Here is a 115343-nt window from a genome sequence, read left to right as displayed (position 1 = left end):
AGTACGATTTTGCATCATCAAAAGCCTATAGAGAAGGCATGTTTGTTGGTCTTGCTCTCGATGAGGATAACGAACCTGATTTGTCCGATTACCGAATAGAGAAATGGGCTGAAAGCATCAGAGAATTATTATAATCTGTTTTCCGGTTCAGCAACATGCCTTACCACCAGACTGTCCAACTCCTGTTTTGCAAACAGAGTTGGATAATCTTCCAGGAACTGAGTCATCACATTTCTTAATGCGGATTCCCGAATAAAACCTGCTTTTGATTTCACCTTGTATTTTTTACAATACATATCAATCGCTTCCAGCTCCTTGTCATTTAACAGAATGGTAACTTTATGTTGCCGCTTCAATGCCTGATGTCTTTGCACAGGAGCGTTGTCAGCTTTCTTGCTTGCCTTTTTTGCCATGAAGACCTTTATTTTAAGCGGTAAAAATAAGTAAAAATGTGAAACTGTACAATTTGTAGTTGTGAGGTGGTTAATATTACATGCAATCTTTTCAGGCGCCTGTCGAGCCATGAGTTTATTAAGTTGGAATGTAGAAGATGAGATCGCATTTCAGAAAGCAGAAAGGTAGACTTATTCGCCCCCTAAAACCAACAAAGCCCCCTGATAATCAGGGGGCTTTGTTGTAAAAGTGTACCCGGAGCGGGACTTGAACCCGCACAGTCGCAATGACTACTGGATTTTAAGTCCAGCGTGTCTACCAATTCCACCATCCGGGCAGACCATAGTTTGTATGTAAAAAATCCCCGCGTTACGGGGATTAAACAGAGAGCGAAAAACGGGACTCGAACCCGCGACCCCGACCTTGGCAAGGTCGTGCTCTACCAACTGAGCTATTTTCGCGTTTGCAGTTGCAAAGATAAGACTTTTTTCTTTTGTGCAAACATCAGCTGCAATTTTTTCATAGCTTTTTTAAAGAAAAAACAGCCGCTATTCCTATTCGTTTATACAGTTTATTAGGATTCAAATGGTTCTGTTTTTCGGGGTTTTTTATCTCTTTTTTGACATTCTTGTATTTTATGACGAAATTGAATGAATGTTTAATATGTAAATGTTCGTTTTATGAAGAAAATAGGAATTATACTAATCATTATTGGGATATTGATCACAATTTTCACCGGCATTTCATTTAAAACTGAAGAGGACGTTGTTGAGATAGGTGAATTTGCCATTACTCAGGAAAAAGAGCATGAAATTAACTGGCCGCAATGGGTTGGAGGAGCTGTTGCCCTCGGTGGTATCGTTATATTGTTATTAAGTCGGAAAAAACAATAAACATATTTCTGATGTATTTTTTTAAAATGAAGTTTAATTTTTAATAAAATATATATGGGTGGTTTACTATATTTAATTGCCGTTATATTGGTAATTCTTTGGGTTATCGGTTATGTCGGGTATAGTGTTGGCGGTTTAATTCATATTTTGTTGGTTATTGCCATCATTGCAGTTTTATTGAGGATAATCAGGGGAAGGTGATTCCGCTTCTTTTGCTTGTGTGCTATTTTGGGGGATTCGTATTGAGGAGTCACTCGATTTATCTACACAGCATAGATACCGATATAACGATCTGGCTGGTTAATTCAACTTCTCTGCATTCTTTTTTATGTAACCATTGATTTTTTGAATCAATTTCGTGTAAAGTGCATTTTTTCAGACTAAATTCAATGGTTATGAAAATGTCATCTTTTTTCAAATTTTGCTCTATATTCCAATTTGGTTAATCGGTGCTCTGCCTGTTGAACGTTTGTAACCAATTAATAGTAAGTCGCGACAGGGTTGCCGGTTTTAAGAAATGGTTGGATCAATAGGTGCAAAAGGCTTACAATCCTGCTATTTTCTTTATTTCATTCAGTTGGTTCAGCGCATCCATTGGTGTCAGGTTATTGATGTCGAGACTGGCTATTCTGTCCCTGATTTGTTTCAGCACGGGGTCGTCCAACTGAAAAAAACTCAGTTGAAAACCTTCTCTTTGTTTCGCCAATTCGCCAACGGGTTTGGATAGTTGTCCTTTTCGGTGGGTGTCTTCCAGTTCTTTCAGAATATCGTCGGCACGTTTTACAACACTTTTGGGCATGCCGGCCATGCGTGCCACATGAATTCCAAAACTGTGATTGCTGCCACCCGGAACCAGCTTTCTTAAAAAGATGACTTTATTATCGACCTCTTTCACTGAAACGTTGTAATTTTTACAACGTTTATAAGTATTGGCCATCTCATTGAGTTCGTGATAGTGCGTTGCAAACAGGGTTTTGGCAAGTGCTCTTTTGTTCTCATGGATGTATTCAACAATGCTCCAGGCAATGGAAATCCCATCATAAGTACTGGTTCCACGTCCAAGTTCATCAAACAACACCAGACTGCGGTCGGATATGTTATTGAGAATGCTGGCGGCTTCGTTCATCTCAACCATAAAGGTGGACTCTCCCTGTGAGATGTTGTCCGATGCACCAACCCGGGTGAAAATCTTATCAACTACACCAATTTGAGCTGTTTCTGCGGGCACAAAGCTTCCGGTTTGTGCCATCAGTACTATGAGTGCCGTTTGTCTTAAAAGCGCAGATTTACCTGCCATGTTTGGGCCGGTAATTATGATGATTTGCTGTTTTTCGTTATTCAGGCATACATCGTTGGGGATATATGCTTCTCCGGGTGGTAGTTGCTTCTCAATCACCGGATGCCGACCGGCCGAAATTTTAATTTCATCGCTGTCGTTAATATCCGGGCGAATATATTTGTTTTCGGCAGCCAAAACCGAGAATCCGATAAGACAATCCAGCCGGGCCAGCAAAGTGGCATTCACCTGAATGGCAGGAATAAATTCCCCAGCAGCCGATACGAGTTGAGCATACAGCTGTGTTTCCAAAGCAAGTATTTTCTCCTCTGCTCCCAGTATTTTCGACTCATACTCCTTTAGCTCCTCTGTGATGTAACGTTCTGCATTTACCAGGGTTTGTTTTCGAATCCAGTTTTCCGGCACCTTGTCCTTATGGGTATTCCTAACCTCTATATAATAACCAAAAACGTTGTTAAATGCAATCTTCAGACTGGGAATTCCGGTGAGTTCACTTTCTCTTTTCTGGAGATTGTTTAAATAATCTTTTCCGGAGTAGGCAATGCTTCGCAGTTCATCCAGCTCTTCAGAAACACCTTCGGCTATCACTCCGCCTTTGTTGATTTGAGACGGAGGGTCGCTTGAAACTTCTTTATGTATGCGCTCAAATAGCGATCTGCACGGGTTGAGTTGTTCTCCAATGTGTTGAAGGACTTCATTTTCCGATTGCTGACAAAGCTCTTTGGCAGGTGCAACGTTTCCCAAAGCGTTTTTAAGTTGCACCATTTCTCGCGGAGTCAATCTTCCGGCAGCCACTTTTGAAACCAGCCGCTCCAAATCTCCAATGGGGCGAAGGTGATTTTCTAAGTTGCTGCGCAATTCCGGTTCACGAAAGAAGTATTCCACCACCGCCTGTCGGTCTTTGATGGGTTGCACATCTTTAAGAGGAAGAGCCACCCACCGTTTCAACATGCGGCTCCCCATTGGGGTAATGGTTTTATCTATGATGTCAATCAGAGCCTTCCCGCCTTCGTTCACCGGCTGGAACAGTTCCAGATTGCGAATGGTGAATTTGTCCAGCCACACATAACGTTCTTCTTCTATGCGTGATAATGATGTGATGTGGGATATCTGGTGATGTTGCGTCAAGTCAAGATAATGAAGGATGGCTCCTGCGGCAATGGTTCCGTATTTCAGGTTGTGAACACCAAATCCTTTAAGGGATTTGGTTTCAAAATGCTTCAACAGGCGGTCATCGGCCGCATCAGCTGTAAAAACCCAGTCCTCCAGAGGATATACATAATTTTTAGAACCAAATATTTCGGTGAATTGAGCTTTTTTGGCCTTTTCGTAAAGAACTTCCTTTGGTTTAAACCCTGAAAGAAGCTTCTCCACATGTTCGTGAGTGCCCTCGGCGGTTAAAAATTCGCCGGTGGATAAATCCAAGAATGCAATCCCTCCATATTTTGAATCGAGATGAACAGCTGCCAGAAAGTTGTTTTCCCTGTGCTCCAGAATATTATCGTTGATGGCCACACCCGGTGTTACCAATTCGGTAACACCTCTTTTTACAATGGTTTTGGTCATTTTGGGGTCTTCCAACTGGTCGCAAACAGCTACCCGCTGACCGGCACGCACCAGTTTTGGCAGGTAGGTGTCCAGAGCATGGTGAGGAAACCCGGCCAATTCAACATACTGGGCAGCGCCGTTGGCTCTTCGCGTAAGAGTTATCCCTAAAATTTCCGAAACTTTTATGGCATCATCAGAAAAGGTCTCATAAAAATCGCCCACTCTAAACAGCAAAATGGCATCGGGATATTTATCCTTTATTCCATAATATTGTTTCATTAGAGGTGTTTGAACTGCCTTCTCTTTTGCCATTATTCCTGTTTTTGATGTAAAAAGCTTGTTGTAAAATGTTGCAATCTTTTTTTGCAACACACAAAGATAAGTGCAAATGAATAAAATGAAACATCCATGTTAAGAAAATTAGGCACACAGGCAGATGATTATTCATGGATGCTCCATATGGTAAATTAAAATCAAATTATACACACATGAAAGTTTTCAAAAAGAATATGATGGGATATTCAGTTACCGATTCTTTTAATTCAAAAAAGTTTGAAAAATCGGTTTCTGTTTGTACTTTTATGAAACGGGCTTAATTTGTAAAATACAAGCACGGATGAACCTGTCTCATTCGAGTTCTGTCTGGCCATGTTGTTAAGTAATTTTATTCATGTTAAAACCATAAAAACAAAGCACTTATGAATGATTTGATTAAATACGCCGGTATCATATTAATAGTATTAGGAGCAATACTTTTAAGCGTATATGTAATTCAGCACATGGTAAGTAATGCCGTTTTGGTGTCAGGTGGATTTTTGATTGTAGGAGGAACAGCAGTATACGTCATTCTTAACCGCATATTTGACTAAGTAAAATATTTAAGATCCCTCCCTGCAGGTTGCTGTCAAATCGATAAAGCTAATCCCTTCTCTTTTGATGGCACCTGCTTTTTTATGCCATATTTAGATAAAACTCTCTGGTGAGAGCAATGTATTCATCTGAATATTTGTGGCGACCATATTTCTCTATAATGATTTCTTCTTTGAAGTTTTCTGATGTTTTTTGGAGTCCCCATATTCCCATTATTCTAACAGCTGCTTTACTTGGGGTTGGGAAGATTCTGATATTTTGGTTTTCGTAGAAACCAAAATTTTCAGCTTGTCTTGAGAATAATTGGTATTCAGCTACCGGTAATATCAATGCAAGTTTTCCATTCGATGTCAGCAAATTCTTTCCATCAATTAATAGGTCTTCGTGGGGCAGGAGATGGCTGTGCCTGGCTGCGGATTTTGCTTTGTCCGGTGCATGAAGGGAATTATTGAAAAATGGCGGATTGGTTGCGATGAGGTCAAATTTTGCTGGATGGTTTTTGCTGAACTTTTGCAGTGATTCATGAATCACTGTTATTCTATCGTGCCAGGGACTCTCCGAGATGTTTCCCATTGCCTGTATAAATGCATTTTCATCAATGTCGATGGCTGTAATGCGGGCGTTTAGGTTTCTTTGCGCAAGCATGAGAGCTATCAATCCAGTGCCGGTGCCAATATCCAGAATGTTGCGGCTGTTTTCAACCGGAACCCAGGCGCCAAGAAGTACGCCATCGGTACCAACTTTCATGGCGGTTTTATCCTGTTTTACCGAGAATTGTTTGAAATGAAACATCGGTTTTTGCTATTTTTCGTAAACACCTGAGCCAAAAAGAGCATAGTCGTAGAAGACCGGATCGTGTGGGCGAATATTTTTTAGCATTTGAGTTAATTCTTCAACCGCTTTCCAGTCGTTCTGTTTGCGTTGTAAAATACCAAGATTTCTTGCCACCCGGGCAACATGAACATCCAGCGGGATCATGAGGTGTGCCGGATCTATTTTCTTCCAAATTCCAAAGTCAACGCCTTGATCAGGCCTTACCATCCATCTCAGAAACATGTTGAGCCGTTTCGCTGCTGATGCTTTTTCCACGTTTGCCAAATGTTTTCCGGTACGCGGCATAGGACTGAAAGAGGTAAAGAATTGACGAAATGAAACCAATGCATCAAATATGCATTGGTTGGTTTTGTAGCCTTTTAAAAACAGTTCTTCCAATCCTCCATGATGCCTGTAAATATTTCTAAGAGTACTTAGAAAATAGATGCAATCAACATGATTAAATGTTCGGTAAACAAAAGAGTTGAATTTCTGAAACTCTTGATGCCCGGCATTTTTCAAAAAGTCATGCGGGTTGTTCTCCATCAACTCCATTAATAGTGAGGATTTTTGAAGAATCATTTTTCTCTGCCCCCAGGTAATGGTGGCAGTCAGAAAAGCACTGATTTCGATGTCTTCTTTTCTTGAAAAACGATGAGGGATGGATATGGGATCATCCTTAATGAACCAGGGAGCATGATAGAATGCTGCTTTGGTGTTCAGGAATTCAATTGTTTGTTGTGCGATGTTATTCAATGAACCCATCTTTCATATGAATAGTACGGTCTGATTTCTCGGCTAAATGTTCATCATGGGTAACAATGATGAAGGTTTGCTTAAATTGTTGGCGGAGGTTTATGAAAAGATCCATCAGCTCATCCTGATTTTTGGAGTCCAGGTTTCCCGATGGTTCGTCGGCGAAAATTACCGCCGGATCGTTGATTAATGCTCTGGCAACGGCTACTCGCTGTTTTTCACCACCGCTGAGCTGTCCCGGTTTATGCTCCAGACGTTGTTCCAATCCCAGGAATGAGAGAAGTTCCTGGGCTTTTTTTTCTGCTTCTTTTTGGGGTATTCCGCCGATGAGAGCGGGAAGCATGCAGTTCTCGGCTGCTGTAAATTCTGGTAACAACTGATGAAATTGAAAAACAAAACCAATGTTCTGATTCCTAAACCGGGCAAGTTGCTTTTCACCCAGTTTATGAACTGCTGTGTTGTTTATGAATACCTCTCCTTGTGTAGGATTGTCGAGAGAACTTAAAATTTGAAGCAATGTTGTTTTTCCTGCTCCGCTGGCGCCTAGAATGGCAACAATTTCCGCCGGGGCAATTGATATATCAATGCCCTTAAGTACTTCCAGATCTCCAAAAGATTTTCTGATGCCTTTGCCTTCAACCATATAATAAAAATCGTTAGATTTTTTGATGTGAAAATGAATCAAGTGCTTTTCCAAACACGTTGTTTAGCGTTTGGGAGTTGTGTTTTAACCGAAAAGCGGCTCTATTCTTATCAAAACAAAATGTAAATATAGTATATATAAACCAGAAACAATAAAACCCCTTTCCAGCGGTTAATGATTCCGTTTTTTAATGGAATCATAAAGATGAGGAGCATAACCGATAGAAGTATGGTCCATAACAGATCAATTCTTAGCATGGTAATGTTGGCAATTCCAAGAGGTTTAACCACCGCGGTAGCTCCCAATACGGCCCATATGTTAAAGATGTTGGAGCCAATGATGTTTCCAACGGATATGTCGTTCTCTTTTTTTGCGATGGCTGCTAAAGAGGTGGCCAGTTCCGGCACGCTGGTTCCAAATGCTACAATAGAGATGCCTATGACTCTGTCACTGACGCCCCATGTTCTTGCAAGTTCTGTGGCTCCTTTTACAAGCCATTCAGCTCCAAAATAGAGTCCGACAAATGATCCCAGTACAATGATGATAGAAGTAGGGAGTTTAATTTCCGGTGTAGGGTAGGTTAGGGCTTCTTTTCGGCTTTTTCGTCTGGATTGCCATACCGACCAACTCAGATATAGCATGAGCGCTGTAAGAAAAGCAAAGCCCTCCCAAAAACCAATGACTCCGTTTGTTGAAAAGAGAATCAGCATGAGGGTTGCAATGATCATGATGACCCAGTCGAACCAGATGCCCTTTGAGTTTATGACGATGGGCATAACCATGGCAACCAGCCCAAGTACCAGCCCAATATTGGCAATGTTTGATCCCACAATGTTCCCGATGGCAATATCAGGTACGCCGCTGAATGCCGCTTTTACGCTGACAAACAGCTCTGGTGCTGATGTCCCAAATGCTACAACGGTAAGTCCTATAACCAGAGAGCTGATTTTGAAATGGGCAGAAAGCTGCGTGCTGCCTTTTACCAGCCAATTGCCACTATAGAAGAGGAGAGTGAACCCCAAAATAAGCCAAATGTATGCCATTGTGTAGTGTTAAATATACAACCGGCTTTATAACCTGTTTTATTAATTAATTGTCGAAATAGATTGGTTGTGAAACGAAGTTCGGTGTATGTCAATAATACAGATTAAATAGCAGTTAATTAATTATGAGCAACAATTACTCCTTTTCAGGTTTTTCTTCTTCATTTTCGGAATCCGTATTCTTCACTTCCATTTGATCTTCTATTTCCAAATCGTTACTATTTGCAGTAATTTCATTGTTTTTAAGAGACTCCTCGCTCTCCTTTTCTTCATCTTCGTAGGATTGCTCAGGTTTATCCAGCCCGTATATATCTTTTACAGCAGAATCGTCATGAGTTCCGTAGTCGTCCCTGTAGACATCATCTGCCAGGTCGCGTATCTCTTTGCTGTTCTGACGCATATTTTCCTCTATTTCGTCGAGTTCTTCCTTAATTTCAGTCGTACTTTCCTCAAACTCTTTTTTGATATCGTCAGCAGCCCTCCTGAATTCATTCATTCCCTTGCCTAGTGAGCGAGCCAGGTCAGGTATCTTTTTAGACCCGAATAACATCAGTACAACCAGAAAGAGAAGCACAACTTCTCCCATTGATATGCCAAAAAGGAAAATAGTCATATTTGTAATTATTTACTGCAAAGATATAAAAAAAGGACTGCTCGTGGCAGTCCTTTTTAGTTTTGAGTAAAAGTTTATTGAACTTTAAACTTATACTTTTTTTGCTTCAGCTTTCTCTTTTTGTTTAATGAAGTTGTATGCAATTGGGGAGGCCACGAATATTGATGAATAGGTACCTACCAATACTCCGACTATCAGAGCAAATACAAAACCTCTTATGACTTCACTTCCAAATACAAAAATTACCAGCAATACCACAAGCGTTGTCATAGATGTATTTATGGTTCTGCTGATGGTTGAGTTAATCGCCAGGTTAAACACTTCCCTTAAATTGCGTTTTGGATATAATAATCGGTACTCTCGGATACGGTCAAATACAACCACGGTATCGTTGATGGAGTAACCGATTACAGTCAGTATGGCTGCAATAAAGGCCTGGTCAATTTCCAAAGCAAAAGGAGCAATGGTATAGAACAGGGAGAATATTCCAAGAACAAACATCACATCATGAATAACTGCGGCCAATGCCCCTACTCCTAACTGCCATGTACGGAAACGCAACAGGATGTAGAGGAATATGACAATAAGAGAAAACACAACGGCATAGGCAGCTCTGCTTTTAATGTCGGCAGCAATTGTTGGACCAACTTTTTGGGAACTCATCACATAGTCGCTCATAAAAGTGTCCTGTGTAGTGCCTGACGGCAAAAATGGCTGAACACCTGCAAAAAGTCTATCCTCTACTCGAGAGTCAGCAACTTCATCGGTTTCGAATACCAGATAGTTGGTTGCAATTCTAACCTGATTTGCGGTTCCAAAAGTTTTTACTTCGGTATTGGCGCCTTCAAAAGCTTCGGAGACAGAAGAAAATACTTCAACAGAATTTACATTATCAGCGAAACGCACAAGATAAGTACGTCCTCCGGTAAAGTCAATTCCCTGCTGTAATCCTCGTACCGAAAGAGAACCAATTGCTATCAGGAAGAATGCTCCAGATAGAATGAATGCTATTTTACGTTTTTCAAGGAATGCAATTTTTGCGTTCTTGAAAAGGTTTGATGTAAACTTGCTTCCAAACTTGATGTCAACTTTGCTGTCGAGCAACCATTCGTAAACCAGTCTTGTAATAAACACAGCTGAGAAGAATGAGGTGGCAATACCAATCATCAGGGTTGTTGCAAAACCTTTAACCGGTCCGGTTCCAAACATAAACAGAATTAAACCAGTCAGGAATGTTGTTACGTTGGCATCAATGATGGCTGAGAATGCATTTTTATAACCATCAGAGATGGCAAGTCTCAGTCCTTTACCGGCTTTTAGTTCTTCACGTATTCGTTCGTATATCAGAACGTTTGCATCCACCGACATACCAATCGTAAGAACGATACCTGCAATACCGGGTAAGGTCAGTACGGCATTAAATGCCGCTAAAACTCCCATTACGAAGAACATGTTTGAAACCAAAGCAATGTCAGCTACAACACCAGCTTTAAATCCGTAGTATATCATCATGTAAATGAGCACAACAATAAATGCCCAAATGAATGATTTTAATCCTGCGCTAACTGCTTCTGCACCCAAAGATGGTCCAACTACGTGGTCTTCTACAATGTGAGCCGGAGCCGGAAGCGATCCTGATCTGAGGATGTTTGCAAGGTCTTTTGCCTCTTCCGGACTGAAGTTTCCGGTAATGGAACTTTGTCCTCCTCTGATTTCATTTTGAACTGTGGGGAAACTATAAACATATCCGTCTAGAACAATGGCGATGGATTTGCCAATGTTTGCATTTGTTAATCGAGCCCATGTTCTGGCACCTTCGCTATTCATTGACATGGCAACCTCAAATGCCCCTGTTTGGGTCACACGGTCACTGGCGTTAGTAATGACGTCTCCTTCAAGAGGAGCTCTTCCATCCATGGTGTTGGCACGAATGGCCACCAGTTGGAAAAATTGTTCACGAGTATCACCAGCGTTGGGAACCCAGAACTGAAGGTCATTTCTTGGAATCGGTTTAACAGTCCACAATAATCTTAAGTCGCGAGGTAGTGCTGAACGAACTTCTTCTAATTGCAGCCATTCATCTATTTGAGCCATGTGACGTGAAGCGGCCACACCTACTACAGGACCCGAAGCTCTTCCAACAGGTTGCAATATGGTGAACAGTGTTCTTAAATCCTGATCTGTGGTGTCAATATCCTCCAGATCAAGATCTCTTAACAGCGAAGTTTCATCGTCTGCATCATCTAATTGGTCTGCAATCACATCAACATCATCAGTTGTTTCGGTCTCAACCGCACTATCCATGCGTTGAGCCATAACACGACGGGTGATGATTTCGTTGGCTTGTATCAGGTATGGCTGAATGGTCTGATTATCGAAAGTTTCCCAGAACTCAAGGTTGGCAGTTCCACGCAAGAGGTTGCGAACCCTCTCAGGCTCGGTAACACCAGGTAGCTCAATCAAAACACGACCCGGGCTTTGTGGAAGGCGTTGTACGTTTGGCTGAACAACACCAAAACGGTCAATACGTGTGCGCAAGATGTTAAAGGCATTGCTGATGGCAGCTTCTGACTCTCTTCTTAAGACTCTGATAACCTCGTCATTTGAGGAGTCATACCTTACACGATCTCTTAATTCCACGGTGTTGAAGATAGCAGCCAGACTGGCATCTGGTGCCACTTCTTCAAAAGCTTCCCCAAACAAGGTGATGAAATCACGGGTTGAAGTCATCTCTCTTTCTCTTGCCAATTGCAGAGCGCTTCTGAAATTGTCGTCCTGATTGTAGTTTGACAATGCATCTACGATGTCGGCAACCTGAACTTCAAGTATCAGGTTCATTCCTCCTCTCAGGTCAAGACCAAAGTTGATTTCTCTGGCTTTGGTTTCCAGATATGTGTATTGTCTCAGGCCAAAAAGGAAGTTGTAAACAACTTCGTGTGCCATTGAGTCCAGAAATTGAACTTCATAACCACGGAGGGTTTCCTGATCGGCATCTGGGCCGGCCATTCTAATGGCAAATTCAGTAGCATCCCTTTCAACCTTGCGGGCATGGTACGTGAAAATTAGCTGGTATAAACTCACCAATGCCAATAAAATGGCAAAAAGTCTTATTGCTCCTTTGTTCTGCATTTGATTTCCCTTTTATCTTTTCAATTACTTTACTTCTTTTATTATGATATGCTTAATACATGTAAATGTTCTGTGCTGTTTGACTTTAATGCATATGTTTTAAATGGTTTTTAAGTCATATTTATCGACTTCACCTTTTTTATGAGGTTCTTATAATCGCGCAAATATATTCATTTTTTTTCTAAAACCCATTGTTATCTTTTGAATTGATTTTTGTTTTCGGAACAGTTTTTAACCTATATCAAAACTTACTATGCGATAAACCAATTCAGATTCAAAGTCGGCAGTCGGTTTAGTTTGTTTTCAAAATAGGAACTCTATGCTGGGAAATGTGATTTCCCCAGCTACTTAAATGTTTTATTAATTTCCCGTTTTCCGGCTACATAAGTTATTAGTATGTATGTAGAAGCGATAAGAACAACCGGTATCAGAAAGTAACACCAGGAAGGATTAAAGGATTTATAAAAACCGGAAAGCCATATGTTTGACGTATGGATGCTTAAAGGGATTGAAACGAGTAAACTGAGTGCTACAAATATGCCAAACGATGAAAAAGTTTCCATCATTATCCGTTTATATGGGGCGGTGAATATGGTTTTTAGTCGTATATTTTTGTGATGGTAGTATAGCAGGAAAGCAGCAAAACCAATTTGACTCATTACTGACAAAAGATAAGCCAGCAGGGAGAACATAAATGCGATACCTGCAAATCGTTTTTCTTCTGAATAGAAATTATCAATCACTTTTTGTAATGTATGATGTTGCATGGTGCTACCTTCAAATTTTGTCTCCCATACAGCGTTGAGCTTTTTTATTGATTCCTCTTTGGGATATGCGGTTGAGAGTCGAGCAATAATATGACCCGGAGACTGGTTTCTGTGGTTTTGAATAAAAACCATAGGACGTGCAGGGTTCTTCATGTTTTCGAAGTATATATCATGAACAACACCAATGATGTTGTATACATAAGTTTCATCATCGGTTCTTCCTCCAACAAGTTCTATTTGATGATTGCTTTCGGGGCAGAATTGAATCATTCGTGCGGCTGATTCATTGATGATGATTTTTGTAACATCGCTGGTGTCAGAGGCCTCATATAGCCGACCAAGGGCAGTTGTTGCTCCAATTGCTTTAAAAAATCCGTCATCAACATAGTTTGTAGCCATCAACATGACCCTTTCTTCTTCATCGGTACTTCTAAAAGAGATGATGTTACCATCCTCTCCCGGACTGAAATGTGCAATTCCAGCCTGCTGAACTATACCGGTACGTATTATTTCCTTTTTAAAATCACGAAGTTCCTGTGGTGTTGATACACCTCTTTCTATTACAATTGTGTTTTTAGTGCTGAATCCATGGTCTGCGTTTTTTAGAAAACTGAGTTGTCCATACATTACAAGAGTCAGAGAGATCAGTAATATTGACAATGCTACCTGTGCTGTTACAAGAAATCCGCGCACCAAGATCCCGGCTTTTTTTATTTTACTTGATCCTTTGATGATGGAGATTGGGTTTAAGCCGCTATAAAATAGTGCCGGATAGCTTCCGGCCATCATACCTGTAAAAAGTGTGATGATTATAAGCCAGAGCAAATCAGGCCGCTGAATAAAGCCTCTGGTGCTCATGTTTATGTTGAAAAGGGTGTTGAAGGCGGGGAGGAATAATTCAACCAAAACCAAAGCTAAAAAGAGTGCCATGAATGAGTATACAATGGCTTCAGTTAGAAATTGAATAATAATATCCTTCCGACGGGCAAAAAACACCTTGCGCACAGCAACTTCCTTAAACCTTCTGGATGAACGGGCAGTAGTAAGGTTCATGAAATTGATGGCCGTAACAATGAGGATAAAAAAGGCTATAGCGGTAAAGGCTTTAATATAAATCGGATTTGAACCGTCCTTCAGTTCATTATTAACATCCGAATAGAGGTTTATATCATGAATGGCGATGGATCCGAAATTTAACTGAACGCTTCCTGATCCCGGCGGCTCACTTCCAAAAGCTTCTTCTATCTGGATGTTCACTTTTTTCATGGCCTGATTCGCCAGCCTTGCGAAAACCTCCTCGTTGGTAAATCCATCTTCCAGAAGGTAATATGAATAACTGTTAAGGTAGAGCCAATTTCTGTCCATCGTTCTTTGTTGACTCAATGTGTCTTGGCTTATGGTTCTTTCAACCGCAGCCCAGTTTCCTAATATATCAAAGCGTAGATGGGAATTGACAGGGATGTCTTCTACGACCGCTTTTATGGTATAATCAATTTCGTTATCTAGTTTAAGTCTTTCACCTATTGGGTTTCGATAGCCAAACAATCGTTGCGAAGCTGAAACAGTAATGATTGCAGCATTTGCATCGTTCCTGAAATCCTCTTTGCTCCCCATTAAAAATGGCAGATCAAAAACCTCGAAAAAATTGGAGTCTGCATAGAAAAAATTGGACTCAAGCGATCTGAAATGCTTACTTTCGATTACCCTACTCAGCCCGGGCATTAGTCTGGTAGCGCTTCTAACTCCTTCTGTCCTTTTGGATTCCAAAGCAAGAGGGATGGGGCTTAAAGCACTGTAGATGGTGTCTTCTCCAATTTTGCCGTAACTGTTTAGCCGGTATATGCTTTCGGAATGGGGGATGAATCTGTCGTAGTTTGACTCGAAATAGACATAGATAAGAACCAGCAGCCCCATTGCTATACCAAGCGAAAGCCCCAGAAGTGTGAGGAGCGAAAGCCCGCGGTGTAGCAATATATTCCTGAAAAGGGTTTTTATGAAGTTACTGATTTGCATAATGTCTTTTCCTATATCTCTTTTTGTATGGCTTCGGTTACAATATGGCCATCAAAAAGTCTGATGATGCGACTAGCTCTTTGTGCTTCGGATATTGAATTGGTAAAAAATATTACTGTGGTTCCTGCTTCGTTGACTGAAGAAATAAGTTCAAAGATCATTCCTCCACCTGTTGAGTCCAGGCTTCCTGCGGGCTCATCAGCCAGTATGAGCTTGGGGTTGTATACTGTTGCCCTGGCTAAACCGACGGTTTGTTGCTGAAGTCTGGTTAGTTCTTCAGGGTAATTATTTCGCTTATGATCTAGTTTAAATTTGTAAAGTATCTCACTTACCATCTTTTGACGATCTTTTCGGGAATATGGCATGTAAAGCAATGGTAGTTCAATGTTATTATATACTGATAGTTCGTCAACCAAATTGAAATCCTTAAACATGTAACCAATGTTACCACGTCTTAAGCTGATTCGTTTATTTTGGCTTAATCTGCTACACTCTTTACCCATGAAAAAAACTTCACCACTATCGGGTGTGTCGAGAAGTCCCAATATATTGAATAGTGAAGATTTCCCACTCCCCGCCGGGCCGGCCACAGCAACAAACTCCCCTTCATCAATGTCAATATTGACATTGATCAGCGCCATAGTTTCCACTTCTCTGGACTTGTATAGTTTTTTCAGGTTTCTTGTATAAATCATTTCTCAGAGTGTTCGTTTTTGTACACTAGATGTCCGTTATCGCACGATTTTTTGTGCGAATTGAGTTGTGGGTTAAAAATCAGGGTGTCGTAATATGTTGTGGGTCAGGCTTAATAAGGTGGTGTTTTACAGATTATTAATATTATATTAAAATCTGCTTTAGTTAAAACAGAAACCGTGCCACCTGTCTTATGAACTTGTTAATCTTATTGTTGAGGGTTGGGAACCTTAAACTGTTTAAAGTTTGGCTTATATAATTGTTCGATTTCGTACGTTCTGATTTCAAAGATGAACATTTTTTTGTAGTTTTGAGAATCATCAGATTTATTTTAAAGCGAAATCTCTATGACCTCAAAAAAAGGGAAAATCCTTGCAGTGGACGATAATGCAGATATATTATTTGCGTTAAAGATGTTGCTAAAGCCTCATTGTGAATTGATTCAAACAGAAACAAATCCCGAGAGGATTCCCCAGCATATGGCTGAAGACGATTATGATGTCATTTTACTTGATATGAATTTCAACAAGGATGCCATCAGTGGTCATGAAGGATTTTCCTGGTTAAAACGTATTCTGGAAATCGACCCAGGAGCAGTGGTGTTGTTTATTACTGCATACGGAGATGTAGAGAAATCCGTTAAGGCCATAAAATCGGGAGCCACCGATTTTATTATCAAACCATGGCAAAATGAAAAGTTACTCGGAACCATATGGTCGGCCATAAAGTTAAGAGAATCTCGTAAGGAAGTAAGCAGTCTGAGAGAACGTCAGAAGGAGATCAATACCATAATGGATCAGCCTTTTGCTGATTTTATTGGTGTATCACCAGGTATGCAACAGGTTTTTAATACCATTAAAAAGGTTGCTGGTACCGATGCCAATGTGCTGATTTTGGGAGAGAATGGTACGGGTAAAGAGCTGGTGGCCCGGGCTCTTCACCGGCAATCGAAACGTGCTGACGAACCTTTTATTAGTGTGGATTTGGGTGCGTTGAGCGACACCTTATTTGAAAGTGAACTTTTTGGACATGTAAAAGGTGCTTTTACTGATGCCAAAACTGATAGACCGGGAAGGTTCGAATTGGCATCAGGCGGGACAATTTTTCTTGATGAAATTGGGAACCTCTCTCTACCGTTGCAGGCCAAACTGTTGACTGTTCTTGAACGCAGAGAGGTCACCCGAGTGGGAGCCAACAAGCCAATTCCAATAAATATACGGTTGATTTGTGCCACCAACATGGGAATTAAACAGATGGCTGTTGAAGGTGGTTTCAGACAGGATCTTTTATACAGAATTAATACGGTGGAAGTTGACTTACCTCCACTCAGAGAAAGGCATGAAGACATCCCTCTTTTGGCTGATCATTTCATTAAAATTTATAATAAGAAATACAACAGAAAAATATCCCGACCAAGCCAGCAAGTTTTGCGAAAACTGACAGATTATCCGTGGCCCGGGAATGTGAGGGAATTTCAACATGTGATTGAACGTACCATCATCATGAGTGAATCGGATACTCTTACTGTTGATGATTTTCAGTTAAGTCATCATTCCGGAACAAAAGATGGAGTTGAGTTGGAAAATTATAATCTGGATGAGGTTGAAAAGATGATTATAGAGAAGGTTTTGAAAAATAACCGGGGCAACATTTCCAAAGCAGCTTCTGATCTGGGATTAACCCGAACTTCTCTTTACCGAAGAATGGAAAAACATGGGCTTTAATCGTTTCAGGCTGATTCTTGGTGTCAGAATCTTCCTTTTATCGGTATCACTTTTTGGAGTTATGTATCTGTTTTTAAATACACAACTAACCATTACTGTGGTAATGGTTGCTTTGTTGGTTATTATTCAGATAGTCTCTCTTTTTATTTTTGTAGATAAAACCAACCGTTTGCTTAATAGTTTTCTGCAGTCAATCCGTTATTCTGATTTTACCAGAACTTTTCAGGTCGAAAATAATGACTCATCGTTGGATCAGTTAAAAAAAACCTTTAATGAGGTTATTTCAGATTTCCAATCTGTAAGAGCCGAAAAGGAGGAGAGTTACCATTATTTACAAACGGTCATTCAGCATATCGGAATTGCACTGATTGCTTTTCAGAAGGATGGTTCTGTGGAATTGATAAACAATGCGACCAAAAAGCTGTTTCAGGTTCGAAACCTGAGAAATATACAGGCACTTCGTGATTTTAGTCCCGATTTGGTTCAAAACCTGCTAACCATTAAACATGGAGAAAACATTCTTGTTAAAATACGGGAAAAGGATGACATTCTGCAATTGTCGATTTATGGGACAGAGTTTAAAATTCACAACCGCAACATCATTCTGGTATCCATAAAAAATATTCAGCACGAGTTGGAAGAGAAAGAGATGGATTCATGGCAGAAACTGATAAGGGTTTTGACTCATGAAATCATGAATTCAATCACACCCATCTCATCACTCTCTTCTACCGTTCATCTTATGATGAACGATATCATTGAAACCATTGACAGTAAAAATGAATGCACCGAGGAGGTTGAAAATCTTCGTGAGATTCAAAGCGCATTGGCTACCATCCATAAGCGAACTGAGGGTCTTATTCATTTTGTAAATACCTATCGCAATTTAACCAAGATTCCGAATCCGTCTTTCTCAATTTTCCCGGTAGAGCAGTTATTGAAAAATGTTTATGAACTGCACCGTCAGGAATTAGCAGAGAAAGAAGTTGTATGTAATGTTTCAGTTGTGCCTCCTTCTCTTGAATTGTCGGCAGATGAAAAATTAATTGAGCAGGTTTTGATTAATTTAATGACCAACTCTATACAGGCCTTAACAGGGAAGCCGGAAGGTTGTATTGAGTTAAAAGCTTTTCTAAACAAACGCGGAAGAATTACCATTCAGGTGATTGATAATGGTCCCGGAATTTTGCCTGAGGTGCTTGATAAAATCTTTATCCCGTTTTTTTCAACCAAAACCAATGGTTCGGGTATCGGTTTGAGTTTGTCACGACAGATTTTACGTCTGCATTCAGGCAGTATTAATGCATTTTCCGTTCCAGATACTGAAACCAATTTTACATTAACGTTTTAGATTGACAGACCTTTATTCGGGAGAACTGTTTAGCCGATTAAACATTACGGCTAAATGAGCGTAAAGCGAGGTGTTTTGTACTACGATATGTTCGGGCACCGCAATTCTAACAGGTGTAAAATTCCAAATGGCCTGAATACCGTTTTCAACCATCATTTGAGCTGCTTCCTGCGCATTTTGAGCGGGAACCGTAAGTATTCCAATTCGCACTCCATGATCTTTTCGTTGAATAAATTCATCGATGTGATGAATGTGAACGCCACCAATTTCTTTTCCCGTTACATTGGGATCCACATCAAATGCTGTGGATATTTTTAGGCCGTACTGAACCAGTCCGTGGTCGTGGAGCAATGCTGTACCAAGGCTTCCTGCGCCAAAAAGATAGGCTTCATCCATTTCTCTGAATCCCAGAAAATCCTCCAGCGCATCAATAAGGGGTTCAACTTCATAACCAACGCGGGTTTTACCGGTTATTCCTGTGTATGAGAGGTCTTTTGTTACCTGCGTTGGATCAACACCATTATCACGCGCAATTAATGTAGAGGAAACATACTGGCTGCCTTTTCTGTGCTCAAGTTTTAAGTAAGCCAGATAACAGGGCATTCTGCGAAGTGCCGGTTCGGGCACAGCGTAGTTCTTCTTTTTAATACTGCCTGTTTCCATTACAGTTTGAATTTAGGTGTCGCAAATACAAAATTAAGGAAGATTTTCAATTCAGAAACTTTTATATTATTAGACTGTGTCTAAATTAAAATTGTATAATATCTGTTAGATGTAAAAAAAAAGACCACCTTTGGTGGTCTTTTTTTTGTGGGCACTAACGGATTCGAACCGCTGACCCTCTGGGTGTAAACCAGATGCTCTGAACCAACTGAGCTAAGTGCCCGATAATTTATTGGGATGTGGGCGCTAACGGATTCGAACCGCTGACCCTCTGGGTGTAAACCAGATGCTCTGAACCAACTGAGCTAAGCGCCCCAATAATGTTTTGCCAAAAGCGATGCAAATATAGAAGAGTTTTACTCAACAGCCAAACATTTTTTACAATTAAACCACCTCTGCCACAATAAAAGTGCTTCCGCCAATGAAAATCAGATCGTTATCGGAAGCGTTTTTTTTAGCTTCATTCAGTGCTTTTTGTACGCTATCATAACAATTCCCCAACAAACCATGTTTTAAAGCTTTTTCTTGCAGCTGTTCTGCAGGCAAACTCCTCGGAATTTCTGCCCGGGTAAAATAATATGAGGCATTTTTTGGGAGCATTTTCAGAATGCCATCCACATCTTTATCGTTAACCATGCCAATTACCATGTGTAAATGGTTGTGAGGCGTATCTACAATCTGCTGCAATATTTGTGAAATCCCATCGGCATTGTGACCGGTGTCACAAATTGTAAGTGGGCTGGTGCTTAGCGTTTGCCATCGTCCCATTAACGCGGTGTTCGAGATGGTTTTTTCAATTCCTCGTTTTATCTCTTCTGAGTTCAGTGAGTAGCCGTTTAATTTCATAGCATGAATGGCAGCAGCAACAGTTCGTAAATTTTCCAGTTGATAATGACCTGTTAAAGGAAGTTTGATGTCCGACAGCAATTTTTGGCCTTGAAAAGTGATGTCAGTTAGCAGGTAGTTTGTTTCTCTTGATTTAAGGATGGCTTCAAAAAGATCTTCTGAATAAATAGTTGTTGTGTTTTTTTCTTCGGCTGTTTTGCAAAAAACAGCCGTTGTTTCAGTTTGCTTTCTTCCAATAACCACCGGAACACCTTCTTTAATGATCCCTGCCTTTTCTTTTGCAATAGAAGGAATATCGTTTCCTAAAAACTGCATGTGATCCATCCCAATATTGGTAATAACCGAACATTGGGGAGTAATGATGTTGGTTGAATCAAGCCGTCCTCCCATGCCTGTCTCAATTATGGCCATTTCCACTTTCTCAATAGCAAAATATTGAAATGCCATTGCCACCGTCATTTCAAAAAAAGATGGAGATATCTCTTCAATGATTTGTTTGTTTTTGATAACGAATTGAGTGACCATCTCTTCAGAAATCATCTCTCCGTTTATCCTGATTCTTTCTCTGAAGTCCTTTAAATGAGGGGATGTATACAAGCCGGTTTTATAACCGGCTTCCTGAAAAACAGACGCCAACATGTGCGAAACCGACCCTTTACCATTGGTTCCGGCTATATGAATGCTCTTAAATTTTTTATGCGGATGATTAAACCATCGATCTAGGCGGTGGGTGTTGTCCAGATTGTTTTTGTAGGCAACAGCTCCACTTCTTTGAAACATTGGAAGTTGATCAAATAAAAATTGTATGGCTTCAGAATAATTCATGATATTTTATGATTATAGCAATGCAAAAGTGCGAAATAACCATGGATTTTGATATATTTATGATATCTGAAATATAAAAATCGAATTTATGGCTGCTAGGAAAAAACAATCATCGAAAATATTTATACTCGATACAAACGTGTTGCTTCACGATCATAAATGCCTTTATAATTTTGAGGACAATGATGTGATTCTTCCAATCGTGGTTTTGGAAGAGTTGGATAAATTCAAAAAGGGAAATGATCAAATCAATTTTCAGGCACGGGAATTTGTGAGAATCATGGATAAGTTGTCGGGAGAGAAGTTGTTCAGCGATGGGGTCTCCTTAGGTGTTGATAAAGGACGATTGTTTATTGCCACCGGCAAGCCTTTTCCTCAAATTCTGGAGGAATCATTTTCGGATAGAACACCTGATCATCGCATCTTAGCCATTGCTTTACATGTAGCAGAAAAGTTTAAAACCCGCAGTGTGATCTTAATTTCCAAGGACATTAATCTGCGAATGAAGGCCAAATCCCTCGGCCTTAAAGCCGAGGATTACGAAACCGATAAAGTAAAGAACATCGAAATACTGCACAAAGGTGTTGAGACCCATGAGAATTTTGATGCATCCATCATTGATCAGTTATATCAAAAAGGAACCGTTCCCCGGGAGTCTTTTCCCATGGATGAGGAGGCTACCCCGGCAAATCAATATTTTGTTCTTCGAAACAGCAGCCAAAGTGTTTTGGCCTGGTATGATCCATTCAGCAATTCAGTTAGAAGGGTAGAAAAGCATGGTGCTTATGGCATTGAACCCAGAAATGCTGAACAGGCTTTTTCGCTCAATGCTTTGCTGAATCCTGAAATTCGGCTGGTTTCACTAACCGGGAAAGCCGGGACAGGGAAAACACTTCTGGCATTGGCCGCTGCGTTGCAGCAACATAAAATGTATAAACAGATTCTTCTTGCTCGTCCAATTGTTCCGCTGTCCAATCGTGATCTGGGGTTCCTTCCGGGTGATGTCAATGAAAAAATTGGACCATATATGCTGCCGCTTTTTGATAATTTGGCAGTGATAAAAAACCGGTTCAGCGGACAAAGCCGCGAACTTGCGGCCATTGAAGAGATGCAAAAGAGGGAGGAGTTGATTATTACGCCACTGGCTTACATCAGGGGACGGAGTTTGTCGGATGTGTATTTTATTGTGGATGAAGCACAGAACCTTACTCCGCATGAGGTTAAAACCATCATTACACGAGCAGGAGAAGGAACAAAAATGATATTTACGGGTGATATACATCAGATTGACTCTCCATATTTGGATATGCAATCCAATGGTCTTGCTTATCTTACAGATAAAATGAAAGGACAGGATCTTTTTGCCCATGTTAATTTGATTAAAGGAGAGAGAAGTTATCTTGCAGAATTGGCATCAGATTTATTGTAATGGATTATCAAGGGATTTGCATGCAGGTGGTTGATTTGGCTCGTCAAACCGGCAGCTATTTAAAAGAGGCAAGAGCCCGCTCGGCGCCTGATATGGAACGTAAAGGGAAAAATGATTTTGTAACCCGATTCGATAAAGAGGCTGAAGTACGAATTGTAAATGCTTTGTCGGAAATATTACCTGATTCAGGCTTTATTGCTGAGGAAGGAACCGGGAAAGGCTCTTCGGGCAGATTTAATTGGGTCATTGATCCCATTGATGGAACAACCAATTTTATTCACGGATTATCCCCTTTTAGTGTAAGTATTGCGCTTATGGAGGGAGAGGCATTGGTGATAGGTGTTGTTTATGAGCCTGGTCTGGATGAATGTTTTTATGCCTGGAAAAATGGTTCTGCCATGCTTAATGGGCAGGTCATTTCTGTTTCAAAAACAGAAATGGTTTCAGATGCTCTTGTGGCAACTGGGTTTCCATACACCAATTTTTCCCGAATGGATAATTACATGGATTCATTGCGATACCTGATGAGCAATTGCAGAGGCGTAAGACGCATGGGGTCGGCTGCCGTTGATCTGGTATATGTTGCTTGTGGTCGGTTTGACGCATTTTATGAATATGACCTTAAGCCATGGGATGTGGCAGCGGGTTCATTTATTCTTGATAGAGCCGGTGGGAAAGTTTCTGACTTTTCTGGTGGGAATGACTATCTTTATGGCCGTGAAATTATAGCCACCAACAAATTTATTTTTGAAGAGTTTTCAAAGGTTGTTTCGGGCTATTTAATCTGAGTTGAAGATGTTAAACTACATAGGATTTTATCTCTCTTATCCGTTTTTATGGCTGGCAGGGAATATGCCATTTTGGATTTTATACAGGTTTTCTGATTTCTTTTACATAGTTGTTTTATTGGTTGGTTATCGGAAAAAGGTGATTGAGACCAATCTCAGAAATTCATTCCCCGAGAAAAGCAACGACGAAATCCGGAAAATCAGGTACGCTTTTTACCGACATTTCTGCGATATTTTTGTTGAAACAATTGCTATGCAGAAATCAAATATTTCCAGAATCCGGAGGAGGGTGAGGGTGGTAAATCCTGAAGATGTTAATGCTGTTCTTGATAAAGGACAGGATGTGATAGCGGTAACTGGCCATTACGGCAACTGGGAGTGGGTTCCTTCAGTCTCCGACAGACTAAACGCTTTAGGCGTTTCAGTATATCGCCCGCTAAAAAATCCCATGATGGATAAGTATATGCTGATGCTGCGTAGCCGTTTCGGATCTGTTAATATTCCGAAGAAAAACACCAGCAGGGAGATAGTGCGATATAAAAGAAGTAATCAACGTTTTATTTTGGGGCTAATCTCTGATCAAAGCCCCGGAAAAAGAGAGTTGCAATATTGGGCTCGTTTTTTAAATCAAAACACACCAGTAATACTTGGACCTGAAAAATTGGCTAAGTTGACCAATTCTCAACTCTTTTTCTGGCAGATGGAGAAAGAGAAAAGAGGACACTATAAAATCACTTTTATTCCATACAAGGGGAATGTGAAGGATTCAGCTGATTATGATATTACCGAATGGCATCTGAGGTTACTGGAAAGGCTGATAGTATCCAAACCTGAATATTGGCTTTGGTCACATAAGCGTTGGAAATATCAACATCTGTTTCCCGGAAAGGAATAACCATTGCCAGAAAATGATAAGAAATGGATAAACCAAAACTCTCTGTTGTTATACTAAATTGGAATACGCGTTCGTTGCTGGAGGAGTTCCTTCCCAAAGTAATTAAGAACAGTGCACCCGGTGAAGCTGTTGAAATAGTGTTGGCAGATAATGGATCAACGGATGATTCGGTTGCCTGGGTCAGGCAAAATCATCCGGAAGTGAAGGTTCTGGAATTGGGAAATAATCTAGGGTTTGCGGGTGGTTACAATGAGGCATTGTTACGGTTAGATAGTGACTTTGCGGTGTTGCTCAATTCTGACGTGGCACCTGGAGAAGGTTGGCTGTCGCCTTTGCTTAAAACCATGAAAGAAAATACAGATGCTGCAGCTTGTGTGCCTGCCATCAAGGATGTTCGTAGCCCTGATTATTTTGAGTATGCAGGGGCGGCTGGAGGATTTATAGATGTATTGGGATATACTTTTTGCCGGGGACGTTTGTTTGATGTAGCTGAAAAGGATACCGGACAATACAAAAAACCGGGTACGGTTTTTTGGGGAAGTGGCGCAGCATTGATGGTTAATCGAAAGGTTTTTTTGGAAACAGGTGGTTTAGATGAAGCATTTTTTGCGCACATGGAGGAAGTGGACTGGTGCTGGAGGGTCAAAAATATGGGGTACCATATTTTTTATGTGCCGGAAAGCGAGGTGTTTCACTTGGGAGGAGGAACCTTAAGCTATCAAAACCCAAATAAGACTTACCTGAATTTTCGCAACAATCTTTATATGATGCGGAAAAACCTACACAGGCGTTCATTTTTGATTATTTCTTTTCGAATTTTGATGGATGGCCTGGCATTTATTCATTTTCTGGTAAAAGGAGAGACGAGAAATGCATCAGCCGTTTTTCGGGCTCATCAGGATTTTTTGAAAAACTATGGCAAATTTAAAGCCGTCAACTCCAAATTAAAGCAACGGGTTAAAAAGATTGATCATCCGGAAATCTATCATGGTTCGATTGTGTGGGATTTTTTCCTTCGTAGGAAAAAATATTTTCACAGCCTTAATTTTCCTGATTTTTAGAGAAGATCCATCAACTCTTCCAATTTGTTTGCCCGACTACCTTTAAGCAAGATGGTTGCGTTTTTTATCCGGTTACTAATCAGATGTTCTCTTAAATCTTCGCTTTTTTCAAAATAATTGATGCAATCAGCTCCGGTTGAGGTATTCTGAAATTCGGCTCCAACCAAATAGCATGTTTTTGGTTGGACTTTTAATGCCTTTTCTACCAGTTCTTGGTGTTCTTTTTGGCAATCTTTTCCAAGTTCTTTCATTCCGCCAAGTATAAGGATTTTATTCTCTCCTTTCATATCGGCAAAGTTACTTAGTGCGGCTTCCATGCTTGATGGATTGGCATTGTAAGCATCAAGAACGATGGTGTTGTATTCTGTTTTTTTAATTTGAGAACGGTGGTTAACCGGTTGATAATTGAATATGGCTGCGTTTATCTCTTTATCACTGATCCCAAAATGAAGGCCTATGGTAATGGCAACTAAAACATTTTCATAATTATAGGCTCCAGTTAACTGGGTAGATACTTTACCCCATTCCTGATTTTTTGATTTCCATTCAAAACTTAAGAAGGGATCGGCTTTAACGTTACGTCCGGTTACTTCATAATTTTCATCGTTCCCATACCTGAATAACGTTCCGCTATAATCTCCTATCATCTCTTTTAGGTGGTGATTATCCCCATTTAGGAATATTTCATTTCCCTGTATCTTAAGATGGTTATAGAGTTCTCCTTTGGCTCTTTTGACGCCTTCAAAGGATCCAAATCCTTCGATGTGGGCTTTCCCTACATTGGTGATCAGACCCATGTCGGGTTGGGCAATATCACAAAGTTGGGCAATTTCTCCTATGTGGTTGGCTCCCATTTCCACAACTGCTATTTGGGTTCCGGGAGGCATTGAAAGCAATGTAAGAGGAACTCCTATGTGATTGTTTAAGTTGCCTTGAGTAAACCAAGTTGAGAATTTGGTTTTAAGAACCTCGGCAATGAGTTCTTTAGTGGTGGTTTTTCCGTTGGAACCGGTTATTCCTATCACTTTTACCTGTGCCTGATGCCGATGATGAGTTGCCAGTTGTTGCAGGGTTTTAAGTGCGTCCGGCACCCAAATACAATGGGGCTCATTTTTCAAATTGACATCGTCTACAACTGCCAGCGAACATCCTTTTTTTAAAGCTTCCAAAGCGTAGTTGTTTCCGTCAAAGCGTTCTCCTTTTAGTGCAAAATAAATTGCTCCGGTAAAACAGGTTCTGCTGTCAGTTGTGACGATTCCTGACTTGAGATATGAGTCATAAATTCGATTAAGTTCCATGATATTTGTTTTATGCAAAAATGCATAAAAAAAGGCTGGTTCAAAAACCAGCCTTTAAATTTCATATAAAATATTCTCAGATTATCTTCTTCTGGATGATTCCGGAGCACCCACGCGTGTCATGGCGCAGCGGAATCCTAAGTCGTCACGAGCTTCGCGTTCGTCAAGGAAACGACGGGTTCCGGGGCTTAGCCAGTATGCACGGTCACGCCATCCACCACCTTTGTATACTCTTGAACGGTCGCTGATCCCAATACTTAACGCAGTGCCAGGAGTTCCGTCGTACATTGTTGATGAGTTGTGCTCAGATTCAGTCCATCCTTCACCGGGAGCAATGTTTGATATAGGATCTCCATCGGCAAAATTCCTGTTATCAGAAGTTCTGTAATTATGTCTGTCAAGAATGTCTTCGTCTGATTCTTCACGATAACGAATACGTCCGAATTCATCTTTATCCACAACCATGCCTTCTTCATCCAGAACTTTTGTTTGGAAGATGTTACCACGGAATGGGCTGAATTCCTCTGTGTCCTGATGTGATAATGGGCGATATACATCCGCAACCCATTCGTTAACATTACCTGCCATGTTGTAAAGGCCATAGTCGTTAGGCCAATATGATCTTACTGGGACAGTGATATCACCACCATCATTCAGAGATCCGGCCATACCCATGTAGTCACCTCTTCCACGAACAAAGTTAGCCATCATTTGTCCACGATCTCTTCTGTCGGGATTTCTTACAATGTGTCCGTCCCATGGATAAATACGACGATGTGTTAATCTTTCCTGATATGAGTTCCCTACAAGTCCAAGGGCTGCATATTCCCATTCAGCTTCTGTCGGAAGACGATAGCGAGGTAATAAAATTCCGTCATCAGATCTTACTCTTCTGGTATCGCGATTAGGATCCAGATCCCGCATTGGGCGACGTCCTTCTATACCATCAAATTGCCCAAGAAGGTAAGATTCGGTATTGAAATTGTTTTCATTTTGCTGGTTTACATCCAATTCAAGGATGCCTCTGTCAACAAGGATTTTTTCGTTTACACGATCGGTACGCCAAGCACAGTAATCGTTTGCCTGTAACCAATTTACACCTACAACAGGATACTGGCTGTACGCCGGGTGACGGAAATAATTTTCTACCAACGGCTCGTTATAGGCCAAAGGTCTTCTCCAAACCAAAGTGTCAGGAAGAGCCCTGCGATATACTTCAGGGTAATCCGTGAATACTCTTTGAGTCCAATACAGATATTCTCTGTAGTCTACGTTTCTTACCTCTGTTTCATCCATGTAGAAAGATGGCACTGTAACTCTTCTTGGAACGTTGTTCCACTCACGCATTACATCTTCATCAACTTGTCCCATTATAAAGGTTCCACCCTCTATAAAAACAAGTCCAGGTCCGGTTTCCTGTTCATAACCTGAACGATACTCGAATCCACCATAATCAGGATTGTTGTATGCCCAACCTGTGGTTGAAGAAACGTCTCGGCCTCCTCTTCCGCATGATGCAAGGATCAGAATTGAGGCGAAAATGGCTAGTAAAGAACTGGCTCTAAATCTCATAGCTTATTTTATTGAGTTCTGATTTTCATTTTATTAAACTACAAATATGGTAAAAAAATAGGGTTGTTGCCATATTTATCTTTTGCTTTATACTGCAAAAGTAAAAAAAAGGTTATACCTAATCGGATACTAATTTTATTTTTTTTAAAATTCTGTTCAAAGTTAATGAATGATTTCAATGATTCAGTGGTTTGAAATGTCTTTCTATCTTTGGCTTGAATTTAATATTGATGATTTTTAAAAACTCTGAAAAGGAAAATTGTAAATATTAAAACGATGTATTTTTAAAATTGTTATATAAGTCATCCTTTTTTATTTTTCTGAGAGATAGACTTTACATTTATTTGGATTTTCAATACTGTTGTTATAGTACAATTTATTTAAAAAAGAGCCGTTATAGTTTTACTTTTTATTAGTTTTACTTCGGTTTATTCTCGCTTTATTGATCGAAGATGCGAGGTGGTATAGATTTATTATTGAGATCTTTTAGAGAAACAACTTTTGATTTTTTACGTTTAACCTGATATCAGGTTATTTATTATGTATATCTTATATTATTAGATGCAAAGGATAGTTTTTTTTTCAGTATTGTTTTTATTTGCAATATCTTCATTATATGCCCATAAGCATGGTTTAGAAGTTAGTAAGCAAATAGTTTGGGGAGAATATACCATAAATGAGACATTGCCTTTTGAAGGTGACGGTCATTGGGAAGATGGTGGCGTTCCTGTCTACAGATTTCGGGTTGCTCTGCCAAATGAAACAGATCCCTCATCTATTAATGTTCAAATACAAGATTTGCAACTGTTGCCGGGAGATTCCGAATTTTCACATTTGGCGGATTATAGAAACGTGTTACCTGAGCTTCGAAGTCTGGTCGTTTCTATCCGCATGAATACATATCTTGAAATTGAAATAATTCCTTTCCACCTCGCGGATAACGAGATCTTACGTGTGTCAGGTTTTACTGCGTTAATTGAGTTTCAAACGTCTTCTGTGGAGGCCCTAAAGAGTGCAGATTTAAAAGCATCTACTTCTTTGTTTAAGTCTAATTCGGTGTTGTCTTCTGGGTTTTGGCAAAAAATTTCTGTTTCAGAAACAGGGATTTACCGAATTCCTTATTCAACATTAACGTCTTGGGGCTTTAGTAATCCACAAAATGTTGCGATATATGGTTATGGGGGACAGATGGTTCCGCGTATCAATGCCAATGCACGACCTGATGATTTACCTGAAGTTGGGATCATGCACCATAACAATGCAATATATTTTTATGCACATGGTCCGGTTACCTGGAGTTGGGATTATAACAAGCAGATGTTTACTCACCAATTGCATTATTGGTCAAATTTTGCATTTTATTTTTTAACTGAAAAAGACTCTCCTCCCAAGTCAGTCCCTTTAATGGATGTTGAAACCCGTACACCGACGCATACAATTACAACATTCGATGAACGGAAATACCATGAACTAGAAAATCATAATATATTGAAATCTGGTCGTAAATGGTTTGGTGAGAAATTTGAAGGTAACGGCGTTCGAAGTAGGACTGTTTCTTTCGATTTCCAAGGGCGGGATGTCTCTGCTCCGGTGAAAATGAATATCAATGTTGTTGGACGATCACCAAATATGCATTCATTTCGTGTCTCTGTAAATAATTCATCCGCTTTGCTGAATCTATCGATTCCTCCAGTTTCAATCTTCTCAAGTGACGGACCATTCGCGCATGAGGCTTCTGGACTGATTGAGATTCAGGATGATCAGGAGAAGCTTGATGTGAAAATTGAGTTTAATGAAACTCATAATCGTGCAGAGGGTTACCTGGATTATATAACGTTTAATGCACGTAGTGCATTAAGTATGCAAGGAGGCCAATTGCATTTTAGGGACAAGCAATCATCTGGAACTGACCGGGTATTGCGCTTCAGAATTCAAAATGGTAATTCCAATCATGTTGTTTGGGATGTAACCGATATCATTTCCCCACAGAAAATGCAAAGCCAACTGTTTGGAGGAAACCTTGAATTTGTCGCAGATGCTGAAATTTATCGTGAATATGTTGCTTTCGATCCATCAGGTCAGTTTCCTGTTCCGAATAGAGTTGGGCTAGTCCCAAATCAAAATTTACATGCACTTCAACAAACTGATTATGTCATTGTAGTAGCAGACGAGTTTGAAACTTTTGCACATCAACTGGCAGCATTACACCAACAGCACAATGATTTGGATCCAGTGGTTGTTCCCGTAAGTCAGGTTTATAATGAGTTTTCTTGGGGACATCAGGATCCAACAGCTATAAGATCACTAATGAGGATGCTTTTTCACCGAGCCAATGGAGACCAAACGATTGCTCCAAAGTATTTGTTGTTATTTGGTAATGGTTCATACGATAACCGTTCAAAGACTGCAGGTTTAGAGCGGGGGATCGTTACTTATCAGTCAGCAAATTCCACGCATCAAACTAATACTTATGTAACTGATGATTACTTTGGGTTTTTGGGGCAGAATGAAGGTGCTGATGACCGATTTGACCGCTTGGATATCGGGATTGGTCGTTTCCCTGTAAACAATGAAGCCGATGCGCAAGTGGCTGTAAGTAAAGTTCGTCGCTATTTCGAAGAACAAGATCCAGGTGAATGGCGTAAATTGGTAACCTTCTTAGCTGATGATGGCGATTTTAACATCCATCAGAGAGATGCTGACTTTCTTGCTGAGCGGGTTTTGAGAAATCACGCTGAGTTTGATGTTCGTAAAATCTACCTTGACAATTATCCTCATACATCATCATCTGCAGGTCGAAGAGTGCCAGAGGCAGAGGATCTGGTAAACCGTACAATTTCTGAAGGTACGATTCTATTTAATTTTGTTGGTCATGGAGGACCAGGTGGCCTTACTGAAGAAAGGGTGATCACAACCGCAAGCATCAATAACTGGACAAATATTCGTCGCTTGCCTTTATTTGTAACAGCTACCTGTGAATTTGGCCGATTTGACGATCACAGCAGTGTGTCAGCTGGAGAGCGTGTGTTTTTAAACTCCTCGGGAGGAGGCATAGGATTATTAACGACAACACGGGTGGTTTTTTCAAGCCTGAATTTCCAGCTTAATAATTCGTTCTTTAATTATGTTTTTTATAGAAACAATGATGGTTCAAAGCCGGCTTTCGGGGACATTATCAGAAATACAAAAAACGGAGCCGGAAGCAGTGTGAATAAGCTTAACTTTACATTATTGGGCGATCCTGCATTGAAATTGATTTATCCGGAACATTCAGTTAATACTATTGCAATCAATGGCAGATCCATTGATGCCATCCCTGATACCATCCAAGCACTTTCAAAAGTGCAACTGGAAGGAATGGTTACAGATAAACATGGTAATTTCATGGAGACTTTTAGCGGAGAAGTGAATGTTGTGGTTTTTGATAAGCCATTGGAAGTTAGAACGCTAGGAAATGCTGGTGCAACTCCATTCGAGTTCAAGAGTTTTTCAAGTATTCTGTTTAGGGGGAAAGCGACTGTAGAAAATGGTATCTTTGATATTGAATTTGTAGTTCCATTTGATATCAGATATAATTACGGTTTTGGAAAGATTAGCTATTATGCGCGCTCGGATCAATATGGCACAGCATTTGGTGCTTACGAAAATATTGTCGTAGGCGGATTTAATGTAGATGCACCCGAAGATAATGACGGACCTCAGGTGAATATGTATCTTAATCATGCAGGATTCAGATCTGGAGATGTTACCAATTCCCGACCTATGCTTTATGCAGAGATATTTGATGAATCCGGAATTAATACTTCCGGAGCCGGCATTGGACATGATATTGTTTTAATAATTAATGGCAACAGGAATGAACCAATTGTATTGAACAGTTACTTCCAGGCTAAACCCGATACCTATCAGGAAGGTACTATTGTATACCAACTACCTGAACTGGAGCCGGGGAAACATGAAATATCGCTAAGGGTCTGGGACACTTATAACAATTCCACAACAGAGGTGTTGGAGTTTACTGTTGGTCGTGGAAAGGATTTAACGATACGAGATTTTAAATGGTATCCAAATCCGGCATCGGGCAATACAACTGGTTATTTTAGTTTTGGTTTGGATGAACCTAACTCCAGATTAAATATCAATGTGGATGTCATCTCTTCCGATGGCAGAACCATCGGGAAGTATCGGGTAGATGTTGTTGCTGAAGGTAATTATGTAAGTCCGGTTCCGGTGGCTTTGGGCTCACTTGGAATCCGGAATCCCGGACTCTATTATATCAGATTTCATATCAGCACCAGTGGCGGTAAAGAATCTCAGATTGTTGAGAAAATTTTGGTGAAACCATAATAAATCCAAATTATTATAGTTTTAAAGAGAAGATACTAGTTATAAAGTAAAATCAATAAAAAATAATGACGACACAAATTAATTTTTTCCTTCGAAGAGTTGGTATCATGGCGTTTATTTCTTGTTTATTAGCAACAGCAGGAAACGCGCAACGAGAAATAGACTTAAATGAGTTAGGGGGGCAGGTTAATATTATCAGTACTGCAGTTCCGTTTTTAGGAATTACACCAGACTCAAGGGCAGGTGCGATGGGGAATGCCGGTGTGGCCTCTACTCCCAGTGTTCATGCTCAGCATGTAAACCCGGCGCAATTTGCTTTTATCAGTGGTAATCAGGGAGCAGCCATGTCTTACACGCCATGGCTAAGAAAGTTGGTAAATGACATTAACATGTATTACCTTACCGGTTACACTAGGATTGATGAACTACAAGTGATAAGTGCATCACTTAGATATTTCACCTTAGGTGAGATTCTTTTACGGGAAACTGCGGATCAGATGCCTTTACAGGTAAAACCAAATGAATTTGCTATCGATGTTGCGTATAGTCGATTGTTGTCAGAAAGGTTCTCAGGTGCTGTGGCATTCAGGTATATCCGATCGGACTTGTATGGTGGTATGGTTGAAAATATGGAGGCAGGGAATTCTTTTGCTGCCGATTTGGCGTTCTATTTTCAAACTCCAACCGAACTAGTTGGGAACAATTCTGTTTTTACCTCAGGAATAAACATCTCAAATATAGGTAATAAAATATCCTATGATGGAGGAGATACTCGCCAGTTTATCCCCACAAATCTAAGATTAGGTGTTGGTTTGTCCACCGAACTGGATGCCTTTAACAGTTTGAATGTCTCTTTTGACGCAATGAAGCTATTGGTTCCAACCCCACCTCTTTCTGCTGATATGACAAGAGATGAGTATTTCAGGAACAACGATATGTCGGTGACCAGTGCCATGTTTCGTTCTTTTACTGATGCCCCTGGTGGTTTTAAGGAAGAACTTCAGGAGATTGCATATGCTATTGGTTTAGAGTATTGGTATGATCAGCAATTTGCCATACGAGCAGGATATTTTCATGAGCATGAAAATAAAGGGAACCGCAAGCACTTTACTGCCGGTATCGGTTTAAAATTCAATATGTTATCGCTGGATGCTTCATACATCATTCCGGTTGTTCAGAACAACCCATTGGCAAATACAGTTAGGTTCTCATTAGGAATTGATATTGATCAATTAAGATAAACAATAAGATGCAACAGATGAAATGGCGGGTTGGAATGGGCTTTGACGTCCACCAGCTCGCTTCTGGTTTTAAATTGTGGCTGGGAGGAATTCATGTTCCTTTCGAAAAAGGATCGGTTGGACATTCGGACGGCGACGTTTTGATACATGCCATTTGTGATGCCCTTTTTGGTGCCGCTAACCTGCGCGATATTGGTTTTCATTTTCCCGATACCGATCCGGCATTGAAGGGCGTCGATAGCAAGGTATTGCTTCAAAAAACCATGCATATCATCAGAAACAGCGGTTATGAAGTTGGAAATATTGATTCAACCATCTGTCTTCAGCAACCAAAAATCAATCCATTTATTCCAAAGATGCAGGAAGTATTGAGCAGTGTGATGCAAATAAGTATAGAAGATATTTCCATTAAGGCAACTACTACTGAAAAAATGGGTTTTGTAGGCAGGGGTGAAGGTGTTTCGGCCTATGCTGTGGTGATGCTGTATAAGTAAAAGAAGGTAATGTGGTGGATGCTTCTGTCGAAAATATTATTAGTGAAAATAAAGCAGTATTAATATACTTCTCTCATAACGGTTGTAATGTATGCAAAGTGCTTCAACCTAAAGTGAAAGCGTTGCTGGGTGCGAAATATCCTCGTATAGCGATGATGTATTGCGATGTTACAAAATCTCCTGAAATAGCAGCACAATATTCTGTGTTTGCGGTTCCAACTGTGGTAGTTTTGTTTGAAGGAAATGAAGTATTGCGATTTTCACGCAATATGGGTATTGGACAATTGGATGATGCACTTTCCAGACCTTATAAGATTCTTTTTGATGATTAAAAAAGGGTTTCGCATTGCGAAACCCTTTTTAACATCGGAAGTTATAGTGTATTAATCTACAACTAAGCCAGCTTAACATTTACAGCGTTAAGACCTTTTCTTCCTTCTTGAAGGTCATACGTTACTTCATCGTTTTCTCTGATCTTGTCAACAAGACCTGTTACATGTACGAAGTATTCTTCGCCTGATTCTTCATCTTTAATGAAACCGAAACCTTTGGTGTCATTAAAAAACTTTACAATTCCTTTGTTCATAATAGTGTAAAAAAAATATTAGTTACACCAAAGGTAAAATTTTTTTAAAAAAACCACCATTTTTTTTAAGAAAATGGTGGTTTTTAACATTTTCGCGATAAAAGTCAACTAAACTTGTGCTTCCCACGATTTTCTTCGCCTTCGTTATAAGAGTATATCTGCCTGATTATGTCAGCATATTTTTTGTAAAGAACTCTTCTACGTAATTTCAAGGTTGGCGACAATTCTCCCGATTGTGCTGTCCATGCTTCATGAACCAGCCTGAATCTGCTAAGTTGCTCAAATTTCCCAAGCTGTTTGTTGTAATGGTCAATTTCCTGCTGGAATCTTTTTTGCACGGTGTTCAGGGAAATTAGTTCCATGTTGTCACGGAAATGTATGCGTCGTTCATGTGCCCATAAATGCAGATATTCAAAATTTGGAAGTATCAGTGCGCTGGCAAATTTTTCATTTTCACCTACCACCATGGCTTGTTCAATGAAAAAAGACTCTTTCAGCATGTTCTCAATAACCTGGGGTGCGATGTATTTACCACTAGATGTTTTAAACATCTCTTTTTTTCGGTCAGTGATTTTGAGAAATCTGTTGTCGATAAGTTTCCCGATGTCACCGGTATGAAACCAGCCGTTTTCGTCAATTACTTCAGCGGTGTTTTTTTCGTCCTTGTAGTAGCCTTTCATTATGTGTGGCCCTTTTGTCAGTATTTCCCCGTCTTCATCTATTTTTACTTCAACGTTTTCAATCACAGGGCCAACAGTTCCTATCAGAAGACTGTTTGGTTTACTGAGGTGATTCACGGCAATTACTGGAGATGTTTCAGTGAGTCCGTAGCCTTCGAGAAGGGGTATGCCTGCTGCAAAGAACAGCCTGCTTAAACGTGGCTGAAGAGCAGCACCCCCCGATACAACAAACCTTAGTTTGCCTCCAAAGGCTTTTTGCCATTTAGAGAAAACCAGTTTGCGTGCAAACCAAAGGCGCAGACCATACCAGGGGTTGTGTTTTCCATTATATCGGTATTTCTCTCCCAGTTTCAGGGATTGAAAGAATATGGCTTTTTTAAGTCCGGTTAAATCTTCACCCTTAGATACAATGCGGTCATAAATGCGTTCTATAACACGTGGAACCGTGGCAAAAGCGTTTGCCTGAATTTCCACCATGTTTTGTGCTATGGTTCCCAGGTTTTCAGCATAATAAATGGCGCAGCCTCTATATTGAAACAGGTAGTTTACCATTCGCTCAAATACATGGGATATTGGCAAAAAGCTAAGAATGCGGTCGCCTGCTCTCAGATCGAATAGTTCCGCACATGCTTTTACGTTGCTGATAAAGTTATTATGTGTAAGCATTACTCCCTTGGGCATTCCGGTGGTTCCTGAGGTATAAATGATGGAAACAACATCGTCAGGGGATATCTCTTTTCTAATTTTTAAAAGTGTTTCCTTAAAATTTACCCGGTTTTCCTCACCTTCTTTTGTGATTGAACTCCAGTGAGGGATGTCCTGATAGAAATTAAAGGTTAAAACTTCCTCAATATTCTCCAGTTCTTCGGCAATGGGCTTCAGTCTGTTGTATAAAGCCAAATCGGACACAATAAGAATTTTGGCATCAGAATGTGCCAAAATGTGCTTGTATTCGTCATCGCCAATGGTTGGGTATATGGGTACATGGATGACACCGGCCATGGCCATTCCCATATCTGCAATGTTCCATTCCGGCCGGTTGTTGGATACCGTTGCGATTTTGTCACCCTTGCTAAACCCTCTGGCTAACAAACCGTAGCTGAAATGCTTGGATGTCCGGTTGTAGTCATCGGCGCTGAAGTTTACCCATTGTCCTTCGCGTTTGGCCATTAATATGTCCGGCCGGTTGTGGTTTTGCTTGATGTTCTCAAGCAAGTCAAATGTCCGTTCAATTTGCATATTAAGTTTCTTGTTCAGTAATGGTTTTCAAAACTAAAGGTAAAAAAAGAATATAAATCGTGCGAAAGAATCAGGTATGTTTTAAAACTGCCATCTATTTTTTACAGATTAGGGTGATTCCGTCTCTTACAGGCAGTATGGTTTTTTCAATACGCGTATCTTCTTTAACCATGCGGTTAAAGTCCATTATACCTTTGGTGTATGCATCATCGGGCATGTTGGGTTTTGCTACTTTGCCATCCCACAAAATATTGTCGGCTAAAATAAAACCGCCTTGTTTAGTTTTTGGCAGAACAGCATTGTAATATTCAGGATATTGGCGCTTGTCTCCATCAATAAAAACCAGGTCAAAATCGATGTTTAATCTCTCTATTATTTTTAAGGCATCACCAATGTGTAGTGTGATTTTATTTTCAACTCCGGCTTTTTTATGAAATTTGCGAATGACGTGTTCCAGCTCGTCGTTGACTTCGATGGTGTGTATATGTGCTGAGTCGTTACATCCATATGCCATGCATATGGATGAATATCCGGTGTAGGTGCCAATTTCCAGAATGTTAACCGGCTTTATCATCCGGCAAAGCATTGTTAACAATGAGCCTTGTAAATGGCCTGACAGCATGCGAGGGCGCAAAACGTGAAGGTACGTGTATCGTTCCAGTTCTTTAAGAACCGGATTTTCATCATTAATGTGGTCAAGTATATATTGTTCTAGTTTTTTTTGCATCAACTTTGTCTGTAAATCAGATAGGATAACTGTTCGGGTGCAAATATCTCATTGGCTGTTTCTAAAAGCTTTTCGGCAGTAATGTTGTCTAATTTGTTGTATATTTCTTCTATTGTATCCACTTTATTGTACAGCATAAAACTTTTTCCGATGGAAAGCATCAGGTGCTCCCTGTTTTCGTTGGCAATGGTAATCTGACCTTTAAGTTGCCGGCGTGCATTGTGAATTTGAAGTTTGCCAAGCTTTTTCTCGCGGAGTTTTTTTAGTTCTTTGTGCACAATTTTTATGCTGCGTTTCAGGTTTTCTTCATCCGTTCCAAAGTAGATACTGAAAACTCCGGTTCCAAAATAGGGGGTGTAGATGGATTCAATGTTATATGCAATTCCATTTTTCTCTCTCAACGACATGTTGAGGCGGCTGTTCATTCCAGGCCCTCCAAGAATGTTGTTGAGCAGCAAAAGACTCAGCCTGTTTGGATGATTCAGGTCGTAGGCTACGTTGCCAATGGCCACATGACTCTGAAAAGTATCCATGGTTTTTTCCACCGTTTGTGGCAGGTAGGGTGAATTGGGTTGGCGTTTGAGTTGGCGGTAATTTGGAGTAATACTACCAAAATATCGTGATGCAATTTTCATGATTTTACCGGGAGGTATTTGTCCCACAGAACAAATCACCATCTGATCGGTATGGTAGTTTTCGGCCATGAATTTTCTAATATCCTTTTGACCAAATTTCGAGATTGTCTCCGGGGTGCCAAGAATGTTTCTTCCAATGGCATCCTTTGAAAAAACCAACTCTTCAAAGTCGTCTAGAATCAGGTCGGCCGGACTGTCTTTATAGGAGTTTATTTCATCAATAATGACCTCCTTTTCTTTTTCAATTTCCTTAACCGGAAAGGTTGAATTAAAGGCAATATCGTGAATCAGCTCCATGGCTCGATTGAAGTCCTGTTTCAGAAAAGAGGCGTAAATACAGGTTTCCTCCTTTGTGGTGTAGGCATTCAGTTCACCGCCAACATCGTCGATTCTACTAAGGATATGATATGTTTTACGCTTTTTGGTGCCCTTAAAAAGTACGTGTTCAATAAAATGAGCCATTCCGTGTTCATCCTCTTTCTCATCTCTGGACCCAGTGTTGATGATGAGTCCGCAGTGACCCACCGGTGAATCTACAGGATGATGAATCAAACGAATTCCGTTTGGCAATGTATGTGAAAAAAGTAGCATTTCTTGTTTTAAAAATGAGTGCGCAAAATTAGTAAAATAAACGGGGATAAACATGATTACTCTCCGGTAATGCATTGCGGTGTACGTGAAAAATGTATTTGACTGGAAAAATATTTTTCAATTTAAAGTTGTTGAAATACAGGTTTGTATGCGTTTTTGGTGGTTTGCCACGTTAATAAAAATAATGGAGTGGTTTTGAAGAAAGAAATCTTTACGTATATTTGCACCGCGTTTTCGCAAGGTACCATAGCTCAGTTGGTAGAGCAACGGACTGAAAATCCGTGTGTCCCTGGTTCGATTCCAGGTGGTACCACAGAATTTAATGTTTTAAAGGTGCATTAGATTTAATTCAGGTTTGATGATTTTGAAAGGTTTTCTACCTGAGGATTTTAAGGGTTAATTGATTTTGGGTATTTGTTATTTTTGCAACAGTAAAAATAACAATCCGGTACCATAGCTCAGTTGGTAGAGCAACGGACTGAAAATCCGTGTGTCCCTGGTTCGATTCCAGGTGGTACCACAAAAAAATAGCCGACCGGTTAGGTCGGCTATTTTTGTTTTCAATTTTCTTATTTAGAATGAATTAACACTTTTCAGTAAAGAGTTTGGGTAAAAATAGGTAATTTTGCAACGTTTGTTTAAAACGAGCAAAACACTGAACACAAGTTCTATTCGAACTGTTATTTCTATAAAAATATTGTAATACTACTATTTCATGGACAAAAAAACCATACTTATTATTCTTGATGGTTGGGGTTACGGCAACAAGTCGGATTCTGACGTAATATTTAAAGGGGATACTCCATATTTTGATTCTTTGGTAGCAAAATATCCCAACTCTCAACTTGCTGCATCTGGCGAAAACGTTGGTTTGCCCGACGGACAAATGGGAAATTCCGAAGTTGGTCACCTAAACATTGGTGCTGGACGTGTTGTTTACCAGGATTTGGTTAAAATTAACCTGGCCATTCGTGACAACTCAATTTCTCAAAACCCTGAATTGGTTAAGGCTTTGAACTATGCCAAAGAGAATGGCAAGCAGGTTCATTTTCTGGGTTTGGTTTCAAAAGGAGGAGTTCACAGCAGTCAGGAGCATTTATATAAGCTGACCGATGTGGCCACCGAATTTGGTTTGGATAAAATATTTGTTCACGCATTTATGGATGGTCGCGATACCGATCCAAAAAGTGGAAAGGGGTACGTTACCGAATTGCTGGAGCATATGAAAAATAATAACGGAGAGGTAGCTTCAGTTATCGGACGTTATTATGCCATGGATCGCGACAAAAGATGGGAACGCGTTAAAGAAGCTTATGATTTATTGGTTAAAGGAGTTGGTACACCGGTTACGGATGTGGTTTCTGCAATTCAGGAGTCATACAACAACAACGTGACCGATGAATTTATCAAACCCATTGTGAAAGTTGATGCCAACGGGAATCCTGTTGGAAACATTCAGGAAGGTGATGTTATCATATTCTTTAATTTCCGTAACGACCGTGCCAGGGAAATAACTGAGGTGCTGACGCAAAGAGATATGCCGGAGTATGATATGAAAACTCTTCCATTGTACTATTGCACCATGACGCCATATGATGCAACATATAAAGGAATGCACGTGCTGTTTGATAAAGACAATGTTACCAATACAATTGGTGAAATTGTTGCAGCAAACGGATTGGCTCAGTTGCGCATGGCTGAAACAGAAAAGTATGCGCATGTAACATTCTTCTTTTCAGGAGGCCGTGAGGAGGTGTTTGCCAACGAGGAGAGAATTCTTGTTAACAGCCCGAAGGTGCCAACTTACGACCATCAGCCTGAAATGAGTGCCTACGAAGTTCGGGATGAGGTTGTGGCAGCATTGAATAAAAAGAAGTTTGATTTTATTTGTCTGAACTATGCCAATGGCGATATGGTTGGACACACAGGTGATTACAATGCCATATTAAAAGCTGTAAAGGCTGTTGATGAATGCTTGCGTGATACCGTTGAAGCAGCTAAAGCCAACGGATATGAAGCAATTATCATTGCCGACCACGGGAATGCCGATAATGCTGTAAACGAAGATGGTTCGCCCAACACGGCTCACTCACTGAATCCGGTTCCATTTATTTGGGTAACCGATCGCAAAGGCAGTGTCACCGATGGAATTTTGGCCGATGTTGCTCCTTCAATTCTTAAGATCATGGGAGTTGAAAAGCCGGCAGAGATGACAGGGAAGAGCCTTATTACAATCGAATAATTTTTCGTGAAAATATTGTTTCTTTGTGCAGCAATTTCCCAATGAAATTGCTGCATTTTTTTATATGATATGGTACAGATAGATGATAAACTGATCAGCCTGGATTTATTTGAGAAGCATTTTATATGCGATTTACCAAAATGCCTGGGAGCGTGCTGTGTGGAGGGAGAATCCGGAGCACCATTGGAGGAGGAAGAGACCACCATATTAGAGAAAATATTGCCTATAGTAAAACCAATGTTGTCGGAGAAGGCGCAAGCCGAGATTGACAAAAATGGAGCCTGGGAAGTGGATGGAGATGGAGATATGGTAACTCCAATCATTAACGGTAGGGAGTGTGTATATGCACTGTTTGATGAGAAGGGAATTTGTAAATGTGCCATAGAGCAGGCGTACAACGAAGGTAAAGTTGAGTTCCGAAAACCGGTGTCATGTCATTTATACCCCATCAGAGTCAGTAAGTATAAGGATTTTGAGGCCATTAATTATCATCAATGGCATATTTGTGAAGCTGCCCGTTTGTTAGGGGAGAAAGAGCAGGTTCCTGTTTTTCGTTTTCTTAAAGATGCCATTACCAGAAAATATGGGGAGCCGTTTTATAATGAAATGGAAGAGGCCGCTAAGTTATTGGAAGAGAATCCTCCGGATTCATTATAGTATTCCGATAATGAAGTTTTACTTTTGCTAAGTAACTGTTTAAATTTAGTTTCTAATATCTGATATAGATATGAATACTTTTAGTCCCGATTAATCGGGATTAAACAGATAGAGTGGTTGCGAAAGACGATAAGTCATATTTGATTTTCTATTTTGTCTTGTCTATCGTTCTAATCCCGAAAGCCTCGGGATAACATTTAAAAATCTATTTAAACTTTGAAGTTTTGAAATCGATAAATATTTTAAATTTGCAATCCAAATTATAATTTGATTCATCAATTAACACATTAATCTATACATAAAAATGGGACGCGCATTTGAATATAGAAAAGCCAGAAAACTCAAAAGATGGGGAACCATGGCGAAAACGTTTACAAAAATTGGACGAGAAATCGTAATTGCTGTAAAAAGTGGAGGTCCCGACCCGGTTGCCAACCCCCGTTTACGCGTGCTGATGCAGAATGCAAAGGCAGCAAACATGCCAAAGGATAACGTGGAGCGCGCCATAAAGAAAGCCACATCAAAAGATCAGGCCGATTACAAAGAGGTGGTTTATGAAGGTTATGGCCCTTATGGTATTGCTGTCATGGTAGAAACAGCTACCGACAATCCAACGCGCACTGTGGCCAATGTGCGGAGTTATTTTAATAAGCACAACGGCTCACTGGGAACTTCAGGAAGTGTTGACTACATGTTCGATCATAAATGTAGCTTTAAAGTGAAAATGAAAGAGGGGGTGGATGTTGAAGAGCTTGAGCTTGAACTGATTGATTTTGGCGTTCAGGAAGTGTTCGTTGAAGAGGAGCATATGATGGTATATGGAGAATTTGAAGCATTTGGGCCGGTTCAGAAATACCTCGAAGAGAATGGATTTGAAATACTTAACGCAGAGTTTGAGAGAATTCCTCACGATACTAAGACATTAAGCGAGGATCAGGTGGCTGATGTTGAAAAGCTTCTGTCAAAATTTGAAGAGGACGATGATGTAACCAATGTGTTTCATAATATGGCATAGATTGGTTTATAACGTTGTAAAAAGAAACCGGCCTTTTCAAATCATGGTTTGAAAAGGCCGGTTTCTTTCGTATGTTTCAGTTAATTATTGTTTATTATTCTTCGATGGTTAAAGAGTTTATGGCAGCATCCAGCTTGCTTGCCAACTCGGATGTGTTAGAAATATACATTGACATTTGTAAGATTGAAGAATTGACATTGTTTGCTTCAGTAGATTGAACCTGAATTGATTGATTTATTTCTGAAATAGTAATTACAATTCCAGTTACAACTTTGTTAAGTTGGATAATTTTATCATTTGCTTCCTGTGAGAGCATTTGCCCATGTTCAGATAATTTCCGAATATTCATGGCTACTTCAGAAGATTGGTCTGCAAGTTTTTTTACCTGAGAAGCAACAACAGCAAAGCTCCTGCCATGTTCTCCGGCTCTTGCGGCCTCAATGGCAGCATTCAGTGAAAGCAAGTTGGTCATTCTTGCAAAATCTGAAACAAACCCAATGCTTTCAGAGATGTTGTTGATAGAGTTTAGGGTGTTGGAGACAATTTTAACACTTTCTTCAGATTCTCCCTCAACTTGTTTGACCTTTTCAAGCATTTGAAGCATATTGTTTGCGTTTTCCGCCATTTCACTGGTGATTTCCTCCATTGAGGCTGAAATTTCTTCTGCCGTGGAAGCCTGACGATTGCTTGCTTCAAGCAGCTCTTCTGATGCTTTGCCCAATTCGCTTTTAACATCGCCCATAATGCTTGTTAGCTTTGTCTGAGCCTCTTGTAGTTTGGAGTTTTGAGCACTCACCTTATCAGTTGCCTCTTTAACTTTTAATTCAAGAGTTCTTTGATTTTCTTTTAAACGTTTTGTCTTATAAGAAATAAACCAATAAACAAGACCGACAATAACTGCAATCACGAACAATCTGAACCAGATGGTTGCCCACCAGGGAGGCCGAATAACAATTGTTAATGATGTCCCCTCTTCATTCCATACCCCATCATTGTTTGTTGCCATTACTCTAAATGTATAGGTGCCAGGATTAAGATTGGTGTAGGTTGCACTTCGATTCATAGTGTAAACCCAATCTTCGTCAAGGTTTTCCAGATAATAAGCATACTGATTGCTCGAAGGATTTGCATAGTGTAATCCGGCAAAATGCAGCACAATCATATTGTTTCTATGGGATAGGGAAATGGAGGAGGTCATATGTATCGGTTTTGAAATAACCACATCACCATTTATTTCCTGACCAGGACTTACCGATCTGTTTGATATTTGGATATCCGTTAAAACCACCTCGGGTAAAAACGGGTTGGTCATAATGTTTTCAGGGTAAAAAGCGTTAAAACCATTAGGGCCTCCAAAGAAAATTCGTCCTTCAGAATTAATAAAATATGCATTTTCCCTAAATTCATTGCTTTGTAAGCCATCGCTCTCAAAGTAATTTATAAATGTATTATCGGATACATCAAGTCTGCTGATCCCGTTGGTTGTACTCATCCAAAAGTTACCTGTTTTATCCTCAACAACGCCAAGTATTCCATTTGCAGGTAAGCCATCTTCCATTAAGTAATGGTCAAAATTAAGCATGCTATTTATATTGATGTTTTCCAGTAAATTATTTTCATCAACTATTTTGTTTAAACCTCTGCCTGTTGCTAACCACATGGTTCCGGTTGGGTCACAATATATGGCGTTAATTGTATTATTGCTGAGACTATTATTGTCGTCTTGGTTGTGGCGGAAATTTACGAATTGAGGTCGTTGTTTATCCCGTTCACTACTGGGCAAAATACTCAATCCATTCGAATGTCCCCCCACCCACAAATTTCCATGTTTGTCTTCACCTATTGACCATATAATGTTGTCACATAAGCTGGTTGGATCATTGGGATCGTTGGTGTAAAAAGTAAACTCCTGAGCAGCCTCGTCAAAGCGCCATAAGCCTCCATCCCAGGTTCCACCCCACAAAGTACCTTTGCTGTCTTCAAACAGATTAAAAGTCCATACCTGCATTGGGTATCTTGTAACGTGTGGACTTCTAGCTGAGCCAGGTGATTCAGGTATCAGTTTGGTGACATATCCTTGTGAACCAATCCATACTTCACCGTTCCTGCGCTGTAGTAGACTTAGGCAGCTGATACCAAGAATGTTGTTCGGGTCATTCGGGTTATTGAGGTAATGATATACTTTGGGTTCGTTATTTCCGTTGAAAACAAATCTGTTGAGACCTTCTCCATCACGGGTGCCAACCCATAATTCATTAGCATTGATACTGGAAATTCCAGATATTGTATTTCCGCTCATAGAATTTGTGTTACCCGGGATTGAGGAGAAGTGGGCAAAATCTTTTCGGTATAAGTCAACTTTATTAAGACCTTGGCTGTAGGAGCCAACCCATAAAACTCCAGTACGGTCAAGATGCATCGAAAATACATTTGCATCGCTGATGGCGTTTGGGTTCAATCTATCAGGCAGAAATCTGTTTAATTCATCTGTTTCAGGATTGTATCGAAATAAACCTCTAGTTTCTGTTCCAATCCAAATAATTCCAAACTCATCAATAGCTACAGTACTGCGGTTAGATGGTGCAGGATTGATTCTTGAATTATCACCAAGTTGATAGCTTGAACTCCGTTCGTCCCATTCAAGCTTGAAAACTCCTTGAGCGAATGTGCCTACAAGTAGATCTCCGTTTTTATCTTCTGCGTAGGAAATAACTCGGTTGGCAGGAAGCCCAAAGGCGCGTGTAACGTTCTTTGATTCTCTGTCGAAATAAAAAAGAGAGCTACCCATTAATAGAAAATTACCTTTCGAGTCTTCATAGGCTCGTGTGAAATTGTATTCTGGAGGATTGGTAAATCGTTGGAAACTAACTTTGGCTTCTCTGTCTTTACTATCCTGAACGACCAAGTTAAGGGTATTGTCGGCACACACCCAAATGTTGCCCTCTTTATCCTGCATTACATGATGTACCGTGTTGCTGCTTATGCTGTTTGGGTCATCCGGATTATGTCGGATTCGAAGGAAGCTTTCGGTTTTTGGATCAAATCTGTCTAATCCTTCATTCCCATTGTGCACTATCCAAATAAAGCCATCCTTGTCTTCGAATAAAAGTTCATTATTGTTGTTCCCAAGACTTGTGTTGTCGTCAACCTCATTTTGGTAAACAGTAAAGGAGTATCCATCATATTTATTAAGACCCCCATAGGTAGCAAACCACATAAATCCATGTCTATCCTGGATAATATAATTTACTGTTGATTGTGAAAGCCCATCTCTAATTGTAACCTTATCAAATGCTACACTAGATATTTGAGAATAAGTATGGCTAAGATTAACTATTACTAAGCTAATTGTCAAAGCTAAGTATAATAAAAACTTATGCGTTTTCATAGACAATAATTACTATTTAAAATTAGATGTCAACTTTTGACTTCCCTCTATTTGTTTTTATTTGCGGATTCGATAGTTGCCTAACTCCATATAAATCTTTTTATAGCTATTCAAGTCATAGAACTAAAATGGCATTTCAGAAGATGTCATGCAGTATCTTTGCAATATTATTGATAGATAAAGGGTATAGGTGTTTTGTGTGTTGGAGACAGCATCAAAAAAAACGATGTTTTATTTAAATGTTATTTTATTTTTAATAGCGTTACATTTTGTTACGAAGATTTAAAAGATAAGTTACGATATTCTCAAGCGCTTGATTGGATTGGGCTTGAGGTAACTGAAATGTGGAATAATTATGTATATAAAGAAGTCAAAGAAGATGAGGTGGTTATAAAACAAATAATAAAAAATCAAACAGGCTATTTTACGTTAAAAAAAGCATACTATAAGATGGAGTTGCAAAAAAAAAGAATTCAAGGAATTTGCATGAGTTTAACAGAAGTAATTGATACATATGTTTTATGCTTGGATAAGCTTATTAACTCGATAAAATTGCATTTCTAAATATTGGAGAGCCTTTCCATTTTTCGTAAATTGCATTTTAATCTTTTAACGCAACGTCTTAATGAGACCATATAGAGAAGCCGGTGTTTGGTTTTTACCGTTAATTATTTTCTTTCTGATCAGTGGATGTAAAAGTGAACAGCCCGACTATGAAGCGCAGGTTAGGGAAGGGTACGATAGTTTTGTGACACTTGTTGAGGCTGGTGTAAACGCCATGATTACCTTTCGGTTGGAAGATGACGGAACATTAACAGCCCGGATAGAGAGACCAACGCAAGCTGATCTGGAAAGTTTCTATATGGAGTTCATGGAGCGCCCTTTATGTGTGAATTTGTCTGAGACTGATGAAATCGTTGAATGTCTTCTGAATCATATCCTGGAGCATGGATGCGTAAGAATATCCACTTGCTCATCATGTATGCACGCTTGTCCTGAATAAACTTCTTATTTATACTCCTTAATGGGTTTTGGTAAATCCTTATTTATATCATAAAACGAGGAGATGATTTTTTGTACCTTTAAATCTTTAAAATTTTAATTTGGTTTATGAATATTATAGACTTCGATATTAAAAGAGTAAATTGTTTAGAAGTCCTTGCCTAAATGGTTTGAAATTAACTCATTCATCAACCTTAATTCTGTAACTAAAGAATCTGTGTTATAAAAATAAATGATTATTTATGAGCGATTTAAAAGAATATATTTCAGAAAATAAAGAGCGCTTTCTTAGTGAGTTGTTTGAATTGTTGCGAATTCCATCTATCAGCTCACAATCTGAGCACAAGAATGATATGCGTCGTGCAGCTGAGTTGTGGAAAAAACTTTTGCTTGAGGCCGGAGCCGATAAGGCAGAAGTGATGGAGACCAAGGGGAACCCTGTTACTTTTGCAGAGAAAGCAATTGACAAGAAGCTTCCCACGGTTTTGGTTTATGGACACATGGATGTGATGCCTGTTGATCCGGTAAGCTTATGGGACACTCCTCCATTTGAGCCAGTTATTATGGATGGCAAAATTTACGGTCGTGGTGCCGATGATGACAAAGGTCAGGGGTTTATTCACGCAAAGGTTTTTGAGTATTTAGTAGCTTCTGGTAAACTAAATTGCAACATCAAGTTCCTTATCGAGGGGGAAGAAGAGATTGGTTCTCCCAATCTCATGGCATTCTGTGAAGAGAATAGAGATCTGCTGAGTTGTGATGTTATACTGGTTTCAGATACTTCTGTGATTTCTCCCGAAATACCTTCAATTACCACCGGCCTGAGGGGCCTTGCATATTGGGAGGTGGAGGTTACCGGGCCTAATCGTGATTTGCATTCCGGGTTGTTTGGCGGAGCAGTGGCTAATCCCATCAATGTATTGTGCAAAATGATTGCTCAAATGACTGATGGCGATGGGCGAATCACCATACCCGGATTTTATGATGATGTGCTTGAGGTAAGCACGGAGGAAAGAGCAAAAATGGCAGAGGCTCCGTTTGATGAGACTGCTTATAAAAAATCGATAGGAGTGAAGGCATTAAAGGGTGAAACGGGGTACTCAACATCTGAACGAACTGGTATTCGACCTTCTTTTGATGTGTGTGGAATATGGGGAGGTTATACCGGTGAGGGAGCGAAAACTGTTTTGCCTTCAAAGGCCTATGCCAAAGTTTCCAGCCGATTGGTTCCAAACCAGGATCATGTGAAAATTGCCGTGTTGTTTAAGAATTATTTCGAAAGCATTGCACCTGAAAGCGTTTCGGTAAAAGTTACTCCACTACAGGGTGGTTATGGTTACGTTTGTCCAATAGATATCCCGGCATATAAAGCAGCTGAAAAAGCTTACGAATCTGTTTTTGGAAAAGTTCCGGTTCCCGTTCGAAGTGGAGGTTCTATTCCTATTATATCTTCATTTGAGCAGATATTGGGTGTGAAATCCGTACTGATGGGATTTGGCCTGGAGTCTGATGCCATTCATGGACCCAATGAAAATTTTCCATTAGAGCAATTTTTTAAAGGAATTGAGACGGTAGGGAAGTTTTATGAATATTACAAAGGTTGAGAAAATCTATATGTTTAAGATAACAAGAGCCATCGCATCGCGATGGCTCTTGGCTTTAAATAACGAACAATGGCTATTGATTTACTGATAATTTAAAATTGAAAAGAAAACCCGGAACAGAGCAACCAGGTAAAGCTCTGTTTCCGGATTTCTCAGGTTTAGGAACGGATAGGATTAGGTTTGGTTTAGGTTTAACCAGGTATTAGGAAAATTTAGGTATATGTAAGTAATTAGGTTTCAGTTTGGTTATTCTCCACTTTTACCATAGTTTGGTAAAATTCTTGCGCTTGGATCGTTTACATTACAATGCTCCCACTCTTTGTTCGGCATCCAGAAATCTTTAATCAGGTCTGCCCTTCCCGGAAAGTGTCCTTCATAAATTTCTCTGTACATCAGTGACTCTTTCGAAATCGGAGGCGCATGTGTGAATTTTTTCTGTGCCAATTCCAGATCTTCGTCGGAATACATCTCTTCTGCATAGGCTTTCAGGTAATCCACTACACTATGTCCAACTGCATCGGAAAACGCGGCCTTCTCACGGTATAGAATATCATGAGGCAAATAGTTGTCCTCAAAGGCCTTTCTTAAAAGATATTTACCAATTCCGGTGAAATTCATTTTTTTCTCGGGAGATATTGCCATAACATATTTTACAAAATCCAAATCCCCGAAAGGAACTCTCGCTTCAAGTCCGTTGGAAGAGATGCACCGGTCGGCTCTTAATACGTCGTACATGTATATTTCACGAATTCGTTTCTCAGCCTCTTTTTGAAAAGCATCCGGAGTAGGTGCAAAATCGGTATACTTGTAACCAAATATTTCGTCACTGATTTCCCCTGTCAACAGAACTTTCACGTCTGTTTTTTCATGTATATACTTGCATAATATATACATACCCATAGAGGCGCGGATTGTGGTGATGTCCCAGGTTTCAGTATTGTATATAAGAGTGCTTAGGGAATCAAATATCTCTTGTCTCGAGAACAGAACTTCGGTATGATCTGTTTTTAAATAATCAGCTACTATTCTGGCATACTTTGTGTCAATGGGGCCATCCTCAATACCTACCGCAAAGGTTTTTATAGGTTTGTCGGTAAGTCTGGCTGCAATGGCACAAACAAGACTTGAATCCAATCCTCCGCTGCAAAGAAATCCCACTGGAGCATCAGCATCCATTCTCTTTTCTACAGCTTTTGTAAACAGGTCATTTATATTTTTAAAGATCTCTTCCTGCTCGTCCGTATGAAATTTTTCTACTTTTGAGATGTCTTCATATTGTACCAGTTTTTCTCCATCGTAACAATATCCAGGTGGGAAAGGATATACTTTGTCACAAATTTTATGGAGGCTTTTCATTTCGCTGGCAAAGCATATTTCGCCTGATTCATCATATCCGTAAAACATAGGTCTGATACCAATGGGATCCCTGGCTGCAAAATACTTTTTCTGAATATCATCATAAATAACACAAACATATTCGGCATCCAATTCTTTTGCCATTCCTACAATTCCTTTTTCCAGAAAAAGAGGCAGCATGACCTCACAATCACTCTCAGATTGAAATTCAAAGCCGGTTTCATATTTCTTTTTCAGTTCTCTAAAGTTGTAAACCTCTCCATTACAAACCAAGTGGATATTATTATGAGTCAGGGGCTGATTTCCGGCATCCGACAGATCCATAATTTTTAAACGGTGGAAACCCATCCATCCTTCTTCTCCAAAATCCCTAATGATGGTGTTGTCGGGTCCCCTGTACTGGATTTTCTCAAATTCGTGGGCTATGTCAAGCTTCAGCTTCTTATCCCCGCCTGTATAAACTGCAAATCCACACATGGTTAAACTTTTTTTAATTAGTAATTTGATGATGATTTGATTATGTTTTCGATACAAAAATACGGAATTGTAATTAAAACGCAAGCAAAAGTGATAAAATAATGTAAAAATTTTATATATCGTTTTATTTTGATATTTTTGCAGTGTCAAGTTATATAGATTTCAATTTGTTTCTTGATTTTGTATTGTTGAGTTTAATAGAATCAGTTGGATATTGTTGATTTGAATCTGAAAGTGTATAGTTATGTTGTTGATAGTGTGATGTTGGATGGTTTTTCTGGTTGTAGTAAAAAATGTTAACTGATTAATATATTACTGCCGTCAGGTTTCATTTTGAAATAAAAAGAATTAAATTTGTAATGTTTTTTAATTCTAAGTCGCGAATTAATTCAGTTATGTAACTAAACCGTTCCAAGAGTCAATTGTTACATCATAAACACTCAAGAGGTACTACTATAAATAATGTAATGTATATAGCTTGGCCGAATTGGATTTCGGAAAAGCCAATAACCTAAATTTTGATCGAATGGAAATGCAACAAAGACTTCCAAAAGCCCAGGGCTTGTATGACCCGGCCAATGAACATGAGAATTGTGGGATAGGATTCGTAGCGAATATAAAGGGTGTAAAGTCCAATGAAATAGTACGCAGAGGATTAGAGGTGCTTGTGAATATGACCCATCGTGGTGCTGAAAGTTCTGATAATAAATCCGGCGATGGAGCCGGAATTCTGATGCAGGTTCCGCATGATCTGTTTTCTACGTTTGATTTTAATCTTCCTCAGGCTGGTAGGTACGGTACAGGTTTAATCTTTCTTCCCCGGAATGAGAAGGAGCAGATGTTTTGTGTGTCTGAGCTGAACAGATGTTTACAGGAGGAAGGTTTGGATTTGATAGGATACCGGGATGTTCCTGTGAATAATAAGGTGTTGGGCGAAATAGCCAAAAGTAATGAACCAGTTGTTCGCCAAGTGTTTGTTCAGGGCGATTATGAGCAGGATGTTTTAGAAAGGAAACTGTTTTTGGCTCGAAAAGTTACCGAGAATGCCATCAGAAATTCCTCTCTGAAGCAGAAAGAACATTTTTATATCGTCAGTCTGTCAAGCAAGGTTTTTATATATAAAGGAATGTTGACGCCTGACCAGCTTGGTGAGTATTTCCTTGATTTGAAGCATCCGGGTATTTCCAGTGCCATCTCACTGGTTCATTCCCGCTTTAGTACCAACACTTTTCCTACATGGGATTTGGCACAGCCATTCCGTATGTTGGCGCATAACGGAGAGATCAACACCATAAAGGGAAACCGACTTTGGATGGAGGCAAGAGAGGGCTTGCTGGAATCGGATCTTTTTGGTGACGACCTAAAAAAACTGTTTCCGGTGATTGAACCTCATAAGAGCGACTCTGCATCGTTGGATAATGTGCTGGAGTTCCTGTTTATGACCGGAAGAACGCTCCCTCATGCATTGACGATGCTGATTCCCGAATCGTGGAACGATAAAAACCCGATTCCTCCCAGCTTGAAAGCTTATTACGAATACCATAGTACCATCATGGAACCTTGGGACGGTCCGGCATCTATCGTTTTTTCAGATGGACGGTACATTGGAGGTACCTTGGATAGAAACGGTTTGCGTCCCTCCAGATATGTTATAACAAAAAATGACATGATTGTGATGGGGTCTGAGGTGGGTGTACAGACTTTCCCTGCTGAGGAGATTGTTGTAAAGGGACGTTTACGTCCCGGAAAACTCTTGTTGGTAGATACTCAACTTGGCATCATTATTCCTGATGAAGAGATTAAATCTCAATTATCAAGATTGCACCCATATGAAAATTGGCTGAAAGAAAACCGAATCAGCCTGAATGATATTGATGTAAAACAACGAGTTTCATCCTCGTTGGGGAATAAATTCGACACTTATTTAAAAGCTTTTGGATATAACAAGGAAGATTTTGAGCAGATCATTTTTCCGATGGCTAATTCAGCCAATGAACCGGTAGGTTCAATGGGTAATGATACACCCATGGCAGCTTTGTCTGATAAGCCACAGAGGTTGTTCTCTTATTTTCGGCAGCTATTTGCACAGGTAACCAACCCTGCCATCGATCCTATCAGAGAAGGCTTGGTGATGGCCTTGACCAGCTATATCGGATCGGTTTCTAAGAATCTTCTCATCGAAACTCCGGCGCAGTGTCGTTCCATCAAATTTGCTTCGCCAATCTTATCAAATACAGATTTAGGCAAGATAAAGGATTACAGGAGAGAGGAGTTTACGCACGTTACCATTCCTATGACATTTACCGCTGATCAGGGTGGTGAAGGTCTTAAAAAAGCATTGATTACCATATGTAAAACGGCTGAAAAGGCCGTTGATGACGGTAATAATTATGTGATTCTAAGTGATAGAAACATCTCTTCCAAAGAGGTGGCTATTCCTTCATTATTGGCAACAGCAGCTGTTCATCATCATTTAGTGAAATCCAAAAAGCGGATGCAAATCGGGTTGATTGTAGAGACGGGAGAAGCGCGTGAAGTGATGCATTTTGCATTATTGTTGGGTTATGGAGCCAGTGTGATAAACCCTTATGTAAGTTTTGCCGTGATTGATGAAATGGTGAAAAAAGGGGTGATAAAAATGGATTATCATGAGGCTCGTGAGAATTATGTGAAATCCATCAATAAGGGGCTCTTAAAAGTGCTTTCGAAGATGGGTATCAGTACTCTGAGGAGCTATCACGGAGCACAGATTTTTGAAGCAGTGGGAATCTCCCAGGAAGTGATATCAACTTATTTCACCGGAACCTCATCACGAATTGGAGGCGTTGGATTTGAGGAACTTGCAAAAGAAGCAATCTTGTTTCACGAAAAAGCGTTTGCAGATGATAAGAGTGAAGGCCCTTTTGACAGTTTTGGAGCATACTCTTTCAGAAAATATGGAGAAAAGCATGGTTGGAATCCTGAAACCATTGGATTGCTTCAATGGGCTACTGCTGAAAATGATTATTCAAAATTCAAAGAGTACTCCAAAAGAGTTGACCACGACAATCAAACACCGCTCTTTTTACGAGGTTTCTTAAAGGTTAAAACAGGAAAGTCGATTGATATTAATGAAGTGGAGCCTGTGGAATCCATAATGAAACGATTTGTCACCGGCGCCATGTCCTACGGTTCTATTTCAAAGGAGGCACACGAGGCTTTGGCTTTAGCCATGAATAAGATTGGCGGACGAAGCAATACCGGAGAAGGAGGAGAGGACGCTTCCCGTTTTAAATCCAATGCTCGTAGTGCAATTAAACAGGTTGCCAGTGGCCGCTTTGGAGTAACCAACAATTATCTGGTAAATGCTGATGAACTTCAGATCAAAATAGCTCAGGGGGCTAAACCCGGCGAAGGTGGTCAGTTGCCGGGTTATAAAGTTGATAAAGTGATTGCTAAATTACGTAATTCCACTCCGGGAATTACGTTGATTTCCCCGCCACCGCATCATGATATCTACTCCATTGAAGATCTAGCTCAATTGATATTCGACTTGAAATGTACCAATCCATCAGCTAAAATCAGTGTGAAACTGGTTTCTGAAACCGGGGTTGGAACTGTTGCAGCGGGTGTGGCTAAAGCTCATGCCGATCTTATTACCATCAGCGGTACCGAGGGTGGAACCGGTGCGAGTCCTGTTAGTTCAATCAAGCATGCAGGTCTTCCTGTTGAACTTGGATTGGCTGAGGTTCAGCAAACGCTTGTGTTAAATAACCTGCGTGGGCGGGTAAAGATTCAGACCGATGGACAGTTGAAAACGGGACTGGATGTTATTAAAATGGCACTTATGGGTGCTGAAGAGTATGGCTTTGCAACTGCCGGTTTGGTTGTGCTTGGTTGTATAATGATGCGCAAATGCCATTTAAATACTTGTCCCGCCGGAATTGCTACGCAGGATGAAGAGTTACGCAAGCGTTTCATAGGAAAACATAAACATCTGGTTAACTTCTTTACATTTATTGCAACAGAGGTGCGTGAGCATCTTGCTGCGATGGGCGTTAAATCCATGGATGAAATCATAGGTCGTGCTGATCTGTTAGAGCAAAACAAAGAGGTTGGCAACTGGAAAACTTCAGGGATTGACTTATCTGCTTTAACCTACTTCCCGAAAGAGGGACGTAAATACCCCATTCGCCAGACCCTGGTTCAGAAGCATAAGGTTGATCAGGTGCTGGATCATGAATTAATTCGTCAAGCCAGACCTGCCATACAGAATAAAACCAAAGTCTGGATAGCTCACCCAATTGCTAATACCGACAGAACAGTAGGGGCCATGTTATCCGGTGAGGTTTCAAAGGTTTATGGTGAAGAAGGTTTACCACCAAGTACCATTAACTGCACATTTACAGGCTCGGCAGGACAAAGTTTAGGAGCTTTTCTTGTAAAAGGTGTCAGCATACGTTTGGAAGGTGATGCCAACGACTATCTGGGTAAAGGTTTGTCGGGGGGAGAAATCGTGGTTGTACCACCCAAAGGGTCTTCATTTAAACCTGAGGAAAATATCATTATTGGAAATACAGTATTATATGGAGCTACCTCAGGAAGTCTTTATGTACATGGAGTGGCAGGCGAGAGGTTTGCTGTAAGGAATTCAGGAGCCAATGCTGTAGTAGAAGGGGTTGGAGATCATTGCTGTGAGTACATGACCGGAGGTAGAGTGGTTGTAATTGGGTCAACCGGAAGAAATTTTGCTGCCGGAATGAGTGGTGGAATAGCTTATGTGCTGGATGAAAGTGGTAAGCTTGATTATTTCTGTAATAAAGGTTTGGTTGAGCTGAATCCGGTTCACGATTACGATGATATTAAAGAGCTTCAGGAGTTGTTAAATAACCATCTGTTGCATACAAACAGTGCTAAGGCAAGAGAAATTCTTGTTAATTGGGATTACTATCTTCCGAAGTTTGTGAAAATTATTCCATTTGAATATAAAAAGGTTCTTCAGCAACAAAAATTAATGGAACTGGAGCAAAAGCTAAAAGAAACGGAAGATGCTCCTTATATCAGAGAGTAGTAGTTCATTTAACTTAAGTAGTACTTTGGTCGCTCCGGGTAAAAGCCGGATGGCTGTATAAAAAATATAATTATGGGAAATCCAAGAGGTTTTATAGAGGTTCCGCAAAAATTCAGTGGTAATCGGCCTGTGAATGAGCGTGTTGATGATTATGGGGAAGTTGAGCAGGTTCTAAATGATCAGGATCGTCGATTACAGGCGTCCCGCTGCATGGATTGCGGTATTCCGTTTTGTCATTGGGCATGTCCTGTAGGAAGTAAGATTCCTGAGTGGCAGGACGCTTTATATAAAGGAGATTATGATGAGGCGTATAAAATTCTTCACTCAACAAACAGTTTTCCTGAATTTACCGGGAGAGTATGTCCGGCACCATGTGAAAAGTCATGCGTGTTGGCTATTCATGAAGAGGCTGTTACCATTCGGGAGAATGAGTCCTCAACTGTGGAAAAAGCATTTGAGCTAGGTGTGATCAAGCCACGTATACCAAAGAAGCGCACCGGGAAAAAAGTTGCAGTCATTGGTTCAGGGCCTGCCGGGTTGTCTGTTGCTGATTTGTTGAATCAGGCCGGACATACAGTTACTGTCTTTGAGCGTGATGATGCTGTAGGTGGTCTGTTGCGTTATGGGATTCCGGATTTTAAGCTAAATAAAAAAGTGATAGATCGAAGAATTCAGATTTTTGAAACAGAAGGGATAGAATTTAAGACAAATACGTCCGTTGGTGAGAACATTACCGGTAAGGAGATATTGAAGAAATACGATGCGGTGGTGTTGGCAATTGGCGCCATGAAACCTAGAGACCTTGCGGTTGAAGGACGTGATTTGAAAGGTGTCTATTTTGCAATGGAGTATCTGACTCAACAGAATAAAGTAAACCGAGGAGTTAATTTCAACGGTGAAAGGATTGAAGCGAAAGGAAAAAAGGTGTTGGTAATTGGTGGTGGAGATACCGGAAGCGATTGCGTAGGGACAGCAAACCGTCAAAGAGCCTCATGGGTTGGTCAGGTCGAGATTCTTCCAAAACCACAGGCTAAACGCAGACCTGGTAATCCATGGCCATATTGGCCAAATGTGCTTAAGACATCCTCCTCTCATGAAGAGGGATGTGAAAGGATGTGGAGTTTGGCCACCCGTAAATTTTTAGGTAAAGATGGAGTTGTAACTGGTGTTGAAGTGGCGGAGGTTGAGTGGACCAACGAAAATGGAAGTTGGAAGATGAGTGAAAAGCCTGATACGGTAAGAGTGATTGATGCTGATATGGTTTTTCTCTCAATGGGATTTGTTCATCCTGTACATGAAGGTTTAATAAAAGAGCTTAATCTGGAGTTAGATCCGAGAGGTAATGTTAAGATAGATGATAACTATTCAACCAGCATGGATGGGGTCTTTGCTGCAGGTGATGCAGCAAACGGAGCCAGTTTGGTGGTGACTGCTATTGCAAAAGGTCGGGAAGCGGCAGAAAAAGTTCATGACTATCTGAGTAAAAAATAGGGGTGGTCTTTTGTTTTTAGTGTTAATTGGTTGCTTGGGTGTGTTTGAATAGGGGGTGTACCAATAAAAAAGATTGTTATTTATATTTTTTAACATGAAAATGTAAGGGGTTTTAATAAAAAAGTTACATATTTGTAGTGTCTAACTCTCTAAATAAACAATTTGATATGGCAACATTAAGATTTATGGCATTGAAGGAGCTTCTGAAAAGGAAGCCCATGTACATTGAAGAACTGGGTAGAGCTACCTCAGAGTATTATGGTAAGCAGGTTTTCGATAAACCTAAAATGAAAAAATATCTTTCTAAGGATGCTTATGAGCATGTAATGGAAGCTATTAATAAAGGTACGAGAATCGACCGTAAAATGGCAGACCAGATTGCTTTGGGAATGAAAGCTTGGGCTACCGAAAATGGAGCGACACACTACACCCACTGGTTTCACCCTCTTACAGATGCAACCGCTGAAAAGCATGATGCATTTATTGTTACCGATTCTGTCAGTAATGGCGTAGTAGAAAGTTTTAGTGGAAAGTTGCTGGTTCAACAGGAACCCGATGCATCCAGTCTCCCTTCAGGTGGATTGAGAAACACTTTTGAAGCGCGAGGATATACAGCATGGGATGTATCTTCCCCTGCATTTATAGTTGGAACAACTTTGTGTTTGCCAACCATTTTCATATCCTACACTGGGGAAGCACTTGACTACAAAATGCCTCTCTTAAAGGCACTTGGTGCTGTTGATAAAGCAGCGGTGGATGTTTGTCAATACTTTGATAAAAATGTTTCTAAAGTGTCCAGTAATCTTGGATGGGAGCAGGAGTATTTCTTAGTTGATGAAGGACTCTTTATGGCACGTCCGGATCTTATGTTGACTGAAAGAACCCTAATGGGACACTCCTCAAGTAAAGATCAACAATTAGAAGATCATTATTTCAGCAGTATACCAGAGCGTGTTATTGCCTATATGGAGGATTTTGAGCATGAATCATATCTGCTAGGAATTCCTGTGAAAACCAGGCACAATGAGGTAGCACCAAACCAGTTTGAAATAGCTCCTATCTTTGAAGAGTGTAACCTAGCCAACGATCACAACCAATTAATCATGGATGTGATGAAAAGAATTGCTCGTAAACATGGTTTCCGAATTCTTTTCCATGAAAAACCATTCAAAGGTATCAATGGATCAGGAAAACATAATAACTGGTCGTTAAGCACTGATACTGGTGTTAACCTATTGTCCCCAGGAAAGAATCCACGTACCAATATGCAGTTTTTGACATTCCTTCTGAATGTAATGAAGGCTGTGTACGAGCATCAGGATTTGCTACTCGGAAGTATTTTGACTGCTAGCAATATGCACCGATTAGGTGCCAACGAAGCACCTCCGTCAATTATTTCAGTATTTCTTGGTCATGAGTTAAATCGTGTTTTGGATGAATTAGAGGAAACCGTACCGGATAAGAAGATGACGCCTGATGAAAAGACTTCCATTAAGCTGAATATTGGTAAAATTCCTGAAATCCTTCTCGATAATACCGATCGTAACCGTACTTCACCATTTGCTTTCACAGGAAACAGGTTTGAATACAGAGCCGTTGGTTCTTCTGCAAACTGTGCATCAGCAATGATCGTACTAAACACCATTGTTGCAGAACAGTTGAAGAAATTCAAATCAGAGGTGGATGGCTTAATTGAGAAAGGTGTTAAAAAGGATGAGGCTATTCTTCAAACATTGAAACGCTACATCAAAGAAACCAAGAAAATACGTTTTGATGGAAACGGATACAGTGCGGAATGGGTTGAGGAAGCAGCTCGAAGAGGTTTGTATAACATCTCGAATGCTCCTGAAGCCTTACATGCTTATCTTACTGATAAATCTAAAGCTCTGTTTGCTGCCAACGGTGTGTTTGAGCCGAAAGAACTAGAAGCTCGCGTTGAGGTGGAGATGGAGAAATATACGAAAAAGATTCAGATTGAATCTCGTGTGTTGGGTGATATAGCCATCAACCATATCGTTCCTACCGGTGTTAAGTACATGAACACTCTTATCACCAACGTTCAAGGATTGAAAGATGTATTTGGGGATACAGCAGATTTTAATGAGCTTGCCGGGGATCGTGTTGATTTGATTAAAAAGACTTCATACCATATTAAGAACATTAAAAACAAAGTTCATGAAATGGTAGAAGCAAGAAAAGTGGCTAATAAAGAAGAGGATGCGCATAAAGCAGCCGAACTTTATGATAAAACTGTTCGTCCATATCTGGATGATATTCGTTACCACATTGATAAGCTCGAACTTATTGTGGATAATGAAATGTGGCCACTTCCTAAATATCGCGAACTCTTGTTTGCACGATAGTTTGATTTTAAGGTTATTAAAGGGGGAAAACGGGTCTGCTTCAAAAGTGAAGCAGGCCCGTTTCGTTTTTAAGCTATTTTGTTTGTGAAAGAGGTGCTTTTTTATATCTTTCAAAATCTATTGTTATTGAGGAGATAATTATGGATGATTTTGAACAGGGAAGTGATGGTGTACGTATGCCACGGGTAATTGGTCCAATGGCAGGTTTTACTGTTGTTGCAGGCTCCATGTTGGGAGTTGGGATTTTCCTTTTCCCATCTGCAGTTGCTTCTGAAACAGGTTCTCTTCTGATGTTTTTTCTAATTTGGCTGCTGGGTGGTCTCTTTGCCTATTCAGGGGCGGTTGCGTGTGGTGAATTGGGAGCAATGCTCCCAAAAGCCGGAGGGGATTATGTTTTCCAGAAAGAAGCTTACGGTGATTCCGTCGCTTTTGCTTCCGGATGGGTTTTGTTTGTTACCATTTTTGGTGGCTCTATTGCCGGAATGGCCGTGGCGGTCTTTCAGTATCAGATATCAGCTCTTTCCGGTTTGGATATGATGGCCAATATTGCACCGGGTATCCCCCTGCAAAAAGCTAATTTTTTCGCAGTGTTATTAATTCTTTTAATTACTGCAATAAATTATGCTGGGACACGAATTGCAGCACGAACTCAAATTCTATTTACTCTTATTCCAATTCTATTCCTGATCTTTCTTGCTGGTTACGCCGTGCTAAGTGGATGGAGCGTCAGGCCGGATCAATCTATTCAGATTTGGGATTCATCGGTTTCAGCAGGAGGTGTTATTACTGCTTTTCTCTTTGTGAATTTTGCATATTCCGGGTGGCTTAATATAATTTATGTTGCAGGTGAAGTGAAAGACCCCGGTCGTAACATCCCAAAATCCATGACTTGGGCAACGGTTGTTGTTACTGTTCTCTATGTTTTGATGTGTGCTGCTTTTGTGTTCTCTCTTGGTTTTGAGGGATTGTCATCCCTCAAAAACATGGATGCGGGAACAGCAATGGCCAGAGCACTAAACAGTCCGGTTATGGCAAATTTGGTTTTAATCACCATCACCGTTGCCATTGTAACTTCATTAAATGCGACAATATTGACCAGTGCGCGTGTTGCATTTGCCATGGCAAAAGAGAGAGCTTTCTGGGCGGGAGCTGCACGACTTAATAAAATGAAAGTTCCGGGAAGAGCCTTATGGGTTCAGGCAATATTCGCTATTTTTTTAGTTCTTACCGGAAGCTTTTATGCCATCATTGAGATGGCCAGTATTGCCATGTTTATAACCGGCTCATTGACTGTTTTAGCGCTTTTTGTTTTAAGAGTAAAGCAACCCAATAGGTTCAGGCCTTATAAAGCAACAGGATACCCATGGTTGCCTGTTATTTATCTTCTGTTTTCTGCAGTAGCCTTGCTTGGTGCCGTTCGTCAGGCCTTTTTAACTGATGGGATTTCAGGATTTTATCCTTTTATGGGAGTGGCTGTCCTTATACTTGCTTATATCGGTCATCGGTTTATGTCAAACAGAGGGATTGTTTGATCTTTAATAAAGAGTAGTATCATATAGTGTTTGTGCTATTTTATATGCCATTTATCATCTATTTTTGTGGTTTCATCATATAATTGAAACCAGTTATGTGAATTGCGTATAAAGTAATTAGTTTGTAGTTTCTTTGTATGAACCTTCCTTACCCATAACAAAAGCTCATTAAAATTTAAACCAAAAAGCAACTGTTTTATGAAAAAGTTTCTACACTTTGTTGGGGGACTTGCGTCCGCATTTCTAGTTTATCTTCTTCTTTTTCCCTCCTTGTCAATGCATGCGCAGGTCTCATTTACTCACACCAGTAATGATGATTTTAATATCGGTAATTTCAATGATTTACTGGTTGGTTCCAATGCCATTGGCTTACCTTTTCAGGCATCGTCTATGGGCAACTGGGTTACTACCACAGTCATTCCTCAAACACTAAGTGGTCATCAGGCTGCCACCTGGAATAATCGTTTTGTATTTCTTTCAGGTGGGTTTAACGGAACATCTAATTCGCCACAAGTATATCGAGCTGCTTTGCAATCCTCAGGAATTAGTGGCTGGACAACGGTGTCGGCTCTTCCCAAAGGGGTTAGAAACCATGCAATGGTCATAGGAGACAATACCATTTATGTGTTAGGCGGTGCTACAGACGATGAGGTGAGTGACAGAATTTTTTATGCCACCATGAGTTTGAATGGAAATATTGGACAATGGCAAGAGATGGAAATTCGTTTGCCATCATCATTGCATGGGCATACTGCTGTGTTTTGTAACGGATATCTCTATGTTGCTGGTGGAAGTTCCCAGTTTTCAAATGGTAGTGGAACTTCTGAAGTATGGGTGGCACAAGTATTGGCTAACGGTAAATTATCGGAGTTTGAAGTGACAACTGTTCTGCCTGTGGAGGTGAGAAATCATACCATGGTTGTAGATGGTGAAGATGTTCTTGTGATAGGCGGTGTCAATAATGATGATGAAAAACTCAATACTGTTTTCCGTAATTTTTCTCAATCAGATGGTAATTTGGGAGGATGGGTTTCTGAGACAAACCTCCCTCAGGCTGTTAGTCATCATGCATCTTTTATTGCCAATGGACTATTGGTGGTGATGGGAGGGGAAAATGCGACTTCTATTACCAATGGTGTCGCTTTTGCTGACATTACAACCACTCCGCTGGTTTGGAGTTCCTCTACGGGGATGGTTGATTATGTAAAGGATTTTGTGGCATTTGGAGCCAACGGACAAGTGGTGTATGGCGGAGGAACCAACCTTTCAGGGGTTCCGATTGTAAATGCGAGGTATAGTTTGTTGACGCTTTCAACCAATCGAAAAAGTAAAGGTTTGTTTATTTCAACCAAGTTTGATGAACTTGGTGCCGAGCGCATCATTAGCGAACTATCCTTTGCAACAAGCATCGCAACTGGTGCAGGACTGGAAGTCTCCTTTAGAATTGCCGGTAATGATGGAGTATGGAGCAACTGGAACACGTATGAGGATATAAGTCCCATTGAAATTGAAGAAACCGGGAGATATCTGCAATACAAAGTTAAGTTATTTAATGATAAAACCGCAGCTCAGGCTACTTTGAATAGTGTTACGATGCAAACTCCCGGTAGTCAGTTAAGCGGAAACCTCAGTGGAAATGTTACCTATACTAAAGCTGCAAGCCCTTACTGGGTTACTGGAAATATTGTTTTTACCGGCGGTACACATACTTTTGAAGCAGGAACACAAATCTTGTTTTTACCTGAGGTAACCATGGAGGTTCGACAGGCAAATATTATTTGTAACGGGCTGGAAGGTGACTCTGTATATTTTACCGGGTATCTTGACGAAGAGGGGCTTTGGGGAGGAATTTGGTTCAGTGCGAACAGTAACAACGGTGTTTCTTCTCAATTTAATTATGTGGTGATATCAAACGCAGGACATGGAGTCAATAATGCTAACCTGCGTTGCAGCGACACTACCGAGCCTATGTTGAATAATTCTGTGATCAGGAATTCAACAGGTAGAGGAATTCATTTGCAAAATGCAAATATTAATATTGAGAATACTCAAGTGATAAATAATGCGTCGCACGGGATTAGCTTGCAATCTTCTTCTCCAACATTTATCAATACAGAAATTAGCAATAATGGAGATGCCGGGGTCATGATGACTGGTTTTGACTCCAACCCAACTTTTACCAATACAACCATTGGTGAAAATAAGTATGGAATATATTACAATACCCCCAATACCAGCATCAGGCAGCCTGGGGGGAGTCCCATCCTGGTTGATAATGAGTTTAATGGTATCGTTCTGCCGGAGGGAGATGTTACAAGCAATCAAACATGGTTTACCATTGATTATGATATTATTCTTTTGGGGCAATTAACGGTTCGAGCCAACAGACGTTTAACCATAGAACCCGGAAATACCATTAAAGCTATAGAAGGTGCTAGTTTGTATTTTAGTACATCATCTGTTAATTTTGGTGAATTATATGCTGTGGGAACTGAAGAACGACCCATAAAATTCACCTCCTTTAACGGTGAACCCGGAGGATGGGATGGCATTCATCTTAGATTAAATATATCCGGTCAAGCACCTTCAGAACTTGCATACTGTATTGTAGAAAATGGAAGAATTTACAATATTTATGCTGAAGGCACGGTGGTAAATATTGTGAACAGTGTTATACAGAATTCTGCTGGTAATGGCATTCGGTATCATAACAGTCGGGGCGAGTTAAGCCATTCAAAAGTTTTAAATAATGGATTGAACGGGGTAAGACTTAATGGATCAAGTACGCCGGTTATAAGTAATACCTTGTTTTCTCAAAATCAAGAGTATCCAATAGTGATGTTAGCATGGAATAGCCTTCCAATTCTTGAGGATAACAGTTATGAAGGCAATGGAATGCAGTACATATCTCTTAGTGGCGGAGATATTACAGGTGATATAACTTATGTAAATGACGGAATTCCTTACCATGTTAGAAATAATATCGCATTAACAGCATATCGAAATCCTGCTGATTTTATTGTCGAGCCAGGCGTAATATTTTTATTTGATCAGGATGTTTCTTTCGATGTTGGTCTTGTAAATAATAGCAATAATGGGGGTAATTTAATTGCAGAAGGAACAGAGGAACTCCCAATCGTGTTTGGTGCATTTGATCAATCGTTAGGCTGGGGAGGAATGAATTTCTTTAATGGAAGCAATTTATATGGTGCATCATCTTTTATGAAATATTGTGTTGTTGAGCATGGCGATGCCTATAACCTGTTTTGTGACAGAACGACCATGCCTTTAATGGAAAAAGTTACCATCAGAAATGCTGCTCAAAATGGTGTTTACTTAACCGCCGCATCACCGGAGTTTGATAATTGCCAAATACTTAACAACGGCACCAACGGTATGTTTTTAACCGGAGCGAGTACGCCAACAATAAGTAACACTACGTTTGGCGAAAATGAAGAATACCCATTGTATCTGGCAACCTGGAACAGTCTTCCAATTCTTGATAATAATAGCTATGCCGACAATGGTATGCAGTACATAGCTGTTAATGGGGGTCTTTATACTTCAGATGCAACTTTTTACAGTGATGGTATTCCTTATCATGTACTTGGCAATATTGGGTTAGAGCGTGATCGGGCTACAATTGATTTTATTGTTCATCCGGGTGTAGAAATGAGGTTTAATCCCGATGCTTCTCTCAATGTAGGCAGGAATACTCACAGTTGGTATACAGGTAATTTATTGGCGATAGGAACCGAAGATTCTCCCATTGTTTTTAAAGCTTTCGATGAGTCAGAAGGTTGGGGTGGCATTAACTATTATATTGGCAGTGATTTACACGGGGCTTCTTCTGTTATGAAATACTGCATCATTGAGCAGGGCTCTGAGTATAACATTTTCCTTGACAGAACCACTGAGCCCACTTTTAATAATAATGTCGTGCGTAACTCGGGAGGTTATGGAATACGACTATGGAATTCGCAACCCGATGCTTTTCGCAACAATGTTTTCATGAATAATCAGGATGCGTCCATTTATCTGGATGGAACCAGTCGTGTTACCATTGGGGGAGAACCTGAATATGTAAATAATTTTTATAGCAGCCCCGGATATGCTGTTTATAACAACACCATCAACGATATCAATGCGCGTTACAACTTTTGGAGTGCAGCAGATTCTGCCATGATTTCCAATGTTATTTATGATAAGCATAATCAGGCTGATCGTGGCAAGGTTTATACCGTGGAATTTGCTCAATTACCGTGGATGGAAGGAGAAGAGCTTCTACTTACCGGTGAGTTGCATTATGGAAATGAGGCTTCAACTCCGATGAGTGATGCCATCATCCGCATTGTGGATTTTGATGGCGTAGAAGTAGCTCAACAAACCGTTTCAGAAGCCGGTGATTTTGCATTTTCTGCATTCGCTTCGTCGGGTTATCGAATGTTGGTTGAGCCTGCTGAACCATGGGGTGGCGTAAATGCAACAGATGCATTGCTGGTTTTGAATCATTTTACCCGCAAAGAACTGCTTACCGGGTTAAGCCTTGCGGCAGCAGATGTAAATCTGAGCGGAAGTGTAAATGGTACCGATGCGCTCTTTATGTTGAAACGATATGCCGGATTAATTGATGAGTTTCCATCAGGCGATTTTCTTTATCATTACGATGATTATTTAGTGGATGGAAATTCTATTTTTAGCGGGCTAAGAGTATTGTGCTTTGGTGATGTTAATGGGTCATACAGCCTCTTGAAGAGTCTGAAATCAGGACAAGGAATTACCCCTTCGGGAGAGGTGGTTGTAACATCATACAATGAATTTGAATTGCCTTTCGATTTTGATATTGATGAAAATGTCGGAGCTATTTCCTTTGGGTTTTATTATCCTGAGGATATGATGAAAGTGAAAGGCGTTAGTTTTGATGGTGGAAATGGATTTGTATACAGCGCTCAAAACGGATTGTTCCGTTTTGCATGGGCAGGAACGGAACCGATTCAAACGAATCAGGAACAACCTCTGCGCATTGTGGTAGAGATGGAGGCATTAGATTTTGCACCAATTTCTGAATCTTTATTGCCTGAATTGTACGAAAACATTGAAATCGCCAATCAATGGGGAGAACCTTTAAGAGCTAATATATCTGCACCCGAGTTAAGAAAAGTAGCAACATTTCTGGATGAAAATAATATTAAGACATCATCGTTGGTAGTGTATCCTAATCCGGTAAAAGAGAGTGCAACAGTAAGTTTTGCCCTCGAAAGTGACGCTCTGCTTTCATTTGAGTTGGTAAATGCTGCCGGTACATCGGTTTATCAGTCAGGTGAGCAGTCTTTTGCACCGGGGAATCATCAGTACAGTATAGATGCTTCTTTGATAGCAAATGGTGTTTATATGCTCAATATGAGGGCTAATACAAACTATGGCGAAAGCATTCAAGTTGTAAAAATTGTTGTGTCCAAATAGACTATTATGAGAGTTTACATTAAAGAATTAATCGTTCTTTCTCTTATTGTACTTTTTGGACAAAAAACACTGTTTTCAGAAAACGCAGTTGTAAGCATTGGAACAGTCACAGACTGTTCCAATGAAATAGCAGTGCCGGTTGAAGTCTCCAATTTTAATAATGTGGGAGCCATATCGCTGGTACTTGAGTACAATGAGGAAGAATTTACATATGTCAATTACAGAAACAGGCATGCGGACTTTGCTAGTGGTATGCTGATTGTGAATGGTGGCAATGGACGTGTGATGATAAGTTGGATTGACACCAATCCAGTAAGTATTGATGAAGGTGTGCTGCTTGAATTGGAATTTGAGGTTCTAAAATATGGAAGCAGTTCACTTGGTTGGGATCTTGCAACCCCCGGAAATTGCGAAATAAGTAATGATTCCGGAGAGGTTCTGGATGTAATTTTTCAAGGAGGCTCTGTTACATTATTGCAACCACCTTCAATAACTCTTCAGCCCACATCGCAATTTATTCTGGAAAACGGAACAACTGTCTTTTCTGTATCAGCACAGGGTACTCAGTTGAGTTACCAATGGCAGTTGAGTGAAGATGGGGGAGAAACGTTTATAAACTTGTCAAACGTAGCGCCTTATTCCAATGTAACTACTGCTAATTTGAGGATAACCAATGCCTCGACCGGATTAAACGGTAACCTTTACCGATGTCATGTTTTGGGCACATGCTCTCCTTCAGTTTTCTCTAATAATGTATCATTGGAGGTTGTAAAACCGGTTATAGCATCTATTCCCTCTCTAACTGTGTGTCCGGGAACACATTCAATACCTGTTGAAACCGAGGGTTTTATCGATGTTTCTTCGTTTTCATTGGCAATAGGTTTTAATACCGATGTGGTTGAATTATTAGGGGTTGATAGTTTTCATCCTGATTTTAACAATACCGTTGTGGTAAACCAGGAGAATGGCATTGTTTATCTATCATGGGTTGCCTTGGAGTCCATAACGATTCTTAATGAGCCGCTATTTGAATTGTTGGTTAATGTTGAGCCGGGAAACAGCCAATTGCAATGGCAGGTTGAATCAAATGAGTTTTTTGGTTCATCCATGAATGAAATCCCCAGTGTGTATAACAACGGCAGTTTGCAAGTTAATTCTTTACCTCAGATTATGAGTCAACCACCCGACAGGGTGATTGCCGAGAATCAAAATGTCACATTCCCATTAACTGCATCTGGAACCGGCTTGTCATATCGCTGGCAGGTAAGTACCGATGGCGGGGATACTTTCACTGACCTGAATAATGGCAGCGGGTATTCGGGTGTAACAACAGCTACTTTATCAATCTCTTCTGTAGGAATTGATCTGGATGAAAATGTTTATCGTTGCCGGATAACAGGAACTTGCGAGCCAACGTTACATAGTAGGGAAGCCACGCTTACTGTCTTGCCTAATATTTCCACTACCTTGGGTACATCAACTATATGTCCCGGGGAAATTGCAATTCCTGTCAGGGTAAGCAGTTTCTCAAGGGTCGGAGCCTTTTCTCTTGCGCTTGAATATAATAATGAGGTATTGGAGTTTACCGGATATAGTAGTTTGCACGAGAGTCTGAGAGACGGCATGTTTGCGGCAAATGCCGATGAGGGGGTGTTATATATCAGTTGGGTGGGTACAACTGCGGCTTCCATTCCCGATAATGGTGTTTTGGTAGAGTTTGAATTTGATGGCGTTCCTGGCAGTTCTTCTCTGAACTGGAGGACAGATTCTGAGTTTGTTAACATTAACGGATTAAATATATTTTCGTCCTATCAAAACGGGAATATTAATGTTCCTCAAAATCCTGTTATAAATTCGCACCCTGAAGATCAAAGTATTTATGGAAGCGGAAGTGTACAGTTTGCTCTTCAGGCTTCTGGCACAGGTTTGTCGTATCAATGGCAGGAGAGTACAGATAATGGCGACAGCTGGAGTGATTTATCCAACGGAGGACGTTTTAGCGGTGCAACCAGCACACAGTTAACCTTAAGTAATGTGACAGCCGAAATGCAAGGCAACTTATACAGATGTAAAGTGTCGGGAAGTTGTCCTCCTGTGGTTTTCTCAAATGCAGGTAAGCTGGAGGTTACAACCCCGTTGATTTCTGTTTCGTTTGGTCACAACACGGGATTATGTGCTGGGATGCTTTATTTACCGATAAAGGTTACCAATGCCAATAATTTGGGAGCCATATCCCTTGTTGTTGCTTTTGATTCAGATGATGTGAATTTTTATGGGTATGATTGGGTGCACAGTGAGATGGAAGATGGCGTATTATCAGTAAATCAAATCGATGATTTGATTTATATTTCCTGGGCTTCAGCGGAGCCTGCTAATGTTGGCGATGATGTGCTTATAGAGTTGCGATTTGATGCTGATCTTGGGGTGTCTACCTCCTTTTCATGGGAGAAGGAGGAGATTGAATTCAGTGATTTCAATGGAAATAAAATTCCTTTTAATCTGGGGAATCAATCAATAAGTATTTCACATGAACATGAGAATTTCTTCGAAACTGATGAAGATGAGTTTTGTCAAGGTGATGTTTATTATTTTGGAAGACAGGATCTTACTGAGTCAGGTACCTATACCGAAGTGTTTAAAGCCTACAATGGCTGTGATTCCACTGTTGTGTTGACTTTGGTTATGCTTCCATCTCCTGAAGTTACAATGCCCGATGATGAGGTGTTGTGTGTTAATGATGCCCCATTGGTGCTATCCGGTGCCTTGCCCGTCGGCGGAGTATTCTCGGGCTCCGGAGTTCAAGAAGGCATTTTTGATCCGCAGGAATCTGGAGTAGGTGTTCATGAGATTGAATACCTTTATACATCTGAAAATGGATGTAAAAGTATTGGTGTGTTTATCGCAGAGGTGTTTCCACTCCCTGAGGTCGTGATGCCTTCTGATCTGCAGTTGTGTTTAAATGATGCACCCCTGGAATTGTCGGAGGCACTGCCTGCTGGTGGTATATATTCGGGTTCCGGTGTTCACGAAGGGTTTTTTAATCCACGTGAATCAGGAACAGGTGTTCATGAGATTAATTATCTCTACACAGATGAAAATGGATGTACAAGTACCGGAGTGTTCTCAGCCGAGGTGTTTCCACTCCCTGAAATCGTAATGCCTCCTGATTTGACCTTATGTACGAATGATTCACCCATAGAGTTGTCCGGTGCAACTCCGGTTGGTGGTCAATATTCTGGTTTAGGGGTATTGGATGGTTTTTTTGATCCGATAATTTCAGGAGCCGGGTTGTTTGATGTTGAGTATTTTTACACTGATGGAAATGGTTGTATTGGTGAAGGAGTTATGCAGATAACCGTTGAAGTCTGTACAGGTTTCAATTCTCACGAATTGAAGGATGTTAAAGTATGGCCAAATCCCGCAACAGTAGAGATCTTTATTAATGCCTCTCGGGTTTTGAGTGTTTTTATTTATGATATTACGGGGCGTGAGGTGATTGTAACTACCGTTGATGTCATAAATCAGAGCATAGATGTATCCGGCTTGCCAAGTGGAGTTTACGTTGTAAGCTTATGCTCGCATGAAGGCTGTGAGAGTCTTAAGCTGATCATCCAAAGGTGAGTTTGTTGAGAAAGTATATTTTAAAAGTCCTGTGCAGAATACTGCACAGGACTTTTGATTTTTAATACCAATTAACGATCAGATAGTTGCTCCAAGGCATTCACAGATAAGGAATCATTTGCTCCTTTGCGAAAAGTATTATTTATGGTTTGATGGTAATTGTTTCATCTTTTATTCTATGAAGCTATTTAAGTGTTCATTTTCGACTTTTGCTAAAATTGTCCCAGTCGGTTTGTTTCAAACTATCTAATATGTGTGTGTATGTTGCCAAAACATTTTTAATTAATAACTAGTCACACTTATTCAGATAAAATGTGACAACTTTTATTCACGTTTTTATAAGATATTTGTGATAAAGAATAATTCGACTATACTTAATATGATATTCTATGAGATTTAATTTAACTGACATTCGGATGAGGTTGGTGCAAAAGTCAAAATTTGGATTGCTTAGCATTATCCTTGTAACTTTTTTTGGAACTGTAGCCTGTGCACAGGTGAAACCTGTGGCAACAATTCCTTATGAGATTGCTCCTATTGTGGCGCCATTTGAAATGATTCAATTGGAAAGACCCACATTCCCTAATCGGGTATTTAATATTGTCGATTTCGGAGCCAAAGAAATGGGAAGCGATAAGTCTTTTAAATCCACAGAGGCCATTCATCGCGCCATTGATGCTGCACATGCAGTTGGAGGAGGAAAAGTATTAATACCTGCCGGAAACTGGTTAACCGGACCGATTCACCTGAGAAGTAATATTCATTTACACATTTCTGAAGGAAGTACAGTTTACTTCAGTGAAGATAAAGAGGACTATCTGCCTGTAGTTATTCAGCGATACGAAGGTGTAGAAGTATATAACTACTCTCCGCTTATTTATGCTTACAGGGTTAGAAATGTTGCCATTACCGGAAAAGGAGTTCTTGACGGACAGGCTGGCCATTGGCTGGCAGATTGGACTGTTCAACCCAGGGCAGAAGCAACCAAAGTACCCTTGTCAAGAAGAACAAATTTTGGAAAAGGTTCCGGTACAGAGGGGATGCGACCAAATTTTGTTGTTTTCTGGGAGTCTGAAGATCTGTTGATTGAAGGAATTACCGTTAATAACGGACCGATGTGGAATCTACATTTGGTTTATTCGCAACGTGCCATCATACGTGATGTTACCATCAATAGCCGGGACTCTCATAATGGCGATGGAATTGTGATTGACTCATCAAGAGACGTATTGGTTGAGCATACTACGTTGAGCACTGGAGATGACGCGATTGTTATCAAATCTGGTTTTAACGAAGAGGGATTGGAAATCAATATTCCGACAGAAAATGTTGTGATTCGTCATTTCCATGCATACAGAGTGGTTACCGGTAGTGGCGGTGTAGTTTTTGGAAGTGAAACTTCGGGAGGTATTCGCAATATTTACGTGCACAATGCCTTGTTTGAAGATTGTGACCGGGGTATTCGGTTTAAAACTGCCCGTGGTAGGGGAAATGTTACTGAGAATATATATATCAGAGATATAGAGGTGATTAATTCTACATATGAAGCTCTTAACTTCAATACATTTTACACAGGAGCTGGAGTTGGCCCTGCTCCACTGTTAAGAAACATCGACATCCGAAATATTAGAATTGATGGAGTACCCAGAGCAATTGTTTTAAATGGTCTGCCTGAGAAGTGGCTGGAGGATATCTATCTGGAGAATATTGAAGTAGTAAATGCCCGCGAAGGAATTCGTCTCCACAGAGTAAAAAATCTCAATATGAGAAATGTTTCGATTCAATCAGAAGAGAGAGCGATGGTAGCACACGATGTGTATGAACTATATCTTGACAACGTTTCTTTGTCTGATAAAAAAGGAGAAGAGCCCATTCGTTTAGAAGGAAAATATACCGGCGTTGTTGTGATGCCTAACTATGAGCCGGGAATGGTCAGTTTTGACAGGGATGTGAAAGAAGATGTTATCAGAAAGGAACTTCCTACTGCAGCTTGGTAGAGATTAAAACTCTTTGAGTTCATAACTATATTTTTTTGATGAAAGCCATGCAAAACCTATATTGGTTTGGCATGGCTTTTTTGTGAAAATATTTCTGTGGAAAAAGAAATGCCTTGAGATATCTACTTTTAATGCTATGCAGCATAATTATTTGAGCAGGTTGTTTTTTTTTATTTACTTTTGGCAAAAGTGTTTGGTAATTATTACATTGTAGGATGTAAGGCATGTAAGCGTGTTTTTTATGAATAGATTAAGACAAATAATTCAAAAGGTTTCAGAGAATAAACTCATAAGAGTTTATTCAGTTTTGATTTTCTTTGTTTCATCTCAATTCATAGTAAATGCGGAAACTTTTCGAGTAGGAATATATCCAAATCCTCCAAAACTCTATTTTAATGATGCAGGAGAACCTGTAGGTTTTTTTGTGGATATTTTAAATGATATTGCCAAAAATGAGGGATGGAAGCTTGACTATGTAGAAGGGGAGTGGGAAGATTTTTATTTGGATATTCAGGAAGGAAGAATAGACATTCTTCCTGATGTTGCATTCTCTTCAGGTCGCGACACCATTTTTTACTTTAACCAGATACCAGTTATAGAATCCTGGTTGGAGATTTTTTCAGTGGGGGAAATTATCTCATCTGTTACAGATTTGGATGGTACTAGGATTGGTGTTTTGCGTGGTTCAATACAGGAATCATATTTAAGATATGATCTGCCAAATTCTTTTCAATTGGAATATGAAGTAATTGGTTTCAGAAATTATCCAGAATTGGCTCAGGGTCTAGCTCAAAACGAGGTTGATTTTATAATTGCCGATCGCTTTTTCTATTTTTCGGGGCTATTTGATTCTGATTTTGTCTCTTCTCCGTTAGTTTTTCGCCCTTCCAAATTACATTTTGTATTTTCTCCGAATGTGAACTTCTCAATTATCGAAAAAGTTGATCAACAACTTCGGGTTATGATCAATGATCCCCAGTCTGTTTATTTTCGCTCTTTGCGTCAATGGCTTGAACGTGATCAGGCAGACGGAATTCCCGGATATGTTTTTTGGTTAATCTATATATTGCTGGGTGTAATCATGTTGTTTTTAGTGTTTACACTCTTATTAAGAAGTGCAGTTAAAAGTCACACACAACTTTTAGGAGAAAAGAACTCAGAATTGGAGAAGGTAAAGAACGAATTGGAAGATCAAATGACTTTTCTGACAAGCGTGGTACAGGCTGTTCCATCAGGTATATACCGGATTAAGATGAGAGCGGGAAGCGTTTATCACGAGTCAGGCTTGCCTGTTATCAGTGTATTATATTGCAACGAGATGTTTGCCAAAATGGTAGGGACGACCGTTAATGAACTCAAGGTCGATCCTTATATTCCAATAAATGCCATTCATCCCGATGACCGACAGAGTTTTCTGGAGGCAAATCAAAGAGCGTATGAAAGAAAAGAGAAATTTATTTGGGAAGGCCGATTAATAACAAATAACAACGAGCGATGGCACAGGGACGAGTCTATTCCCTATATTCTTCCGAATGGAGATGTCATCTGGACAGGATCCATGCAGGATATTCATTTTAGAAAAGAAAAGGAAGAAAGACTATTCGAAAGTGAGAAGTTGTTCCATAAATTGGCTGAAATATCCCCAGTGGGAATATTCCGTACCAGGGCAAATGGATATACCACATATGTGAATCCACGTTGGAGTGAACTTTCAGGTCTGAGTTTTAGCGATGCACTGGGTGATGGATGGCTCAGGGCTGTTCATCCTGAAGATCTTGACAGAGTTGTTTCCGGATGGAAACAACGTACCCTTGACCAGCAGCCTTCATCAGTGGAATATCGTTTTCTCAAACCTGACAGAACAGTGGTTTGGGTTCTTGGTTTCGCAGTCCCCGAAAAAAATGACGATGTTTTTGAAGGTTACATTGGTACCATCACAGATATCACTGAAAGAAAAATAAACGAACTCATTTTAGAACAAAAAAATAAGGAATTAACAAAAGCTAAGGAAAAGGCGGAGGAGAGTGATCGTTTAAAATCAGCATTTCTGGCAAATATGAGCCACGAGATTCGTACTCCGATGAATGCGATATATGGGTTTTCAGAACTTTTACGCACGGCTGAAAGCGATGCCGAACGTGAGGATTTTATCACGATAATTAAAGAAAATAGTCATCTTTTGTTGGGTATTATAAGTGATATTCTTGATGTTTCCAGAATTGAGGCGGGACAAATCACGGTGTCGTATACAAAATTCTCTCTTAATGAGGTGCTTGATTCAGTCTTTTCTTTGTTTAATAGCCGTGTAAAAGCTGGTAAAACCAAGTTGTTAATAGAAAAGGGAACAGTGACGCCATCTGATATGATATATTCTGACGAGATTAAACTACGTCAGATTTTGAATAACCTCCTCTCAAATGCGGTTAAATTTACGCCGGAGGGAAAGATTATAGCCGGTTATCAATTTAAATCAGACCATATTGAGCTTTATGTGAAAGATACCGGTGTAGGAATACCTGAAGATTGTTTTTATCAGGTGTTTGAACGCTTTCAGCAGGTGAATAACTCACTCACTCACTCCTTAAAAGGAACCGGTTTGGGACTTTCAATAGCCAAAGCATATGTTGAAATGTTAGGCGGGAAGATTTGGTTTGAATCGCAGGAAGGGAGGGGGACGAGTTTTTATTTTACCTTGCCGATAAAATAAAAACCACTTCGGAGCTTAATTCCGAAGTGGTTAGACAAACCATTTTGAAGGAATGGTTATTCGTTTATGGTGATGATTTTATAATCCCATGGATTCAATGTCAATGACTCAAATGGAAGAGTCATGCTTTTCTTTGAAAAGTATTCCTGGTATTCTCCGGAAATTCCAACAGAGGCATCCATTACAATTTCCTGTGGAGAAAGATTAAAAAGGGCAACAACTTTGTTGTTGTCTTTTTCCCTTTTAAATAGGAAGATCTCTTCAGGATACTCGGTGGCTATGATGGTCATTTCTCCGCCGGCTTTTCCGTTCCATAAAGCTCTGTTCTCTTTCTTTAGCCTAATTAAAGATTGGTAAAATGGAGTCATATTCATGGGATCGCTCCAATCTACTTCATCTTTCTCAAAGAATTCCAGCATGTGATCCATTCCAACTTCTTGTCCGGTATAAATCAGAGGCATTCCTTCAATAGCGAAAGTCAGCGTGGCAAAAGTTTTAACAGCGTCACCCATTCTTTCGAACTCGGTTGAAGCCCAGCTGTTTTCGTCGTGGTTTGTGATGAAATGCATGGGGTAAGTACCCAATGGATATGTTTCGTAGAGATTTTCGAAATATTCCACAACATCCGTCACATTCTGCTCTCCGGCTGCCACAGCATTCATGATGTGATGAAACGACCACCCATAATTTGAATTGAAGGCCTTGTTCAACAAAGCTGTTTCGTCTTCGTCCTCTGCCAAAAGATAAACAGGCTTAATATTGTCGAGAGCCATCCTTGCATCTTCCCAAAAATCCACAGGAACCAGTCCGGCCACATCGCAACGGTAGCCATCTATGTTGGCCTCCCGTACCCAGAACTCAAGCGCATCAATCATGGCAGCACGCATTTCATGGTTGTTGTAATCAAGCTGCGCTACATCTGTCCAGTCGTAAGGTGCGAACATATTTCCCAATGAGTCGCGGTCGTACCATTCAGGATGTTTTTCAACCCATGGGTGATCCCATGCCGAATGATTGGCCACCCAATCGAGGAACACTTTCATCCCTAATTCATGAGCCTGGTTAACAATGGCTTTGAAATCTTCAAAAGTGCCAAACTCGGGATTGACGCCTTTGTAGTCTTTAATGGAGTAGTAGGAGCCAAGCGTCCCTTTTCGCTCTTTCTCCCCAATGGGATGAATGGGCATAAACCATAAAAAGTCAACTCCCAGTTCTTTAAGTCGCGGTAAATGCGCTGCAAAAGCTTCAAAAGTGCCTTCAGGAGTATATTGTCGCACATTTACTTCGTAAATAACCGCGTTATGACTCCAATCCGGGATTGGAACCTCGCTGACAGGTCTCTGAAGTTTTGATATCTCTTGTTGGGTCTGAGTGCCACAGGCTGCTATTAGGCCGACCAAGGCAAACAGAAAAATAATTTTCTTCATTTTATTCTGTTTTGATGTTTGTGTTATTATGATTCTTTACTTAGCGATCTCCCTCAGCTATCTGTTAAAAATTACAGATGGTTTAAGCATTGCAATTAACTTGAAAGTTATTTCCTTATGACTATCTCAATTTTTTCCCGCTGTCTGTTAAACGGGATGATCAATTTTGATCTCTTTTCATCAAATGAGAAGTCCGACCTTCTTCCATTTATATTGACTCTTCTTGGCTCTTTCTCTAAATTATGTATTATGACATTATAGTGTCTTTGCTCCGGTTTTCCATAATAGTTGCCCTTGTTGCAATTTACTTCAATTTTTAACTGTCGTCCGGTATTGGTTGCTTGGTAAGACACCAGTTCATACTCACCATTCTCAATAGATGTCGGATTTTCACCATCATCCATGAACATTTGCCCATGTCCATTTTCGGTTTTGGGATGATGGTAATAACTTACCAGAAGAGTGTCGGTTGAGAAATATTCGGTGGACATTACCGGTTTTGCTTTGGTAATAAAACTGCCTGCTTTCACAAACACAGGTATGTTCTCAAAGGGCGTTTCAACAGAAATGGTTTGTCCTCCACTATATATTTGATTATTGAAAAGGTGGATCCAATATCCTTCAGGTAGTGTAACGTCCCGTGAAGTAATGCCCGGCTCCAGTACCGGCGCAACCAAAAGGTTGTCGCCCCAGTAGTAAGTGTCATATATGTCGAAAAACTCCGATTTATCTGGATGTTCATAAAAAAGTGGACGGGCTAGCGGAGTGCCTTTGGTCGTTTGTTGCCAACTCATGGTGTATAGGTATGGCAACAGTTCATATCTTAGTTTTATAAACTCCCTGATAACATCTTGAGCATCATCACTGAAATAAATGGGCTCGGATGGGATGCTTTCACCATGGGGGCGATAAACAGGGTTGAATACTCCAAATTGCATCCATCTTGTATATAATTCATCGTCTTTTTCACCGGCGGCAAAACCTCCCAAGTCAGAGTGCATATAGGGAATACCGCTCATAGACATGCCCAGCATAATGGGAAGTTGTGCACGAAAACCATTCCAGCACCTGGACACATCCCCCGACCATGGAAAAACTGAATACCTCTGGCTTCCTGCATATCCGGCCCGGTTGAGGAAAAACAACCTTTGATCAGGATAATGCTCGCGGTATTTATCATGAAGCATTTTACTCCAGTAGTGTCCGTAGATGTTGTGTATTTCATCTGATGAGCCTGCTTTGTAGTAGATACCTGCGGGATGTTTTTCGGGTTCACCCAAATCACCCCACCATCCAGCGATTCCTTTCTCTATGTGAGGCACATGTTTACTCCAAAACCATTCCATGGCATCGGGGTTAAACACATCGATCAATGATGCCGGTCCAAACCAAAAATCGTCAATAACAAATGCGTTTCCGGTGCTGTCCTTTCCGAAGTATCCCTTTTGAGCCATTTCATCGTAGTGGTCTGAATCTGTCAGGAAAAATGGTTCTGTGATTAATATGGTTTTGACTCCGTTATCCAAAAAATGATCAATCATTTTTTGGGGCTGTGGCCAGTTCTCAGCTTCCCAGGTTAAATTCCCCATCCTGAAATCGCCGATTCCTTTTCCAAACCAATAGAGATCCATAATCATTGCATCCAATGGAAACCCGGCCATGATGGTGGAGTCGGCTACATTTATTGCGTGTTCCTGCGAAGTATATCCAAATCGACTTTGCAAGTGACCCAGTGCCCAGAAAGGGGGGAGTGGCTGAGTGCCTGTCAAAAGTGTATATTCCTTTAAAGTTTCTTTGTGGTCGTTTCCGGTAACAATATATACAGTGAAGTTTTCCTTGTTGGATTCCAGTCTGAATATATTTTCATCGCTGTATCCAATATCGGCTGTGGCTCGTTGTGGTGCATCAAAAAAGATGAGGTATGGACGATCGGATACAAAAACAGGAACGGAATAGTTGAGGTTCTCTGCACCCCATGCGTAACCCCAGTGTGGCTCGTTGTTGAGCCTTAGCTGGTAGCCTCGTCTATCCATCGGGATGGCGCGACTGCCACCTCCGGTTATTTTCTCTCCGGGCTGCAATTGAATTGAAACACCGGTAGAATTCCCATTTTGCATACTTCCATGAATCAGAATGGTTTCCTGGTGCTGAGATCCGGTGCGTAAACTTATTTCAAAGGGCTTTTTTTGGATGGTGACTTGATTTTGACCCATTCTGGTCATAATTCTGGAGTCTTGTTCCTGAATAATTAAGGGTTGTGATCCGGGATGTGCAATCAGCGCATCACTTGGATCACTGAAAATTGAATCTCTGCAAAAAGAGATCACTATGCTATTTGGGGTTACAGCGGCCATTCGTATATGACCTTCGTTGGTGCTTAAGACCAGACAATCCCTGGTTTGGGAGTGGTTAATTAAACTGACTTTGTTGTTATTCCCGGCTGGCGAGCCCCAGAGGGCTGCCAGTGGAATAATCAGGAAAATTTGGGGAATAATAAACCTGAATTTTAACATGGTTAAATCTATTTTAGTTCGATAATCAAGGCAGATTTTGCCGGAACTGTTATTTTGTCCAGTTTTTCATATCTCTTTCCTGTGACTATCTCTCTTCCGCCTGAATAGTTGGCCAAAATTTCATTAAAGCGGCTCATGTCCACCTCAGTATTGTTTTCATTATTGTTGTTCATCATCACCATGATGGCTTCTCCGTCTAAATATCTGAAATAGACATAGACTTCGTTTTGAGGAACAAAATGGAGAGTGTTTCCATGATGAATGACATGGCTGTTTTTGCGATAGTTCAGTACCGTTGTCAGATAATCAAACACCTCATTTTGCTCTGCAGTTCTTCCTGCACGGGTAAATGCATCCACTTCATCACCGGGCCATCCTCCGGGATAGTTTTGACGAATGGCTGCATGACTGGCTGCTCCGTCTCCTCCCATCAGAATCTCGCTTCCGTAATACCATTGAGGAATTCCTCTAACGGTGCCTAGAAATGCAATGGCCAGTTTCATTTTGTTGATGTCGTCGTTGAAAAAGTGCATCATTCTGCCGAAATCATGGTTTTCGGCAAATACCACCAAATGTTTTGGATACCGGTATAGATGATCATCGGCTAAAACGTCATAAAGACGTTGTAAACCGCTGTCCCATCCTTCTCCTTCGTTAAAAGCACTGCTGATGGCATAAGCCAATGGAAAGTCAAATAGATTTTTAATGTAGGAATTGTATCCATCCTGGTTGGGGAAATCTTTTTGCCAGTAGGCCAATTGCGAAGTGTTTCCAATCCATGATTCTCCTACAATTGAGAAGTCGGGATACTCTTTTTTAACGCGAAGAACCCAGTCAGCCATTGCGTCTTTGTCGGGGTATGGATATGTGTCCATTCTAATGCCCTGTAGTCCGGCATACTCAATCCACCAGATGCTTTTTTGAGTCAGATAGTTGAGAACCAATTCGTTTTTCAGATTCATATCCGGCATGGTTGTGTCGAACCAGCCACACACGGTCAGGTCAAAATCTGCTTTTGAAGCATAAGGATCCGAAACCGTGCTCAAACGATAGTTTGAGCGCGTAAACTCAGGATATTGATGTACCCAGTCTTCCGTTGGCAAATCATTCATCCACCAGTGCTTGCTTCCACAGTGGTTGAAAATCATATCCATGATAATTTTGATTCCTCTTTCTCGACTTGCATCAACCAAAGCTTTAAATTCCTCATTGGTTCCAAGTCTGCGATCGATTTTATAATAATCTGTTGTGGCATATCCATGGTACGATGCTTCGGGTTGGTCGTTTTCCAGAACTGGATTTAGCCATATGGCAGTAAAACCCATATCTTTAATGAAATCCAGACGTTCTTTAATTCCCTGAAGATCGCCTCCGTGACGGCCGTATGGTTCGTCTCTGTTTGGTTTTTCAAGCATTCCGGGAATCATGTCGTTATTGGGGTTGGCATTGGCAAACCTATCCGGCATAATCAGGTAGATGGCATCCGTCTGATTAAAACCTTCTCTTTCGGCTGAGCCTTTTTCACGGGTTAGCAGCTCTAAAGTTCTGGTGGTTCGCACTCTGCGTCCGTCTCTGAATCTGATCTCCATTTTTCCGGGATTGGCATTCTGGCTGATATTTACATCGATGAAAAGATAGTTTGGATTTTCAACCGCGATGATTCTTTCAATGGATACGCCGGGATAATCAATTTCCGGCCTTAGCAAAGCGATATCTTTGCCATATGCCATTAACTGGACTGTAGGATTTTGAAAACCAATCCACCACGAGGCCGGTTCCAGTCTTTCTTTAATGTTTGACGCAAAGCTCTGATTTCCGTTTCCGGCCAACAATGTAGCCAGGAGCATAAGAATGATAAATCTACTCTTTTTAAGCATAGTATGTAGGTTTTAATGATAGTGTGACAGATTCTGATGGTTTTACGGTTACTTTTTCGTTGTAAACCATTAGGGTTGCTTCATTTTTGGCATGAGAGATGATCTCAATATTGTCCTGACTTACCTTGACTTCGAGATAGTTTCCTCTGAATACCACCATGAATGCATAGGATTTCCATTGTTGAGGAATGATTGGGTTCAAATGGAGTTTCCCATCTTTTACCCGTTTCCCACCAAAACCTTCAACGATCGACATCCATGTTCCGGCCATACTGGTGATGTGAAGACCTTCATGAACTTCGTTGTTGTAGTCATCCAGATCCAAACGGCTGGTACGCAGGTATAGGTCGTATGCTTTATCCTGTTTGCCAAGTCGTGCTGCAAGCACGACGTGAACGCAAGGCGAGAGCGATGATTCATGCACAGTACGAGGTTCGTAGAAATCGAAATGTCGGCGAATGGTGTCAGTATCAAATTCATCCTCAAATACATAAATGCCTTGAAGTGTGTCGGCTTGTTTGATGAAGCATGAACGCAGGATTCTGTCCCATGACCAGTGCTGGTTGATTGGACGAGTGGATGCCGGCAGGTCATCTGCCATCATTTGTTCCTTGTCCATGAAACCATCTTGCTGCATAAAAATGTTTAGATTCTTATTAAATGGGAAGTGCATCTGCTCACATATTTCTGCCCATTTAGCAGTCTCCTCAGCATATTTAAAATTGATGTTTTCTAAAATGGCCTGATAACGGGAGGGGTTCATCGTTTCAACAATTTTTAGTGCCTTGGCTGCGTATGTCATACACCAAACGGCCATTTTGTTGGTGTACCAGTTGTTGTTGATGTTGTTCTCGTATTCGTTTGGCCCGGTAACGCCCAAAATGACATATTTCTGTTTTTCGCCCGACCAATTGGCGCGCTGTGCCCAGAATCTTGCAATGGCAATCAAAACTTCCAACCCATATTCTTCCAGATACTTCTCATCACCTGTGTGGCGGATGTAGTTGTATATGGCAAAAGCAATGGCCCCATTTCTGTGAATCTCCTCAAAGGTGATTTCCCATTCATTGTGGCACTCTTCTCCGTTGATGGTAACCATGGGGTAAAGTGCAGCACCACCTGTGAATCCAAGTTTTTCCGCATTTTCAATGGCCTTTTGAAGGTGTTTGTAACGATACACAAGCAGGTTTCTTGTAACATGCTGTGGTGCAGTAGCCAGGAAGAACGGAATGCAATAAGCTTCGGTATCCCAGTAAGTGGTTCCACCGTATTTTTCGCCGGTAAAGCCTTTGGGGCCTACATTCAACCTTTCATCATCGCCTGTGTAGGTCTGGTTCAACTGGAAAATGTTAAAGCGTATTCCCTGCTGTGCTGCAACGTCACCTTCTATTTTTATGTCGCTGTGTTCCCAGATGGTGGCCCAATGATTGATCTGGATTTTCAGCATTTTGTCAAATCCTACAGTTTTAGCCTGCAACGCTCTTTGTTGAGCCTTACTGATAAGTTGCTCGTTTTGATGATTTAAAGAACTGGTAACGCCTATGAATTTGTCGAAAATGATGGTTTCGTTTTCAGAGGCTTTAACTTCTACTCTGTTTGATGTTCTAGCAGCATTGTGTGAAGAAGAAACTTTGTGATTTCGTGTGTTGATGTCCCAATTCATGGCATATGCAACCCGAAAATCCAGTTTCTTCGTCTGAACCAACAGTTCACCTTCTCCATTTTTGCTGTTTGTGGTTAAAATGTTCCAGAATTTTTCATCGTAGTTGGAGTCTTCGTTTTCCACATCACCATCAATATAAGGCTCAAAAGCCAATTGGCCGGTGAAGTTGAGGGGAGTAACAGCGTATCTGATAAATGCACATTCAGGTTCAGACATGCTTAGAAACCGTGTCGCGTCTACTTTTACTTGTTTCCCATTATTTAAGGTTGCTTTGAATTCTCTGGATAAAATGCCCTTTTGCATATCGAGTGTACGCACAAAACCTTCGGTTTTGCACTTGAACAGGTCCAGTTGTTCACCTTCAATCTCAACGTTGATTCCTATGTAATTAGGAGAATTCAGTACCTTGGCAAAATACTCTGGGTATCCGTTTTTCCACCATCCAACTCTTGTTTTATCGGGGTAGTACACCCCGGCAATATAGCTTCCCTGAAGGGTCGATCCGCTGTATGTTTCCTCAAAGTTGGCTCTTTGTCCCATTTTACCATTTCCGAGACTGAATATGCTCTCGGAAGCTCTCTGGTAATCAGGATTAAAGCCTTCTTCAATTATTCTCCACTCATCGTGCTTCAAATATTGTCTCATCTTACTGTCAGTTATTGGAGTTTAATAATGTCCTGCAATTTAATTTCGTTCAGCCCGCTTACTACCATGTTGGCTTTTGAAAGAATTGACGGTGAACCAATACCCACACATTTCATTCCTGCAGATATGGCTGCTTCTACCCCGGCTTCGGCATCTTCAAAAACAACGCACGTGCTGGGCGGAACGTTAAGCGCATCAGCTCCTTTCAGAAATACTTCAGGATCTGGTTTTGCCTTGGTTGTATTGGTTCCATCAATGATGGCGTCAAAATATTTGGTAAGTTCCAGACGTTCCAAAATGGTCATGGCATTTTTACTTGCCGATCCCAAAGCTGTCGCAATCCCATTTTTCTTACATTCTGTTAGGAACTCTTTTGCTCCTGGTAAAATCTCGTCGGGTTTCATTTGCAGTATAAATGAGCGGTAATGCTCATTTTTTCGATCTGCAAGTTCTTCTTTCTCTTCAGTGGATTTGGTAACTCCTCCAATTTCAAGAAGAATATCAAGTGAAGCCATGCGGCTTACACCTTTAAGGCGTTCGTTGTGTTCAAGGGTGAATTCAAATCCCATTTCACTTGCCAGTTCCTTCCACGCGATGTAGTGATACTTGGCAGTATCAACTATCACTCCGTCAAGGTCAAACAAACAGGCTTTTATCATTTTTCAGTTATTTTATGCTATTGTATTAATTCAATTTAAACCCTCCGTTCCGCATTTAAAGTTTAAAGTTGATGGTTGGGATGTTCCGATCTCCTGTCTCCGTTCTGCCTTTCCCTATTTTTCCATTTTATCTTCAACAAACACCACCGAAACAGCCGCAATTAAAAGACTGACTCCGGCAATGATTAATGCGTAAATAGCCTGTGAGTCGAAAACACGCTTAATGATTGGTCCGCCAAAAATTCCGTTTACAATTTGCGGCATGGTAATGAAGAAGTTAAACAGCCCCATGTAAATTCCATATTTGGCTGCCGGTAAAGCGCTGGATAGGATGGCATAAGGCATTGAAAGAATACTTGCCCATGCAATACCAATGGCAATCATCGGAACAATTAGCATGGTAGGACTTTGAATAAAATAGATGGAAGTTAATCCTACTGCGCCAATTGCCAAGGCAGCTGCATGCGTTCCCTTACGTGAAATTTTCTTTGCCAGGAATGGTAATGTAAATGCAAAAATAGCGGCAACACCATTATAAACACCAAATAACACTCCAACCCAGTTAGCTGCGTTATTGTATTCAGCAGATGCAGTATCATTGGGAGCTAATCCATAAATATGCTGTGCAATGGCCGGTGTGGTGAAAACCCACATTCCAAAAAGAGCAAGCCACGAGAAGAACTGTACAAGACCAAGTTGCTTCATGGTTTTCGGCATGGCCGCAAAGTCCTTAAATATTTGCATAAAACCGGCATCCTTCTCTTTGGAATCATCGGAGTCTTCCACTACACCATATTCCTTAAGCTCTTTTGCCGAGTACTCTTTGGTTGTTACTACCGTCCATATGATGGCTCCTACCAAAACGGCGGCACCTACATAAAAAGAGTAAATCACATTGGAAGGTACAATTCCAGGATCAGCGGTTTTGGAAACACCCAACCATTCTGCCAGAACATAAGTTATAAGTGACCCGACAACCGCACCTATCCCAATCAGTGTTGCTTGCACCGAGAAGCCTCTGGCTCGTTGTTCATTGGGCAGTTTATCTGCAACCAGAGCTCTGAAAGGTTCCATGGCTACATTAAAAGATGCATCCATAACCATCAGCATCCCTGCTCCAATAAGCATAGGCGGAATAAACAGAGTTAATGATCCTGAGTTGGGCATAAAAATCAGTGCTATGGCCGCGAAGATTGCTCCAGCCAGGAAAAAGGGTCTACGTCGTCCCAAACGGGTCCAGGTGCGATCACTGTAATGCCCCACTATGGGCTGTACAAGCATACCTGTAATGGGAGCTGCAAGCCAAAACCATGAAAGGTGTTCAACATTGGCTCCAAATGTTTGTAAAATCCGACTTGCATTGGCATTTTGCAGGGCAAAACCAAACTGGATTCCCAAAAAGCCTACGCTCATGTTCCAAATTTGTGCTGTTGACAGCCGAGGTAATTGCTTCATCTGTTTTTAGATATTAATTCGTGTGATTCATGAACCATTCCTTCAAAAGTTCCTCTGCTCACGAAAAGGTTAATTAATAGTTTATAGAATGTTTAATATTTATTTTATTCAATGTCGCTAAATAAATTAGCCATGTTCGATATGATTGTCCTCTTTCTTGCTTGTTATTCTATGCGCTGCTACTTTCTAAACTGAAAATTATGGGGCAACTTCTGTTAGAATATTATAAAAAGAATACAATATCAACTGCTATTACTCCTGTATCGTTAATCGACACAGTAATTTTGTAATAAAAAATGCAATAGTTTGATTTAAGTATAAGCGAACCTGTCTGGCAGGTAAAAGAAAGTTGTTGTGGTAATTCCTAAATTGTAAATTTCCCGTTTACAATGACAAATATAGAAGGTTTTTATTCTAATGTAAATAAAGAAAAGATTTTTTTTATTGATGTTTATTGCAGGTATGCAGTGAGTTGCCTTATTGCAATCGTTTGCGAAGGGTGTGTTCTAAGTTGTTAATTTCTAGTATGATGGTTTAATTGCTTTGTTCGCAATCGTTTTCGAAGAATGAATTTTTATGTTGAACTTCTCTTTTTTAATGTTGGGGTAATTATTTTGGTTTGGTAGTTGATTGGTGCTGTGGGGTTCTCCAATCGTTGAATAAGCATTCGGACAGCCTCACGTCCCATTTCATATCCTTTTTGTTCTACAGTAGAAAGCGGAGGCGAAGCGATGGTAGCGTTAGGACCATCACCAAATCCAATGACTTTTATTTGATCAGGAATTTTATACCCATTTTGCTGTAATACTTGCATGATAGCAATAGCAGTACTATCATTGACGGCAAAAACGCCATCAATTTCAGGAGCTATATCCAAAAGGTGCTGACGCATGGTAAGAACTTCCTCTCTGGTATCACATTTTAATGTGAACTCTTCTTTTATCTCGATATTATGACTTTTTAAAGCATGGCAATACCCTTCATATCTTTTCTTCCCAATTAACAGATGTTTGGGAGCTGCCAGATGGAGTATTTTTTTGCATCCACATTCTATAAGGTGTTCGGTTGCTACGCGGGCACCTTCAAAATCATCGGTAATGACTCTGTCAGTTTCAATTTCATCACAAATTCTGTCAAAAAACACGACAGGTGTTCCATTATCAATAGCTGTTTGCAGATGGTTGAACTCTTTCGTTGTTTTGCTTATTGAAACCAGCAATCCGTCTACTCTGTGATCCAAAAGTGCCTGGGTATTGATCACTTCCCGATAATAATTTTCGTTGGATTGGCATATCATCATATGGTAACCTTCTCCATAGGCAAGATCTTCCATACCACTAATAACAGATGAGAAGAAATGATGCACTATTTCAGGAATAATCAGACCCAGAGTGTTGGTTTTTTGTTTTCGAAGGCTTAGTGCTAAAGCATTTGGCCGGTATTTTACTTTTTCAGCAAATGTTTTCACCAGATTGCGGGTCTCTTCACTGATGTCCGGATGGTCTTTCAATGCTCTTGAAACAGTAGAAGGGGAAACCCCTAAAATTCGTGCAATATCTTTTATGGTGATGTGTGAAGGTTTCATATACTCTAAGTTCTGTGGTGTTTTTTGGTTGTTGATTTAAAATTAATAAAAAAAAGGAATGTGTTGTTAAAAGATCCCGCAAAATGCTCTTTTTAGCATTTGAAGAGTAAGTTGTCAGATTAACTAAATAATTGATGTGATTATATGTGGTTTTAAATTGATAGTTGGTATTACTTAATGTTTATATGGGGTTTGGTGATTGCGTACCCCTTTAGAGTAAGAATTACTTATAAAAATTTAAATCGTTTGCGGAAAACGTCTAAAACATGTTATAAAACATATGGATTTTTCGCAAACGTAACCGCAAACGTTTGCGGTTACGTTTGCGAAAAATAACCTGCAAAAATCTGGCTATCAATGTTAAAACATGTTTACAATTCCTCTTGTTTGCTCTATATTTGTTGCAATGATTTTTGATTTCAGATTGAAGCGAAAAGTTGTTAATTCATTTTTATTTCCCCGTTTATAAGATTTTATCATGCTAACGAGCATTAGAATCTTACGCCAAAAACTTTTATAAAAATTAACTAAATCATGTTTTTATGAAGAAGATGTTATTAAAACAAAAATTCCTGATGCTTTTATTGGGCTGCCTTATTCCCTTGGGAGTATCTGCTCAGCAGGTAAACGTTACGGGTAGGGTCACTGATAGTACTAATGGAGAACCTGTTCCGGGAGTAACTATTGTGATTGCCGGAACGCCAACAGGAACAATTACTTCTATTGATGGAACCTATTCAATTAATGCCAATGTAGGGGATATATTGCAATTTTCTTTTATTGGCTATGATACAGAAAGACGAAACGTTTCTGCCGACGCAACAGTTGTTAACGTTGTTATGCAGCCGAGTGTATTTGGAGTAGATGAGGTAGTTGTTATTGGATATGGACAAATACGTAAGTCTGACGCTACTGGTTCAGTGAATGTAATTGGAGCGGATGACTTCAACCGCGGTCCAATTACCACGCCACAAGGATTAATTACGGGACGCATTCCTGGTGTAATGGTTACACAGGGCAGTGGAGCGCCTGGATCCGGATCTACTATCCGAATCAGGGGAGGATCCTCATTATCAGCTTCTAATGATCCGCTTATTGTAATTGATGGGTTCCCCGTTGATAATAGCGGCGTAGAAGGGCTAGCTAACCCCCTTTCTACCATAAATCCCAATGATATTGAGTCAATGACTGTTTTGAAGGATGCTTCCGCAACAGCCATCTACGGATCACGAGCTTCAAATGGTGTAATTATTATTACAACCAAAAGGGGAACACAGGATGGACTGAATATAAACTATACCGGAAATGTTTCTGTAGGACGACTGGTGAAATATCATGATGTTTTTGATGGTAATGAGTTTCGTGATTTAATTGCCGATCGCGTTGCCAATCATGGCATGGATCCAGTGGCATTGACCAGACTAGGGCAGGCTAATACTGACTGGCAGGATGAAATCTACAGAACTGCAGTTTCTACAGACCACAACGTGAGTTTTTACGGACGCTATAATGATATTCCATTCAGAGCTTCTATTGGACACACCATAGAAAATGGTATTCTCAAGGAATCAAGTTTATCAAGAACGACTCTTGCAGTGACTGCAAATCCTTCATTCTTTGATGATCAGCTTAGGGTTACCATAAACCTGAAAGGGATGGACATTCATAATAATTTCTCTAATCAGGATGCGATTTCTTCAGCATTTCAGTTTGACCCATCACAGCCAATCAGAAATGATAACACCAGATATGGTGGATACTTTACATGGATTGAATTGGCTCAGGCAGACCAGTTAAATGGAAATCCCATAAATATTGCGACTCACAACCCGATGGCCAGATTGGCATACAGGGATGATCAATCAGATGTTCAGTCAGCAATTGGTAATATTCAGTTCGATTACGCAGTTCCATTTTTGGAAGGACTAAGAGCAAATTTGAACATGGGTATGGAAGTTTCTGAGGGCGAGGGTAATAATAATACGGATCCAAGAGCTTCGTGGAGCTTGCGTGAACCGTCATTTAATGTTCAGAGTTATAGAGGTACTCGTAAAAATCAATTACTTGATTTCTACCTGAATTATGTGACAGAAGTAGGAGATCACCGATTTGATGCTACTGCTGGTTATGGATGGCAGTATTTTTATCGCTCAGGCAGTTCACGCAACAGATCCTGGGAAATGGGTGATGATGGCGAATACATAGGAGCTGGTTCTCGTGCATATAAGAATGAAAACTATTTGGTGTCTTTCTTCGGCCGTTTGAATTATGCTTTTATGGACAGATATCTCGTAACTGCCACATTAAGAAATGACGGCTCTTCCAGATTTGGAAAAGATAATCGCTGGGGATTGTTCCCTGCCTTTGCTTTTGCATGGAAGATAAATGAAGAGTCTTTTCTTGAGAACGCTGATTCTCTTTCGGAATTAAAGATGCGTTTTGGATACGGAGTGACTGGCCAGCAGGATATCGGTACAAATTATTACCCGTATATTCCAATTTACAGGGAAAGTGAGCAAGGTGCCTATTATCGATTTGGTGACACCTATTATTCAACTCTCAGACCAAACCCATATGATGCAAATCTTAAGTGGGAAGAGACAACGACTTATAATCTTGGTTTAGACTTTGGGTTCCTGAATAACCGAATCCAGGGATCAGTAGATGTTTATCACCGTGAAACGGTTGATCTTATTAGTAACGTTCCTATTGCTGCCGGAACAAATTTCTCAAACTACCTGACCACGAATGTTGGTTCACTTGAAAATCAAGGTATAGAAATTGATCTTAATTACCGCGCTATCTCCAGACTTGATCTGAGATGGTCTATTGGAGCCAATTTCTCTGCCAACCGTAATGAGATAACCTCTCTGTCAAATCTTGACACAGAAGACGCAGGTGTAGGATATCCTCTTGGAGGTATTTCAGGAGGAACAGGAAACACAGTTATGTGGAACCGTGTAGGACAAGCAGCCAATACTTTCTTCTTGTTCCAGCAGGTTTACGACACCAACGGAATGCCAATTGAAGGGCTGTATGTTGATAAAACCGGAGAAGGTGGAAATGTTGCTGGAAATAATGACAACAAATACTTTATGGGTACACCAACTCCCGATTTCTTGATTGGTATTTCATCTGACCTCAAATACAGAAACTGGGACTTCTCGTTTGCCGGAAGATTAAGTATTGGAAATGAAGTGTATAACAATAACTGGTCAGACAGAGCTATTTATCAGGAGCTTTACAACCAGTCTGGTTATCTTTCAAACATTCCAAAGGCTGTGCAGAGAACAAATTTCACAAATGCACAATATTGGTCTAGCGTTTATTTGGAAGATGCTTCATTTTTCAGAATGGATCATATCACTTTGGGATACTCATTCGAAAGATTGTTGACTGAAAGATTAAGTGGTCGTGTTACTGCTTCGGTGCAGAATGCATTTGTTATTACTGATTATTCCGGATTAGATCCTGAGGTTTCCGGAGGAATTGATAACAATATTTATCCCAGACCAAGGACATTTATGTTGGGAGTGAATGTAAACTTCTAAAATGATCACTTCTTAAAAGATTATAGAATATGAGACATATTAAATTTCTATCAATATTTGCAATTGCTGTGATGGTAGCCTTTACAGCATGCATAAACGATTTGGATGTAGAGCCTATTGACCCTAATGAGGCAACTGCAACAAATGTATTTTCTGATGAGCTATCATATAAACGTGCTTTGGCACGTGTATATGCAACCTATGCCATCAGTGGTCAACGTGGTGGAGGTGGTGGATTGCCTGATATCGAAGGGATTGATGAAGGCTTTGGTAACTATCTGCGTTTATATTGGAATTTACAACAGTTACCAACTGATGAGACAGTGATGGCATGGGATGATGCCAGTATTAAAGATTTCCATTGGCACACCTGGTCACCAAATGATGTGTTTATTGGTGCTATGTACTCGCGTATTTTTTATGCCATTACATTGGCAAATGAATTCATCAGGACTTCCGAAGATGCCATGGGCAGTGCAACAGGTGATTTTCTTGAAGATCTAAGACTATATCAGGCAGAATCTCGTTTCTTAAGAGCTTTTTCTTATTGGCATGCCATTGATATGTTTGGAAACGTGTCTTTTGTAACAGATGAAGATCCGATTGGGGCATTTTTTCCTCAACGAATCACTCGTGCCGATCTTTTCGATTACGTCGAGCAGGAACTTATTGATTTAGAAGGCGACCTTGCTGCGCCTGGTACCAATGAATATGCTCGCGTTGACAGAGTTGCTGCATGGATGTTGCTTTCTAAACTGTATCTTAATGCAGAGGTTTATATTGGAGAAGCAAAATACACTGAAGCATTAACTTACCTAAATAAAGTTATAAATGAAGGAGGGTATTCAATAGATCCTAATTACATAAGAATGTTTAGGGTTGATAATGACCAGAGTCCGGAAATCATTTTTCCAATCTCTTTTAATGCTCAAAATACTCAGCAATATGGTGGTATGACATTTATTACCAATGCATCAAGAGGTGGAAACATGCTGCCAAATGGTGTTGGTGCATGGGGTGGAATCAGAGCGATTAAAGAACTTGTAGAGATTTTTGGGTTTAATGAAAGCGATTTTACTACCGAAGATCCGGTATTTAATGCCAGAGAAGATCACCGTGCTCAGTTCTTCTTTGACCCTGAAAGTTGGTCATGGGAAGTAGAAAATGTTGGTTTGTTTACTCATGGTATAGGTGTATACAAATTCACAAATCTAAGATCTGACGGTGAACCAGACCCAATGGCAGAGGGAGACTTTGCCAGCACTGACTTCCCAATGTTCCGTTTAGGCGATGCTTATCTTATGTATGCCGAAGCTGTGCTAAGAGGAGGACAAGGTGGAAGCAGAGCCATTGCTCTGCAGTTAGTTAATGAACTGCGCGACCGTGCTTTCGGAAACACGAACCATCGAATAACTGACTCTGAACTTACTTTGGATTTCATTTTGGATGAACGTGCTAGGGAACTTTACTGGGAAGCACATAGAAGAACAGATCTGATTCGTTTTGGGAAACTCACAGGTGGTGATTATATCTGGACCTGGAAAGGAAACGTTCCTGAGGGACGTTCTACAGGAGCTTTTAGAGACTTATATCCAATTCCGGTGAATGATTTGGATACAAATCCTAATTTGATACAAAATACCGGTTATTCAAATTAATCTGTTCGGTTTTTGCCCAAAGGCACTCTTTAAAGTGCCTTTGGTAAAAATTCAAAAACTGTTTAAATAATTATCTCTATGAAGAAGTTAAGATTTTTAATAATAGCAATATTGGGTCTGGCTGTTTTTGCTGCTTGCGAAGACGAGTTTAAACCCACATTGGATATGGAGGCTTCAACGCCACCTTCCTTGACAAGTCCAACTCATGATCAATCTTTTCAATTGCTGGAAGAAAATGCCTCACAACCTATGGTATTTTCATTCTCAAAGGCTCTGTTTGATGTAAATGTTTCAGAGGAGTATTTGATTGAAGTTTCAATGGAATCTGATTTTTCTGCTCCACGCAATTTGTCAGGTACTGAAAACCGAGCTGAGGGAACATTTACGTCGACTGTTTTAACGTTTAATCAAGCGTTAATTGCTTTGGGATATGAGGTGGGTGAAGATGCCTATGCATATATCAGAGTCAGAGCAAGACTTATTGGAACCAGTATTAATATGCCTTCTGAGGTTGTCAGAGTTGTTGTAAATCCATTCATGTCTGATGGGCCAGCAGCAGAAAGATGGACAGTTATTGGTAGCGCTGTTGGCGGATGGACCGATGCTGATGAGAGGACAATGAATTATAATGCCGAAACAGGATTATATTCTCTTACAGTAGACATGTTGCCTGGTGAATTTAAATTCAGAGCTCCTGAGAAAGATCCAGGAAATGCCTGGGCACATAACCTTGGTTTGGTTGGAGACTCCAGAACTGTGATTGAGGAAGCAAATGTTGCTCTTGAGCATGACGGAGCCAATATAGCTACCCCCGGAGGAAACTACACCATTACATTAGACGCTGAAAATGAAAAGTTCTCAATTGTTCAGAATGAAGCTGCAGATTTAACTGATTGGGAAGGTGTGGTTGTAGAACTTGTGGGAAGTGCCATCAGTTCTGATAACGATGGAGCAGAGCCAGACGGTGCCTGGTCTTGGGGCAATGTGCTGTTGGCCAACAATGGAGGTGTTCCATCGCATTCCGAGGGAACTTATACCTGGACCTGGGAAAAGGTTGTTCTCGATGCCGATGAAGGTTTTAAAATCCGTACGCTAAATGGAGTAGCTGCTCCGCAGAATGATATCAATTTCGACACAGGATATGGAAGCCTTGATGCAGGCAATAGTTCAGGTCTTGTTATTGATGATGATGGCAATTTAATGGTGTCCGAAACCGGGGAATATACCATTGTATTTACCATTAATGCTGTTAATGCAAACGAAATGATCATCACCATTAACGAATTCAAAGAGTTTCCCGATAATGTTTACATGATTGGAACCGATTTTGGAGACTGGAATTGGGAATCCGACGGTATCGTGGAGATGCTTCCATTCCCTGGACAAGAGGGAGAATTTTGGATCATTCGTCATTTTAATGCAGCTAATGGATTCAAGTGGAACACGGAAAAAGTTTGGGGAGGTGACTTTGAACAACTAGGAGAGTCTGTTGGATTTACTACTGCTGATGGAAATGCTTTTGTGCCTGAGGATGGTCTTTACATGGTTCGCATCAATTATGCAGAAGATAAGATTACCATTGAACCTGTGAACGAACTATATCTAACAGGATCAGCAACGCACGGATGGAATTGGGATGAACCAGTGACGGCTATTTCCTGGACCAGCGAAAACAAGTTGGAGGGTGAAATTAACTTTACCCAAAATGAGCATTTCCGCTTGTTTGCTCAAAAGGATTGGGGGCCACTAAGTATGGGGCACGACATCATTACCAATTTTGATACCTCGGTAATTATAGTTGCAGAAGGTCATGGAGATCCAAACTGGGAGTTTGTTGCCGAAAGTGGCACATATCACTTTGTTCTTGATCTGGGAAGTAGTTCTATTGAAATTACACCAGTTGAAGACTAAGATTAAACAGACCAGTTTATAATTATAAACTTTTCACTCACCCGATGATTATTTCATCGGGTGAGTATTTCTTGTTTATTAAATCATCATTTAATGATTTTGTTTGGGCTTCTTATATAGATGAACCTTATTCGTTTTGAACGAATAAGGATAATAAGAGTGACTCACGAGGAGATATCATAACAGATATTTGTTTGTTTTTTTTAAAAAACTCAAAGGGGTTTAGCGTATGAAGCATTTACTACAAATAATTCTTCTTTTCATATTCATAGGTGGAGTGCAATCTCAGGTTGTTACTACCGAGCCGGTTATAGTTACGGAAGATGAGTCGGTTACAATTACTTTTTATGCCGACAGGGGATCAAGAGGATTGGTGAATTTTACCGGGGAAATTTACGCTCACACAGGAGTCATAACCAATGAGAGCACGGGAAGCTCAGATTGGCGTTATGTGATTGCTGAGTGGGGCGAAAATATCCCGAAAGCAAAATTGACCATGGTTGCCTATAACAGGCATCAACTGGTTATTGATAACATCAGAGAATACTACGGTGTTCCTGCCGAGGAAGAGATTCTTCAGATGGCATTTGTTTTTAGGAGTGCCACACAAATAAACGGAAGTTGGAGAGAAGGTAAAGATACAGATGGCAGTGACATTTTTATTGAAGTATTTAAGCCTGAACTTGCAGTTGTTTTTCAGTCGCCGCAGGACGATATTCTTGTTTTAGCCAATGAGGAGATTACTGTTGTGGGGCATTCTATGAATGCAGATGGAATGAAACTATTCCTGAATGAGGAAGTGATACACGAAACATCATCTTCAACATTGGAGCACACTTTTGCGGCACCAGCTTCAGGTGTACATGAAATAAAGCTTGAAGCATTTGATCAGAACAATTCAGTTTCCCAAACCCGGTCTTTATTCATTCGTCAGGAAACGGTAGAGGAACCAAAACCTGAGGGTTTGAGATTGGGAGGCAATGTCATTGATGAAGAAACGGTAACGTTTGTTCTTCAGGCGCCATTTAAAGAGTATGTCTATCTTATTGGAGACTTTAACAATTGGGAGCCAAATCCTGATTCTCAAATGAAGCGGGATGGTGAGTTCTACTGGTTAACCATCAATGATCTTGAATCAGGGGTTGAATATGCATACCAATACTTTATAGACGGTACACTTCGGCTAGCCGATGCTTACACCAACAAGGTTCTTGATCAGTGGAACGATCAATATATACCTGACAGAATTTATCCTGATTTAAAGCCATTTCCTTCAGATAAAACGACAGGTTTGGCTGCGGTGATAAATACTGCTCCTGAAGTTTACGAGTGGCAGGTAACGGACTTTACACCTCCGGCCAACGAAGACCTTGTGATTTATGAAGTTTTAATCAGGGATTTTACACATAATGCAGACATTAAAACCATTACCGATACGCTCGATTATTTCGTTAGATTGGGGGTTAATGCCATTGAATTGATGCCATTTAATCAATTCGAAGGGAATGAGAGTTGGGGGTATAATCCATCCTTCTTTTTCGCCACCGATAAAGCTTATGGAACAGCCAATGACTATAAAGCGTTTATCGATGCATGCCACAAACGTGGCATTGCAGTGATCATGGACATTGTTCTGAATCATACCTTTAGTCAATCTCCTCTCTTACAAATGTATTTTCAAGGTGGACGAGCTGCTTCAAATAATCCATGGTATCTAAGAGATAATAACATTCAGAACCCGCATTTACAATGGGGATTTCCTTTAAATCACGAAAGTGAGTATACCCAGGCATTGGTCGATAGTGTTCTCTCATTTTGGGTAACGGAGTTTAAAATTGATGGTTTCCGGTTTGATTTTACCAAAGGGTTTACGAATACGCCATATGGACCCAATTCATGGGCCAGCGAGTATGATGCCAGCCGTGTTGCCATTCTAAAAAGAATGGTTGATAATTTGCGTGAGGTTAAAGATGATGCCATCATCATTTTTGAGCATTTGGCTGATAATTCTGAAGAGACAGTTTTGGCTGATTACGGTATTTTGCTGTGGGGAAATATGAATTACTCATTTAGTGAGGCTGTAATGGGTTATCATGATGGAGGAAAATCAGATTTCTCCTGGGCATCATATACCAACAGGGGTTGGAGTAATCCAAACCTAGTGGCCTATATGGAAAGTCATGATGAAGAGCGGGTCATGTTCCGTGCTTTGAATTATGGAGCAGAAGCCACTGACTATTCGGTTAAGAATCTTCGGAATGCACTGAACAGGAAAAAGGCTGCGGCAGCATTTCTGTTTTCTATTCCCGGACCAAAAATGATCTGGCAGTTTGGTGAATTAGGATTTGACTACAGCATTGATGATTTTGGTGGCCGTTTGGCACCAAAACCACCAAAATGGGATTATCTTGAAAACGCTGATCGTAAGCGTTTATGGAATGTTTATTCGCAAATGATCCATTTGAAAAGGGAAGAGCCTGTCTTCTCTACAACTGATTATAATATGAATGTTGCAGGAGCTGTTAAGCAGATAGCACTTAACCACGAGAGCAACGACATTCGTCTTGTCGGTAATTTTGATACTCAAACACGGACTGTTACACCACAGTTTAGTTCAACCGGTTGGTGGTACAATCACTTTAAGGGTGATAGTATTTATGTGGAAGACCTTTCATTGGAAATTGAATTGGCTCCGGGAGCATTTACTCTATTTTCTTCCACCAAAATGTTTGGATTTGATCCGACAACTTCCATACGTGATTTGCAGAAATCATCGTTAAATATAGAGATGTATCCGATTCCGGTAAATGATAAGCTTTATGTGCAGTCACCCTATGTGATTTCATCTGTGTATGTTTTTGACGCCAATGGACGACAATTATTGCAACGAACAGTCGATGATCATACTATTGAATTACAGACATCCCATCTGTCTGCCGGTTTTTACCTTATTCAGGTGGTGCATCAGAATGGAATTGTGAGTAGGAAAAAGTTCTTGAAATAGATGTTTTTATTTCTTCATGTCAATAGAGGGTGTTTCAATAGAACGAGACGCCCTCTTTTTATTGATTCCTATCTGAGGGATTTTTCAAACTTTCAATTCCCAAAGGCATTTTAGAAAAAACTTATGCGATAACATTGATTTGATGAATTTTACGCTTTCATCTTTGTTTTCAATTTGTTAGGGTCAGATTGTTTTGGTGTTTGTATATTGATGGTTTCAGATTGAAACGATTTCGTTTCAACCTGTCTGAAGAAAATCTTTTTCAAAATATAGACCATTGTACTTCCAATAATTTTTAGATCGGCAATGATTGAAAGGTTATTTATGTATATGACATCGTAAATCAGTCGTTCTGTCATTTCATTCACATTGTGAGCATACCCGTATTTTATCATGCCTAACGATGTCAGTCCGGGCTTTACCTGCAAAATGAATTTATAGTATGGAGTCTCTTTTTCCACCTGAGATGCAAAGTAAGCCCTTTCGGGACGAGGTCCCACCAGGGACATTTCACCTTTAAGAATATTCCAGAATTGAGGAAGTTCGTCCATGTGAGTTTGTCTTAAAAAGCGCCCTGTTTCAGTAATTCTTCTGTCATCGCCTTTGGCAGCTAGCTGAGGGCCGTTTTCTTCAGCATTTACATGCATCGTACGAAATTTGTACATGGTAAATTGGTTCCCGTTTTTCCCCAATCTTTCCTGCTTAAAAAAAACCGGGCCTGGTGAATTTCTTCTGATTTTCCATGATAGAAAGGGATAGATAATAGCGGTTAATATTAACCCTGGTACCGCTACCGAAATATCCAGTATTCTCTTACTCAGTTTATATCCCAAGTTGATGCTCCGAGGTCGTATGGAAACAACCGGAATTTCGGTTAGGTGTGATACTCCGATCTGAACAGGAATGGATTCTGTTGAGCCTGGCGCCAGTCTTACTAAAACCTCCTCTGTGTTTATTTCTGTAAGTATTTTTTCTGTTTGCCTGGTTTTCTGCGAGTGATTGAATATGATTACTTCATCAATAGAGTATTCTTTAACAATGTCAGGTGCATTGTCAAATCTGCCAAGATAGGGTATTTCAGGATGAAAATCAGGTTTTATTCTTTCTGTTCCACAATAACCTGACAAAGTCAGGTTATTCACGCCTATGTAGCGTAAAAACTCTTTAAAATAAGCGTTACTAGGAAAATTATGAAATACAAGTAGTACTTTGTGCGATAATATATTTGTTTTGAGCAACATGGTGAATGTCAGGTGAATCAGCAACCTGTTAATTGAGATGGTTGCGGCATAAATAACTGTTACCACGAGAACCTTCAGCAAAAATCGCGAAGGAACACCACTTGTTGGTTCAAAATATGTAATGGCTACAAGAGTTGTGAGATAATAGAGACCGAGGATCACCAACGGTCGTTTGATGGAAACTTGTCCTACAATGGATGTATCGGTTTTGTAGCTCCCAAAAATAGAGAAGACAACAATAAAGGTAAATGGTATCCATATTTTAGGACTCACATCAATTGGCAGACTAAAGTCTGTGAGATTTGTAGATATAACCAGGGCTGTGAAAATGTTGAGAATTAAAACCCCGGTCAGAAAGTCTGTTACCAGCGTAATTAAACCTGGCAATCCCCGTTTGATGAATTTTTTTGAGAACATTTAAATCTTGTAAATCTTGTCAATAATTTTGGCTTTAAGGTGTTTACAGGGTTAGTTGTGCTGTGGTATGTTTTTCAAAAATGTAACAGCAAACTGATACGTTTAGTTGTTGTCTCATAAATGAACTCTCGGGATGTATTATATCTTCAATTTAGCAATAATTTACTATTATTGGTCGAAGATATCACAAATAATTTAAACGTTGTTTTTTGATTAATATTATACTAAATAGCTGTTTAAATTTACCAGAAGATGTACAGCATCGTCTCGATTAAAGGGGTAATATAGTTTTCGTAGAAAACTATATTCTTTTTGTTGGAATAAAATTTTTTACATCATTGTTCTTTTTCTATCTTATCTCAATAAGCTCTATTAAGTTTTACAAAAATGAATATCCTATAGGTGCTATGTCACTCATTTATTAAGAAGATGATGGGATGTTGTTGAATTTGTGAATGTTAAGTGCGCATTCTGACGTTGTTTTTAGTCGATGTAAGATCAGATTGATATGCAATCATTCATCTTTGATGAATTATTCATGGTAGTTCTAAAAAGTCGATTAATTTTGTCCTTATGCTAGAAGATTCATTCCGACATAAAGGGTTGCGTGCTCGTCTGGTTGACGAAGTCCGGAAAAAGGGGATCACTGATGAAAAGGTCTTGGAAGCCATTGGGTCGGTGCCCAGGCATGTTTTTCTCGACAGTTCCTTTGTAAAATATGCCTACAAAGATATGGCTTTCCCAATCGGAGCTGGTCAAACCATTTCGCAACCTTCCACCGTTGCACTTCAAACCAGTTTATTAAAAGTAAAACCAGGGGACAAAATACTGGAGGTTGGCACAGGCTCAGGATATCAGGCGGCTGTGCTTTGTGAGATGGGTGTTCACCTTTTTTCTATTGAGCGTCAGCCCGAATTGTATAGCAAAACAAAGATTGCTTTGTCCGGTTTTAAGTACCGAAAATTACGTCTTTTTTTGGGAGATGGGTATGAAGGATTACCCGGGTTTGCTCCGTTTGACGCCATAATTGTCACAGCAGGTGCATCAGAAGTACCTGCTTCGCTTCTGATGCAATTAAAAACCGGAGGTATTATGGTTATTCCTGTTGGAACAAGTACTCAGGTCATGACCAGGATCATACGTATAAGTGATCAGGAATTTGAAAAGGAGGAATTCGGGAAATGTGCATTTGTGCCAATGTTAAGTGGCGTTGCACAAAAACAATTATAGGCGATTATCGTTAGAAATAGAAGAACTTAAAAGTTAAACAGGAAGACATGATACAAGTAAAGAATTTAGTTTATAATCCGTTTCAGGAAAATACCTATATCGTTTATGACGAAAGCAAGGAGTGTGTAATCTTTGATCCGGGAATGTTGAGTGACCAGGAGTGTCAGCATTTCTCTGATGAAATTGATAGTTTGGGTGTTAAGCCTGTAAAGCTGTTGCAAACTCATTTGCATTTGGACCATGTTTTTGGCACATCATATGTGTCGAAAACATATGAACTTGATCCGGAATCACATAAAGATGATCTTTTTTTTCTGGAACAAACGCAGGATTATGCATTGCAATTTGGATTGGAAGTGCGGGAAAAGCCTCCTTTGCCAAAAGAATTTCTGGCGGAAGGCGATGAGGTTCGTTTTGGAAATACCGTTTTTAAAGTCATTCATATTCCAGGGCATTCTCCCGGTGGAATTTTGTTCTATAATGAAGAAAGCAAAATTCTGTTTTCCGGTGATGTGCTGTTTCAGGGAAGTGTTGGTAGAAGTGACTTGCCGGGTGGTAATCACGAGAGTTTAATAAAAGGCATTCAGGAGAAATTGATGGTTTTGCCTGATGATGTGGTTGTTTATAGTGGCCATGGCCCTTCCACAACCATTGGAAAAGAACGTTACAATAATCCCTTTTTGTAATTGATAATAATCACCCTGATAATCGATAGATAATTGACATATTTGTGTTAATTTAAGTCCCTGAATAATGATGATTTATTAATTTGCTGCCCTATGAGTTTTTCCCCGTTTGTAGCCAGGCATATTGGCCCCCAAAAGCAGGATGTTGATACAATGCTCTTAGAATTAGGAGTGGAGTCACTGGATGAATTACTTTGTCTTTCTGTACCCGACTCTATTCGAACAAAGGAGGGATTTGAAATAGGGAGTGGTATAAGTGAATCTGATTTTCTTGAAAAAATCCGAAAAATTGCATCAAAAAACAGATTGCTCAAAACTTATATCGGGATGGGGTATTATAACACATTTACACCATCGGTTATCATTCGCAATGTGTTGGAAAATCCGGTTTGGTACACTTCTTATACACCCTATCAGGCTGAAATATCGCAAGGACGTTTAGAAGCTTTACTCAACTTCCAAACCATGGTTTCAGAACTCACTTCAATGGAAATTGCCAATGCATCTCTTCTGGATGAGGCTACAGCTGTGGCTGAAGCCATGATTATGATGTACAACACCCGTTCCAGAAAACAAATAAAGAGTGGCGTAAATGTTTGCATTGTGGATGATGCAATTTGGCCTCAAACACGGTCGGTGATTGAAACCAGAGCATTAGGGTTGGGAATAGAACTTGAATTTGTTGGTTTTAATGAAATAAAATATTCTGGAAATAAGCATTTTGGTGCCATTTTTCAGTATCCAAATGCAATGGGAGAAATCAATGATTACGAACCACTGGTTTCCAGAATTCATGAGCAAGAGGGAAAAGTTGTTGTGGCTTCGGATCTTTTATCACTCACACTGCTAAAACCACCGGGAGAATGGGGTGCGGATATTGTCGTGGGTTCAACGCAGAGAATGGGCGTTCCTATGGCCTATGGCGGTCCTCATGCAGGTTATTTTGCTACCCGTGAGGAGTTTAAAAGATTTGTCCCGGGTCGGATCATAGGAGTTACCCGCGATGTAAAAGGGAAGCGTGCTTTACGCATGGCTTTACAAACCAGAGAACAACATATTAAACGGGAAAAAGCCACCTCTAACATTTGTACTGCTCAGGCTCTGCTTGCTTCGATGGCAGGTTTTTATGCCGTTTATCATGGCCCCGATGGGTTAAGATCAATGGCATTGAGAATTCACAAATTGGCAACTTCATTGGTTTTAACTCTAAAAAAGCTAGGTGTTAACCAGCTAAATAATTCATGGTTTGATACTCTGCGTTTTCGATTGCCCGATGGTGTAACTTGTGAAAAGTTAAGGGCAGTTGCGCTTCAAAACGGAGTGAATTTTCTTTACCGAGGGGTACGGGATTTTGGTGTCAGTCTGGATGAAACCTCTACTGTTGAAGATATTAAAAATATTGCGGAGATTGTTTCTATGTCCATCGGTGTTAAAACCGCCGAAGTAGAGAGCTCTGAGAAAGAGATTATCCCGGAATCATTGAAACGATTATCGCAGTTTATGAAACAGGAAGTGTTTCATAAATACAGATCGGAAACAGATATGATGCGCTACATTAAACTTCTGGAACGAAAGGATATCTCTTTGGCCCATTCTATGATTTCTCTAGGGTCATGCACCATGAAACTCAATGCTGCATCCGAAATGTTTCCCATAACCTGGCCTGAATTTGGAGGCTTACACCCCTTTGTTCCTAAAGAACAAGCTGCCGGCTATCATGAAATGATGAATGAGTTGCGATCCGATTTAGCGAAAATAACAGGTTTTGCAGACGTAAGTCTGCAACCCAATTCAGGAGCTTCCGGAGAGTATGCTGGCTTAATGGTTATTCGTGCTTATCATGAAAGTAAAGGTGAAGGACACCGCGATGTGGCTCTGATTCCTTCGTCTGCACATGGAACCAATCCGGCAAGTGCAGTTATGGCGGGCTTAAAGGTGATTGTGGTTAAGTGCGATGAAAATGGCAATATTGATGTTGCTGATCTTAAAGAAAAAGCTAAGGAACACCGGGAAAATTTATCTTGTTTAATGGTAACCTATCCTTCAACACACGGGGTTTTTGAAGCTTCCATAAAGGATGTTTGTAAAATAATTCATGATAATGGTGGTCAAGTGTACATGGATGGTGCAAATATGAATGCCCAGGTTGGTATTACCAACCCCGGAATAATAGGTGCCGATGTTTGTCATTTGAATTTACATAAAACCTTCGCCATCCCCCACGGTGGAGGAGGCCCCGGTGTAGGTCCAATTGGTGTGGCAAAGCATTTGATTGAGTTTTTACCCGGTCATCCCGTAATTGATAATAAACGCCATGGTGTTATGACCATATCGGCGGCTCCATGGGGAAGCGCCGGTGTGCTTCCGATTACTTATGGATACATTAAAATGATGGGAGCAGAAGGACTCACCTATGCAACCAAAATAGCGATTCTAAATGCCAACTACATAGCCAAAAAGCTCGAAAAAGATTACAACATTCTTTATACTGGAGAAAAAGGTTATGTGGCACATGAATTAATTCTTGAGTGCAGAAACTTTAAGAACAGCTCAGGGGTAACTGAGACAGATATTGCCAAGCGTTTGATAGACTATGGTTTTCATGCACCGACACTATCTTTTCCTGTGGCCGGCACCTTGATGGTTGAACCTACCGAAAGTGAATCTTTAGCGGAACTGGACAGGTTTATCGAAGCCATGAAAGCAATCAGGGATGAAATCAGAGAGGTGGAAAATGGAGAAACCGACAAAGAGGATAATTTATTGAAAAACTCTCCGCATGCCGATTATGAGCTGACCTCGGATGATTGGACTCATCCATACTCACGAGAACGTGCCGGATTTCCTTTAACCTGGGTGAGAGAGAGAAAGTTTTGGATCTCTGTTGGACGGGTTGACAATGCCTGGGGTGACAGAAATCTGATTTGTACCTGTGATCCGGTGGATTCGTATCAATAACTCATGCTAAATCAGTAATCAGAATTACTGATCATGATTGCTTTTCTTTTTCAGCCTGTAAAGGCACTGTTTTTCACTGATGTCCATTTCCAGTATGTTCATCACCAATAAATTAATAATGATTTTTTCGGCTGACCAGCGATTGATTCCGGCAATTTTTTGAAAACCCGGCAAAGAGATGCTTTCATTTGTCTCAAAATACTTTAAAAGAGTGTTTTCGGCCTGGGTTAATTTGAGAAATGTTCCGGTTTTTCTTTTTTGTCTGGCCCATACTTTTAATAAAACGCCATTGGCCAGAATGTTTTGATCATTTACGCGAACGTAAACTTTGTAATCTCCATCTTTTGTAGGTGCCTTGTGCGGCTTTTTAATGCTTTTGGGAACAATCACCTCCAGAACAGTTTTAGTATCTTCTTCCCATATTTTTGTCTCGAAGGAAACAGGCGGTTTACAATACATGTTTGCGGCAGCCTCAACCATATAATACTCCTCATCAGAGGCAACACCAGCAATTCGGCCATTGTCTTTAACACCAACCAGCAATCTTCCTCCATCTGTATTGGCAAATGCAGCCAATGAGCGTGCAATTTTTTTGGAGTCGGTAATGGCGTATTTAAAATCCTGGGTTTGGTGTTCTCCCTCTGCTATGATATCTCTCAGCTGTTTGTTCACGGTTTTGTTTTTTCAAAATACAAAATAGTGAAATTATTTTCAAAATATCGAATAGAATGTGCCTGGTTTTCCCTAATTATATAGTGAGAGCCAAAAGCAAACCAGCCGCGATGTTTCGCGGCTGGTGGCATTTCTGCTAATTTAAAAGATCAGGGTTGAATTAACGGATAATGATTTTTTCTGTGAATATCTGATTTCCTGATTGGGCTGTTAGGATATACACTCCTCTTTCCATATTAGTAATGTTAACTGTGGGCTCTGATACACTTCTTCTATTCAATATGACTTTTCCAGACATGTCGCTGATGATTATTTGATCTATTACATCATTAGTGTTTATTGTAATATTCCCTGTTGAGGGGTTTGGAAACACAGAAATGCTGGGCTTATATGATCCTTCTGCTTCTGGTGTGCTAGTAGAGAAATTGTCAGTCCATGCTCTGAATTCCCCTGCCAAATGCAACAGACTCATCATTTGGAGCATTCCATCATAGTATCTGTACTGTCCAGTTGTTGGTTCTCTGTTCCAGAGTGAATGTATGAACTCCCAAGCCATGGCATCGTCTGACGCTAAAGATCCAACAGCGTTACATGCCACTAAGCCTGCTGATTGGTGATTTCTTCCCGGTAACGGGGTGCCATCGAGTTCATATCCGCTCCAATAGGTATACATTCCTTCGCTATGGAAAAATGATTGTATTCTCATACATAATTCTTTTTGCCTTTCATCCTTTTTAAACCATGCATAATCCATTGCAACATTCATGATTACTCTCCATGCATCAACAACAAAGTGCATTTTTTCGCCTTGCTGTCTTGGTGTTGCATCAAAATTAGCGTAATCCGGTGTTAAGCCCGTAACCGGGTGCGCGGCATCGTATAGGAAATCTCTTGCTACCTCTGCAGCTTGATACCAGAATTCATTGTTTGTATCAGCCATCATACCCCAGATTTCAAAAAATGCTGGAAGATAGTATGAAGGATCCGTAAATTCAGATGCTGTTGCATATGGAACATAAACAACCTGGTGGTCGGGGGTAAACATATTGGGAACTGAGCCAATGATTGTATTATGAGGCCAACCTTTGCTCATTACCTGGTTCAGAATATAATCCGCTTCAGCTCTGTAGTTGTAAATGCCATCACCGTTACCCCAGCGTACAGAAGCGAAATAAAGTGCCGTAACAAAATATATCTCTCCATCCGAAGCTGTATTCTGATCTATAATACTTCCATCCCTGTTTACTACCCAGGCAAAATACCCTTCTCTGTTACCAGGGCCATGCTGCATGTGTGTTTTAGCGAAGTTCCATAATCTGTCAAATTCTTCCTGTTTATCCATTTGAACAGCAATCATCATCCCATATGACATCCCTTCAGTTCTTACATCATTGTTAGCCGCATCCAGAATGTAAGCCATGTCATTACCAACAGGGTAGTAGACTCTTTCTGTATCATCGTCTCCATAAAAAAGTTGGTTAAAGACATCATTGATTTTATCATCAATCTCTTCCGGAGTATAGCCAGCTTCCAGAAACATATTTCTATATTGACCGGAGTATATTGCTCCTTCTTCGGGAATAACCGGTGGTGGCGGTGGTGGTGGAATCTCTCCTAAATATGTAATTGATATGTAGTCCAGGAAGGTGTTTGAAGCTCCTGTGTCGTCTGTTCTTATAAGCAGTAAGTCAATTGAAGGATTGTCACCTGAGATGTTCACTTCTCTTGAAATAATAGCTGGAGTGGTGCCAGTAAATGAGAACAGAAATATGTTGTCACCATTAATTCTTAGCTGGGCGCCTGCCGCATTGTTGTTGTTTGAAGCTCCTCTCACATCAATCCTATATCTGCCAGAAGTTTCTGGTAATGTAACAATTTGTGATACTTGGTCTCCATTTGCGTAAAGCCATACTCCGTTTGTTGGATTATCCGTGATTAGCCCAAAGCCATGTGGGCTATGCACATTCATGCTTTGGCATTGAAGGGTGATTTCATCGTCATTCCCTGGTGTGTCTGGGTCACCGTTATCCCCTGAGTCCTCTTGTAGGGTAATTGAAATGAAATCAAGGAAAGTATTGCTGGTGCCATCATCCTGGGTGCGAATTAAAATTACCTCTTTTTCGCTATCTCCTGAGAGTGTTGTCTCTATGTTAAGGGTTTGGAGATCAGTTCCTGAAAACTGAAAAGTATGGATAGTTGTTCCTCCAATTCTTAACTGAGCATCGGCTTGTGATGAACCATCTGAAGCTCCTCTTACTTCTATAAGATATGTGCCGGGAACTTCTGGTAAAGTAACAGTTTGTGATACTTGGTCTCCATTTGCATAAAGCCATACTCCGTTTGTTGGTTGATCTGTTATCAGTCCGAACCCTCCGGGGCTATGCGGATTCATGTTTTCACATTGGAGGGTTATGGTTGTTGCAATAAGGTTGGTACTGAATAACAGTGTACACAACAGAAAGAAAAAATTCTTCATAAATTCGAACTTTAGTTATTAGTAAATGTCTGAAACAGATAATCTGTCAGATTAGGTTTTTTCACTGACAAACAATCAGAAATGTTTAAGATGTTGAGCAGATAATTAATTAAATTGGTTGTTTAAAGAATCTTAAAGGCTAATTTAAGCGGTGTTGTTAGTTCTCTGGATTCTTTCTTTGTGACCAACATCTTAATCATCTGTTTTCGAATTTTAAGGATCCGGATCAAATCAAAATTCAATGAGAGCAAAAGTAATTTTGAAATGATAATATGCATTGGACAGATTTGCCAATTTATTGAATAATTCTGCCAATTGTTGAAGTTTGTAAACGGATGAAGTATTTATATCTCTTTTTTTTGTTTATTTTCTTTTTGGTAGTCAGTTGGAGACGTTTTAAATTCATCACGAAAACAGCGACTGAAATAGGCTGGGTCATTAAATCCTGTTTGAGTACTGATCTCGTTAACTGTTAAGTTTGAAGAAGAAAGAAGTTCAGCGGCTCTTTTCAGGCGCATTGTTCTTATGAATTCAATGGCTGTTTGGTCTGTCAGAGCCTTTATTTTTCTTGCCAGAGAGCGATAACTCATGTTTAGTTGGCTACTTAAATGTTCCACGCTGAATTCAGGATCAGATAGAAATTTATTTGTAATATCCAGAAGTTTTTCAACGAAAAGTTGATCTGTGTTGGTGATGGTTATATCTGTGGGTTTTAGGTGAATTTCATTTCTGAACTTATCTATTAGGGCGTTTCTTGTATTGATTAATCTGTTTATGTAGGTTACTAGAATTTCGGTTGAGAATGGCTTGGTAATATACGCATCAGCTCCCGTTTGAACGCCTTTAATCTGATCTTCTTCGTTGGCTTTGGCTGTCAGAGCTATAATAGGAATATGACTTGTCGATATATCACTCTTTAATAGCCGGATCAATTCAAACCCATCCATTAGCGGCATCATGATATCAGTGACAATGATGTCGGGATTAATCTCGTTTGCATATTCAAGACCCTCTTTACCATTATTAGCAGTTATAACATGGTATTTTATGTTTAGTTTGTTGGCGATGTGATTTAATAAATCAGTATTATCTTCAACAATTAAAACTGTGCTTCTCTCGTATGCATCGGAGGCTGACTCAACTGATTTGTTTTGTCCCTGTGTTGTCTCATCAATGGTGATAAAAACGTTCTCTTTTTTTAATGTCTCCTCATCTTGTTGTAGTTGTTCCATCTGATGATTTACAGGGATTTGGAAGGCAAAGCAGGAGCCTTTGCCTTCTGTGCTGTCAACCCATATTTTTCCGTTATGTAGTTCTATGTATTGTTTGGTTATGTCCAGCCCAATTCCTGTTCCTTCAGATTTACGCTCATTTATCGGAATTCTATAATACCTTCTAAATACATTAGAGACTTCTTTCTTTGGGATTCCACAACCAGTATCCGAAATTTTAATCTCCAGATGAGGTATGCTGGCTCTTTTTCTGAAAAGCTTTAATCCGGTCTGCTTTTTCGTTTTGACATTCATAATTTCACTTGTTCTGATTTCAATACTTCCTCCTTCGGGACTGTATTTTACCGCATTTGATATCAGATTATAAATTATGGTTGTCATTTTTTCGTAGTCAAACCAAGCGTAGAGTTTAGCTTTCTCAGATATCAGACGAAATGTGTGTTTCTCTTTGTTTGACCTGCTTTTAAATGCATTGATAATATCGTTTATCAGATTGTTAATATTGCTGTAGGTCATATTTAACCTCTCACCTCCTGTATCAATTCTTCTGAAATCCAGGATTTGATTAATCAAATCCAATAGCCTCTGAATATTCTTTTGTGTAGGTATAAGAGATTCTTTAATTTTTGTGTCAATTTGAGAATCTTTTATTAAATCTTCAACAGGTTCTTTTATTAGAGTTAATGGAGTCCTTATTTCATGAGATAAATTTGTGAAGAAATTCAATTTAGCCTGATTAATCTCCTCCTGTTTCTTGTGTTTGAAATGTTCGATTTGCAATTGCGTTTTTTGTGTGATTTCAATAAGAGAATATCGCTTATATCCTACAATAAGTAGCAATAGTATAATGATGTATCCAATGTATGCCAAATGAGTTTGCCACCAAGCGGGTAAAACAACGATGTCAATCTTTCTGTAGTTGTCATTCCATAGTCCGTCATTATTGGCTGCTTTAACTTTAAAGGTGTATCTGCCTGGATTTATGTTGGTATAGTGAGTTTCTCTATGGTCTGTAATGTAGTTCCATTGATCTTCAAACCCATCAAGTTTGTAGGCAAACAGGTTGTTTTCAGGTGAGATGTAATTAAAGGCTGTAAACCTAAAACCAAAGTTGTTTTGACTCTTCTTTAAAGTTATCTCCTCAGTATAAGAAATGTGTTGCTGTAGGGGAGATGCTTCAGTTCCTGTATCCACGAGGTTTCCGGAGATGTAAAAATCTACTATTTCCACATCAGGAATAAACGGATTAAGCCTTATGCTGTCAGGATGAAATCGGTTGAAGCCGTTGATGCCGCCGAAATACATGATCCCTTCTCTGGTTAATAAAGCAGATCGACGGTTGAACTCATTCCCCTGCAAACCGTCTTCTAGTTTCAGATTTGTCAGGATGGGTTGACTGGGAAGAAGAACTGCCTTCGTGAATTTTGAAATGCCCATATTAGTCCCCAACCATAAATTGCCAGACCTGTCTTCTTTTATACTTTTAATGGCATTATGCGGAAGTCCGTCTTTTATAGAATAGTGTCCTAAATGTGCAAGCTCTTCATTGATGACATGAAGTCCTGCTTCTGTTCCAATCCATATGTTGTTTTTACTGTCTTTGTATAATGCATAAACATTGACATCCTGATTGTTCCCCGATAATGTTACAGGGGTGAAAATATTCTGAGCGATGTTAAATTTTGTGACCCCATTAACATTTGCCAGTAAAAGAACGCTATCAGATAACTTGATTATATCTTCTACAAAATTTGTTTTGATTGATGAATTATCAATGGTATAATGGGTGAAGGTATTCTCAGATTTATTATAATGATTCAGGCCTCCTCCCATTGTCCCTATCCATAAATCTCCGTTCTCCTCAGGAAGAATTGCGAAAATGTTAGCTGAATTTAGACTTTTGATGTTATCGGACGGTAAAAAAATGGTGAACTCACCCTTTTCTTTGTCGAAAAGATTTAAGCCTCCTCCCCAGGTGCCTATCCATATTTGATCATTGTTATTTTCAGCAAGATCCCAAACAGCATTGGAGCCAATGCTGTTTGAATTCTTTTTTTCATGCACATAGTGGGTGTATTTTTCTGTTTCTTTATTGTACCGGCTCAGCCCCCCCTCAGTTCCAATCCAAATAAAGTGATCATCCTCCAAAAATGTGTTAACATGGTTGTTAATTACTGAGCTTTTCTTTTCGGGAGTTTTTCTGTGCAGTTCAATTTGTTTGGCATTCTTTTTATATATGTTAATTCCCCCTGCATAAGTGCCTATCCATATGTTTTCCTGAAAATCTTCGTAAATCGTCTGTATGGTGTTATTGGTAATTGAATTTGGAGTAAAAGGTCGGTATTGATATCGCTCAAATGCCGGGGCGGATAAATTGCTGTTTATCTTCAGTCTGTTAAGGCCTCCGTTTTGAGTTCCAACCCAAAGGTATCCATGGTTATCAAGATGCAACGAGAGAATTGCTCCTTCTGAAATAGAAGAATCATTGGAGGGGTTGTGTATGAAATTTTTAAAAATGATGTCATTTTCATTGATTGTTCCTTTATTTAACCCTTTGTTGGTGCCAATCCATAAACGTCCTTGCTCATCACGTGTAATTGACCTTATATCGTTTCCAGTTATACTGCCAGGTTTATCTGGTTCATCCAGAAATGTTTTAAAAGCGCCAAGATTTCTGATAAAAAGATTTAAGCCATGTTTTGTTCCAACCCAAATATTGTTTTCACAATCTATATATATGGTATTGACTATTCCATGGCTTATGCTGTTATCTGAATTTGGATCTGGAAAAAATTCAGTCAACTGTTGGTCTATTGAGTTCAGGAAAAAGAAGTTGTGCGCACCAATGTATATATGGCCGTTTAAATCCTGAGCTATAGCATAGATGTTCTCCCTGGGCAAGTGATTCATTCTTATGAATGAATCATTTTTTCTGTTATATACGTTTATGCCGTTCGATGTGCCTACCCAAATATCCCCTTTTTTATCAATAAATAGCGTGTAAATTTGGTTAGAAGATATGGTTTTTATGTTTTCCGGATCATGTTTGTAAATATGAAAATGCGATCCGTCATACTTTGTAAGGCCATCCTCAGTCCCAATCCAAATAAAGCCATCTGTATCCTGTACTATTGAAGTTATTCTGCTCGACGAGAGCCCATTGTTTGAGGTGATGCTTTTAAAACTAAGATTTGATAAGACTGTATGTTGAAAGAAAATAGATAATATAATGGTAAAAATAAACTTCATAATTAAGTACTAATTTGGAGATTCCGATATCACAAAAGTAGTTTAATAGTGTGAATGTATGAAAAAAAACGTAAAGACACCTTGCACTCTTGTGTCTAATCATATTATTTTGATGAATTTCTGTTTTGTGTAAGTTCTTAGTTTATAGGCGATGGTTAATCTCACTATCAAAATTGGATGCTTTGTCGCTATTTGATTTATAGATATATTATCTGATTGAAGTATTTATTTGTTAATATTAAGTTTTATTTACTTATGGGCGTGTAATCGTTATTTTAATTACATAATGTTGCATGAAAATTTTGAAATAATTTAGAATGTACAACCATGGACAGAAGAAAATTTTTAGCAAGTACAGGTTTGGCAGCTGGATCATTATTAATGAATCCGGTTAATAGTGTTGCTGCCCGGCGCACACCAGGGAAAAAGAGAAAAATGGCTCTTGTAGGCACAGGCATCCGTGGTGTAAATATGTTTGGTCGCGATCTGCTCAGGCAATATGGTGAATATGTTGAATTAGTAGGTCTTTGTGATATTAATCCCGGCCGACTCAGGTATGCCGATGGTTATATTGGCGCCAATTGTCCCACTTTTACCGATTTGGAGGAGATGATTCGAAAGCAAAAACCCGAAGTTATCATTGTTACCTCTGAAGATTCCTCCCATCATACTGTAATTATCAAAGCCATGGAGATGGGATGTGATATCATTACAGAAAAGCCTCTTACCATTGATGAAGGAAAAGCACAGGAAATTCTTGATGCTCAGAAACGCACCGGACGCGAAATCATTGTAACATTTAATTATCGCTATCCCCCATACAGAGCCAAGATGAAACAACTGATAAATGATGGGCTCATTGGCGATATCAATACTGTTGAGTTTCATTGGAACATTGACCACAGTCATTTAACAAGGTATATGCAAAGATGGCATGGTTATAAGGATCATGGCGGAACCTTGTGGGTTCATAAATCAACACACCATTTCGATATGGTAAACTGGTTCCTTGATTCTGAGCCTAAAGAGGTGTTTGCTTATGCATCATTGGATAGATATGGTAAAAACGGGAAATTCCGTGGAAAAAACTGCCGCAACTGTGAATATACTGCTAAATGTCCCTATTATTGGGATATTAATGCAAATGCTCACTTAAAAGCTTTGTATGCCGACAATGAACAATATGACGGCTATATTCGTGATAACTGTGTATTTCGTGAGAGCATTGATATTTATGAGCACCACAATGCCGTTGTAAAATATATGAATGGTGCTGTGTTGAACTATTCTTTAACAGGTGATACCGATTACGAAGGATACTGGATCGCGTTTAATGGAACTAAAGGGCGCTTGGAAGCTCGTATTGAAGGCTATCCGCAAAAAGATTATGCTGAGATTACTTTTACTCCCATTGACAGATACACTGATGAAAAACCCAAAATTTTCAGAGTGGACTATACACGTGCCGGTCATTGGGGAGGGGATGTTTTAATGATGGACAAATTGTTTAAAGATCCAGATATGCCAGATCCACTTCGCCAGCAAGCTACATTACGCGATGGCGTGATGTCTATTCTTACCGGTGTTGCCGCTCGTCAAAGTGTAGAGTCCGGAAAAACAGTTCAGATTCAGGACCTTACAACTTTAAAGCCTAAAGTGAAGGTTGTGTAGTGAGTTTACTATGTTTTGCGCTAAAAAAGCCGGTTCTAAAACCGGCTTTTGCATTTAGAATCAGGAGGTCGTAACTCCATGTTTGTTTCATTTTTTATGATGGAATTAGCTCTTTTATAACATTGGTGTACGAACTTCCGGTTTCTATTCTGGTTCTATTTTTATCATTTAAAACTAAGATATACTTACCTTTAAAATACTTTCTAAACTCTTTTATGTAATTAATATTGACAATAATACCCCGATGGATTTGAATGAAGTGATCGGGCAGTCGGTCAAGAAGTTTTTTTAACGACATTTCTGATATATATTTTTCACCATTGTTGGTAAAGAAATCAACATACTTTTCATTTGCTTTAAAATGGGTTATATGCTCAGTTTTAATAAGCAATACTCTGTCGCCTATTTTATGGGGCACCGAATGAAGAATTTTTTTCTCAGTTTGCAGCTCTATCAAATTAAGCAACTCTTTAATTCGAAGACTTGATTTTTGGTTGGATATGTGGTCTAATTTTTCTAATGTTATTTTTAACCGTTCTGCTTCAACCGGTTTTACCAAATAATCAAGTGCAAGGGTCTCGAATGCCTGGAGAGCATAGTTTTCATAAGCCGTACAAAATACCACATGGGGGATAAACTCTAAATCCTCAAGCATTTCGAATCCTGTTTTGCCGGGCATCTGAATATCAAGGAATACAATATCAGGTTTTAGATGGTTGATCATTTTTGCTCCTTCAATGCCATTGCCGGCTTCTCCTATAATTTCAAAGCGATCCTTAAAGCTCGCCAACAACGTTGACAAACGTTGCCGGGCAATGCTTTCATCATCTATAATAAGGGTTCGTAATACATTCATCTTAGTCTAGTTTAATGATGATTTTTTTTTCAGGCACATTTACAAAATGTAGTTCAAAACGATTTGGATACATAATTTCCAGCTTGTCATAGATGCTTTGTATTCCAAAACCCGGAATCAGGTCATCGGGAAATGCCGGCCCATTGTCAGCAACTATTATAAATAATCTGTTGTTTTCTTTGTTGATGGAAACCTTAACAAACCCTTTTTCTACCTTTTTAGAAATTCCGTGTTTCAGAGCATTTTCAACCAATGGTTGAATTAAAAATCTGGGTATCCTCTCTGCTGCTAAATCATCAGGAAGGATTATTTCGAAATCAAGCCTGTCATCAAATCTTATCTTCTCAATATCAAGATAAATATGAATCATTTCCATCTCTTCTTTCAGGGTTGTCCAGTCGCTCTGTTCGCGATTAATGGAATACCGAAACAACCGGGATAACGACAAAGCCATTCGTTCAGTTTTTTCTGGATTCGTTTTGCATAATCCCGCTATGGAATTAAGTGAGTTGTATAAAAAATGTGGGTTAATCCTTGAATGTAGTGCATTTAATTCAGCCTTGGTTTTTAGTTCACGAAGCTTTGAAAGTTGAATCTCATTGGCGACTTTTATTTCACGTTCCTTCACCATGAAAAAGTTAATTAAGGCACGTATGATTCCTACTAATGTAAATCCAAGCCAAGTATAAATAATTACAAATAACTCAGGGTTATCTTTTATTGGAGTGTTCGGCGAAGAAAAAAACACAATAGCAAAAATTGTGGCAGGGGGTATGATGCTTGTAGATGAAAATATCAATAACGATTGCCAGAATTTGTGTTTATTGATTTTGCCAATGGCTATTTCCAATAACCTAAAGAGGTTTATAAGAGGAAGTCCGATAATTATTGTGATTAAACTTCCTACTAATATACCAAGCCATTTTATCCCGCTGTCATTATGCAAATCCAGTCGATAGCCAAGATTTAAATATAACGAAAATAAGAGCCCGAAAAAGAAGAGTCCAAGAGCTGCTGTTGTGTTGAATCTTAGAAACGAGTGTCTTATTTTAACAAAGTATTTTTTATGCATAAGTATTACCAGCCCTGTAAAAATAAAAGCTAAGAAAATTAAAGGCCAAAATAGTAATGTGTATCTGTGTTGGGTTAACCAAGGTGGTAAGTGATAACGTCTGTAAGTGTTTTTAGCGATTGGCAGCAGAGTGTCAAAATCTGAGGAATAGATGGTTCTTATCATCTCCTTGTCGAAATCGCTCAACTCTAAGTAAGTTGGATCCTTTTCTGATATATAACTACTCATGAAAAGGCTATGGGGACTTTCAAAATAATCCCACTCCCTTTGATAAATTGCGCCAATTGGCAAATGTTTGGGATACAAAGCCCTTGCAAGTTGATTGGTCAATGCTGTTTGTTTCAAGGAATCAGCAATTAAGCCCTGACTAATGAATATTTCATATCTGCGTCTATACTTTCCGTTTTCGTCTTTATCATTTGTTGTGGTAAAGTGCCAATACAATTCAAAACTGTCAGGAATAAAATGAGATTTTTGCAAATATGCAGCATTGGTACTATCCACAAACCATATTCTTAAATTACCATGTTCATGTGTGCTCATCTCTACTTTCAAAGTCTCCGTTAATTCATCGGTAATTTTAATGGCATTGGCCACAAGTATGGAGTCTTGTTCCGTATAGTTGCCATAAAGGCTAATTGAAATGTCATAATCCCACTTTGTATTGTGAGAATTATTCTCGGCATATACAATGGCTCGCCATGGAATTTCAGGCGGAATTACCTCTTTTGCTGCTGCATTTATGAGCAAATAAAATAGAATCAGAGTTTTTGTGATTTTTAACATAGCTGTAAATTTAGTAGATTATTGATACAAATATGCCACAAGTGCTTTGTAGAAATTATGTTTTTCCGACAAACACATGATTTAAGCTGACGAACTGAAAAAAATATCAAATTAAAGACAGCCCTGTCTTTAATTTGATGTTTTTTCGTAAATTGCTCAAGGGAAAAGATTCAGGTAGTTTCAGTTTGAAAGTAATTGCAGGTTGTCGCTAAATCATCTAACTTGTATAAAACAGTTCTGACAAAAGCTTCAGAAGAGTCTTGATTCTACCTTTTATTTCATGAAAATCATACATAAAACATTTATCTATGAGCGAATTAATAAATAATTCAGAAAAGAGAAAAGAGATGCTCAAGCACATGATTCTTGAGCTGCATAGCGGACAAGCTCCTGAACAGGTAAAAAAAAGGCTGGCCGAACT

The 115343-nt window shown here is 39.9% G+C and carries 70 protein-coding genes and 6 tRNA genes (2 of these 76 cut by a window edge); 39 read left to right on the top strand and 37 right to left on the bottom strand.

Annotated features, from left to right (window positions below; all coding sequences use genetic code 11):
* Positions 1-134: the 3' portion of a flavodoxin gene (locus tag B5X70_RS02775; RefSeq protein ID WP_079556356.1), read on the top strand. 367 nt of this gene lie to the left of the window's left edge; 134 of the gene's 501 nt are visible here — the last part of the coding sequence; its start codon lies off the left edge, out of view; it ends in the stop codon at positions 132-134.
* On the opposite strand, the gene B5X70_RS02770 is transcribed toward B5X70_RS02775, so the two are convergent.
* From B5X70_RS02770 to B5X70_RS02760, 3 genes are all read right to left on the bottom strand, one after another.
* Complete coding sequence (locus B5X70_RS02770) at positions 129-413, bottom strand: hypothetical protein (protein ID WP_079556355.1); 285 nt, start codon at positions 411-413, stop codon at positions 129-131. The two genes, B5X70_RS02775 and B5X70_RS02770, sit on opposite strands and share 6 nt — an antisense overlap.
* 232 nt (positions 414-645) lie before the next feature.
* A tRNA-Leu gene (locus tag B5X70_RS02765) sits at positions 646-730 on the bottom strand.
* Positions 731-781: 51 nt separating this feature from the next.
* A tRNA-Gly gene (locus tag B5X70_RS02760) sits at positions 782-854 on the bottom strand.
* 219 nt (positions 855-1073) lie between these two features.
* Here B5X70_RS02760 and B5X70_RS02755 point away from each other — a divergent pair.
* A complete protein-coding gene (locus tag B5X70_RS02755; protein WP_079556354.1) occupies positions 1074-1286 on the top strand; it encodes a hypothetical protein in 213 nt (70 codons plus the stop codon).
* A gap of 54 nt (positions 1287-1340) precedes the next feature.
* Positions 1341-1487, top strand: a complete 147-nt coding sequence (locus tag B5X70_RS17845) for a lmo0937 family membrane protein (RefSeq protein WP_143255014.1) — start codon at positions 1341-1343, stop codon at positions 1485-1487.
* Between the two features lie 343 nt (positions 1488-1830).
* Here the strand turns inward: B5X70_RS17845 and mutS are convergent, their stop codons facing one another.
* The gene (gene mutS, locus B5X70_RS02750) at positions 1831-4443 is read right to left on the bottom strand and encodes a DNA mismatch repair protein MutS (RefSeq protein ID WP_079556353.1); all 2613 of its coding nucleotides are present in this window, start codon (positions 4441-4443) and stop codon (positions 1831-1833) included.
* A 386-nt stretch (positions 4444-4829) separates the two neighbouring features.
* On the opposite strand from mutS, the gene B5X70_RS18005 reads away from it, so the two are divergent.
* Positions 4830-5000 (top strand): hypothetical protein, encoded by a 171-nt coding sequence (locus B5X70_RS18005; RefSeq protein ID WP_157666501.1) that lies wholly within the window; start codon positions 4830-4832, stop codon positions 4998-5000.
* 82 nt (positions 5001-5082) lie between these two features.
* Here the strand turns inward: B5X70_RS18005 and B5X70_RS02745 are convergent, their stop codons facing one another.
* From B5X70_RS02745 to B5X70_RS02710, 8 genes are all read right to left on the bottom strand, one after another.
* A complete protein-coding gene (locus B5X70_RS02745) occupies positions 5083-5793 on the bottom strand; it encodes a tRNA1(Val) (adenine(37)-N6)-methyltransferase (RefSeq protein WP_079556351.1) in 711 nt (236 codons plus the stop codon).
* 9 nt (positions 5794-5802) lie between these two features.
* On the bottom strand, positions 5803-6579 hold the full coding sequence (locus B5X70_RS02740; protein ID WP_079556350.1) for a TIGR02757 family protein: 777 nt from the start codon (positions 6577-6579) through the stop codon (positions 5803-5805).
* Positions 6563-7267, bottom strand: coding sequence for an ABC transporter ATP-binding protein (locus B5X70_RS02735; RefSeq protein ID WP_232468290.1), 705 nt, complete (start codon positions 7265-7267; stop codon positions 6563-6565). The genes B5X70_RS02740 and B5X70_RS02735 overlap by 17 nt, the downstream gene beginning before the upstream one ends.
* A gap of 56 nt (positions 7268-7323) precedes the next feature.
* The gene (locus tag B5X70_RS02730; RefSeq protein ID WP_079556347.1) at positions 7324-8256 is read right to left on the bottom strand and encodes a calcium/sodium antiporter; all 933 of its coding nucleotides are present in this window, start codon (positions 8254-8256) and stop codon (positions 7324-7326) included.
* Positions 8257-8392: 136 nt separating this feature from the next.
* Positions 8393-8869: a twin-arginine translocase TatA/TatE family subunit gene (locus tag B5X70_RS02725; RefSeq protein WP_079556345.1), complete on the bottom strand. Its 477-nt coding sequence runs from the start codon at positions 8867-8869 to the stop codon at positions 8393-8395.
* Between the two features lie 90 nt (positions 8870-8959).
* Positions 8960-11998, bottom strand: coding sequence for a protein translocase subunit SecDF (gene secDF / locus B5X70_RS02720; RefSeq protein WP_079556344.1), 3039 nt, complete (start codon positions 11996-11998; stop codon positions 8960-8962).
* Positions 11999-12342: 344 nt separating this feature from the next.
* On the bottom strand, positions 12343-14778 hold the full coding sequence (locus B5X70_RS02715; protein ID WP_079556342.1) for an ABC transporter permease: 2436 nt from the start codon (positions 14776-14778) through the stop codon (positions 12343-12345).
* An 11-nt stretch (positions 14779-14789) separates the two neighbouring features.
* Positions 14790-15473, bottom strand: a complete 684-nt coding sequence (locus B5X70_RS02710; RefSeq protein WP_079556340.1) for an ABC transporter ATP-binding protein — start codon at positions 15471-15473, stop codon at positions 14790-14792.
* Between the two features lie 345 nt (positions 15474-15818).
* Here B5X70_RS02710 and B5X70_RS02705 point away from each other — a divergent pair, with 345 nt between their 5' ends.
* Entirely contained in the window at positions 15819-17195 is a 1377-nt protein-coding gene (locus B5X70_RS02705) for a sigma-54-dependent transcriptional regulator (protein WP_079556338.1), read from the top strand.
* On the top strand, positions 17185-18546 hold the full coding sequence (locus tag B5X70_RS02700; RefSeq protein WP_079556337.1) for a sensor histidine kinase: 1362 nt from the start codon (positions 17185-17187) through the stop codon (positions 18544-18546). Before B5X70_RS02705 ends, B5X70_RS02700 begins: the two co-directional genes overlap by 11 nt.
* A 12-nt stretch (positions 18547-18558) precedes the next feature.
* Here B5X70_RS02700 and B5X70_RS02695 read toward each other — a convergent pair whose 3' ends face one another.
* The 4 genes from B5X70_RS02695 to B5X70_RS02680 all read right to left on the bottom strand — a co-directional run bounded on the left by B5X70_RS02695 (position 18559) and on the right by B5X70_RS02680 (position 20880).
* Positions 18559-19209 (bottom strand): redox-sensing transcriptional repressor Rex, encoded by a 651-nt coding sequence (locus B5X70_RS02695; protein ID WP_079556335.1) that lies wholly within the window; start codon positions 19207-19209, stop codon positions 18559-18561.
* A gap of 148 nt (positions 19210-19357) precedes the next feature.
* A tRNA-Val gene (locus tag B5X70_RS02690) sits at positions 19358-19432 on the bottom strand.
* Between the two features lie 17 nt (positions 19433-19449).
* A tRNA-Val gene (locus tag B5X70_RS02685) sits at positions 19450-19524 on the bottom strand.
* A gap of 69 nt (positions 19525-19593) precedes the next feature.
* Positions 19594-20880, bottom strand: coding sequence for a bifunctional folylpolyglutamate synthase/dihydrofolate synthase (locus tag B5X70_RS02680; protein WP_079556334.1), 1287 nt, complete (start codon positions 20878-20880; stop codon positions 19594-19596).
* Positions 20881-20968: 88 nt separating this feature from the next.
* Here B5X70_RS02680 and B5X70_RS02675 point away from each other — a divergent pair, with 88 nt between their 5' ends.
* From B5X70_RS02675 to B5X70_RS02660, 4 genes are read left to right on the top strand one after another with little or no spacing between them, the layout of a single operon-like run.
* Positions 20969-22309 (top strand): PhoH family protein, encoded by a 1341-nt coding sequence (locus tag B5X70_RS02675; protein WP_079556333.1) that lies wholly within the window; start codon positions 20969-20971, stop codon positions 22307-22309.
* Positions 22309-23097 (top strand): inositol monophosphatase family protein, encoded by a 789-nt coding sequence (locus B5X70_RS02670; RefSeq protein WP_079556331.1) that lies wholly within the window; start codon positions 22309-22311, stop codon positions 23095-23097. The genes B5X70_RS02675 and B5X70_RS02670 overlap by 1 nt, the downstream gene beginning before the upstream one ends.
* 7 nt (positions 23098-23104) lie before the next feature.
* A complete protein-coding gene (locus B5X70_RS02665; protein ID WP_079556330.1) occupies positions 23105-23992 on the top strand; it encodes a lysophospholipid acyltransferase family protein in 888 nt (295 codons plus the stop codon).
* Between the two features lie 23 nt (positions 23993-24015).
* A complete protein-coding gene (locus B5X70_RS02660; RefSeq protein ID WP_079556329.1) occupies positions 24016-25053 on the top strand; it encodes a glycosyltransferase family 2 protein in 1038 nt (345 codons plus the stop codon).
* Here B5X70_RS02660 and B5X70_RS02655 read toward each other — a convergent pair.
* Both B5X70_RS02655 and gldJ read right to left on the bottom strand, forming a co-directional pair.
* On the bottom strand, positions 25050-26351 hold the full coding sequence (locus B5X70_RS02655) for a UDP-N-acetylmuramoyl-tripeptide--D-alanyl-D-alanine ligase (protein ID WP_079556328.1): 1302 nt from the start codon (positions 26349-26351) through the stop codon (positions 25050-25052). The genes B5X70_RS02660 and B5X70_RS02655 overlap by 4 nt on opposite strands.
* Before the next feature lie 81 nt (positions 26352-26432).
* Entirely contained in the window at positions 26433-27923 is a 1491-nt protein-coding gene (gene gldJ, locus B5X70_RS02650) for a gliding motility lipoprotein GldJ (protein WP_079556327.1), read from the bottom strand.
* A gap of 561 nt (positions 27924-28484) precedes the next feature.
* Between gldJ and porU the strand changes: the two genes are divergently transcribed.
* The 4 genes from porU to B5X70_RS02630 all read left to right on the top strand — a co-directional run bounded on the left by porU (position 28485) and on the right by B5X70_RS02630 (position 34337).
* Positions 28485-32270 carry a type IX secretion system sortase PorU gene (porU, locus tag B5X70_RS02645; RefSeq protein ID WP_079556326.1) on the top strand — a complete coding sequence of 1262 codons (3786 nt, stop codon included), beginning with the start codon at positions 28485-28487 and terminating at the stop codon, positions 32268-32270.
* 65 nt (positions 32271-32335) lie between these two features.
* Positions 32336-33511: a type IX secretion system outer membrane channel protein PorV gene (gene porV, locus B5X70_RS02640; protein WP_079556325.1), complete on the top strand. Its 1176-nt coding sequence runs from the start codon at positions 32336-32338 to the stop codon at positions 33509-33511.
* An 8-nt stretch (positions 33512-33519) separates the two neighbouring features.
* On the top strand, positions 33520-34005 hold the full coding sequence (ispF, locus tag B5X70_RS02635; protein WP_317045055.1) for a 2-C-methyl-D-erythritol 2,4-cyclodiphosphate synthase: 486 nt from the start codon (positions 33520-33522) through the stop codon (positions 34003-34005).
* An 11-nt stretch (positions 34006-34016) separates the two neighbouring features.
* Positions 34017-34337 (top strand): thioredoxin family protein, encoded by a 321-nt coding sequence (locus tag B5X70_RS02630; RefSeq protein ID WP_079556322.1) that lies wholly within the window; start codon positions 34017-34019, stop codon positions 34335-34337.
* 62 nt (positions 34338-34399) lie between these two features.
* On the opposite strand, the gene B5X70_RS02625 is transcribed toward B5X70_RS02630, so the two are convergent.
* From B5X70_RS02625 to B5X70_RS02610, 4 genes are all read right to left on the bottom strand, one after another.
* A complete protein-coding gene (locus tag B5X70_RS02625) occupies positions 34400-34591 on the bottom strand; it encodes a cold-shock protein (protein WP_079556320.1) in 192 nt (63 codons plus the stop codon).
* A gap of 104 nt (positions 34592-34695) precedes the next feature.
* Positions 34696-36510: an AMP-dependent synthetase/ligase gene (locus B5X70_RS02620; RefSeq protein ID WP_079556319.1), complete on the bottom strand. Its 1815-nt coding sequence runs from the start codon at positions 36508-36510 to the stop codon at positions 34696-34698.
* A gap of 94 nt (positions 36511-36604) precedes the next feature.
* On the bottom strand, positions 36605-37237 hold the full coding sequence (locus B5X70_RS02615; RefSeq protein ID WP_079556318.1) for an O-methyltransferase: 633 nt from the start codon (positions 37235-37237) through the stop codon (positions 36605-36607).
* Positions 37237-38463: a M16 family metallopeptidase gene (locus tag B5X70_RS02610; RefSeq protein WP_079556494.1), complete on the bottom strand. Its 1227-nt coding sequence runs from the start codon at positions 38461-38463 to the stop codon at positions 37237-37239. The genes B5X70_RS02615 and B5X70_RS02610 overlap by 1 nt, the downstream gene beginning before the upstream one ends.
* 240 nt (positions 38464-38703) lie before the next feature.
* Between B5X70_RS02610 and B5X70_RS02605 the strand changes: the two genes are divergently transcribed.
* From B5X70_RS02605 to B5X70_RS02585, 5 genes are all read left to right on the top strand, one after another.
* Positions 38704-38776: transfer RNA gene (locus B5X70_RS02605), tRNA-Phe, on the top strand.
* A 134-nt stretch (positions 38777-38910) separates the two neighbouring features.
* A tRNA-Phe gene (locus tag B5X70_RS02600) sits at positions 38911-38983 on the top strand.
* A 195-nt stretch (positions 38984-39178) separates the two neighbouring features.
* Complete coding sequence (gene gpmI / locus B5X70_RS02595) at positions 39179-40705, top strand: 2,3-bisphosphoglycerate-independent phosphoglycerate mutase (protein WP_079556316.1); 1527 nt, start codon at positions 39179-39181, stop codon at positions 40703-40705.
* 69 nt (positions 40706-40774) lie between these two features.
* Positions 40775-41362, top strand: coding sequence for a DUF3109 family protein (locus B5X70_RS02590; RefSeq protein WP_079556315.1), 588 nt, complete (start codon positions 40775-40777; stop codon positions 41360-41362).
* Between the two features lie 304 nt (positions 41363-41666).
* Positions 41667-42377 (top strand): YebC/PmpR family DNA-binding transcriptional regulator, encoded by a 711-nt coding sequence (locus B5X70_RS02585; protein WP_079556314.1) that lies wholly within the window; start codon positions 41667-41669, stop codon positions 42375-42377.
* A gap of 94 nt (positions 42378-42471) precedes the next feature.
* Here the strand turns inward: B5X70_RS02585 and B5X70_RS02580 are convergent, their stop codons facing one another.
* Entirely contained in the window at positions 42472-45765 is a 3294-nt protein-coding gene (locus tag B5X70_RS02580) for a ligand-binding sensor domain-containing protein (RefSeq protein ID WP_079556313.1), read from the bottom strand.
* Between the two features lie 195 nt (positions 45766-45960).
* On the opposite strand from B5X70_RS02580, the gene B5X70_RS02575 reads away from it, so the two are divergent.
* The 3 genes from B5X70_RS02575 (at position 45961) to B5X70_RS02565 (ending at position 48371) form a co-directional block, all read left to right on the top strand.
* Positions 45961-46329, top strand: coding sequence for a hypothetical protein (locus B5X70_RS02575; protein ID WP_079556312.1), 369 nt, complete (start codon positions 45961-45963; stop codon positions 46327-46329).
* A gap of 61 nt (positions 46330-46390) precedes the next feature.
* Entirely contained in the window at positions 46391-46768 is a 378-nt protein-coding gene (locus B5X70_RS02570; protein ID WP_079556311.1) for a hypothetical protein, read from the top strand.
* Between the two features lie 241 nt (positions 46769-47009).
* Complete coding sequence (locus B5X70_RS02565) at positions 47010-48371, top strand: dipeptidase (RefSeq protein ID WP_079556310.1); 1362 nt, start codon at positions 47010-47012, stop codon at positions 48369-48371.
* 246 nt (positions 48372-48617) lie between these two features.
* Here B5X70_RS02565 and asnB read toward each other — a convergent pair whose 3' ends face one another.
* Positions 48618-50204 (bottom strand): asparagine synthase B, encoded by a 1587-nt coding sequence (asnB, locus tag B5X70_RS02560; protein WP_079556309.1) that lies wholly within the window; start codon positions 50202-50204, stop codon positions 48618-48620.
* Between the two features lie 526 nt (positions 50205-50730).
* Here asnB and gltB point away from each other — a divergent pair.
* The 8 genes from gltB (at position 50731) to B5X70_RS02515 (ending at position 74428) form a co-directional block, all read left to right on the top strand.
* Positions 50731-55254, top strand: coding sequence for a glutamate synthase large subunit (gene gltB, locus B5X70_RS02555; protein ID WP_232468291.1), 4524 nt, complete (start codon positions 50731-50733; stop codon positions 55252-55254).
* A 72-nt stretch (positions 55255-55326) separates the two neighbouring features.
* Positions 55327-56745 carry a glutamate synthase subunit beta gene (locus B5X70_RS02550; RefSeq protein WP_079556308.1) on the top strand — a complete coding sequence of 473 codons (1419 nt, stop codon included), beginning with the start codon at positions 55327-55329 and terminating at the stop codon, positions 56743-56745.
* Positions 56746-56912: 167 nt separating this feature from the next.
* Positions 56913-59108, top strand: coding sequence for a glutamine synthetase III family protein (locus B5X70_RS02545; RefSeq protein WP_079556307.1), 2196 nt, complete (start codon positions 56913-56915; stop codon positions 59106-59108).
* Between the two features lie 140 nt (positions 59109-59248).
* Positions 59249-60640, top strand: coding sequence for an APC family permease (locus tag B5X70_RS02540; protein WP_079556306.1), 1392 nt, complete (start codon positions 59249-59251; stop codon positions 60638-60640).
* A 198-nt stretch (positions 60641-60838) separates the two neighbouring features.
* Positions 60839-66103 carry a right-handed parallel beta-helix repeat-containing protein gene (locus B5X70_RS02535; protein WP_079556305.1) on the top strand — a complete coding sequence of 1755 codons (5265 nt, stop codon included), beginning with the start codon at positions 60839-60841 and terminating at the stop codon, positions 66101-66103.
* Between the two features lie 6 nt (positions 66104-66109).
* The gene (locus B5X70_RS02530; RefSeq protein ID WP_079556304.1) at positions 66110-69724 is read left to right on the top strand and encodes a cohesin domain-containing protein; all 3615 of its coding nucleotides are present in this window, start codon (positions 66110-66112) and stop codon (positions 69722-69724) included.
* A gap of 389 nt (positions 69725-70113) precedes the next feature.
* Positions 70114-71721 (top strand): glycoside hydrolase family 28 protein, encoded by a 1608-nt coding sequence (locus tag B5X70_RS02525; RefSeq protein WP_079556303.1) that lies wholly within the window; start codon positions 70114-70116, stop codon positions 71719-71721.
* Positions 71722-71962: 241 nt separating this feature from the next.
* Positions 71963-74428, top strand: a complete 2466-nt coding sequence (locus B5X70_RS02515) for an ATP-binding protein (protein ID WP_079556301.1) — start codon at positions 71963-71965, stop codon at positions 74426-74428.
* A 56-nt stretch (positions 74429-74484) separates the two neighbouring features.
* Here B5X70_RS02515 and B5X70_RS02510 read toward each other — a convergent pair whose 3' ends face one another.
* The 7 genes from B5X70_RS02510 to B5X70_RS02480 all read right to left on the bottom strand — a co-directional run bounded on the left by B5X70_RS02510 (position 74485) and on the right by B5X70_RS02480 (position 86252).
* The gene (locus B5X70_RS02510; RefSeq protein ID WP_079556300.1) at positions 74485-75855 is read right to left on the bottom strand and encodes an alpha-amylase family glycosyl hydrolase; all 1371 of its coding nucleotides are present in this window, start codon (positions 75853-75855) and stop codon (positions 74485-74487) included.
* A 107-nt stretch (positions 75856-75962) separates the two neighbouring features.
* Positions 75963-78368 (bottom strand): TIM-barrel domain-containing protein, encoded by a 2406-nt coding sequence (locus B5X70_RS02505; protein ID WP_079556299.1) that lies wholly within the window; start codon positions 78366-78368, stop codon positions 75963-75965.
* An 8-nt stretch (positions 78369-78376) separates the two neighbouring features.
* Complete coding sequence (locus B5X70_RS02500; protein WP_079556298.1) at positions 78377-80245, bottom strand: glycoside hydrolase family 13 protein; 1869 nt, start codon at positions 80243-80245, stop codon at positions 78377-78379.
* A complete protein-coding gene (locus tag B5X70_RS02495; protein ID WP_079556297.1) occupies positions 80238-82553 on the bottom strand; it encodes a family 65 glycosyl hydrolase domain-containing protein in 2316 nt (771 codons plus the stop codon). The genes B5X70_RS02500 and B5X70_RS02495 overlap by 8 nt, the downstream gene beginning before the upstream one ends.
* An 11-nt stretch (positions 82554-82564) precedes the next feature.
* Entirely contained in the window at positions 82565-83212 is a 648-nt protein-coding gene (gene pgmB, locus B5X70_RS02490; RefSeq protein ID WP_079556296.1) for a beta-phosphoglucomutase, read from the bottom strand.
* 114 nt (positions 83213-83326) lie between these two features.
* The gene (locus tag B5X70_RS02485; RefSeq protein ID WP_232468292.1) at positions 83327-84667 is read right to left on the bottom strand and encodes an MFS transporter; all 1341 of its coding nucleotides are present in this window, start codon (positions 84665-84667) and stop codon (positions 83327-83329) included.
* Between the two features lie 574 nt (positions 84668-85241).
* Positions 85242-86252 (bottom strand): LacI family DNA-binding transcriptional regulator, encoded by a 1011-nt coding sequence (locus B5X70_RS02480; RefSeq protein WP_079556295.1) that lies wholly within the window; start codon positions 86250-86252, stop codon positions 85242-85244.
* 542 nt (positions 86253-86794) lie between these two features.
* Here B5X70_RS02480 and B5X70_RS02475 point away from each other — a divergent pair.
* The 4 genes from B5X70_RS02475 (at position 86795) to B5X70_RS02460 (ending at position 96376) form a co-directional block, all read left to right on the top strand.
* On the top strand, positions 86795-89803 hold the full coding sequence (locus tag B5X70_RS02475; RefSeq protein WP_079556294.1) for a SusC/RagA family TonB-linked outer membrane protein: 3009 nt from the start codon (positions 86795-86797) through the stop codon (positions 89801-89803).
* A 29-nt stretch (positions 89804-89832) separates the two neighbouring features.
* Complete coding sequence (locus B5X70_RS02470; protein WP_079556293.1) at positions 89833-91461, top strand: RagB/SusD family nutrient uptake outer membrane protein; 1629 nt, start codon at positions 89833-89835, stop codon at positions 91459-91461.
* Positions 91462-91539: 78 nt separating this feature from the next.
* Entirely contained in the window at positions 91540-93372 is a 1833-nt protein-coding gene (locus tag B5X70_RS02465) for a SusF/SusE family carbohydrate-binding protein (protein ID WP_079556292.1), read from the top strand.
* Positions 93373-93601: 229 nt separating this feature from the next.
* Positions 93602-96376, top strand: coding sequence for an alpha-amylase family glycosyl hydrolase (locus B5X70_RS02460; RefSeq protein WP_079556291.1), 2775 nt, complete (start codon positions 93602-93604; stop codon positions 96374-96376).
* 149 nt (positions 96377-96525) lie between these two features.
* Here B5X70_RS02460 and B5X70_RS02455 read toward each other — a convergent pair whose 3' ends face one another.
* Entirely contained in the window at positions 96526-98034 is a 1509-nt protein-coding gene (locus B5X70_RS02455; RefSeq protein WP_079556290.1) for an exopolysaccharide biosynthesis polyprenyl glycosylphosphotransferase, read from the bottom strand.
* A gap of 573 nt (positions 98035-98607) precedes the next feature.
* Between B5X70_RS02455 and B5X70_RS02450 the strand changes: the two genes are divergently transcribed.
* The 3 genes from B5X70_RS02450 to gcvP all read left to right on the top strand — a co-directional run bounded on the left by B5X70_RS02450 (position 98608) and on the right by gcvP (position 102908).
* Positions 98608-99264, top strand: a complete 657-nt coding sequence (locus B5X70_RS02450) for a protein-L-isoaspartate(D-aspartate) O-methyltransferase (protein WP_079556289.1) — start codon at positions 98608-98610, stop codon at positions 99262-99264.
* 47 nt (positions 99265-99311) lie between these two features.
* Entirely contained in the window at positions 99312-99950 is a 639-nt protein-coding gene (locus tag B5X70_RS02445; RefSeq protein WP_079556288.1) for an MBL fold metallo-hydrolase, read from the top strand.
* Positions 99951-100043: 93 nt separating this feature from the next.
* Entirely contained in the window at positions 100044-102908 is a 2865-nt protein-coding gene (gene gcvP / locus B5X70_RS02440; protein WP_079556287.1) for an aminomethyl-transferring glycine dehydrogenase, read from the top strand.
* Between the two features lie 24 nt (positions 102909-102932).
* Here the strand turns inward: gcvP and B5X70_RS02435 are convergent, their stop codons facing one another.
* From B5X70_RS02435 to B5X70_RS02425, 3 genes are all read right to left on the bottom strand, one after another.
* Positions 102933-103580, bottom strand: coding sequence for an AlbA family DNA-binding domain-containing protein (locus B5X70_RS02435; protein WP_079556286.1), 648 nt, complete (start codon positions 103578-103580; stop codon positions 102933-102935).
* Positions 103581-103740: 160 nt separating this feature from the next.
* Positions 103741-106056: a glycosyl hydrolase family 8 gene (locus B5X70_RS02430; RefSeq protein ID WP_079556285.1), complete on the bottom strand. Its 2316-nt coding sequence runs from the start codon at positions 106054-106056 to the stop codon at positions 103741-103743.
* 344 nt (positions 106057-106400) lie between these two features.
* Complete coding sequence (locus B5X70_RS02425) at positions 106401-110537, bottom strand: hybrid sensor histidine kinase/response regulator transcription factor (RefSeq protein WP_079556284.1); 4137 nt, start codon at positions 110535-110537, stop codon at positions 106401-106403.
* Between the two features lie 327 nt (positions 110538-110864).
* On the opposite strand from B5X70_RS02425, the gene B5X70_RS02420 reads away from it, so the two are divergent.
* On the top strand, positions 110865-112208 hold the full coding sequence (locus tag B5X70_RS02420; RefSeq protein WP_079556283.1) for a Gfo/Idh/MocA family oxidoreductase: 1344 nt from the start codon (positions 110865-110867) through the stop codon (positions 112206-112208).
* Positions 112209-112302: 94 nt separating this feature from the next.
* On the opposite strand, the gene B5X70_RS02415 is transcribed toward B5X70_RS02420, so the two are convergent.
* Together B5X70_RS02415 and B5X70_RS02410 are read right to left on the bottom strand one after the other, a co-directional pair.
* Complete coding sequence (locus B5X70_RS02415) at positions 112303-113064, bottom strand: LytR/AlgR family response regulator transcription factor (protein ID WP_079556282.1); 762 nt, start codon at positions 113062-113064, stop codon at positions 112303-112305.
* Position 113065: 1 nt separating this feature from the next.
* On the bottom strand, positions 113066-114922 hold the full coding sequence (locus B5X70_RS02410; protein WP_079556281.1) for a sensor histidine kinase: 1857 nt from the start codon (positions 114920-114922) through the stop codon (positions 113066-113068).
* Between the two features lie 308 nt (positions 114923-115230).
* Between B5X70_RS02410 and B5X70_RS18245 the strand changes: the two genes are divergently transcribed.
* Positions 115231-115343: the beginning of a DUF438 domain-containing protein gene (locus B5X70_RS18245; protein WP_232468293.1), read on the top strand. Its footprint extends 124 nt past the window's final position; 113 of the gene's 237 nt are visible here — the first part of the coding sequence; the start codon lies at positions 115231-115233; the stop codon falls past the right edge of the window.

Source organism: Alkalitalea saponilacus (assembly GCF_900168165.1).
In the GTDB taxonomy this organism is placed as follows: Bacteria; Bacteroidota; Bacteroidia; order Bacteroidales; family Marinilabiliaceae; genus Natronoflexus; species Natronoflexus saponilacus.
This window is presented reverse-complemented; position numbering and strand designations above follow the sequence as displayed.

Excerpts from the sequence above, each read along its gene's own strand:
- B5X70_RS02665 (WP_079556330.1), top strand. The coding sequence starts at position 23,105 with ATGTTAAACTACATAGGATTTTATCTCTCTTATCCGTTTTTATGGCTG.
- B5X70_RS02700 (WP_079556337.1), top strand. The coding sequence starts at position 17,185 with ATGGGCTTTAATCGTTTCAGGCTGATTCTTGGTGTCAGAATCTTCCTT.
- gltB (WP_232468291.1), top strand. The coding sequence starts at position 50,731 with ATGGAAATGCAACAAAGACTTCCAAAAGCCCAGGGCTTGTATGACCCG.
- secDF (WP_079556344.1), bottom strand. The coding sequence starts at position 11,998 with ATGCAGAACAAAGGAGCAATAAGACTTTTTGCCATTTTATTGGCATTG.
- B5X70_RS02545 (WP_079556307.1), top strand. The coding sequence starts at position 56,913 with ATGGCAACATTAAGATTTATGGCATTGAAGGAGCTTCTGAAAAGGAAG.
- B5X70_RS17845 (WP_143255014.1), top strand. The coding sequence starts at position 1,341 with ATGGGTGGTTTACTATATTTAATTGCCGTTATATTGGTAATTCTTTGG.
- B5X70_RS02445 (WP_079556288.1), top strand. The coding sequence starts at position 99,312 with ATGATACAAGTAAAGAATTTAGTTTATAATCCGTTTCAGGAAAATACC.
- B5X70_RS02410 (WP_079556281.1), bottom strand. The coding sequence starts at position 114,922 with ATGTTAAAAATCACAAAAACTCTGATTCTATTTTATTTGCTCATAAAT.
- B5X70_RS02655 (WP_079556328.1), bottom strand. The coding sequence starts at position 26,351 with ATGGAACTTAATCGAATTTATGACTCATATCTCAAGTCAGGAATCGTC.
- pgmB (WP_079556296.1), bottom strand. The coding sequence starts at position 83,212 with ATGATAAAAGCCTGTTTGTTTGACCTTGACGGAGTGATAGTTGATACT.
- B5X70_RS02500 (WP_079556298.1), bottom strand. The coding sequence starts at position 80,245 with ATGCTTAAAAAGAGTAGATTTATCATTCTTATGCTCCTGGCTACATTG.
- B5X70_RS02770 (WP_079556355.1), bottom strand. The coding sequence starts at position 413 with ATGGCAAAAAAGGCAAGCAAGAAAGCTGACAACGCTCCTGTGCAAAGA.
- B5X70_RS02625 (WP_079556320.1), bottom strand. The coding sequence starts at position 34,591 with ATGAACAAAGGAATTGTAAAGTTTTTTAATGACACCAAAGGTTTCGGT.
- B5X70_RS02430 (WP_079556285.1), bottom strand. The coding sequence starts at position 106,056 with ATGAAGAATTTTTTCTTTCTGTTGTGTACACTGTTATTCAGTACCAAC.
- B5X70_RS02510 (WP_079556300.1), bottom strand. The coding sequence starts at position 75,855 with ATGAAGAAAATTATTTTTCTGTTTGCCTTGGTCGGCCTAATAGCAGCC.
- mutS (WP_079556353.1), bottom strand. The coding sequence starts at position 4,443 with ATGGCAAAAGAGAAGGCAGTTCAAACACCTCTAATGAAACAATATTAT.
- B5X70_RS02680 (WP_079556334.1), bottom strand. The coding sequence starts at position 20,880 with ATGAATTATTCTGAAGCCATACAATTTTTATTTGATCAACTTCCAATG.
- B5X70_RS02485 (WP_232468292.1), bottom strand. The coding sequence starts at position 84,667 with ATGAAGCAATTACCTCGGCTGTCAACAGCACAAATTTGGAACATGAGC.
- B5X70_RS02715 (WP_079556342.1), bottom strand. The coding sequence starts at position 14,778 with ATGCAAATCAGTAACTTCATAAAAACCCTTTTCAGGAATATATTGCTA.
- B5X70_RS02420 (WP_079556283.1), top strand. The coding sequence starts at position 110,865 with ATGGACAGAAGAAAATTTTTAGCAAGTACAGGTTTGGCAGCTGGATCA.
- B5X70_RS02620 (WP_079556319.1), bottom strand. The coding sequence starts at position 36,510 with ATGCAAATTGAACGGACATTTGACTTGCTTGAGAACATCAAGCAAAAC.
- B5X70_RS02480 (WP_079556295.1), bottom strand. The coding sequence starts at position 86,252 with ATGAAACCTTCACACATCACCATAAAAGATATTGCACGAATTTTAGGG.
- B5X70_RS02450 (WP_079556289.1), top strand. The coding sequence starts at position 98,608 with ATGCTAGAAGATTCATTCCGACATAAAGGGTTGCGTGCTCGTCTGGTT.
- B5X70_RS02495 (WP_079556297.1), bottom strand. The coding sequence starts at position 82,553 with ATGAGACAATATTTGAAGCACGATGAGTGGAGAATAATTGAAGAAGGC.
- B5X70_RS02425 (WP_079556284.1), bottom strand. The coding sequence starts at position 110,537 with ATGAAGTTTATTTTTACCATTATATTATCTATTTTCTTTCAACATACA.
- B5X70_RS02515 (WP_079556301.1), top strand. The coding sequence starts at position 71,963 with ATGAATAGATTAAGACAAATAATTCAAAAGGTTTCAGAGAATAAACTC.
- B5X70_RS02615 (WP_079556318.1), bottom strand. The coding sequence starts at position 37,237 with ATGCAAAAAAAACTAGAACAATATATACTTGACCACATTAATGATGAA.
- B5X70_RS02695 (WP_079556335.1), bottom strand. The coding sequence starts at position 19,209 with ATGGAAACAGGCAGTATTAAAAAGAAGAACTACGCTGTGCCCGAACCG.
- B5X70_RS02565 (WP_079556310.1), top strand. The coding sequence starts at position 47,010 with ATGAGCGATTTAAAAGAATATATTTCAGAAAATAAAGAGCGCTTTCTT.
- B5X70_RS02475 (WP_079556294.1), top strand. The coding sequence starts at position 86,795 with ATGAAGAAGATGTTATTAAAACAAAAATTCCTGATGCTTTTATTGGGC.
- asnB (WP_079556309.1), bottom strand. The coding sequence starts at position 50,204 with ATGTGTGGATTTGCAGTTTATACAGGCGGGGATAAGAAGCTGAAGCTT.
- ispF (WP_317045055.1), top strand. The coding sequence starts at position 33,520 with ATGCAACAGATGAAATGGCGGGTTGGAATGGGCTTTGACGTCCACCAG.
- B5X70_RS02725 (WP_079556345.1), bottom strand. The coding sequence starts at position 8,869 with ATGACTATTTTCCTTTTTGGCATATCAATGGGAGAAGTTGTGCTTCTC.
- B5X70_RS02755 (WP_079556354.1), top strand. The coding sequence starts at position 1,074 with ATGAAGAAAATAGGAATTATACTAATCATTATTGGGATATTGATCACA.
- B5X70_RS02590 (WP_079556315.1), top strand. The coding sequence starts at position 40,775 with ATGGTACAGATAGATGATAAACTGATCAGCCTGGATTTATTTGAGAAG.
- B5X70_RS02585 (WP_079556314.1), top strand. The coding sequence starts at position 41,667 with ATGGGACGCGCATTTGAATATAGAAAAGCCAGAAAACTCAAAAGATGG.
- gcvP (WP_079556287.1), top strand. The coding sequence starts at position 100,044 with ATGAGTTTTTCCCCGTTTGTAGCCAGGCATATTGGCCCCCAAAAGCAG.
- B5X70_RS02540 (WP_079556306.1), top strand. The coding sequence starts at position 59,249 with ATGGATGATTTTGAACAGGGAAGTGATGGTGTACGTATGCCACGGGTA.
- B5X70_RS02535 (WP_079556305.1), top strand. The coding sequence starts at position 60,839 with ATGAAAAAGTTTCTACACTTTGTTGGGGGACTTGCGTCCGCATTTCTA.
- B5X70_RS02580 (WP_079556313.1), bottom strand. The coding sequence starts at position 45,765 with ATGAAAACGCATAAGTTTTTATTATACTTAGCTTTGACAATTAGCTTA.
- B5X70_RS18005 (WP_157666501.1), top strand. The coding sequence starts at position 4,830 with ATGAATGATTTGATTAAATACGCCGGTATCATATTAATAGTATTAGGA.
- gpmI (WP_079556316.1), top strand. The coding sequence starts at position 39,179 with ATGGACAAAAAAACCATACTTATTATTCTTGATGGTTGGGGTTACGGC.
- B5X70_RS02525 (WP_079556303.1), top strand. The coding sequence starts at position 70,114 with ATGAGATTTAATTTAACTGACATTCGGATGAGGTTGGTGCAAAAGTCA.
- B5X70_RS02455 (WP_079556290.1), bottom strand. The coding sequence starts at position 98,034 with ATGTTCTCAAAAAAATTCATCAAACGGGGATTGCCAGGTTTAATTACG.
- B5X70_RS02505 (WP_079556299.1), bottom strand. The coding sequence starts at position 78,368 with ATGTTAAAATTCAGGTTTATTATTCCCCAAATTTTCCTGATTATTCCA.
- B5X70_RS02705 (WP_079556338.1), top strand. The coding sequence starts at position 15,819 with ATGACCTCAAAAAAAGGGAAAATCCTTGCAGTGGACGATAATGCAGAT.
- B5X70_RS02675 (WP_079556333.1), top strand. The coding sequence starts at position 20,969 with ATGGCTGCTAGGAAAAAACAATCATCGAAAATATTTATACTCGATACA.
- B5X70_RS02740 (WP_079556350.1), bottom strand. The coding sequence starts at position 6,579 with ATGGGTTCATTGAATAACATCGCACAACAAACAATTGAATTCCTGAAC.
- B5X70_RS02730 (WP_079556347.1), bottom strand. The coding sequence starts at position 8,256 with ATGGCATACATTTGGCTTATTTTGGGGTTCACTCTCCTCTTCTATAGT.
- B5X70_RS02660 (WP_079556329.1), top strand. The coding sequence starts at position 24,016 with ATGGATAAACCAAAACTCTCTGTTGTTATACTAAATTGGAATACGCGT.
- B5X70_RS02460 (WP_079556291.1), top strand. The coding sequence starts at position 93,602 with ATGAAGCATTTACTACAAATAATTCTTCTTTTCATATTCATAGGTGGA.
- B5X70_RS02470 (WP_079556293.1), top strand. The coding sequence starts at position 89,833 with ATGAGACATATTAAATTTCTATCAATATTTGCAATTGCTGTGATGGTA.
- B5X70_RS02550 (WP_079556308.1), top strand. The coding sequence starts at position 55,327 with ATGGGAAATCCAAGAGGTTTTATAGAGGTTCCGCAAAAATTCAGTGGT.
- gldJ (WP_079556327.1), bottom strand. The coding sequence starts at position 27,923 with ATGAGATTTAGAGCCAGTTCTTTACTAGCCATTTTCGCCTCAATTCTG.
- B5X70_RS02570 (WP_079556311.1), top strand. The coding sequence starts at position 46,391 with ATGAGACCATATAGAGAAGCCGGTGTTTGGTTTTTACCGTTAATTATT.
- B5X70_RS02745 (WP_079556351.1), bottom strand. The coding sequence starts at position 5,793 with ATGTTTCATTTCAAACAATTCTCGGTAAAACAGGATAAAACCGCCATG.
- B5X70_RS02610 (WP_079556494.1), bottom strand. The coding sequence starts at position 38,463 with ATGCTACTTTTTTCACATACATTGCCAAACGGAATTCGTTTGATTCAT.
- porV (WP_079556325.1), top strand. The coding sequence starts at position 32,336 with ATGACGACACAAATTAATTTTTTCCTTCGAAGAGTTGGTATCATGGCG.
- B5X70_RS02530 (WP_079556304.1), top strand. The coding sequence starts at position 66,110 with ATGAGAGTTTACATTAAAGAATTAATCGTTCTTTCTCTTATTGTACTT.
- porU (WP_079556326.1), top strand. The coding sequence starts at position 28,485 with ATGCAAAGGATAGTTTTTTTTTCAGTATTGTTTTTATTTGCAATATCT.
- B5X70_RS02415 (WP_079556282.1), bottom strand. The coding sequence starts at position 113,064 with ATGAATGTATTACGAACCCTTATTATAGATGATGAAAGCATTGCCCGG.
- B5X70_RS02670 (WP_079556331.1), top strand. The coding sequence starts at position 22,309 with ATGGATTATCAAGGGATTTGCATGCAGGTGGTTGATTTGGCTCGTCAA.
- B5X70_RS02710 (WP_079556340.1), bottom strand. The coding sequence starts at position 15,473 with ATGATTTATACAAGAAACCTGAAAAAACTATACAAGTCCAGAGAAGTG.
- B5X70_RS02465 (WP_079556292.1), top strand. The coding sequence starts at position 91,540 with ATGAAGAAGTTAAGATTTTTAATAATAGCAATATTGGGTCTGGCTGTT.